The following is a 115343-nucleotide window of genomic DNA, read 5'->3' as shown; positions in this document are numbered from 1 at the left end:
GGCATAGTCGGGTCATCGGCGTCGCGACCGGTGCGCTGCATGCGGAAGTCGAAGGTATCGACGCGGTACTGGAAGCGCTAAGCGCGCCGGATATCGCCATTGTGTCGATTACTGTCACGGAGAAAGGCTATTGCCACCATCCGGCGACGGGGCAGTTGAATAGTGAACATCCGCTGATTTGCCACGATCTGGCGTTACCCGCAGAACCACGTTCCCTGCCCGGTGTGATTCTGGCTGCCATCAAACGCAGACGGGAACGCCAGCTACCGGCATTCAGCGTGATGTCCTGCGACAATATGCCGGAAAATGGACACGTCACGCGCAACGTGATTGTGCAACTGGCTGAGCTGCAGGATGTCGAACTGGCGCGCTGGATTGAACAGCACGTCACCTTTCCGTCCACCATGGTGGACCGAATTGTTCCGGCTATCACTGAGGAAACGCTGGAGACAATTCAGGGACAACTGGGCGTCGCCGATCCGGCGGGTGTTGCCTGCGAACCGTTCTTTCAGTGGGTTATTGAAGATCGCTTCGTCAACGGCCGTCCCGCGTGGGAAAAAGCCGGTGCGGAACTGGTACAGGATGTGCTGCCGTTTGAGGAAATGAAGCTGCGGATGCTGAACGGCAGCCATTCGTTTCTGGCGTATCTGGGCTACCTTGCTGGCTATCAGCATATCAGTGAGTGCATGCAGGATAGCGATCTGGTCGCGGTAGCACATCATCTGATGCTGCGTGAACAGGCGCCGACGCTGCGTACTCAGGGAGTCGATCTCGCCGCCTATGCAGATGCGTTGCTGGATCGCTATCGTAACCGTGCGTTGAAACACCGTACCTGGCAGATTGCGATGGACGGTTCGCAAAAACTGCCGCAGCGGATGCTGGATTCGATCCGCTGGCATCTGGCGCGCGGTAGCCGTTTTGATGCGCTGGCGCTCGGCGTGGCGGGGTGGATGCGCTATGTCGGCGGCGTGGATGAACAAGGAAAGCCGATTGAAATCAGCGATCCGCTGAAGGATCAGATCGCAGAAACGGTGCAACGCAGCCCGGAAGGCGAAAACCGGGTTGCGGCGTTGCTGACGCTGACGGCGATTTTTGGTCAGGATTTACCGCACAACCCTGTGTTTGTCGATGCGGTGACGCAGTACTACCTGTCATTGCTAGCGAAGGGCGTGAAGGGAACGTTGCAGGAGATGAACGGGTAGGACGAAAGCGCAGCGGGTGCGGTAACACTGACACTCGCTGCGCTAAGCGTGTATCATAAGCGGTAAATTTCTTGGCTAAGCACAGCGGCATGGATACCTCTTTTCAGATCAACAACAACGAACCAGTCAACCAGCAAATTTATCGCGTACTGCGCAAAGACATTGTGGAATGCAATATTCCGCCGGGTAAGCTGCTGTCTGAAAAAGAAATTTCTGTGCGTTTTGATGTGTCTCGCCAGCCGGTTCGAGAGGCTTTTATCAAGCTGGCAGAGGCTGGGCTGGTGCAGATCCTGCCGCAGCGCGGCACGTTTGTCATGAAGATCTCCGAGCAACGCGTAGCAGATGCCCGCTTTATCCGTCAGGCGCTGGAATGCGCGATTGTACGTCGGGCGGCAGAAATGGTGACGGATGAACAACTGCTGACGCTGGAGCACAATTTACGCCGTCAGGAACTGGCTGCACAGAATGAACAAGTGCGCGAGTTCCTTAGCCTCGATGACAGCTTCCATCAGCTTCTGACGCAAATTGCCAACTGTCCGCTGGCGTGGGAAACCATCGAATCGATCAAAGCGACGATGGACCGCGTGCGTTTTCTCAGCCTGAGCCAGGTTTCTCCGCCGGTCAGTCTGATCCAACAGCACTATCTGATTTTTAGCGCCCTGAAAGCGCGGGATCCCGATGCAGCGGAAAAAGCGATTCGTGAACATTTGCAGGAAATGATCTATTCGATCACGCCGATTGCGCAACAGAATAGCGATTGGTTCGAGCACGCCTGAGTGCCTGCCGCGCTGAATGATGGCTTCCACTTCGCTCCTGCGGTGGAAGCCAGACTAAAGGTTACTTCAGCGGTTGTGCCAGATGAATCACCCACAGTTCGTTGTCGGCTTCTGGCTTCTCTAACGGTTTGATTTCCAGTGTTGTATCGACTGCTTTTCCGTTTCGCGTGAGTTTGCCATCGGCAGTGACCTGATAGTCGTCTGCCTTATCTTTCGCTTTCACCGGTGATTGCAGCACGGATTGCAGACCAAAGTCGTTGTCGTTAATAACGGCCAGCGTTTGTTTATCGACCAGCGCCAGCCCCTCAACTTTCTCCTGCTGCCAGCCAAGCTTGCGCAGATCTACCAGCTCCTGCTTGTGCGCCAGCGTAATGCCGCGCTTTTCCAACTGGGCGAGATCGTCAAATTCTGGTGATTTCCCATCGACATCGAACGGCGTCAGATCGCTCGCTTTGCTGAGATCGACCAGATAGATGCGGTTCTGTATCTGCTTGTCTTTATCTGCCCCTTGCTCGACCAGCAGAATGCGCTGATTATCCAGCGCCACGATATCGCCGATTTTGGCATCCTTCGCTTTCTTATAGCTGTCGATGTTGATGGGGTAACCCAGCATGCGGCTGGTCTTGGTTTCCGGGTTAAACATCACCAGACGCGTAAACTGTGCTTTGTTTTTGCTTTTGCCGTCGATATCCAGCGTACTTTGTACGGCCATGACGATCGTGCCGTCCGGCAGGCGTGTCAGCCCTTCAAAACCCCGATTTGGTTGACGCCACTTGATGATATTCGGTAAGCCGCTGGCAACCGAGTGCTCATTGCCCGCAGGCGTCGGCCCGAATTTTTGCAGGATCTTCCCGCTGGCATCAACGTGGATCAGGAACGGGCCGTACTCGTCACACAACCAGAAGCCGCCTTTACCGTCTGGCGTAATCCCTTCGGTGTCCAGCCCACGCTGGCTGGTGCTGAGCGGTTGCAGCACGTCATTCAGCGCCACTTCATTGGTGGCGCCAATAAAGTCTGCGGGCAGAGGCAGACCGGTGATATTGCCTTCGGCGTCGTGTAGCGGTCGGGGGTTGCTCGCTTCGGCCACTTTCGCACTGACTCGGATATCCATGATGAGCGGCGCGTAGTCAGGGCTAGCGAAAATCTTGGCTTCTTTTTCGCCGACTTGCGGGGCATCGGCATTCGGGCCGCGATCGGTGACGGTGGAGAACATCAGGTCGTCACCCTGCTTACCAGTAAAATAGAGGCCGGAACCAATGCCGACAGGCAGGCCGTTGGGGAAGTTCTGGGCGAATTTGCCCTGATACGCAACACGCTCACTGGCCGGGAAGGTGACGACATAGCGCGTCACTTTTTCTCCTGCGGCCTGAGCGCTGAACGGCAAAAATCCGGCAACCAGCAGTGCTAACAACGTGTGTTTCATGCGATTCCCCATCAACTGTCATTCTGGTTGCGGCTACGGTGCGTTGACCGTGCCGCCTGTCGTGGACGAAGGGCTGTTTGCCTTCTCCTGATCTTTTTCTTTCATGCCACCCGGATCGGGTCGAGGGTAATCATAATCAATGCGCAGGGGATGTGCATAGGCGCTGTCCCACAGTTGTGTATAAAGCATGTCTACCCGCTGTGCCATCTCTGGGTTCTGAATCACCATCTCCAGATTGCGTGAATTATCCAGATAACCGCCGCTCCAGTTGCTGGTTCCGATCCAGGCTTTTTTGCCATCGATGGTCATGATCTTACTGTGGATCACGCGAGCAAACGGGATAAAACCGCTGCTGGCCTGGGGGATCGACACCGTTTTAATCTGGATGTTGGGTAGCACCGCCAGACTTTTCAGGTAGGCGATGTTCGGCATTTTGGTGCTCCATTCGGACACCATCAGCTCGATCTGGACGCCGCGTGCGGCGGCAGCGCGAATCGCGTTATCGATAACCGCGTAGTACGGGCGCGTTTTATCCGGGCCGTAGGAGAGCGGGACGTAATCCATCACCTGAATGCGTACCTGCTGCTGGGCTTCTGCCAGCAGGCGAGGGAGTTCTTCTTCGGAATCTATCACGCCAGCGGGATTGAATGCTTTGGGGCTGGCAACCAGATAGTTGCCCGAACGATCGACGTGCTGTGTTGCAGCGGGCAACGGTGGCACGGTTTCACCGTGGGCCAGCCGCGCCTGCGCCTGCCAGTCTTGTTCAAAAATAGCGCTAATCTGATTCACCACGTGCGGATCGTCGATCAACAACCCCGTTTCGTGAATGTGTTCCAGCGCCCGCCAGTCAAGATTCTGGCTGCCCATGTAGGCCTGTTTGCCATCAACCAGCAGGTATTTGGCATGCACAATGCCGCCGCTCAGACGTTCAAAAGGAATCACGCGCAGTTCCAGGTTCGGAATCGTTTTGAGCTGTTCCAGCGTGTCCTGCGTAGAAATTTTTAGCCCTTTTTCTTCAAGCAGCAGGCGGATTCGCACGCCGCGCTCGCCAGCGGCACGCAGATGCTGTAAGACGTTATCAAAACGAGTTCCCGCCTGATTCGCGACATAGAATTGACCCAGTTCAATGGTGTGCTGGGCATTATCAAAAAGGGATATCCACACCGCATCGCTGGGGCGTAAATCAGGGGCGGTCAGCGTGGTTTCTACCGGGGCGTCATACACTAATTCATAGCCGGGAATACGATAGCCGCTAGTGCTGGCGTCGGCATGGGCTGACGCACTTACAATAAACAATACGCCTCCTGTTAGCAGCGTGTTGATGCCATGCTTCCAGCGTCGCCCCGGATTGGTGAAACCATCCCGCTTAAGCATAGCGCTTCTCCGCCATCGCTTTTTCTGTTACTGCACTGCCTGTCATGGAATGGTGCGTGGCAGCATGGCCCGCTTTCTGTTGGCGAGTATGCGGCATTCCGGCGCGAATCAGCAGGACTTTCAGCATTTCGTTGATGTGTTCCATTCGGCTTTGCAGGAAATTGTTCCCCAGCAGGCAAACCAGCGCGATGGCGATCCCCAGCCCGGTGGCGTACAGCGCCGTTCCCATTCCGGCAGAAACCTGGCTCGGGTCAGAGATGCCCGCAGCGGACAGGGCTTTGAAGGTTTCGATGATCCCCATGATTGTGCCGAGCAGCCCCAGTAACGGTGCCGCGGTGACGACAGTTTCCAAAATCCATAGTCCGCGCGACAGCTGCGGCTTACTTTGCAGATATTGTGCGTCGATCAGGTCGTTCAGCGCATCGCGATTTTCTACCTGGTGTGACTGCGCTAACACGGGGGTGACGACCGTGATGGGCAAGCTGGGGCGCTGGGTCAGCGCATCCGGTAGATCGTGCACGTGGCGAATATCTGCCGTTAGGGCGCGATCCAGACGCTTGGCCTGCCGACGCGTATAGGAAAAATAGAGACTGCGTTCGATGATGATCATCAGTGCGATCACCAGTGCAGCGTACATGACGTAGAAAATAATCTCGTGCAGCATATCGGCGTTCATGGCCTGATCCTTCTGTTGCCGTGTTGGGCGTTGTTTGTGATTAGCGACGACGTGTGTCGGACGGGGGTAATGGGTAGATCGTAAAGACGCTGCAAGTACATCCCTGTAAGCTCGAGCCGCGCCATCCTTGGCGCGGACGCTTTACTCTTCTATCCCATTCCCCCGTTTTGCTCTGTACTTAGACTATTAACGGATTAGAACGTGGCTTCCAGTGAGGCGCTGAAGGTGCGCTCTTCCCCAACGTTGTAAAACGGTGTACCTGCCGATACGCCGTTGTACGATCTTGAGTTGAAGCTCACGGAGCGCGCAGAGTCGAGATACTCTTTGTCGAACAGGTTGTTGACGCCAAAGCGTAAGGTGGCGCTTTTCACGATCTTCTTATCCACTGGCAGATAGACGCCGGCGCTGAGATCGAAAACGGTACGTCCGCCGATCTTCTCGTCATTGGTCATGTCGCCGTAGAACGAGCCAACATAGCGGCTGTTTACGCCGGCATAGTAGAGGCCGTCGTCATAGCCCACTCCGAGGTTGAGCATGTTTTTCGGTGCGTTGGCGACCTGCTTGCCCGTGGTGGGGAGCTGGCTACCGCTGGTGGCGAGATTGTTTTTCTGCTCGGTATCGGTGTAGGTATAAGCGGCGAAGTAGTTGAAGTTATGAGGCAGCTTGCCGCTCCATTCCAGTTCCAGCCCTTTGTTTTCCACTTTCCCGGCGTTGATCATTTCGTAATCGCCGTTGGCGTCACGACTGGAGATCTGACGGTCGGTAAACTGGATAAAGAACAGCGAGGCGCTCAGCAGCATGTCTTCGTCCTGAAAGCGCCAGCCGAGTTCCTGATTCCAGCTCAGCTCAGGTTTGGTATTGATGGAATCGCCAACGTTGTACAAAACGTAGTTGGGCGGGGTACGCATGTTACGCGTGATGTTATAGAACACCTGATTTTCGGTATTGATGCGGTAGGCTGCGTTAAAGCTAGGCAGGAACTCGTGGTATTTCTTGTTCTTTTTCTCTGCGACGTTATACAAACTGCCGAGGTTAGTCCCGTCACGTTCTACGTGCTGATAGGCCAGACCGCCGCTGAACGTCCATTCTGGTGAGAAGAACCAGGTGTCCTGTACCCAGATTTTATGGGCTGGCGTGACGGTAAACTGGTTACGGCCTTGAACCACTTTCCCGTTCGCGTCGGTGATCTGATCTGCATCGCCGGGTTTGCCGGAGATGTTAGCCGGGGTAAAGGCGCCGATATCAAAGTACTTGTTCAGCGAAACCCCGTAGCGATCCTGTTCGGCTTCATTCCAGTAGGTTTGGCGCGTATAGGTAACATAGGTCGATAGCCCGCTCAGCCATGAGTATGACTCGCGCGTCGCGAAATTTTTGGAAAGTGTAATGGTGTAGCGCTCTTTTTCATTGCGATAGCGATTATCCAGATTCAGTGCGTAGAGGTACTGCGCCATGCTCATGTAGGTTTTTTCTGAAAAGCGGTAGCCCGCGAAACTGATCTGGCTATCGATCGAGTTGAAGTATTTAGACCAGTTGAGTGAGAACGCATGGCCCATTTGCGACGACGTCGCTGGGAGCGTTGCGCGTGACTGCGTGACGTCAGCGGACAGCGCGCCCAGCAGGTAGAGGTTTTTCCCAATGCCTGCCGACCAGGACTGGTAGCCATCGGACAAAATACTGCCCCCGTACACCGACCACGCGTTAGATAACCCCCATGAGGCCTCGGCGGCAGAAAAGGCTGGGCCTTGCAGGCGATGGTTGGTGTTCGAGGGTTTACCGGCTGCGAGTTTATACTGCACGTGTCCCGGCCGTGTCAGGTAAGGCAGGTTGGCCGATTCAGTCTGGAACGTCGTCACCGTGCCGTCTTCTTCCGTCACGCGGACATCCAGCGTGCCGCTGACGCCGTTCTTCAGATCCTGAATCGCAAAGGGGCCAGCTGGCACGGTGGTTTCATAGATAAGTCGGCCATTTTGCGTAACGGTCACCGTAGCGTTTGATTTAGCGACGCCGCGAATTTCGGGGGCGTAGCCGCGCAACGAAGGTGGGAGCATGTTGTCGTTATTGGCTAATGACACGCCGGTAAAGCGATAGCTATCGAACAGGTTGCTGCTGAAATACATTTCACCCAGTTTGAGATCGGCTGAAAGCGTAGGCAGCGGGCGATAGGCGTAAAACTGATCCCACGAGAAACGATCGCGATTTCCGTTGCGCGATTTTTGCAGAAAATAGCGGTAATCGGCACGGTAGCGCCAGGCTCCCTGATTAAACCCGGCAGTGCCGTAGCTGCTGAGATAGTGTGATGTGCCTCTGCCATGGGTATCACGACGTACGTTACCCACGAGGTTATAGTCCAGCAGCGCCCCGCCGATACCGTGATCCCACTGTTCGGGCGGAATCCAGTTGCTATCGCTGTACGCCAGCCAGGCCTGAGGGATCGTAATATTCAGCGTTCCCATACCTATCTGGTTAGACACTTTCACGCCGGCAATGGGCGTCAGATCGACACACTCGCCGTTATTCCATCGCTCGACCTTGTCGCGTGCTTCTTTCTTCAGCGCCAGCTTATCAACGAGTTCAGGCGAGAGGCAGGCCGTTGGCCGAGCCTGATGGTTGCCTTCCGGCAGGTAGCTAATCATCTCCTGCTGTATTTCACGCGCATTCACTTTTATTGATAAAAGATAGGTGCCGGGCGTGACGTATTCAGGATCGGAAAAATGGCTAAGATCAATGTCACTACGCTCATCGACATCCAGTACGTTAACGTTAAATTCCGTTGCACTGAGCGCTGTTGTATTCAAAGAAAAAATAAAAAAACCGTAGCGAAATAAGGCTGATTTTATTTTTTCTTTGAACGTAAGATTCTTCATTGCCATAGGAATATGTGCTTGAACAGATACAGCGTTGTAGATATCCATGTACGTAAAACCACGTGTGGAATAAAGAATGTATTAGGGGAGGTGGCCTCCCCATTTGATTGCCTATACCCTGCTGTTAGCGCAATGGATGGTTAGCGCATCAATATTTTATTGATAAGACACAACAAAATTAGCCGTGCTGGAGAAAGCACCTGTGGTGATTGTTGGTGACTCACCTTCCTGTGGGGTTGGGAGTTTGGCGACATAGGATGTGAAGGAGAAAACATTATCCCCGTTTGCCAACGGCGTAGCAGGAACAGCTGGCGTGGTTCCGTCGAATTTAATTTTTTCGCCGACGCGTTCTACGGCAATACCTGCACCGGTTGCGCTGCCGTTTAATGCCAGCATTTCATTATTGGTGCCGGATGCTGCGCCGCCGGAGAAAACAATTTTGGCGCTGGTGGCGGTATCCAGACTGCAATCTTTTAATGTGATATCAAACGGCTTAATTTCTGACGTGCCACCGTTTTCCAACACGGTTTTGCTGATTTCGCCAAACTCGATCGTTTGGTGCAAATCTTCCTGAGATACTGAGCAAGGAGTATCAATAATTTTCCCTTTAAACGTCACCGTTCCATTATGTGAATCCGCAGCGTGTGCGCCGACAGAGAATATCACGGAGATGAGGGATGCCAGGGTGATCTTTGATAGTTTCATATTACGCTCTCTCTATTGGTTACATTATTTAAAACATGCGCGCTACTCTCATGAGTGCGAACGCATTCATGCATAATGAGTAGTGCCATTTCTTTTGTAATACCTTTACAATGCCTTTTCTGACGGGTAACGGCTTATCGCCTTGCACGGACTGAATATATTTATCCGCTTCCCCAATCGATGACGCTGAAACTAGATGGATGGTAGTGTTGGAGAGTTTTTTGGTCAAATATATTGTATTGATTACTTTTATTTAGATTAAATATTTTAAATTTATGTTTATTTAGGTTTTTATTCTGATATTTGATTTTTATGCTCTGGTGGGGAATAAGGCACTATAAATATAACCATCGAGATAATTTATTTTAATTCAATGTGTTATTTTCATTCGCTGTTTTTGATGTGGAATGGCGTGGAATATCTATGGGTTTATAAAAATAATGAAATGTCTTTTTGTTTGTATGAAGCTTAAATGAAAGTTAAATAATCTTTGACAACAAATAGGTAAGTTTTTTATCCTTGCCTGATTACGAGCCCGTAAGGCACTATATAATTGATTTTTCTCTTATAGATGATTTTTTTTACTGTAGTGCAGTGATTTTAAGATTATTCCATAGGTTTTATTATCGTAAATAATGTATGTGCCCGGTGGATTATAACAAACGAATAACGCTTCTTAATCTTGATGGAAAAAGGACGTATGGTTTATTTGATTAATGATTTAATCATTTTCAACGAGGGAGAGGGGACACTGACATGGATAGAACGTGAAAATGAAGCAATCTCTTTGAGCTTTCCTATTTCTCGATTGCTTAGTTTGCTAATTGAGAATCAGAGGGTAACGTTAAGCCGAGATTTTTTGTTAAAAGAGGCGTTGGAAAAGCATGCGCTTTCCCCCTCTATTAATAATCTAAACAACTATTTATCTCTGTTAAGGAAGGTATTACGCGAATTTGACCTGGCGGATTCGATAGTGACTATCCCCAAGTTGGGTATTGTCTTTAATGTTGAAAGCGTTGTTTCCTACCCGGAGGCGGATAGGGGAGGAGGAGAGAAAGAAACATCACATCAGGTGGTAGAAGAGAACGTAGAAGAGAAAGTGGAAGAGGATGTTTATAAAGAAAAAAAGCCGTTCTCCATAAAACACCACGCCATATCTGAGCCCATAAAAACACAGCAATACACCCGGTGCCTTCTCATCTGGATAGCGATAGTGGGGATTATTCTGTTCGCGTTAGATAACGCAAACCGTTTCCCGTATCGACACCTTGTTGATGTGAAGATGAGCGGGAAATGCGATCTTTTCTATTTATATGACAGCGTGGGTTATCCACTTCCTACCGACTATGAAAATCTATGTTCAGAGAACACATTGTTCTTCCTGTCGAAAAAAATTGTTATCTCTGGAATGCTGGATAAGAAAAGTGAAATCGTTATTTCCTGTAAGAAGAACGGGAGTGGATGTGTAACTTATGTTAATAATTAAAGTCAGAAAGAAAATTTTTTGCACCACATTGGTGCTTTTTATTTCATTTTCTCTGGGGACCCTTTTTTATTTAAAAAGCAATTTATACCGAAAGCCACTGATATGTCAGGGGGAAGTAAAACTCTACACTGAAGATCAGAACATCAGAAAGGAATATGACGTCTATTTTTATTTAAATAATCAAAATAGAGCGCTGGTTCTAGTCAACGGTTTTTACATCGGCGAGGACGGTGTGCCGCTGACGATTCGGCGTACGTTCAGCTTTGATTCTGTTTGGGAAGGGAATCGTCTGGTGGTTAACAATATCGCGATGAATAAAAACGGTAATGATAACGCTCCCGATGAGGCAATCCCTATTCTGGCTGAAAATGATGTCATCCAGTTTGAGATGTTGACGAAGTATTCCTACTTGATTAGCACCGTCCAATCAAAAATGGCATGTAACACCCGTGACTAATGTGTATTGACGTGGCGTGTACACATTAATCGCTGCTTTGGATGTCATCGCCATTTTGGGCGTGCTGTTCACGTGCTTCACAACACGCGTTGTATGAAATCATCAATATCTTCAATTGCCTGCTGAAAATCGGCCGGGGATGGATTAATAATCAGATGATCAGAGTAGCCGTTTAACAGCGCATCCAACTGGCGAGAAACGCGCTGGATATCGGCATTTTTAAAGGCACCGGACGCGACGCCTGATGCAATAATCTCTTCCAGTAAGGCAGACCATTTCTCTGTCATGACGTGGGCGAGTTCAGCGTAAGCGGTGTTGTGAACGGCCAGCTGCCATAGCGATCCATACAGATTCCAGATGACGTCAGTGGTATCCGGCAGGTAATTTTTCACCAGCTCATGCAGTTTCTCTTTCGGCGGCAATGTGGCGATGTCCGCCGCGACGTCTGCCAAATCCGCCAGCATGAATGCCGTTAGCGCCTCAATCGACAGCGTCTGCCAGTCAGGAAAGTAGTGATAAATATGACTGCGTGAAATACCAACGTGTTCCGCCAGTTCACGCGTTGTCACTTTCTCTATGCCTTTCTCAATAAATAGCTCGATTGCGCCATCAAGGATTTTGTCTTTGAGCGCTTTCGTTGTCTCTTTCATTACCGTCCCCGCGTTGACTTTGAGCAAGTGCTCAAATACAATTTTTACTCTTGAGCAACCGCTCAAGTATAACTCTGTCAGATGCTATTCTCATGCAAACCCATAATATCAGCGAACCGGTCAAGGTTTCGCATAGTGCCGCTGTCACCCTTAAAAAACTTGGAAAGCGGCATGGCAAAAAACTGATTCTCACCCTGCTTTTGGTGGTGGCGGAGAATGTCACTTATCTGCTTTATCCCCTGATGGCGGGCTTCGCCATTAACGCGATTCTGAATGCTCAGGCCTGGCACGCGGTGCTGTATGCACTGATGGTGTTTATTATGTGGGCAATTGGTGCCGCACGACGCAGTGTGGATACCCGCACGTTCGCACGCATTTATGCTGCGCTGGCCGTGCCGGTTATTCTGGCGCAGAGAAAAGAAAACCATAGCCATTCGACCATTGCAGCACGGGTGGCGCTCTCACGTGAGTTCGTGGACTTTTTTGAAATTCACCTCCCGGTGCTGATTACGTCGCTGGCGTCGATCACTGGCGCAGCTGTGATGCTGCTGGTCATTGAATTCTGGGCGGGCGTTGCCTGCGTCGCTATCCTGCTGTTTTTTACTTTATTCCTGCCGGGTTACACCCGCAAAAATGAAGTCTTGTTTGGCAAGTTAAATAACCGTCTGGAAAAAGAAGTGGGCTTTGTTAGTAGCGCGACTGAGGCTTCGCTAACCAAGCATTACCATGTTCTGGCCGGGTTGCGTATTCGCCTGTCGGATCGTGAGGCTTTGGGTTATTTGGCTATCGGTGCCGCCGCCGCCGTACTGTTTTCACTGACAATTGTGTACATGACACTCAACGGTGGGACCAATGCCGGGCATATCTATTCGGTGATGACCTACATGTGGATGTTTGCTATGAGTCTGGACGACGCGCCCGGCCTGCTGGAAAAATACTCGCAGCTAAAAGACATCGGTAAGCGTGTAGACACGGGCGCGGTGTAAGAAAACGGGGCGTGTAGGCGATAATTCGTCTGTTTTCCCTTTAAGTCAAAACCCCAGCGCGCGGCTGGGGTTTTTTTATGGGCGTTTACACCGTTTTCTATTTACGCCCGTTCTTTCAGTGGCAGTGTCGTCATGCAAGTCTGGCTGTCGTTATAGGTTGCAAACGGTGAGCTTGCTACACGTCCCTGATAGGTGACATTGATGGTTCCTTCAATATTGCGTGGTAACCAGACGCCGACAAAACCATTCTGATGGCTGCTCATGGTTTTTTGCACGATGACGTTACCGGCTTTATCCGTGATTTTTACATCAAACGCCGTATTGGCGAGCTCACCCTGGCACCCGGATAAACTGTGGTTAAAGCAGGGGTGGGTTTGCTGAATATAAGGTGCAAACGAGAGATAGAATTTATTCCCCAGCGGATAGCTATGCTGCTGCTGTCCATCAGATAATTTCAGTTCCTGGCTGGTAATCGACGCGCTGTAGGGCAACGGTCTTGCCTGCGGCGATTGATCGATCGTATCGACAATCTGCTCGACCGTTTTCCCTGCCAGCCCTTGTTTGGCCAGGAATGCGTTGGCGTCAGTCGACGCGGCAAAACCTGAGCCACTCAATGTCAGTGCGAGTAGCGCTGCCATCATCTTTATCTTCATCATTATTTCCCCTCAATAGAGCCATCATCTGGAATCACTGGCTATGACGTTACACCTTCCCCCTACGGGAAGGTCAAAAGGTGGGGTGTATAGAAAGGTAAATTAATGTATTTACTGTGTTTTTATTGATTTTGGTCAATTTTAAACCACGCTAAATGGCGGTGATATCAGCACCATTATTGATACGGTTCAGGTTTTTCACCGACCCGACGAGTAAAGACGTGTTAATGCTGTAGCGTTTCCCAGATCAGTTTAATCAGTAGCGTCACTGCTAATATCAGGAACAGACGACGAATCCAATAATTCCCTCCTTTTAACGCTAACTGTGTCCCTACAATTGAACCGCAAATGGCTGCGATGCCGAGTGGGAATGCGAGCCCATAATTAATCAGCCCCGCTGGAATCAAGAAAAGGAGCGTCGCGGAATTGGTGCCGAAATTGACGACCTTAGCGCAGGCCGTTGCGCGCAGAAAATCAAAATGGAAAAAGCGAACGAAAAGGAAGAGTAAAAAGCTGCCCGTGCCCGGCCCAATAAAGCCGTCGTAAAATCCAATCACAAGCCCGAGTACCGCGCCCTTGATGAGGTCATTTTGTGTCGGTTCCTGACTGGTATCCTGACTACCAAAACTGGGGCGAAACCATGTGTAAGCCACCATGATCGCCAGTACAACGATAATGACCGGGCGCATCCAGGAAGACGGCATGAAATCCAGCATGCGGATTCCGATATAAGCACCGGTGATGGCCGCAAGGGCTGTTGGCAGCATGAGTCGCCATGGTAAGCGCAATCGGGTTGCAAACTGCCGAACGGACATTAAATGTCCCATGACGGAAGAGAATTTATCGATCCCCATAATTTGGGCCGGCGTGAAATGAGGAAGCGTGCTGTAAAACATCGGCATACTGATCAACCCACCGCCGCCAACGGCGGCATTAATGGCACCGGCAATGAAGGCGATTGGAATGAGGATAAGTAGCTCAGACGCCATGATAAATCCTTTGTTGAGTGGTAACAGCCTTGGGGGAATAGAACACACGGCGTAAGACGCGATGAATAATGTGGCAAATGTGAACACCGCCAGACAAGGTATTGCTGATGCCTGCCTCGGCGTATGTGGGTGATGCCCACAGCGAGAGTCATCTTAATTTGGACTGAAATATGTGTCTAATATATATTTAGTGATGTATTGATTCATTTGAGGATATAAATGGAGTTCCGTCACCTTCGTTATTTCATCGCGGTCGCCGAGGAATTGCATTTCACGCGTGCTGCGGTGCGTCTAAATATCGGTCAACCTCCACTTTCGCAGCAAATCCAATCACTTGAAGCAGAATTAGGTGTCTTGTTGTTCGAGCGAACTCGACGTAGCGTGCGTTTGACAGAGGCCGGTCAGCACTTTCTGATTCGTGCCCGTGAGATTCTGGAAAGTAGTGAAGGTGTTGCCAGTGAATTACAGCGAATTTCACGCGGAGAAGCAGGGGAATTAAAAATCAGTTTTACGTCCACAGGCCTGCTGGTGGAGGAGTTAAGAACGCCGCTGAGAACGTTCAGGGCAAAATACCCTGAAGTGCGACTTACGCTGAAAGAAATGTTCACTCACCTCCAGTTTGCCGCGCTATTAGCTGGCGAGTTGGATATCGGCTGTGTGCGTTTTAACGGGCCACGTGCACCTGATGGGTTGACGTTGCGCTGGATTCGCAACGACCGTCTGTGCCTTGTCCTGCCTGACGATCATCCGCTGGCGGGGCGTACCGGCGTGGGGATCGTTGAGGTTCGCGATGAGCCTTTTATTGGCTACCCGGCGAAGGCTGGTGCCAGCGTTTCTGACTACGTGACGATGTGCTGTGAACAGGCGGGTTTTATCCCTAATGTTACGCAGGAAGCACGGGAAGCGATGACTCAAATTGGCCTGGTTGCCGCTGGAATGGGGGTGGCGATACTGCCGCAGCCGATGGATCAGTTGCAACCGAAAGGTGTGTGTTTTATCCCTCTGTCTGATGCTGGTGCTCAGCTTCGTATGGCGCTGGTCACGCGAGAATCGGATAACTCGCCACGCGTTCGTAATTTTGTGGATCTGGTTCGCCAGATGTGATGTCGTACTGTATTTATGACGCCTTTTTGTCTTTGTGAAATATAAAAGCCACGTTTCCTGATTTTTTAAGAGTGAAAATATGAAAAAAATTAAATGGGCAATTATGGGTACCGGGACTATCGCGAAAAATTTTGCGAAAGGGTTGCAAAGTTTAGAAGATGCAGAGCTTTATGCTGTCGCCTCACGTTCTATAGCAAGTGCTATTCAGTTTGGTCAAAATTATGAAGCGCAGAAGTATTACGGTAGTTATGAGGAAATGGTTAGAGATAGCGAGGTGGATGTTGTCTATATCGCGACACCTAATAGTGCGCATAAAGATAATATTTTACTGTGTTTAAATCATAATAAACCGGTTCTGTGTGAAAAGCCTTTTACTCTGAATGTTAAGGAAACACAGGAGGTTATTCGCGTTGCCAGAGAGAGAAATGTTTTCCTGATGGAAGGAATGTGGAGCCGTTTTTTCCCCATTATGCAGAAAGTACAAGAGTGGATTGATGCAGACTTGATTGGCCCTATTCGAATGGTGACCGCTGATTTTGGTTTTAGACGGGAAGGCGAACCGGAAGAGCGAAAAATCAGTTTGCATCGTGCCGGAGGGGCATTAATGGATGTGGGCATTTATCCCATATCATTCGCATCCTGGGTATTAAAAAAAGAACCAGTTTGTATTAAAGGTGTTGCCAGTTTATATGAGACCGGCGTGGATGAGCTTTCTGCAATGACATTTCAATATGAAAGCGGCCAGCTTGCCGTGTTATCCTGTTCGATAAATACGCCAACAGTGAAAGAAGCCAGAATTATTGGCAACAAAGGATCAATTGTAATCCCTGATTTCGCTAAGGCGACATCTGCTACGCTCTTCGTCATTGGTGAAGAACCGGTGACGATAACGCTCCCGCTTGAAGGAAATGGATATAATTACGAAGCCGCAGAAGTCATGTCGTGCCTGAGAGAAAATAAAACAGAGAGTAACATTATGCCTCTGAGTGAGACGCTATCCATTATGGCATCAATGGATGAACTCAGACGTCAGTGGGGAATTGTTTTCCCTACAGAAAATCAAGCTTGATGGACGTCCTCTCCATTGTTTCTTCAAAGCTTGCTCTAATCGTTGGGTTTTATTTTCTAGCTTATTAATTAAAATATTATCGCCAGTACGATACTGGCGATGATTTCTTTTATTATTAATAAATTATTTTGGTTTTTTGCTAGCTATAATTATTTACATTATTAATTGCGGTGTCTAAGGGAATTACCTTGTATTTCCAGTATGTTATTGTTTTTGCTTTAGGCTTGCCGGCTGGACCAAAATATTCTTCCCACGCGGTATCGCTCGTCAATAGATCTGAAAACATCTTGCTTAGATCGCTTTTTTTCCATATTTTTTTGTAACCCTTAGCGCCCGAAGGTGCTGGTGCGGTATGTTTTACATAATCTTCAACGGAATATTCATTCTCATACGCCATAAAGACGGTATAGACGGGCTCTTGCGATATTCTGTCTTGATACCAGGGAATGACGACGAAGTGGTGCACGGTCGGCCCAACCAGGAAATGCCACACTGAGGTCTTTGAATCGGTACTGGGGAAGTCTAGGGCAATATTAATTTTTTTCTTCATGCTTTCGTTATCTTCAATTACATTGCCACTGCCTGAGTCATCCTGCGTCTTGCCATAAACGGCACAACTCATTGTTGTGGAAACTCCGGTACAATGATCGACTTCCATAAGCTTAGTATTAGCAACTATCGCATTTATTAGTGCATCATTAGGCATACGAACATTCCTTATATCTTGAGGTATATAATAGTTGGTGTATAAAATCATATTCGTGCTGAGAAATTGAAAATAACAATGACCCGCTTAAAAAAACATAGAACTGGTACTCTGGTTTGTAAATTATTAAAAGGGACTAGGGGAAATAGCGGAGGGAATGGTGTGATTTATCGGCACAGCTCAATAAGCTTTGCTGAATCATTCTGAGAACAGGTTGGTAAAATGGTCAGGATGGCGTGCTGACCCTTCACGCCTATCCCTAATAGGAGATGGGAGTTTTATTGTCCCGCGCTACACCGTTGCACCATAGAAATAATCACATGGAACAGTTCATCTTTAGCCTGTTGTTCCGTAATAATCCCTTTAACGGCGGCATAAGATAATCCTTCGGCGGAACCGAGCATTGCACGTAATGCGGCATCATGAAGCGGTTTACCCGCACAGAATGGGGCAAAGAGATCGCGGCATTTATCCGTGAAGATGGCATCGTATTCCTGCCTGATTTGTTCAAGCTCGGGGGTTCCGGTAAGCGCTGCCATGACGTTGGGCATTTCACGGCCCTGAAGCAGTACGCAATCGATGTACGAAGTGGCAATGACGGCGGCCAGCTTATCAAGCATGGGCTCCGTCTTGCGGATAATGTCATCCATAATCGCCGTCTGGCGAGCGTCATATTCCTTATAAAGTGCAGCTAACAGCCCCGAACGGTTAGTAAAGTGATCGTAAACTACTGGCTTCGTTACGCCAGCCTGTTTCGCCAGATGCCCGAGCGTCAGCGCTTCCGTACCTTCCTCTCGAATAATCTGCCAGGCGGCTTTGATCAGTTGTACATGGCGCGCTTCTCTCGATAAACGCTGTCGGGTCTGTGATGTGGGCATTGCCGAATTATCCTGTTGACATCCTTATATACCAAAAGTAACTTACCAATGGTAGGTTACTGTTAGTATATAAGAGTATAACTGACGTCGTTCTATAGCAATAGGGAGTACCCGGAATGCATGCATTACTTGTCGTTTCTCATCCTGTTCATACCTCGCTAACCCACAGTGTCGCTGGCGCTATCGCGCAAGGGATCGCTGAGTCGAACCCGGAAAATACGGTCGAAATTGCGGATCTGACGCAGGAAGGCTTTAACCCGGTGTTTTCTGCATCAGATATGGCAGCTTTTCAGCGCACCGGAGCAACGCCGCCTGATGTCGTTGCAGAGCAGTCCCGTATTGATCGCGCGGATGCGTTGGTACTGGTATTCCCGATTTACTGGTGGTCCATGCCGGGGCTGTTGAAAGGGTGGATCGACCGCGTGTTTTCAAACGGCTGGGCCTATGAAGAAACTGCCGATGGGAATGTGATAAAGAAACTGGGACATTTACCGGTGCATCTTGTGGCGCTGGGCGCTGCTAACCAGAGAACATTTGAAAAGCGTGGCTATTCTGACGCCTTTCATGCACAGATCGATCACGGGATTTTTGACTACTGCGGCGCTTCAGTATTGACGTCTGAAATGCTACTGATGCCGGAGTTGGGAACGCCAGAGGCGTGTATCGATAGCGCGCGCCATATTGGTGGCCGTATTTTCCAGACATCGTTATTTTAAACCATCGATAATCAATCCTATTTTTAAAGCCATAATATCTTTTAAGCATGCCGCTTTACTCTCTTATTTATTCTGGCCGGATGGTAGATGGCTGATTACCGTTCGGCCAAACGGATGATATGTTTTTAGCCTCATTTCCGCATACTTTGCGTATCGTCATCAATGACGAACTAGATCGTAAACCCATCCTCGCTATGAAATCAGAGAATAAAGGGAGATATATGAATTCCGCTGAGCATATTAAAAGTATTTCAGAAATCATGATGATGCCTTTGGCCGCAAAAGCATTATGCGTTGCAGCGGAAATAGGGATAGCAGATAAAATAGGGGAGCAGGGGACAACCATCGCTGAATTAGCAAAGGAATGTCAGGCGAGTGAAAAGAACATTTTTGATATTATCAAGGTGCTTGAGGTCTTTGGCTTTTTTGACGTGAAAGATGAAAGTGTTATTAAAAATAATGCACGTTCTGCGCTGCTGATGTCGGATAATATCAGCTCAATGAAGCATTTCTGTATGCTGTTCGGCAATGAATACTATCAGGGGTTTGATGGGTTATTGCATACGAGTCGTACGGGGGAATCGGGCTTTAAGCAGGTCTTTGGGCTGACATTATATGAGCACTTGGCAAACTCTGCATCGCGAGCAGACATTTACGATCTCGCTATGCGGGATTTATCGCGCCCGGTTGGATATGTACTGGCTAAAGAATATGCGTCGCTTTTTAAAACGGCTGACAGCGTTGTTGATATTGGCGGCGGTAGCGGCGTTATTCTGACTGAGCTTATAAAGCAGTATCATCATTTAACGGGTTGTCTTTTCGACATGACCGGTGTCTGTACCAGAAGTGAAAAACGTGTCGCACAGTACTCTCCGGAATTGAAAGAAAGAATGGTTTTCACTCCCGGCAGTTTCTTTGAGGCTATTCCTTCTGGTTATAATATCTATCTGCTTAAAAACATATTGCATAACTGGAACGACGAATTCTGCCTGAAAATATTAAAATCCATCGCGCAATCAATTGGGCACTCAACGCTATTAATTATCGAACCTTTGCTAGAGCATGAGGAAACCTCACCAAGGTTATTGATGAATGCGCTTTTTCAATCTGTCATCTGCCAGGATGGCACGCGATACAGAACGTTGAAAGATATGGAAGATATTCTGACGTTAAGTGGATTAATCATCGTTGGTACAAAGAAAATAACCACTGGCCATACGGTCGTTGAGATTAAATTAAACGCGGTGTCGCAGAGGTGAATATTGCAAGTGCTCTATTTTTCTATGTTTTTCTCATCGTTTTCTAATGACTACTGTTATTAAAGCCATGTTATTAAAATCATGTTATTAAAAACAGTATTGACACCGTTTTTAAAATCCGTAGATTGGAATTACAGCAATAAAGTTTCAGCCTGCTGTGATATTAAAGACATCGAATATGTTCTTTAATAGGTATTTTGCGATACAGGTCACGAAATATTTTTGTATGGGGAGTCGATGTTGAGAAAAATTCATACTCTCACTCGATGATGCTTTAAAGCCACGTAGTCAGTACCGACAATCGCAAAAATGGGGTGAAAGCGCGATGATGTAAGGCCATGATTTTGTTTTTATTGGTTGCGATTAGGTGTTGGTTTAGTGAGTGAAAGATATCGCAACGGGAGTAAGGCCACGCATCAAAGAGTCTATATCGCGATGGGGATGTACTTGTTAACCTGCCATATCTTTGAATGGCGATAAGGTTGGCAGACTGTTTAAATCAGTAAATATAGGGAGGTTTAGCTCATTTTAGTACCCAATATTATCTGTTATAAACGTGTACATTTGAAGCAGTACCAATAGTAGTAAAATGTTATTAAGCCAATGAATGTTAAATCTTAAATCTGCAGTACCTTAAAAGCCCTGGCTAATATAGTCAGGGCTTTTATCATTTGGAACCGTTGATATATCAAGCCGTTATTTCAGGTGTTTCTGCAACTCTGCACCTGCCTGCTCCAGCGCGGTGATGACGGTCGGCTCCTCGCTCAGTGGATTCAGCAGGCCGTAGTCATGGATCATGCCGTTATAGCGAGTCACGGTTACGGGTACACCGGCCGCATCCAGCTTACGTCCGAACGCTTCGCCTTCATCGCGCAGTACGTCCAGTTCTGCCGTCTGAATCAATGTTTGCGGAAAGCCTTTTAACTGTTCAGTACTGGCACGCAGTGGGGAGGCTAGAATGTTGTTACGGTCTGCCGCACGGGTCGTGTAGTTATCCCAGAACCACTTCATCATATTTTTCGTCAGGAAATAGCCCTTTTCGTACTGGTTATAGGATGCATTATCGAAGTTCGCATCCGTTACTGGCCACAGCATGACGTTATAACGAATTTTCGGTCCGCCAAACTGCTTAGCCTGTAGAGCAACAGACGCGACCATATTGCCACCGACGCTGTTGCCGACCAGCGCCAGACGACTACCGTCCACACCAATTTCCTGACCGTGCTCGGCCACCCACTGCGTTGCCTCATAAGCCTGATTGATGGCTACAGGGAAGCGTGCTTCAGGGGACGGGGTGTAATCCACGTACACCGCTGCGGCACCGGATGCCCTGACCAGATCGCGGATTAAGCGCTCATGGGTCGGGAAATCACCCAACACCCAACCGCCGCCATGGAAAAACATGAACACGGGCAACGTGCCGGATGTATTTTCCGGTTTCACGATTTGCAGCTTAATAGCCTGACCGTTCACCTGGATGGTTTTTTCAGATACCTGTGCGGCTTGCAGTTTCACGCCCTGTTGGGCACCGATCAGAACCTGACGCGCTTCCTGCGGAGTCATTTGTTCTATCGGTTTACCTTTACCGGAATTCAGGACATCAAGAAATGCCTTTACGCCAGCGGTCGGCGTAGGGGCATTGATCGGCTGAGCAGCCGCGACGGATGTCATAGAAGCGAATACGGCAGAAGTCAGGATGGTGGAGACGGTTTTCATGATGTTGGCCCTTTTTAAAATCGTGCGGTTGATAGGTTCAATCAGGTTGCTTTTTGTAATCGAGCGATTAAATAGTGCATGTAATACTTGCGTGCAAGTTACTTTCAGTCAAACGTTATTTATAATTTTTTTTAAGCTTGTGAGTAACGGAGTATTTAAAATGAAAGAAAACAGTACATTGGGTGAATTGCTGTGCTTCTCTTTGTATTCGGTCGCCAATGCACTGATTCGTCAGTATCGACCGTTGCTGAAAGAATTCGATCTGACCTACCCGCAGTTTGTCGTCCTTCTGTCTCTGTACGATCAGGACAATATCCTGCTCAAAGAACTGAGTGAGAAAACGCTGTTTGATTCAGGCACGCTGACACCGCTTGTCCAGAAGCTGGAAGCCAAGGAGTTTTTAAACCGGGTTGCGGTTGCGGGTGATGAGCGCATGAAGAAAGTGGTGCTGACTGACAAGGCGCTTGCGCTGAAAGAACGGATTGTCGATCTTCCGAATCAGATGCGTTGTTCCATGCGGATGAACGATGAAGATCTGAATATGCTGCGACAGCTTTCCAAAAATCTATTGGAAGATTTATAGCCGGGTGAGGAGACGTTCGATTTCCTATAGGGAATTCTCGAATCGTCTGGCCGATCGGATGGCGCTAATAGTTTAGAAGAATGGTAAGTGACAAATGCCACACCCGTGCTTGGGTGTGGCATAGCGTTTTATTGTGTGCGAACCCGTACGCCCGCAAACACAATCACCATTGCCGATACCAGTAATATTCCGCTGCCCGCAAATACACCGCTTGCTCCGTTGAGGTCAAATATCATCCCGCCGCCTGCGGCACCCGCCCCGATGGCAAACTGGATTGATGCCACCAGTAAGCCACCCGCGCTTTCGGCTTCGTCCGGCACGGTGGTTGCAAGCCAGGTTGACCAGCCCACGGGAACCAGACCAAACGCAAATCCCCACATTGCTACCAGCAGGCCGTCCAGCATCGCCAGATGTCCAAAGGCCACCATGGTCAGCGCCAGAACGCCCATCACAAAGGGCACCAGCGCCAGCGTCAGGCGTAAGTTTCGCGCCAGCAGATACCCAGCAATCGAGGTTCCGACAAAATTGGCGAGGCCAAAGCCGAGTAAAATCAGGGAAATGCTTTCGACACTCGCCTGCCCAACGGTTTCCAGAAACGGTCGCAGGTAGGTGAAGAAGGCGAAATGTCCGCTGAAGATCAGCACGGTTGCCAGCAGTCCGCCGATCATGCCCGGACGGCGCAGCACGCGAAGCAGTGTTCCCAGGCTACCGCTGCTTTCCGGCTTCATCGATGGCAACACCCACAATTGCCAAAACAGCGCCACAACGCTCGGCAGAATGCAGAGAATAAAGACGTTTCGCCAGCCAATCAAACTCCCCAAATAGCTGCCAAGCGGCGCGGCAACGACGGTAGCAATCGAGACGCTGGAGAAGATCACCGCGAGTGCTTTAGGCACTTTATCCTTAGGCACAAGACGCATCGCCGTGGCGGTAGACATAGCCCAGAACCCGCCAATGGCAATCCCCAGCAGTAAGCGCCCGAATAGCAGCACATGCAGATTGGGAGCAAACGCCACCAGCAGGCTGGAGATGATTTGCAACACCGAGAAAAACATCAACACCCAGCGGCGGTCGATACTTTTGGTCGCCGGTGTGATGAGCAATCCGGTCACCAGCGCGACCAGCGCCGTCGCGGTCACCGCCTGGCCTGCCATTCCCTCCGTGACGCCTAAACTGGTCGCCATCGGCGTTAATAAACTGGCTGGTAGAAACTCAGCCGTAATCAGGCCAAATACCCCCAGTCCCAGTGAATAAACGGCTCGCCAGGCGGGTTTTGCGGGCGCTATGGCCTCACTTGCCGCTATACATGAATTCATCTGTTGCTCTCTCGTTAGAAAAATGTGACAACCGTCACGAAGCATAGAGCGTTCCACATGGACGATCTATGACATATACTCTTCACTTATTGATTATTCGTCCGGAGTTGTTGCCATGACCGTTCAGTCACCCGATTTGATCAGCGAACTTCTGCGCGGGATGCGTCTTTCCGGGGTGACATATCGCCGAATTGAAACCCATGCTCCCTTTGGTGTGGCGTTCCACTACGTGCCCGGCAAGGCGCAGTTTCATTTTGTCAGTCAGGGGACGGCGCTGCTGCGCATGGAGAGTGGCACGACGTTTGCGCTAAAAAGTGGGGATGCGCTGTTTATCCCCAACGGGAATTCGCACGCGCTGCTCTCTGACGAAAAGGCTGACGTCACGCCAGTGTCTGCATTTCCCAGCGAAGCGATCTGTAATTCGGTCTGTGCGATAGACTGCAAGCCCTGCCCAGATACCGAGAACACGGTCATCTTCAGCGGATGTATGGACTTTGAACTGGGCGGAATGCAGCCGCTGATCAAAGCGATGCCGGAAGTCATGATGGTGAGTCGATTGATGTCTACCTGGCCGGAAATCCATCCGCTTCTTGTCGCGATGGAGCGTGAGTCGATGACACGTCAGGTGGGCTTTGCCGGCATTCTGGCGCGGCTAGCCGATGTTGTCGCGGCGCTCATCGTGCGCGGGTGGGTTGAAGCAGGCTGCGGTAAGGCAACAGGTTGGGTGCAAGTACTGCGTGACCCGAGGCTAAGCCGGGCGATTTACGCGATGCATCAGAATCCGGGCGTCAACTGGAGCGTCGCGGAACTGGCAAAAGAGGCGGGCACCTCCCGTTCCGTTTTCGCCGAGCGCTTTCTCTCCGCAACTGGCACCACGCCCGTAAAATATCTCAGCGAGCTGCGCATGCGCTTAGCTGTCCAGTACATCCGTCATGAACATCAGCCGATTGAAACGGTGGCGCTACGTCTGGGTTACGGATCGCTGGCGGCGTTCAGCCGGGCATTTAAACGTATCGTAGGCCACGCACCGGGAACGCTGCGGGAAACCAGCTTGGCTTCTGAAGAGGTTTGATGGGGAACAGAGTTAGAGATCGTATTGGAAGCGAACGTGCCATCGTAGCGATCGTTTTTGCTGGTGGGTATTGTAAGTATCCCTTTAAAACGGTCCATTCACTTTTAGAAATCTTCCGACATAATACAGAATGAAGAGCATAACGGCTGATGGTGTCGTTATGCTTTTGCCGTTTAAATCATCACGAATAATTCAGACTCTTCCCTCGCCAACAATAACCCATCACGATAAATAACCTACGCCAAAAGACGAATTTCTTTTTTTATCTCTGCTGTTATTTTTAAAAATGTTCATAGCAATAATGTATGTCTGATGAATATCATTTTAATGAGGGGGTAAAGATATGCCATCTATTTATTATCGTGGGGATAATCGGGCTATTGGGGACATTCAGAAAACCGGGTTCCAGCCACAAATAGAGTCGTGCCGAGGGAGAACACCACTCCAGGCAATAGCGCATATTCAGAAAATTATTAAAGATAACAATTTCAAAAGCCTTGCGGATATTGGCGCCTATATTATCAGTAGCTCAAAAGGTGATTCTGTTTCCACCTCTTGTGTCCTGGATGGCGCATCCTACGGGAAATATAAGTATCAAATCACTGCACCGCAGAATGCCCTGTATTTTGAATTCAACCTCGATGGAGGCGTGGGCACACAGCAGCCAAATCAAGGGAATATGTTCGGGCGCAAGCCGTACTACATTTTAACCAACGTTAACCCGGCGCTTAGTCAGTACGTTATTGTTGGCACACGGACGGCCACACAGGAAGCCACGTTTTTTACTGATATCCCCAGTGGCTGGATAACGCTACTGAGTTAATTGCATCTCATCATTGCCATTATCGTAACGAGGCGTCATTTTTTATCGGGGTTCAAAACCTGAATGTTTTTTGCGATGTTATTAATATTATAGCTATATAGCTGCAATGCCGTTGGTTTAATCAACAACGGCATATTTTTCCACATAACCAAACTTCAACAGCGAACCGTCCAGACTATTGTTGCAATATATTCAGGCTTTCTTGCAGCGAGAGAATATCGTCCGGCGAGCCTTTACCTTCTACGGTATTGGTAAAGTAGTTGTAATCGAGATCAATCCATTTCTGTAATTTCGCTTCATCGTTCTCGGGATATTGCGCCTGCTCAATAGCCGGTAGTGTTTTATAGTGGTTCAGCAGCTCGCTAAAGAAACTGGTCGATGAAGAGTTCACACGCCAGAAACGAAAAACCCCCGCCAAAGGCGAGGGTTAAGAATTAGTGGTGCCCGGACTCGGGATCATTCAGCTTTCTATTAAGTTGAAATATAGCATAAATTTTAATCACCCTAGTTGTCAAGACCCTAAGCATGACCCGTGTTTTTATAGGTAGATCAGAATGATGGGGGCCAGGCGCAAAAAAAACGTCCAGTTCGTTCCTTCGGTTCGATTCCCAATGTCACTTGTAAATCGTAATGAGGTAAGCTCTATGCGAACTATATAATTACTCTCCATAATAGGGACGGGCGGAGGATAACATTATGTCAGTAGAAAAAGACGTTTCTGCTAAACGCGTGGCATTAAATTTACGTACCGAGCCCGATGAACAAGCTGTTACTGAGGAGACGTTGATCGAGCAGCCGATTATCATGACAGGTTCAGAGGCTTATCAGGAATTCCTTGCTCGTTTGGATCAGCCTCCTGCACCAAATGCCGCGCTTTGCAAAACCATGCAAACACCTGCACCGTGGGAACAGGAGGAATGATTCCCTCTCCTAAGTCATCTCACGCTTGATTGTTAAGACCTATGTCAACTAGAGGTCTGAATACGGAATCCAATTTGTTGTATTGTCTTTCCCTTTGACCAATAGGGAAGGGAATAATAGTGAAAAAACGCATAAAAAAGATACTGTTAAGTAAAGCATTGGATAAGTATTTTTCCACGGTTTCACGACATAAACGAGGACAATTGCAGGAGTTCTATCGAATCAACGTTATCAAGCGTTCGCGTTTGGCTAACAGAAATATGGATGAAATATCATCAATAGACATCGCAGAATATAGAGATAATAGATTATCGGAATTTAACGCAAGAACGCAAAAGCCGATAAGTGCGAATACTGTGCGACTGGAATTAGCATTGTTATCGGCGCTTTATAATCTGGCAAAAGTTGAGTGGGGCACATGCTCTATAAACCCCGTTGAAAATGTTCGCAAACCTACCGTATCGTCAGGCCGTACCCGGAGGCTAACGACTCAGGAAGAACGGCAGCTAACCAGATACTTCAAAGATAAAAATCCTGAATTATTGGCTATTTTTCAGATCGCGTTGGAGACGGGAATGCGGCAAGGCGAAATTTTGTCGTTGAGATGGGAATATACCGATCTTCGCCTCGGCGTTGCCCATTTGCCTTTGACGAAAAATGGTACATCACGAGATGTTCCATTGTCATCAAAAGCACGGCAAATTCTGTGTGGCCTGAGTGAACGGCCACATCATGAGAATGGCTATATTTTTAGTTACACGTCGAGTGGGTTTAAAAGCGCATGGCGTGTGGCTTTGAAGGCTCTGGCTATCGACGATCTACATTTTCACGATCTCAGACATGAGGCAATCAGCCGATTCTTTGAACTGGGAACGTTAAATGTTATGGAAGTGGCTGCGATATCAGGTCATAAATCAATGAATATGTTGAAACGCTATACCCACCTTCGTGCAACACACCTCGTGAGCAAACTGGATGCACATAAGAAACAGGCTAAAAAACTAGCCTCCATCTTTGTTCCTTACCCAGCGGATATTGATATCGATGATACAACGGTTACGCTGAAATTCTCCGATCTTGATAACCTGTCTGTGACGGCTTCAACGCATGATGATGCTCTGAAAATTGCCTCTGTGGAATTACTTCGATTTCAGGCTATAGCAGCGAAAAATGGGAAGAGACTTCCGCCACCCGGAGCTATCTCAGTCAATTCGATTGATCGAGTTCTTATCAGTCCACTGTAACGATGTCGGTAACCTTTATATGACGATGTTGAGTTAAATATCGTCATTTTTTACTCCGAGAAACTCGACTTACCAGACATCCTACCCAGACGACGTTTTTAACATATCACACTGATAATCCGGTGTGTTTTAGTGGTTGTTATACATAACATAGGGATGTTACGGGTCATTGATTCGATAGCAATACTTAATTTAGCACTTCAGAAGGAAGATGCCTGCTGACTCTGCCTGATCCCGCACCGGATTATCAGTATGGCAAATGAACGTATTACTGAACATAGCGCTAAACAGAAAGAAAATGCTGAATCGAGTTGCAGTATTGATGTTTTGTCTGAGCGCCGACAGGATGAGTCTTGTCCATCGCCTTTCGATATCAGCCGCGACCTCTTTGACATCCCAAGTACTACCCCGAATTTCCGCACTGAACTGGCGGCTCAGCTTGCCGAGCTGATTCCAGAGGCTGTTGCTGATGGTAAGCTGGACGTTGAAAAACTTCGCGAGCTGCTGGCCGATGATGTCGCTGACAGTAACGAGCGCTTTGGCCTGTTTTGGCCGGGGAAAAAGCGTGCTCTGCGTGCAGCACAAGCATCGACTACCGCAACACTGAAACCAGACTTTGCTAACTCAAAAGACTGGGACACGACGCAGAACGTGTTTATCGAGGGAGACAATCTCGAGGTCCTGAAGATCCTGCAACGGCACTATCATAACAAGATTAAGCTGATTTACATCGATCCCCCTTATAACAAAGGCAAGGATTTTGTTTACCCGGACAACTACAGAGAGGGGCTGGATACTTACCTTGAGTGGACGCGACAGGTGAATGAGGAAGGTAAGAAAGTTTCCACTAATAGCGATACCGAAGGGCGCTTTCACTCCAACTGGCTAAACATGATGTATCCGCGCCTGAAATTAGCCCGTAATCTGCTTACAGATGATGGCGTGATTTTTATTTCGATTGATGATAATGAACAGGACAACCTAAAGAAGTTGTGTAATGAAGTTTTTGGTGAATCAAATTTGATTGCGGTTGTTCCAACCATTATGAATCTCAAAGGAAACCAAGACGCTTACGGATTCGCCGAAACTCACGACTATGTTCTTGTTTATGCGAAAAAGAAGGAAGAAAGTGTTTTAGGTAAATTTCCTCTTGACGAAGAGGCTATTGAGGAGGACTGGGAGGAGGATGAGCATGGACTATTTAAGCGTGCCGATACTCTTCGTCGTACCGGGCAGGATGCAAGTCGTGAACGTAGGCCAAAAGGCTGGTTTCCTATCTTCATTGCACAAAACGAGGAGATTTACGTTACAGATGATGATGAGCCAAAGAAGTCCGGTGATGAAGTCGTCTGGCCACTCAACGATGATGGACTTGAATTGTCGTGGACTTGGGGTAAGAAGAAAATAAGCTTAGAGAACTTTAATCTTGTAGTTGTCCGCCGTTCCGATGGGAGGCCAAATATTTACAAGAAACAGCGACCAGGAGTCGGCGACGTTCCATCTATTAAGCCGAAGTCAGTGATGTATAAGTCGGAATACTCAACCAGTACGGCTACAACTCATCTTAAGGCACTCTTCGACAGGAAAAAGTTATTTGAAACGCCAAAGCCTGTTCCGTTCATAAAAGATGTTGTAAGAATCGGATCTCCAAGTGACGGCATAGTATTGGATTTCTTCGCTGGCAGTGCCACCTCTGCCCACGCTGTAATGCAGCTTAACGCCGAGGACAACGGCAAGCGTCGTTTTATCATGGTGCAACTGCCCGAACCCACGCCGGAAGATTCCGAAGCGCGCAAGGCAGGTTTTACCACTATCGCCGACATCTCGCGCAAGCGCATCGAACTCGCAGGCGAGAAAATAAAATCTGATTTTGCAGAAAACAATGTTGATACCGGCTTTCGTGCCTATAAGCTGGCGGACACCAATTTCACCAAATGGCGCGTTACCAGCGATATCGAACCTGACAAGCTAACCCAACATTTGCTCGACCTGCGCGATAGCAGCACTGATGATGCCAGTCCCGATGATCTGCTTACTGAGCTACTGTTGAAACTTGGCTATTCGTTGAACGAACATCTCAGTATGCAGACTATCGCCGGGCTGGACATCCATGCCATCGCTGGCGATGCCGACAAGCCGCGTTTGCTGGCCTACTTAAACGAGCGAACCAAACCCTCATTGGAACAATTGCGGGAGCTGGTGAATGCCGAACCTACGCGCCTGATCGTTCTGGAGGATGCCTTCCAAGGCGACGACGAACTGAAAACCAATATTGCTCAATATGCAAGGAGCAAAGGTATTGAGCTGAGGACGGCGTGATGAACCATCATTCTCAAAATACGGGCTTTCAATTTGATTCACATCAGCAATATCAGCTCGATGCCATCAACGCCGTGGTGGATTTGTTCGATGGTCAGCCAAAGGATGCTGACAAGATCGCGATTGCCTTGCGTGGCAGCGTTGCCAACCGGGAAGGTGAGCTGGATTTAGGCATCGAGCAAGTAATTGGTGCTATCGGCAATAATCTGGTGCTGGATGAAGACGCTATTCTTGCTAATTTACAAACGGTACAGGATCGCAACGGGCTGGAGGTTAGCGAAAAACTGGTTGATGGCAAACTGGATTTCGACATCGAAATGGAAACCGGCACGGGTAAAACTTACGTTTATCTGCGTACCGTTTTCGAACTGGCAAAGAAATATGGCTTCACCAAGTTTATCGTCCTAGTTCCCAGTGTCGCAATCCGTGAAGGGGTGAACACCAGTATTCGTCTGATGCGCGAGCACTTCCGCAGCCTCTATCCGGCACAGCCTTTCGATGCGAATGTCTACCGCGGCGATAAGGCTGAGGAAGTACAAGCCTTTGCTACCGCGACTAACGTGCAAATCTTAGTCATGACGATTGATGCGGTGCGTAGTGACAAGAATAAAAACGAGAATAAGCGCATTATTCACAAACCTTATGACAAGCTCAATGGCTTGCGGCCGTTGGATTATCTGAAAGGCACGTGTCCTGTGGTGATCATGGATGAACCACAAAATATGGAATCACTGCTATCGCAGTCTGCTGTGGGTGATTTTGATCCTGTATTCACACTACGCTACTCAGCTACGCATAAGCAGCGGCGAAACCTAGTCTATCGGCTCGACCCAGTTGACGCGCACGATCTAGGTCTGGTGAAACAGATCGTCGTGGCTGAAGTCGCACAGCACGGTGCGGATGTGGCTCCTTACGTCAAGTTGCTCGAAGTGAAAGATACGAAAGCCGCGAAGCTTGAACTGGCTTGCCGCAAGGCCGATGGCTCTATCGCGCGTCGTAGCAAAAAGGTCAAACCGCATCAGGAATTGTCAGACGTCACTGGAAATCCGGCTTATGCAGGCTGGCGTATTAATGCGTTGAGCATCGCCGCTTTCGGTGAACCTGCCAATATTGAACTGACGCCGAATGGCAACTTGTTGCACGAAGGTGAATCCGTGGGGGGCGCAACGGGCGCGGTTTACAAGGAAATGATTCGGGAAACCGTGCGTGAGCATTTGCGTAAAGAGGCCATGTTACGCCCGAAAGGGATCAAGGTGCTGAGTCTGTTTTTCGTGGACAAGGTGGCAAGCTTCCTCGGCGACGGGGTAAACAACGAAGACGCTAATGGCGAGTTCGTGAAATGGTTTGATGAAGTGTTCATGGAAGAACGCGGCAAGTCTGACGTCTACCAAAAATTGCTGCCGCAGGAGCCTTGCGAATTACGACGAGCCTATTTTTCTCAACTAAAAACACGTGGCAGAACAACCTTTGTGGATTCATCTGGTTCGGCTGTCAAAGATGACGATGCCTACAAACTCATTATGCAGGACAAGCAACGTCTGCTGGACAGCGATGAACCCGTACGCTTCATCTTTAGCCATTCCGCATTGCGTGAAGGCTGGGACAACCCCAACGTGTTTCAGATTTGTACACTGCGTGAAATGGGCGCGGAAACGGAACGTCGGCAGACGCTGGGGCGTGGTCTGCGCCTGCCGGTAGCGAAAACAGTAAAAGGCTATGAGCGAGTTACCGACCACAGCGTTGCACAGCTCACCGTGGTTGCTAATGAATCTTATGCTACGTTCGCTCAGAATCTGCAAGCTGAATACAAAGAGGCGGGTGTTGCCATTGGACAGGTGCGCCCCAATGAATTTGCCAAACTGATGAAACGGGATATTCATGGAGTGATGACCGATGATATGCTGGGTTTCAAGACATCTTCTGCCATCTTCAAACATCTGGAAAACGCGGGATTCATCAAGGATGGTAAGACAACTTCCATGTTTCTGCCGGATGCAGAAGGATTCTCATTACATCTACCTGATGAGCTCAGGCCCTACGAATCAGATATTATCCGGTGCATCCTTAATGCGGGTATTGAGAAATATGTGAAGCCTGTAAGTGCGCGGGCTAAGCGTAAATTCAATAAAGAGCTCTATGCCTCGCCGGATTTTGAGAGGCTTTGGAGCGCTATCAGCCAGAAAACGACTTATCGGGTGACAGTTAAGCATCCTAGGCTGGTTGAGGCGTGCATAAAGGCAATCAAGTCTGAACCAAAAATCCAGCCGTTACGTATTGATGTCACCCGTGCGGGTGTCAAAGTGCTGCGTGGTGGCACTCAAGGGCAAGAACTGGGCGCGCGGGCTGTCGACCTCAAGGGCAGCTATGATTTGCCGGACATTATCGGTGAGTTGCAGCAAGGTACGTCTCTTACGCGCAAGACTCTGGTGGATATTCTCATCGGTAGCGGCAGGCTGGACGAGTTCATTGCCAATCCGAACGACTTTATTGCGATGATTCGCCGTTGCGTAGAGGGCGAGCTACAGCGTGTCATTGTGGAAGGTGTTCAGTATGAAAAGATTGGCGGCTCTGTCTATGAACTCCGTGAGTTGCAAGCCGACGGTCTTGCTGAAAAGGATTTCTTCAAAGAGCATCTGTACCGCGTTGAACACCCCGAGAAAACTGATTTTGATTATGTCGTGTTTGATGGTGGGCCGGATAGCCCGGAGCGAAAGTTTGCTGAGTTTCTCGATCATCGCGAGGATATCAGGCTGTTTATGAAGCTGCCGCCAAGATTCCAGATTGACACGCCGGTTGGCCCCTATAACCCGGACTGGGCTATCATCAAATCCGAAGACGGCGAAGACCGTATCTATATGGTGCGTGAAACCAAGAGCACCATGGATGAACAAAAAAGGAGACCTTCCGAAAATGCCAAAATCAAGTCTGCCGAGGCGCACTTCAGAGAAATTGGCATCGAGTATGCGGTTTCAGTACCTGAACAGTGGAATATCTGACCGTCGGCTGTAGTGGTATGGGCCTGTGAGGAATAGGCTGGATAATCAGTGTGGTAAACCTGCCTCTTTGACGGCAGGTTTACCAGATTTCTGTATCAGGAGACTACATGAGATACTGCCTCACGAATTATTGACCAGTCTTTATTTTCAACCCAGACAAAGAGGCATCGACCCTCACTGCGTCTGGCCCACAGTTCTCCGATTCGTTTCTTTTCTCGGCTATCTCGGGTATCACTGATATGCGATCCTTTATACTCAACAGCAACGAGTGGGCCATTGCTCATTTGTATCAAAAAGTCAGGATAGAATCGGTCTGAGGCCGTTTGCAACCAGAAAGAGGTTGGTTTTTTCTCTACATTACGTAACCACCAATCGACACCTTCGAGCCGGTTGGCAATAAATTCAGCACATTCAAATTCTTCTCCAACATCTTTCAGATTACCGATAACGGGATAGAAATGACGTTTGAGCTGAATAAACCCTGCATAACGAAAATCGTAAGCATATCGTCCAGGTTCCAACGACACTGCATGTTCGTCTAGCACTGCGAATTGTGATTCGTCATCAAACAAGTCGTTGAAGATGCGTTGCTTGGCGAGCACTAGCCCTGCTGCCATTTTTCGTTCCAACGCACCGCGCAAACGAAACTTTCGGTAGGCCAATTCGTCCAGAGAGAACTCTCTTTTTTCCAACAAATAATCAACCACTACATTGATCCATGCGACCTTTTTGTCCCGCTCGGAATAAGGGAAAGGTAGATTGCGGTCCAGCCAATAGATTAGATCAGTAGCTTCCCAGCCATGTTCTTTACCGAATAATGCCAGTTGATTATCTAATCGTTCATAAACACTACATTCGATTTTCTCTAGTTGAGAAATATTTAATGCAGCGCGATACATGGTTTCTACATCATGGGTGAATTCGCTATCAGAAAGCATTGGGTCAAAATCCTCTATTTCCCAGTCAGCATCTAAAAGTGGAGTTTCATCAAACACATCAAAGAACCCAGATTGCCGGTATGTGAGTAAAGGTATATGCGCAGTATGTCCCCGATCCGCGGGTGTTATTTCCTTTTGTAGTGACGCATTTTGTCTGGATGACGCCATTTCAAGCTGGTTGAGAACGTCTTTAGCAATTTCTGGATGCTTGAATGTGTCGGCCAATTGTTGGATCTGTTTATTATTAGCGCCGCCTTTTAATGTCAGAGTACCGCTCTCTGGTGAGATCTCTAGCTTGTCACGAAGTGATTTCGGTAAGGTTTCCAGAGCGCTTTCATCTGGAAGGACGAGACTATTATCGGATTCGGGTAAAGGAATAACCAAATCGCCTTGGGGCGCGAAGAGATCTCCTGTTGATGGCAGTTCTCCGTGGGTTTGAATCAAACTTTGTGTTTCGAGCCGTTCAAAACCACTTTGAACTAATCCATCACGCAATCCCTGAACTGTTGCCGCAAATTCTGACGATACGACGTAGGCATAACAACGGTTAAGCGCCTCATGCTGTTTTCTTTTAACATGCGGCATACGTAATATTCGGCCGAGGATTTGTTCTACCGCTGTAGCGGAAGTTGTATTGCGGAAAGAGAACAGCACATACGCAAAAGGGCAATCCCATCCTTCACGTAGTTTATCGACAGTAATGATGAACTGAGGATAGTCAGGATCCCCCAGTTTTTTACCCGATAATTCATCTTGGGCTCCTGTCGCTACAGCGATGGTATCAGCGGGTATGTTGAAATCATTAATCAGATGCTGTTTAACACGCTCCGGTGTAAACGTCTCTTGCTCTTTTACCTGGCGCTCGGCTTGTATCAACATCACAACTGGTTTGATTACTTCACCGGTTTGCAGAAATTCCTGAGCAGCCTCTTCTTCCAACTGCCGTAGTCGGCTAATAGCTTCTGCCATAGACCGATGCCATTCTGGATGAACAGTGAGCTCCAAAGGTAACTTCAGCATATCTTCCGCTTGCAAGGTTGCAGCGGAGACACTCCTGAGGACATTGGATGGTTGATTCGCACGGTCAGGGGTGGCGGTCAACTCAAGTATGCACGCGGGGTTAAAGCGGACAAGCGTGTCGACAGCCAAGGGTGTTCCCTGATTATGCGCTTCATCAACAATAACAAAAGGGTGGCGTAACCGGATGACATCCATCAGTGAATGCTCCCCTTTTTGTGCTGACGAAGTACCAGTGAAATGCGGCATTAGGCTACCGTTTTGACGATAGACTCTCAAACCATCGTCAGTATCTCGCTTAAAACTCTGCATCGTGGCGACGATAATTGTGTTTCCGGTATTTAACGTGGCTGGTTGTATATATAAAGCTTCTTGGATATCCAAAACATGTACTGAACCGAACAGATCACGCATATCTTGGTATAGTAGTTCCCCCGGCGTTTTCAGTGAGTGAAGTGTTTGTTCACGAATGGGATCTGATGGAACCAGCCATAAGATTAGGGCGTGCTCTATACCAAGAAAATAGTCGTTAACGCGTTTTATCGACTGACCGGCGATACGGGTTTTCCCACCACCGGTTGGAACCCGTAAACAAATATAAGGTATCTTTTCTGCGCCAGATAAGGGGTAATAAGGCAGTGCTCGGCCGAAACCTTTGAGTGTTGATTCGCGGAAAGCCTCTGCTGGATCTTGCAATTCTCTACAGCGGGAAAGGTACGAAGAGAAATCATCAAGAAGTTGTTCCTGATATGATTTCAGACTGTTCAGAGCCATGTTTTCACCGCCAGTTCATAAGGAAGTTGATGGAAGGTAATGCCTAACTGATTGAGTTTCTTCTTATCAAACCGGGAGCGAGCGCCATATACGACTCGCGTACCGGAAAAATGTGGTGGGGTGATTTCATCAAGAAACTTCAGGGAACGATGATTAAGAACATTACCGCCAATATCTGAGCGATCTTTCAATATGCCGTTGTACAGAAGAAACACGGCTTTTTCCTGATGTACACCGAGGAATGGTGTGGCTGGCTGTTCCTTGGTTAAAGGTGATACCGTTAAGCCTGATCCGGTTTCCATAAACCAAACGAATTCACGAAGTTGGTTGAATGTCACATCGTGGCGAATAGGGCCATCCGGTAGAAATAATGGGTCTTTGGAAAGACGAAAATATTGAAAACTACCATTTAAAGGGGGGATGCTTTTTCCTTTAGCATTGTTATATCCCATACATATACGTTTTACTCTTTCCGCAGTAACGTTTTTGGCAATATTTTCATCCATTTCTACGAGAATAAATTTACGATTTCCACCATCTTCCACATTTTGTTGCAATATTGCATGGGCAGTTGCTCCTGAACCGGAAAAACTATCTAAAATGATAGAGTTTTTATCTGTAGATATTTGTAAAATACGTTGTATTAATTGCCATGGTTTGGGAGTGTTAAATAATTCAGATGACTCTCCACTAAGAATTTCTCTAAGCTCTGTTTTAGCTCCTGAATTAGTTCCTGCAAATTGATGTAGCCACCAAGTTGAAGGGACTACACCTGCTTTAGCCTCACTGAGGAATTTTTTTATCCTAGGGCTATTGTTTTTTGATTTTCCCCACCATACTCGATTATCAGCATCGAGTTCCCAAAATTTTTCTTCCTCCATTCGCCAATATGTGCCTTTAGGGGGCCCAGAGACAATTTTTCCACCAGGGCACGTTATGGAGTATATACCTTTACTATAGTAGTTTCTTGATTGAAGTGCGTTACTTGTCCAAACACCACGAGGATCATTATCAGGATTAGAATAATCATTTTCTGAAGATTGACTTCTTGGTAGTAAGTTTCGATGCCATAGTTCTCTTTTTTTTGCGTATATTATGACATAATCATGCATTTCAGAAATGTATTTTGCACTGTTTTTTATAGTATAAATTTTTTGCCAAGCGATAGTTGCAATGAAATTTTCTCTTCCAAAAACCTCATCCATTAATAGTCGCAAAGTTGCAACTTCATTATCATCGATAGATATAAAAATAGCGCCATCATCACGAAGAAATTGCTTTAATAAAACCAACCTAGGATACATCATACATAGCCAGCGATCATGGCGATCTAAAACTTCACCTTCTTTACCGACAACCTCCCCTAACCATTTTCTAATTTCAGGACTATTAACATTATCATTGTATATCCAACTTTCATTTCCAGTATTATAAGGTGGATCGATGTAAATACATTTAACTTGTCCTGCATAACGCGGTAATAATGCTTTCAGTGCGTGTAAATTATCGCCTTGAACAATAATATTCCCACTATCGTCTTGTCCATGAGACAAATCAACGTCATGCTCAAGCAAACGAAAGGGAACATCTTTGTGATGCTTAATAACGGCTTCTTTGCCGATCCAATTTAACGTTGGCATTAGTCAGGATCCTGTCCAATTTTATTATGCTGAGGGCAGGAGTTAGGTCGTGTAATACCGGTCAGCGGATATTCAATCCGGTGCGTCTTTTAGATGAAAAATAGATTTTAAGTCATTGTATTTAAATGATATTTAATCAGTGTAGTTGAATTCCTCCGAGAAGTGTTAAAATCATACTGTTTATCATATAGCTGGCTGAGGGGCTGGCTGGAAGTGGAATGACGTCACGCACCGGATTGAATAGAAAGTTGGTTTTTATCCAGATATCCATGAGTAAATATGTCAATAAGGTGGCATCCATCAAAAATGCGGGGTAATGGTGTTAGCTCATAGCCAAGTCATTAAATTTCAGTGAATTTCTGGAACGCTAGTAATGCTCAGTCAAGGGGCGCTAAACGTAAAGCTCAATGCGAACACGCTGAACTTCTCTTAAATCCCCCAGAACATAAGATTAATAGCATCCTTAATCTCATCCGCATAGTCGCCAAGATCCGCGATGGTCTCACCAATGACCTCAACAGGTACGCTCGATAGTTCAGTGGTCATCAACCGATAATCTTCGCCATCGATGCGAAGCAGAGGGAACAACATCTTATTCACTTTCTCAGACAGATGATGCGATTCGATAAGTGGAATGACCATGCGCCGCTTCGGTGTCTCGACAATATCACTCTGCACATCGACAAACATTTTGTAGTGACTGGCGCGTTTGTATTGATAAACAATGAATTGCATGATCACCAATTCCTGTTTTCATCTGCAAAGGAGCCATTCTGCGCGATAAATCGGGCGACTTCTTCCATCCCTTCTCGGTTTTCCTTCTTCCACTCCTCAGCCTTGATGCGGCGGGCTTCTTTGCCAATGGCGTCATTCACCAGCCCGGAAATATTGACTCCGGCAGCACTCAGAACCTGATAATTGTCTTTGTCCACGGTAACGCTGACGCGGTGTTTCATGATAGTGCTCCTCTCGTGTGCATACTTTGAGTATATACTCCACGTGGTTGTTCAGCAATTAGTCAAAATTTAACGCTAACCGTTTAAGTTCCTCAACCGTATAAACCCGAAAAACATTGCGGTGCTTCGCTTCCAGCGGGATATGCTGATGGTTCACGATGGCGTGTTTGATACTATTTAATAGTAGTTCGATAGCCCGCTTTTTCTGCGGATCAGGCATGATATAGAAGACGTACATCCAAAGTTTTTGAGTACGAGTTATCAAATGCTGGGTGATAATCGCCTGATAACGTGCCTTGGTTTTCAGATGGCGTTCAGTCTCAACGGCGATAACGGTTCCGTCTGGTAACGTTATCACCCCGGCCGGGCGATGAGATATCTCATAGCGGCTGCGGAATGTTGAATCAGCGCCGCTGATCCACCCATAAGCGCCTTTCTTCTCAAGAAGGAGCCGTGCTAGCTGACGATCAAGGTGCTGCATCAGCGTCCAGCAAGTGACTTTCGAGGGCTCAAACCGTGCAGGAAAGCCATCCTCATGGGGTGTGATGACAACGGATAATCCGTCGTTGGTGATCCCCCATAGTGAGATTTTTTCCATTCTTGTGCAAAACGTCTGTTTTTGAATGAATCCCATGTCGATGGCTTTTGCCAGCAACAGATACAGCGGCTTGTGATTTTTATAATCAAAAAGCAGCATCAGGGTTTTAAAATCGCTGTAGGTTTCTTCTTTCAGAAAGGTGAGCAGACGTCGCATTTTTTCGTGACTACGCGCCCGGCGTTCACGGTAATCAGAAATCAGCATGGTTCCTCCTTCGCATTTTACTGGGGTGTTCGCTCTTTCGGTTTTATCGCCTCATCGCATGGGGGAATACCTTCGCCCACTGGCATGAGTCGACGTCATGAGGCGATCTTGTGGGGATAAAGAGGTGACCGCGATGCGGTCATGCGCCGGAAAATACATTTCCCGGCACAGAACGGCGTGCGCCAGTTCATGCGGGCTGGACGCCCTTATTGCCTGTCGCATGGGGGTAATGTCGCGGCTGGACGCCACGCCAAAACCCCCAACGTCAACGGCGGCACACCGTCGCACGCTACGCGCGACTACCCCCTTTGAGACGCCGTTTTTAGCCCACTTTTTCTTTTGCCCGTGCCGGCCAGCGAAAAAATGGGAAAACGCCTTCAAAGAGGGTAGTCGCGCCTCGCTACCGGCTTGTGGCCGGAGACTTAGCCACGACGGTGTGCGGGGCTGAAGCCCCCCAAATAAACCGACGCGTGGGCGCGTCTTTTTGCTCGCTGGGGCGGCAAAATTTATTCGGCTCCCCCCGGCCTGCTCGGTTTCCCTTGGGGGAAACGCTCGCCGGTGGGTTCGGGCGACGCAAATTAGCAATTTCTGCGAAATTGAATTTACTCGCCTCACGCCACAGGTGAATGCCCGCGAGGCGCAGGCCTTCACCCGCCTAAACCCGTCGCGTCCTTCGTCGTGCCTGGATGGCCTGTTGAGCGCTGTCAGCGTTGCGAAAATAAAACGTGCTGGCATGTCTCCTCCCCACTGAAATCAGCCGATAGGGAAGGCTATCGGGAAAAGGGGAAGATGCCTGCAAACAACTCAATATCGGATGGGAAGAATTATTGTTATTCAGCCACGAAAGCAAAAAAGCCCTGACCTAACGGCAGAGCTTTAATCAGGCAGGCTATATTCAGATGGCTATCTGGCGGTAAGTGAATGTGCGTGTTTGTGCATATCGGTAAGGGCAGGGATGAGTAAACTGATTGCGGTTAACCCGTGTCCCAACTGGCACAAGCTTTCTGGCGTCGATTCACACACGTCGTTATCGGCAAAGGTAATCAGCGCATCACCAATGAAATTCAGGCAATGGCAAAGCCCGGCCTGCGTTTCGGCGCAATATTCTGTGACCCGCGAGAGTTCGTCAGTGTCCATATGTGAAAAGTCCAGACGCGCCAGCGCGGCACTCATGGCGGAGTAACGGTTCTCGTAATCCGGCAGTGATTGATAAGACGAGCCCGTGTTACTATTGGTGTCAGCCATAGCATTAGTCCTCATAATGTTGTGGTCAGAAGCCCGGTTAGTGTTAGCGCACTGCCGGGTTTCGTTTTTCACCATGAACTTTCTCTTGGTGTTCATACACCTTAACGCTAGGTGCACATACACGTCAACGTGTTTAAAAATATTTTTCCTTGTATAGTGTGCGTTCAGCGAGAAAGGAAAACGGCATGCCTACAGGTTCTAAAAACAAGCGTTCGACCACAAAGGGAATTCGCTTCCCGCATGAGCTTATCGAAGAAATAAACGCCAGCGTTGCGCAGGAGAAAGCGGAAGATCCCGATGCTAATTTCTCAGCCTGGGTTCTGGATGCTTGCAACCGGAAATTGGCAGCGCCAAAGCGCGATAAGCCAGTGAAACCCTAACGGGTAAGCGAATGCTCGAATGATTTTAAGACAACGCTCCTGACGGGTTTTCTATCACATAGAAAGCCCGTCAGGAGCCAACAAGCGCAGCGCGTTAGCCGCAATCAATCTTCTCTTCTGTAACTTCGTGCATAAATATACGGTGCGACGTAGCCGTCGCGGTTAACGTCCAGATAATCCGACCACCATTGCATCATCTCGATTCTGGCTTCCAGATGCTCGGCTTTATGCACGTAAGCCGCCCGCACGCCGTTGCGTTCTTTGTGACTCATCTGCCGCTCAATGGCATCCTTTGACCAGCGTCCGGACTCGTTCAGGGCGCTACAGGCCATGGTTCTGAAACCGTGGCCGCATACCTCGGTTTTGGTGTCATAACCAATCACGCGCAGCGCCTTGTTGATGGTGTTTTCACTCATCGGCTTGTTCAGGGTATGTGCGCCCGGAAAAACGAAGACCGATTCGCCGGAAATCACCTGAATCTGTTTCAGCAGGGTGACCGCCTGCCGTGACAGCGGCACCAGATGTTCATCCTTCATTTTTGCGCCACGCTCTGAGAATCGCACGCCGTTTACCGCTTCACGTTGGGCGGGCACGCTCCAGATATGCGCTTTCAGATTGAATTCATCCCAGCGGGCAAAACGGAGTTCACTGGAGCGCAGGAAAACATGCAGATTCAGCTCCAGCGCAAGACGGGTCAGAATTCGGCCTTTGTAGTTCTCCATCTTCCCCAGCAGTTCAGGCAGGCGTTTCAGCGGCAGGGCGGGGTGATGTTGGGTCACGACCGGGGTCACGACGCCATCTAAATCGTAAGCCGGATTGTATTTGATGACGCCCTGCTGGACGGCGTGGCGCATGATTTTGGTCAGATGCTGGCGCACCCGTCCGGCGACGTCATGCACGCCTTTGTCGTCAATGGCCTTAACCAACTGTGCCAGATGGCGGGTTTCGACCTGAGCGATATCCATTGCACCAATGGCGGGGAAAACGTAGCGTTTCAGGCAGATGAGGATTTTATCGGCGTGCGCGTCCGACCAGAGCTTGAGGCTGCTGGTGTGCCATGCTGTCGCGACATACTGAAAGGTGTGGGATTCCTCAACGGCAGGATTGTTCGTTTTGCGAAGCTGAGAAGGGCTGATGCCGGATGCCAGTAGCTTACGTGCCGCATCGCGCTTTTCACGGGCTTCCGCCAGCGTAGTCTGAGGATAGGGGCCAAAGGCCAGACGGCTTTCTTTACCGCCGAAACGATAGCGGAAATACCATAGCTTAGCGCCGCTGGTGGATACCGTGAGGTACAGGCCTTGCGAGTCAGTGAGTTTGTAAGATTTTGCGAGAGGTTTCGCGGATCGGATTTTGCTGTCAGTTAACATGTGAGGGTCACTCCCGTTCATCGAACTGAATGACCCGCAATCTGACCCACAAATTCCCCGATACGAAGGGATAAATCAAAACGCATCGGAAAAGATTTTTACGCCAACTTATTGAATCACAACAACATAGGGATTGATAAGGAAGCATAAAAAAGGAAAGGTGGTGCCCGGACTCGGAATCGAACCAAGGACACGAGGATTTTCAATCCTCTGCTCTACCGACTGAGCTATCCGGGCAACGGGGCGCATTAAACCGTATTGGCCGCGTGGCGTCAACGGGTTTCTGTCACAAAGCGGAGCGCCTGCGCTATTTTCAGGCAATTGTATTATTTGCTAGCCAGTTTCTGGCGATCCTTTCAGCACGCTTATACCCGTCATACTTCAAGTTGCATGTGCGTTGGCTTCGCTCAGTCACCCGAATCACTTACCTGAGTAAGCTCATCGGGACTCCTTCCCTTGCCGCGTTATTCGGCCTTAGGCCTCATCCCTTCGGGATCAGCGCAAGCGCTGTTCAAAAACGCCTCGTCGTTTTTGTCCTGAAACTCGAATTATTTAGGGTATAGCGTGGTAACGTTTCTTCCCGTATACGCTCGGCATGTTTCGTTGCACTTTTTACCGCGTTGAGTGCGGGCTGGATTGTTGAATTTGATGAAGAATAATGCCACTATTGCGCGGTTTTTTAACGTCTCGTTCACCTGAACGCCCCTTTAAGCGTAGTTAGCGTATAGCTAAAGAGGATCGCCGATATGTCAGATTCATTGCTCATGGTGCAAAACGCTCGCGCCAGCTCGCTGATGACGTCACTGCGTGTTTCTTCTTTCCACCGCTGCGCGGTTTACTTTTCTTCCTGTCGATTATCCTCCTTCACCATGCGGTGAGGCGTTCGTTCGCTCACTGTTAGGCATGAGTAAAAATAGAGTACGCCTCTGCTTTTACTGATGTCTATCGGATGGTGCTGGCTCCAGTTTTTCCATTCTTGGCCTACAGTTGACCTGTAGGGATCATACGCTTGTCGTTATTGATTGGCATTGTGATTGGTCGGGATTGTTATCCCTGAACGGTGTCTTCCAGGCACGTACACTTACCCTTAACCGTTTGGGTTTGGTTACATGAAACAGTTAAAAATTGCGGCGAATGCAGCGGTTGCCACCCGTTTAATCACAACGCGCGAGATTGTCGCGTTGAGTCAGACCGACTTCACCGATGTGGCGGCGGTCGTGGTTTCGATTGAAGAAGCCCGTAGCGGTATTCTGTCGATATTGCAGCACACTGGCTTTAGTATCCCGGCGTTTGTCGAAGAGCCTGATGAAGATAAAGAACTGGATGTTCTGCCTGCGGGCAGCGAATGGCTGGTTCTTGATGACGAGGGTGAGCACGCCAACGTGCTGGAGCGAGCGGCGAAAGCCTATCAGGATACCCTGTTGCCGCCGTTTTTCGATACGCTGACCAAATACGTCAACATGAAAAACACGACGTTTGCCTGTCCGGGGCATCAGGGCGGCCAGTTCTTTCGCAAGCACCCGGCGGGGCGTCAGTTTTTTGAGTTTTACGGTGAGAACGTGTTTCGTTCGGACATCTGTAACGCTGACGTCAAGCTAGGCGATTTGTTGATTCACGAAGGGGCGGCGAAGAAGGCGCAGAAGCATGCTGCGCGTGTGTTTAACGCGGATAAAACCTATTTCGTGTTGAACGGCACGTCCTCTGCGAACAAAGTAGTGACGAACGCGCTGCTGGCGCGTGGCGATCTGGTGCTGTTTGACCGCAACAACCATAAATCCAACCATCACGGCGCGCTGGTTCAGGCGGGCGCGACGCCAGTCTATCTGGAAACCGTGCGCAACCCGTTCGGTTTTATCGGTGGTGTGGATGCCCACTGTTTTGATGAAGCCTATCTGCGCAAGCTGATCGCGGAAGTCGCGCCGGAGCGTGCCAACGAGCCGCGTCCGTTCCGTCTGGCCGTCATCCAGCTCGGCACCTATGACGGCACCATTTATAACGCGCGTCAGGTTGTCGATAGCATCGGGCACCTGTGCGACTACATTCTGTTTGACTCCGCCTGGGTCGGCTATGAACAGTTTATCCCGATGATGGAGCAGTGCTCGCCGCTGTTGCTGGATCTGAATGAGAACGATCCGGGCATCTTTGTCACTCAGTCGGTGCATAAGCAGCAGGCGGGCTTCTCGCAGACCTCGCAGATCCACAAGAAAGATACGCACATCAAAGGCCAGCGCCGTTTCTGCAACCATAAACAGCTGAATAACGCCTTTATGCTGCACGCCTCAACCAGTCCGTTTTACCCGCTGTTCGCGGCATTGGATATCAATGCCAAAATGCACGAAGGGGCAAGCGGGCGTCGGATGTGGATGGACTGCGTGAAGCTGGGCATTGAGGCGCGTAAGCAGCTGCTGACGAGCTGTTCGCTCATCAAACCGTTTGTACCGGTGACGGTAGGCGGCGCGCTCTGGCAGGATCACGATACGGAGACGATCGCGCAGGACGTGCGCTTCTTCAACTTTGAGCCGGGCGAGAAATGGCACGCATTCGAAGGGTACGCCGAGGATCAGTACTTTATCGATCCTTGCAAATTACTGCTGACCACGCCGGGTATTGATGCGATTAGCGGCGATTATACCGAATTTGGTATTCCGGCGACGATTCTGGCTAACTACCTGCGCGAGCACGGCATTATCCCGGAAAAATGCGATATGAACTCGATCCTGTTCCTGCTAACGCCAGCGGAAGACGCTGCAAAAATGCAGGAACTGGTGAATGCGCTGGTGCACTTCGAGACGTTGATTGCCCGCGATGCGCCGTTGAGTGAAGTGCTGCCCAGCCTGTATCAGAAATACAAAGAGCGCTACCGCGGTTACCGACTGCGTCGGCTGTGTCAGGAAATGCATGATTTTTACGCTCAGCACAACGTGAAAGATCTGCAAAAAGCGATGTTCCGCAAAACCGAGTTTCCGTCCGTGGTGATGCTGCCACAGGATGCCAACAGAGAGTTTGTGCGCGGGAATATCGAACTGGTTCCTATTGCTGAAGCAGAAGGGCGTATCGCGGCAGAAGGCGCATTGCCATATCCGCCGGGCGTGCTGTGCGTCGTGCCGGGGGAAACCTGGGGCGGGGCGGTACAGCGCTATTTTCTGGCGCTGGAAGCGGGCATTAACCTGCTGCCGGGCTTCTCCCCTGAATTGCAGGGCGTCTATAGCGTCGCGGAAGAAGATGGCAGCAAGCGCCTGTACGGTTACGTAGTAGAACAGTAATTACATTTATAGCCTATTTACCGAATGAAAACGGGAGTAACGGAATAGAAGAGTAAAGCGTTTGCGCCAGGGACAAAAACGTCAGGAACGTTTTTGAACGTCGCTTGCGACGGCCCTGAAAGGGTGAATCTCAGGGATGAGATTCATATCTGCGCAAGCCGAGCGTACATGGACGTATTCACAGCGTCTTTACGATCTATCCGTTACTACCGCTCTACGGACTTTGTCAGTAACCTCAAACTCAGGCTCGGAAACGAGCCTGAGTTTTTTCTGTCTTAACGCAGGCTGGATTCCTGCTGGTCGGCGAGCGCCACGGCTTCACGCTGCTTTTTCAGCCCGCGCCAGCCGATAATTAGCATGATCGTCAATACCGGAATCGTCGCAATCGTCCAGGTGCCGTTCGGGTAATCAAACGCCATCAATCCTAACACGCTTACCAGAAAAGCCAGTGTCAGCCACGATGTCACGGGCGCACCGGGCATTTTGAATGCCACCGGTTTGGCTTTCCCCTGACGAATCGCTTTGCGCAGCTGCATTTGGCACAGAATGATGAACGCCCAGGAACAGATAATGCCGAGCGAAGCGATATTCAGAACGATCTCGAACACCTGCGAAGGCACCACGTAGTTCAGCACCACACCGATAATGTGGATGCCGACCGTGACCAAAATACCGGTATAGGGCACAGACTGCGTGCTCATTTTCGACAGGAACGCGGGTGCCGAGCCACCCAGCGACAGCGAGCGCAGGATGCGCCCCGTCGAGTACAAGCCGGAGTTCAGGCTGGACAGCGCGGCGGACAGCACCACGATATTCATGATCGTGCCGATATAGGGCACGCCCAGCTTGCTGAAGAAGGTGACGAACGGGCTTTGTCCCGCCTGATAAGCGTTCCACGGCAGCAGGCAGACCAACAGCGCGACAGAACCGACGTAGAACAGGCCGATACGCCAGATGACGCTGTTGACCGCTTTCGGCAGCACTTTCTCCGGGTCTTTACATTCGCCTGCGGTTGTCCCGATGATCTCGATGCCGGCAAAGGCAAATATCACCCCCTGAACCAGCACCAGCGCGGGCAGAATACCGTGTGGGAACAGGCCGCCGTTATCGGTAATCAGGTGCAGGCCGGGTGTGTTGCCGTCCAGCGGACTGCCCGTGCCAAGATAGACCGTACCGACCACCAGAAAAATGGCGATGGCCGCAACCTTAATTAGCGCGAACCAGAACTCCATTTCGGCAAACCACTTCACGCCAATCAGGTTCATCAGCGTGACGATGGATAACGCACCCAGCGCGAACAGCCACTGCGGGACATCGGCAAAGGTGCCCCAGTAGTGCATGTAGAGCGCGACGGCGGTGATGTCGACAATCCCGGTCATCGCCCAGTTGAGGAAGTACATCCAGCCAGCCACGTAGGAGGCCTTTTCACCCAGAAACTCGCGTGAATACGAGACGAAGCTACCGCTGGTGGGGCGATGAACGATCAGCTCACCCAGAGCACGTAGGATGAAAAAAGAGAAGATACCGCAAACCAGATAGACCAGCGCCAGCGCGGGCCCAGCCATTTGCAGACGCGCACCCGCGCCAAGAAATAACCCGGTGCCGATAGAGCCGCCGATCGCGATCATCTGTACGTGGCGGTTGCCGATACTTTGGTGATAACCCTTTTCGTGGAGGCGTTGCCCGGCGGCATGATGCTCGCTATGAGGGGAGGAATGTTGTGTCATTGATGTTGGTATTTTCCTGTCTGTCACGCACCCTGTGGCGATGCGTTCACTATTATTATTTCAAATTCAAGAAATTATGTTTTCGCCTGCGACATTTTTTATGTCCGCCACCCTTCGGTGCGTTGCGCGTGGTAAGCCGCATGGCAGAAAACAACGGCAGCGATGCTACCTTTTCCTGTGTGCTGTGGCAAAAAATGGATAAAGGGAAAGTGTGTCAGAGCGTGATGGTGTGGGGGGCGGGGCATCAGACGGGAAATATTACCGCCCCGGTTAGGCGAGCAAGACCGGGACGGGAAAAGCAAAAAAAAGCAACAGTTTACGCGCCGACATCTGCGCGCGTTGGTCCTTGAAAATGGATGGCGTTGATATGGCAACTGCGCGGCTGGATGAGTACGAAACGCATCGCTTCCCATATCGAGCGGGCATTCAGCAGGTGCTCGCCCATTTTTTCCTCGCTAGTTGGATAGTCATCCAGGCCGGTGACTTCGAAATCTGGCGGATAAAACCCTGTCACGCGAATGTTTTCCTGTGCGACATGGTGCGCCAGATTCTGGCTAAAGCCGCTCATGCCGTGCTTGGCAGCAAAGAACGCAGGGTGAGCGATAGAATCGTGGAACTGCGGTAGGCCGCAGACCGAAATCATCGCCAGAATATCGGCGCTTGGTGAACGGCGTAAGCTCGGCAATAGCGCTTTGGTGAGCAGGATAGATCCGGTCAGGCCGGAGTTGATGGTGCTGACGATATCCGTATCGGTGTCTTCTTCCCCCAACGCGCCTTCCAGCCATTGTGCGGCGCTTAGCACCAGAATATCGACGGGCGTGCTGTCTTCCAGCAGTTGTGCGGAAAAATCCCTGACCGAATCAGGATTGGCGATATCGCACTGATAGGCGCGAGCTGTGCCGCCCTCCTGATGAATGATGTCTACGCTGGCCTGCGCATCGTCCAGTTTGCGGGCGCAAAGATCGACCTTTACCCCTTCGCGAGCCAGCCAGACGGATACCGCTTGTCCAAAATCGCGGCCACCGCCCGTGACAATCGCGCGTCTACCTTTCAGCATCATGTGTTCCCTTGGCAACGTGTGTTCTTCCATTGCTGCGCATCCAGCCACATGGCGGGATGCAGCGTGAGTGTATTCATTAGGTTTTGGGTGAATTGGCCTGCGCGGCATCCTCTTCAGCCTGCCGTAAAATGGCTTTGGCGACCCACTGCGTCACATCCTGAATACTGTCTTCTTCCAGATGCCAGATATCTTTCAGCACCAGAAAAACCTCGGAACCGTAAATGAGGGATAAGGCATAAATCACCCGCTGTTGTGCTTCCGGCGTGATTTTCCCTTCCAGCGGTTCAGTTGCAATCTTGAGCAGACGTTTACGATTGCCACGCGTCAGCGTATCCGTGTGGAGGCGATTAGAACGGCGGTCGGCCCATTGTTGCAGTGACAGATGCAAGGCGGCACGCAGCGCGCCTTCATGTTCCAGCATCCTGGGGTAAGCAAAATGCAGCAGTTCGGCAACGCGTTCTCTGGCGTCTGGCTGTGTCGGGTGCCACGCCAGAATGGGGCCGAGGCTTTCGCCGACCACGGCGGAGACTAACGCACTTTGCGTCGGAAAATAACGATAAGCCGTCGCGCGTGAAAGCTGAGCCGCAGCGGCAACATCGGTAATGGAGGGGAATATGCCTTGGTCGAACATATTCATGGCGGTATCAATCAATAAACGACGGGTTTTCGCCCGTGTTGATGTCAGTTTTTCATCCCGTTCAATCACATAGACCTCATTGAATTTTCGGGCCGGAAGCTATCGGGCAGCACGGCGTTATCGCCAGAACTATAGCAAATTGAGTGATTCTTGTGCCACGTCAAGCTTTCTTACTGTTAATGTAATGCCGTACATAACATTTTGAGACTTTTGTCTCATTTGGGTGTTTAATGATTTGTCTTTCTGATACTCAAGTCTCAATATGGCGACAAATTAATCTTATCTGTTTTTGGTTTCTTGTAATTGTTATTTATATCAATCTGTTAATCGTTTCACTAATGGTAGGAGGGAGACCAAGTGGGAAGTAAAGTTGGCAGCGTTTATATTGCAAGTACAGCTGATACTAAAGGGAAAGAACAGATTTACGTTCGCGATCTGATTGCCGCGACAGGCTTGAAAACCGTCACGGTCGATCTGTCAACGACACGTCCGTCAACGGATGCTCGGGTGTCAGAGACGATAGATATCAGCGCAGAAACGGTGGCATCGTACCACCCACAGGGCGCATCAGCCGTGTTTTGCCATGACAGAGGTCAGGCAATTGGTGCCATGGCCGTTGCGTTTGAGCACTTTATGTTGTCCCGCGATGATATTGCCGGGGTAATCGGGCTGGGCGGCTCCGGCGGTACGGCGTTGATCACGCCCGCGATGCAGGCATTACCGATTGGCATGCCGAAACTGATGGTGTCGACGATGGCTTCCGGCGATATCTCCGGCTACATCGGTGCCAGCGACATCAGCATGATGTATTCCGTTACTGATGTAGCGGGTCTGAACCGCATTTCTCGTCAGGTTCTTGGCAACGCGGCGCACCAGATCGCCGGCGCTGTGAAGTTTCATATTCAGGAACATCATGAAGATAAGCCCGCGATTGGCTTGACCATGTTTGGCGTAACGACGCCGTGCATTCAGGAAGCCAGTGCATTGCTGGAAGCGGAGTTTGACTGTCTGGTTTTTCATGCGACGGGCAGCGGCGGGAAAGCGATGGAAAAGCTGGTGGACAGCCATTTGCTCACTGGCGTGCTCGATCTCACGACGACGGAAGTGTGTGATTTACTGTTTGATGGCGTGCTGGCCTGCGGGCCGGAACGGTTTGACGCGATAGCCAAGACGCGGGTGCCTTACGTGGCATCCTGCGGGGCGCTGGACATGGTGAATTTTGGCGCCCCCGCCAGCATACCGGAGAAATACGCGCATCGTCTGTTCTACAACCACAACGCACAGGTCACTCTGATGCGTACCACAATAGACGAGAATATCGCGATGGCGCGCTGGATTGGGGAGAAGCTTAACCGCTGTGAAGGCGAAGTGCGCTTCCTGATCCCCGAAGGCGGCTTCTCTGCGCTGGATGCGCCGGAACAAGCATTCTGGCATCCGGAAGCGCGTGACGTGTTTATCAGCACGCTGGAGAGCGTCGTGCAGCAAACGGCAAGACGAAAGATTATTCGTCTGCCTTTCCATATTAACGATCCTTTATTTGCCCATGCGGCTGTCGATGCGTTTCGGGCGTTAGTGAAATAAGAAGGGAAAAAGTATGAAGTCAGGCATGAATCGTCAGGAACTGCTGGCAAAATTCCGCGAAATGATCGCCCGCCGCGAGCCGATTATCGGGGGCGGCGCGGGAACGGGGCTGTCTGCAAAATGTGAAGAAGCGGGCGGTATCGATCTGATTGTGATCTACAACTCCGGGCGCTATCGCATGGCGGGGAGAGGCTCTCTGGCTGGCCTGTTAGCTTACGGCAACGCGAATGAGATTGTCGTGGATATGGCGAAAGAAGTTCTGCCCGTTGTGAAACATACGCCAGTGCTGGCGGGTGTGAACGGCACCGATCCTTTCTGTCAGTTTGATAAATTTCTGGATGACCTGAAAGCGCTGGGTTTCTCTGGCGTGCAAAACTTCCCAACCGTTGGGCTGATCGACGGTAATTTCCGCGCCAACCTGGAAGAAACCGGCATGGGGTATGCGTTGGAAGTGGACATGATTCGTCTGGCACATGAAAAAGACATGCTGACCACACCTTATGTGTTCAGTGCGGAGGACGCTGTCGCGATGACGAAAGCGGGGGCGGACATTATTGTGCCGCACATGGGGTTAACCACCGGTGGCAACATTGGGGCGGAAACTGCACTGAATCTTGCAGATTGCGTTCCGTTGATTAATCACTGGGCGAATGAGGCGAAAGCGATACGTAAAGATGTGATTGTTCTGTGCCACGGCGGGCCGATTTCAACACCGCAGGACGCACAGTTCATTATGGATCACTGCCCGCAATGCGATGGTTTTTACGGTGCCAGCTCAATGGAGCGGCTGCCGACAGAAACCGCGTTAACGGCTACAACACAGCAATTTAAAAAAATTAAACGTTAATAGACTTTTTTGGTTCTATACCTAATGGACTTCTTGAAGTGGGAAGAACGACGGGTAAATTTTGCGCCAATATCAGGGAATACGGCCAGCACATGCTGGCCGCAGTTTTTTGTGTACTACAGCAAGGTACTAAATAGCGTTTTAGGTCGCACAGGGAAGAAAGCTATTGTTATACATGCTATTTTTCACAAAGCAGAAACTTCGGAGAAATAGGTATGACATGGCGTATCACGATAGGTTTAGTCACTAATTTACTACTCAGCTTTGCCGTTCTGGCAAACACTGGCATTGGCTTTCAACAGATAACGTTAGCGGATGAGGGCAATAACAGGTCGTTAGACGTCGCCGTCTTTTATCCGGTTTCGTCATCATCGCAGGCGACGACCATTGGCGAAAACGCCGTCTTTCCCGGCATAACGGTGAGTAAAAATGCCACGCCTGAATCAGGTGAACATCCTTTGATTGTGGTTTCGCACGGTTACGGTGGGAACTGGCTTAATCAACTCTGGCTGGCACAGGCGTTGGTTAAACAAGGCTATATTGTCGCTGCCCCTAATCATCCCGGAACCACCACTAAAGATATGCGGACCGAGAAGGCGCAGGAATTGTGGCAACGTCCTCATGACATCAGCCGCGTTGTCACCGCATTACTGGCTGCGTCAGAAAAGACGGGGCGAGTTGACGAGAAACGGATCGCTGCTGTCGGTCACTCACTCGGTGGATGGACGGTGCTTGAGCTTGCTGGTGGGCGCTTTAGTACGGAGCAATTTGAGAAGGATTGTCTGACGCACGCCGGGCTGGCGTCCTGTAAAGTCTATGAAAAGATGCAGGTTGCAAAAAATGCCGCATCGCGTACACAGCTTGATAAACCACTGGTGGATCCGCGTATTAGCGCCGTGATTTCCCTGGATATGGGGCTGGCGAGAGGAATTACCGCAGAGAGTCTGGCGGCAATCAATATTCCCGTCTTGATCATGGCGGCGGGGTATCCCAATGAAGAACTGCCTGCCGAACTGGAGTCTCACGATCTGGCGCGGAAGCTGCCGCCAGCGCACTCAGCGTATAAGGAAATTGCCGACGCGACGCATTTTAGCTTCATGCAGCGTTGTAAACCGGGTGCCGTTGAGATTATCAACGCCGAGAACCCGGGAGACGGCATGATCTGTCTTGACGGCGGTGAACGCTCGCGTGAGCAGATCCATCAGGAAGTCGCGAAAGATGTCAGCGAGTTTCTTCAGGCGGCGTGGCGGAAGCCGTAACCTGTTCCCGAAGTGGGTACTGACTACGCCAGACGCTGGGGCTCATTCCCGTTAGCCGCAGAAATTCGCGGTTGAAGTTTGATTTGGTCTGAAATCCGCTGGCCAGCATGATATCCGTAACTCGGTCATCTGTTTCACTGAGGAGGCGCTTAGCCTCCTCGATGCGATATTCGTTCATCACCTGAGAAAAATTACGACCGTGAACGCGGTTGATGGTTTCGGACAAGCGTCGGAGCGGTATGCCCATGCGTCTACTCAGACGCTGAAGCGTCATGCCCGGATCGGTATACAGCGCATGAGTGCGGATGAAATCATCTAACGCTTTTGCGAGCTGGTGTTCGTCTTCGGTGGCAGGCGGTGCTTCGGGTTTCGGGTCAGTTGGCGGGACAAGTCCCTCTAGCGGCACCGTACGGTGTGTGACGATCAGCAGGGTCAATATCGCCAGCATGACAAGATGGAATGCGGTGATGATGGTCGTCGCGCGGCTGCCGCTGTAGAACGCGATATCCAGTGCAATCACCATATCAATCGCGCCGGAGAGCAGCATATACAGCCCGGCGATAAACGGCGCGCGTTTCCACATAGACGCTGGTGTTTGAAGAAGGCGGGCGGTGTAAATCAGCGCGACTCCATAAACGAAGTAAATACTCACCAGCGTTATATCGATGAGCGGAATGGACGTTCTGCTTTGGACGGCGTTTGCGCCAAGAATGAGTAAAGGTGGTAACAGATGCCCGAGAGAACTGCCGCGTCTGCGAGGTAGATCCTCAGATTTCTTCTCGCTGCGGGGGAAAAGGCAAAGCCATAGCAGAGGCGGAATTGATGCGGCAATCGCAGGTTGGATAAACAGGGGTAAAGCCATGTGGCTACCCCAGCGTAATGCCACCAGCGTCAGAGCAAGACAGCTCACGCCGATGAAGACCGCTTCCGTCTTGGCATTGCGTTTTTTGGTGTTCTTGTCAGGAAGATTGTGCTGAATATCCAGAAATCGGATGCGAAAAAACAAAATAACCAACAGAAGTGCGGTGATAAACGGTAAGGGAATCGCGGTCATCGTGTTCTTCAGAAATGTATTGTAGATATCTGGTCTGATGAAGCCGCACTACCGGAATCAACCCGGTAGTGCGGTGTTTTGTGGTGCGCGTGAATTAGCGGCGATAATTTTTCTGCGCCGTGTTCACTTTGTACAGGTAGCGGCGTGATTCACCAGACGGGTGTTTCGTCGTCAGCGTTTGGTAGACATCGCTCGGTGACATACTGTTGATAATGCCCACGGCGCGATCCCGGTCGCTGGAGAAGACGCGCAACACGCTGCCTGCGCCACCGTTATACGCGGTGATGACGGCGTAGCGTTTCGACGTCGGGTTTTCAATACCGGCCAGATAACTGTTCTTCAGAATCGACAGGTAGGCGGTACCTGCGTCGATATTTTGTTCTGGATCGAACAGGTAACTACGGCTCGGCTGTCCCCATTTCCCTTTCATCTTGAAGACGTCGCGTCCCGCACTGTGCTGTACCACCTGCATCAGACCCAGCGCATCGGAACGGCTGACGGCGTAGGGGTTGAAGCTCGACTCTGTCTGCATAATCGCCAGAATCAGCGACTCTTCAATGCCATAACGCTCGGAGGCTTTTCGCACCAGCGGCAGGTATTTGTGTGCACGCTTATCCAGATGGTTAGGGACAAGCTGCATCGTGACCGACCAGATAACGTGCAGGCCGGAAGTGCGTTTTTGCAGACGGTTCTGGAGCAGATAATCCGCGAAGCTGGCGGCACGGCCTTCCCAGCGGATCGGCTGTCCGGTGTTATCCAGCACCTGACCATACAGCAGCGGTTCGCGGCTGATCTGAATATCATTAGCGTCGGAATACAGATCGGTGTTACTGGCGTCATCGCCCATCAGCAGGGTGGTGATAATCGCCTGGCGCAGGCTGGCGACGGAATTGGTCGCCGAAATGGTTTCAATCGTGATTGAACCGGCATCAAAGTTGATGTGGCTACGTGTCTGATATTGATCGGTGTATTTGACGTAGTCTTTCGGGCCGGCGATCAGAACTTCATTGATACCCCAGATATTTTCGATGTTGTTGGCAAACTGGCCCATCAAAATATCGAAGGCGTTGGTATCCTTGATAAACTCTTCGTCGTTGGTATTCCCTTTGTTTCCCGAACAGGAAACCAGCAGTGGTGCAATGACCAGCAGCGCTAACATTTTCTTCATATAACAAGCCGTGTCGGAATTGGGACGTAAGCGGGCCCGAAAGCCCGCCATCTCAGTGGCTCGGAGGCGTATAGCCTTCGATGTGTACGTCCTTCCCTTCAAACAGGAATTTGATCATTTCCTGTTCCAGCAGCTTACGGTCGTCAACATTCATCATGCTGAGTTTTTTCTCGTTGATCAGCATGGTTTGCTTGGTTTGCCACTGCGCCCAGGCTTCTTTAGATATTTCGTTATAGATGCGCTTGCCCAGATCGCCGGGATAAAGCTGGAAATCTTGCCCTTCGGCGTCGCGTTGTAAAAAAGTACAAAAAATCGTTCTGCTCATGCTTCTTCCTCATCAATTGCGCAGGCATTCAAATGTGTAGACTGCGGGTGAGCCAGCTCCCTCAGAAGGCGTTCTACCGGGGCGGCCAGTCCGACAGACGGCGGCTGCGCTAAGTTATACCAGAGACCCGCATCGTCATCCATGCAGGACCTGTTTTGTGAGCGATCGCTCTGCGATATGTCCAGCCAGAGCGGAACGATATCCAGATGAAAATGGCTAAATGTATGGCGGAACGCGACAAGCTGTTGCAATCCATCAGGATTCAGACCACGTTGTTGCATCCAGAGTTCCAATTCCCGACGTTCACTGAACTGAGGGAAGCAAAATAACCCGCCCCACAGGCCCACGGCAGGGCGCTGTTGCAGCCAGACCTGAGATCCTTGCTGCATCAACAGGAACCAGCCGGTTTTCTCCGGCAGCGTCTGCTTCGGTTTCTTGCCGGGGTATTGCCCCCAGCTGTGGTTGGCGTAAGCAATACAGCCGGTGTTGAGCGGGCACAGCTCGCACTTGGGGCGGCTGCGGGTACAGACCATTGCACCGAGATCCATCATCGCCTGATTAAACTGGCTGACCCCCTCGGCTGGCGTGACCTCTTCACTCCGCGCCCACAGCTTCTTTTCGACCTCTTTCTTGCCCGGCCAGCCGTCAACGGCATAACAGCGTGCCAGCACGCGTTTCACGTTGCCGTCGAGAATCGGGTAATGCTGGCCGAGAGAGAGTGACAGCACTGCGCCAGCGGTGGAACGTCCGACGCCCGGCAACGCCGCGACTTCATCAAACGTAGTGGGGAATTCGCCGCCGTGACGTGACACGATGGTCTGGGCCGCTTTGTGCAGGTTGCGCGCACGGGCGTAGTAGCCCAGTCCGGTCCATAAGTGGAGCACTTCGTCCAGCGGTGCTGCCGCCAGCGCGCTCACGTTTGGAAAACGTTCCATAAAGCGTTGGAAATAGGGAATAACCGTGGTGACCTGCGTTTGTTGCAACATCACTTCGGATAGCCATACTTTATAGGGAGTTTTCTCAAGCTGCCACGGCAGGGTTTTGCGGCCATAGCGTTGATACCAGTCCAGCACCTGATGGGCGAACTGTTGCGCTTGCATCATAAAATGGGGTCACTATCCGACAGGTAAAAAGTTTGACAGCGATTCCAGCACAGAGTGAATGTGCTGTAAACCGGAACTTTCCGAGGCGGTGGGCTTGCTAAACCACGGTATCCTTGCATAATGCGCGTTTCCTTAACGAAATCGGACAGCAAGTAAGCACTCTTTATGATTAACAACGTCATTTCACCGGAATTTGATGAAAACGGACGCCCGATGCGTCGTATCCGCAGTTTTGTCCGCCGTCAGGGACGTTTGACCAACGGGCAACAGCTGGCGCTGGATAACTACTGGCCGGTGATGGGCGTGGAATATCAGACCGAACAGGTAGATTTTAACGCGCTATTTGGTCGTGACGCGCCAGTGGTGCTGGAAATTGGTTTTGGGATGGGCGCCTCGCTGGTGACGATGGCGGCACAGCATCCTGAGCAGAATTTCCTCGGTATTGAAGTTCACCTGCCGGGCGTGGGGGCGTGCCTCGCTTCCGCACAGGAGGCGGGAATCAGCAATCTGCGCGTGATGTGTCACGATGCGATCGAAGTGCTGATGAAGATGATCCCCGATGGTTCACTGTCCATGGTTCAACTCTTCTTCCCCGATCCGTGGCACAAAGCCCGTCATAATAAACGTCGCATCGTTCAGGTGCCTTTCGTCGAACTGGTACAGAGTAAGCTGAAAGTCGGCGGTGTGTTCCACATGGCAACAGATTGGGAACCTTATGCGCAACATATGCTCGAAGTGATGACGTCTGTCGCCGGGTACCGCAACCTTTCCGATAAGAATGACTACGTTGAGCGGCCGGATTCTCGACCGCTGACGAAATTTGAAGCACGCGGCCAGCGTTTGGGGCATGGCGTATGGGATCTGATGTTTGAGAGGATAAAATAAAATGGCACAAGCTCGTAGCCGTCGTTTACGTAAAAAACTGCACATTGATGAATTTCAGGAATTAGGTTTTTCAGTCAGCTTCCGCTTTCCTGAGGGCACTAGCGTTGAAGACATCGATCAACTGATGGATAAGTTCGTCGATGAAGTGATTGAACCACAGGGTCTGGCATTTGAAGGCAGCGGTTATCTGCACTGGGAAGGTCTCATCTGCCTGCAAAAACTGGGTCATTGTACCGAAGAGCACCGCCAACTGGTTAGCCGCTGGCTGGAAGAACAGAAACTGACGGATGTGAAAGTCAGCGATCTGTTCGATATCTGGTGGGATCTGCCAGAAAACCTGCTGTAATTTTTGCTTAAGTAAAAGTAGAAAATAAGTAAAAGCAGAAAAGCCTTGGTTTAGGCCAACGCTTTGATCCAGGCAAAAAATGCCTGAGCTGATTGTGGCTCAGGCGTTACCCGCCTCATCAAAGGACACATTGCCGCTTTCCCGCCACTGCCGTTGTTTTCTTCAGGAGAAAATATGTCGCGTAAAATGACCTTGGGTTTATTGATGCTGCTGTCCTGGCAGGCGCAGGCAGCCTACCAGTGCAACGTGAATCCGCAGGACGACATCATTATCAGTCCGCAGCACGTACAGGTCGTGGGTGCCAGCGGTAATTTACAGCTTTCCCCGCAGGGCGATATCGTCCGTAACGGTACGCCGCTGACCCTGAACGCCGAACAGCGCCAGAAAGCCAAAGCCTATCAGGCGGATATACGCCAGCAACTGCCGTGGATCGATCAGGGCGCGCAGCAGCATCTGGAAAAAGCGCGAGTCGCACTGGATAAAGTGATCGTGCAGGAGCTCGGCAGCGACAGCAATGTGCGCAATCGTCTGACTACGCTGGATAAACAGCTCAAGCAGCAGATGAACCGTATTATCGAACACCGTAGCGATGGCCTGACGTTCCACCATCAGGCTATTAAGCAGGTCGAGCAAGATGGCAAGCAGATCGTGCAGCAAAGCATGGGCGGCGTCTTGCAGGATAGCCTGAACGAGATGGGCGTAAAACAGATGTCCAGTGGCGGTAACCCGCTACAGGCGATGATGGGCAACCTCGGCGGTTTGCAGAAAGCGATTCAGGCCGAGTGGAATAATCAGGAACTGGAGTTCCAGCGCTTTGGCAACGATGTATGTAGCCGCGTTACGTCGTTAGAAAATCAGCGCAAGAGCCTGTTGCAGACACTGAAGTAAGTTGAAGCAGCTTGAAGCTGCTTAAGGAAACGGGCTGAGGTCCGTTTTTTCGTTTTTCTCTCCATTTTCCTTCTCGACCAGCCCCCTTATTCCCCTATCCGGGGGCATGACGGTTACACCATGAATCATGCTTACCGATAGCTGCCTATCGAAAAAAGTTCATTTTTGTGCCACGTCTGATTAACGATACCGACATATTTTCCCGCCAATATTGTTCAATATTTATGCACTCCAGCGTTCTCCTTCCGAATCGTATTAATGCCCCCTGCTTATGGGAGATTTTTTATGATGCAGTTGTCCAGACCTCCGACCACTCTCTATCAGGCGATTGCCGCCCGGCTAGAAGAAGCGCTACGCGAACGCTACAAATGTGGCGACTATCTCCCTTCTGAGAAGCAACTGGCTACGCACTACGCCGTTAACCGCCATACGTTACGCCGGGCAGTGGATGACCTGGTGAAAAAAGGGCTGGTTCAACGCCGTCACGGTGTGGGGATTTTGGTGCTTATGCGGCCTTACGACTACCCGCTGCATGCGCAGGCTCACTTTAGCCAGAACCTGTTGGATCAAGGCAGTTGCCCTTCCAGCGAACGATTGCTGGCCATGCTGAGTCCGGCGAGTCAAGAGATTGCCACCGCACTAGGCTGTGATGAAGGCGATAGCGTCATCCATTTGCGCACGCTGCGTCGGGTTAATGGTATTCCGGTCTGCGTTATTAACCACTTCCTGCCCAACCTTTCCTGGTGGCCGCATCTACAGCAGTTCACTCGCGGCTCACTGCACGACTTTATTACCGAGCGGCTAAATCAGGCGCTGGTTCGCACGCAAACGCGCATTAGCACGCGGCTGGCTCAGGCTAAGGAAAGCCGACTGTTGGAAATCGATGCGCAGTCTCCACTGCTGTGTTTACGCACGCTGAATAAAACCGCAAACGGTGAGATCGCCGAGTACTCCATCAGCCTGACCCGTGGCGATATGATCGAACTGACGCTGGAGCACTAGATGGATACGCAAACACGCCGTCAACACTGGCTCTCGGTGCTGGCATTCAGCCCGGTTGCCGAGCTGGAGAAGCGTTGGCACGCGCTCAATCTGCACCCGCAGTATGCCGTCCTGCGCGCGGCTGAAATTGGCCTGACTCGTCTACAGGCGAGAATGGGAGGAACGGGCAAGCGCTTTGTGCTGGGGGATATGACGATAACGCGTGCCGTGGTGCGTCTGGCTGACGGTACGTGCGGGTACAGCTATATCGCTGGGCGAGATAAAGCCCATGCAGAGCGCTGCGCCCTCATCGATGCGCTATTGCAACTGCCGGAAAACCACGATCGGTTGCAGGAGCACCTCATCCAGCCTCTGGCAGCGCAGCGCGCCGAGTTGTGCCAACGGCGCGCACGTCAAATTGCCAGTAGCAAGGTCGATTTCTTCACGCTGGTTCGCGGAGATAACTGATGTCTATACAGGCGAGCTTTGCGCAGCCGGTGGCTGACGCGCAATCTGCTTTTCGGCGCATCCTCAAAGCGGTTAGCGAACCGGGCGTAACGGTGACTTTGCCGTTACAACATGGGTGGGGAAAGTTGTCTCCTGCCGCGACGGCGGTGATGCTGACGCTGGTCGATCATGACACGCCGCTCTGGCTGGATGACGCATTGAATGATGAAACCCTCCGCAGCAACCTGCGTTTTCATACCGGTGCGATACTGACCGGAGATGAATCGGCGGTTTTCGCCTTGCTTCGTGCCTCATCGGCAATCTCGCTGTCCCGGTTTTCGGCGGGGGATGATATGTCGCCGGAAAAGAGTACCACGGTCATCATCGACGTTTCCTCTCTGAGCGGCGGCACGCCGCTGCGCCTGAGCGGACCGGGGCTGGAAACCTCACGTATCGTTGACCCGTCGTTGCCGCCGGACATATTGCGTTATCTCTGCCACCGTCCCGATCCTTTTCCGCAAGGTATCGATCTGATGTTCACCTGTGCCGATGCCATGATGGCGTTACCGCGCACCACTTATGTGGAGGTCTGCTGATGTACGTCGCCGTGAAAGGGGGAGAGAAAGCGATCGAAAATGCCCATCGCTTACAGGAAGATTTGCGCCGTGGGGATCGTGACATCCCGGAAATTGACTGCCAGCAGGTTGAACAGCAGCTCGGTCTGGCCGTCGATCGCGTGATGACCGAAGGCGGTATCTACGATCGTGAACTGGCGGCGCTGGCGATTAAACAGGCCAGTGGGGATGTGGTGGAAGCCATTTTTCTCCTGCGTGCGTATCGCACGACGCTGCCACGTCTGGCCGACAGCCTGCCGTTAACGACGGCGAACATGCGGATTGAGCGACGTATTTCGGCAGTCTACAAAGATGTGCCGGGCGGTCAGGTTCTCGGCCCTACCTACGATTATACTCACCGCTTGCTGGATTTCACGCTGCTTGCCAACGGTGATACACCTGCACCGTCGAGTGCGGATATGCCGCTGGAAGCCGCGTGTCCGCTGATATTTGATCTGATGACTCGCGAAGGGTTTGCCGTCAGGGAAGAAGATGATGGCAGTGAGCCTTGTGATATCACCCGCGATCCCCCGAGCTATCCGGCCCCGCGTTCGGCACGTCTGCAACAGCTGGTGCGGGGGGATGAAGGGTTCCTGCTGGCCCTGAGCTACTCGACACAGCGCGGCTATGGCCGCACCCATCCCTTTGCAGGAGAGATCCGCACAGGCTTTGTCACGGTGGAGATCGTGCCGGAGGAGCTGGGGTTTCTGCTGGAAATCGGCGAGATCCTGCTGACCGAGTGTGAAATGGTCAACGGGTTTACCGACAAGGAGGAGGACGCGCCTCACTTTACCCGAGGCTACGGATTGGTGTTTGGTCGGGCGGAACGTAAGGCCATGTCGATGGCGTTGGTGGATCGTGCGCTGCAAACCGAAGAGCATCACGAACAGGTGACCAGTCCGGCGCAAGACGAGGAGTTTGTGCTGTCGCATGCGGATAACGTCGAGGCGGCGGGATTTGTCTCTCATCTTAAATTGCCGCATTACGTCGATTTTCAGGCCGAGCTGGAACTCCTGAAACGTCTGCGCCGGGAGTATCAGGAGAGCAACGATGCATGAGTTAAACGGCTATAACCCTGGCTATCTTGATGAGCAAACCAAACGGACTATCCGTCGCGCCATATTGAAGGCGGTAGCGATTCCCGGCTATCAGGTGCCGTTTGGCGGACGGGAAATGCCGATGCCCTATGGCTGGGGAACTGGTGGTATTCAGCTTACCGCGAGCCTGATTGGTGAAAACGATGTACTGAAAGTGATTGATCAGGGCGCGGACGATACAACCAATGCCGTATCCATTCGGCGTTTCTTCCAGCGCGTGAGCGGGGCGGTGACCACCGAACGTACCGCCGAGGCCACGCTGATTCAGACGCGCCACCGCATTCCTGAAACGCCGCTGAAAGAAGATCAGATCCTGATCTATCAGGTTCCTATCCCTGAACCGCTGCGTTTTATTGAGCCGCGCGAGGTTGAGACGCGCAAAATGCATGCGCTGGAAGAGTACGGCATCATGCAGGTGAAACTGTACGAAGATATCGCCCGCTATGGCCATATTGCGACAACCTATGCGTATCCGGTGAAGGTGAATGACCGTTACGTGATGGATCCGTCACCCATTCCAAAGTTTGATAATCCCAAAATGCACAGGATGCCGGCGCTGCAATTGTTTGGCGCAGGCAGAGAAAAGCGCATCTACGCCCTGCCTCCCTACTGTGACGTGAAAAGTCTGGATTTTGACGATCACCCGTTCTGCGTTCAGCGCTGGGAACAGCCCTGTGCGCTGTGCGGTTCACATGACAGCTACCTTGATGAAATCGTGATAGATGATGAAGGATCGCGTCTGTTTGTCTGCTCCGATACCGACTACTGCCGTCAGCAGCAGGAGAAAAACAGCCATGAACCGCAGTGAACAGCCGCTGCTGGCGGTCAATAACCTGACGCACCTTTATGCGCCGGAAAAGGGTTTTGAAGACGTCTCGTTTGAACTTTTTCCGGGTGAAGTGCTGGGGATTGTCGGGGAGTCGGGGTCGGGGAAAACCACCTTATTACAGGCTATTTCGGCACGTTTAACGCCACAGCAGGGAACGATTGAGTATCAGGGGCGTGATTTATATCGCCTGAGCGAAAGTGAGCGGCGACGGCTGCTGCGCACCGAATGGGGCGTCGTGCATCAGTACCCGCTTGACGGCCTGCGCCCGCAGGTTTCGGCCGGCGGCAATATTGGTGAACGGCTAATGGCCGCCGGGCAGCGCCACTACGGCGAGATTCGCCAGCAGGCCAGCCAGTGGTTGCAGGATGTGGAGATCCCGGTAGCGCGTATTGACGATCTACCCACCACCTTTTCTGGCGGGATGCAGCAGCGCCTGCAAATTGCCCGTAGTCTGGTGACGCGTCCCAAACTGGTCTTCATGGATGAACCGACGGGCGGCCTTGATGTTTCCGTGCAGGCTCGCCTGCTGGATCTCTTACGGACGCTGGTACGTGAACTGAATCTGGCGGTGGTGATCGTGACGCATGATTTGGGCGTCGCGCGGATGTTGGCCCACCACCTGATCGTGATGAAACAAGGGCGGGTTGTCGAAAGCGGCTTGATTGACCGCGTGCTGGACGATCCCAGACACCCTTATACGCAACTGCTGGTTTCGTCAGTCCTGAACTGACCGAAGCCCCGTGACTCCCGCGTCATCGCGGGTGAATCAGGTTGTAATCAATCGGAACACGCCATGAACACACAACTGCGCGTTGAACATGTTTATAAAGTCTTCGTGTTACACAATCAGCACGGAGCATCGCTGCCCGTGTTGCATGATGCCAATCTTGAAGTCAAATCAGGGGAATGTGTGGTGCTGGATGGGCATTCCGGCAGTGGTAAATCCACGCTACTACGCTCGCTGTATGCCAACTATCAGCCTAACCGCGGCCACATCTGGGTCAAGCATCACCAGCACTGGATCGATCTGGTGAACGCCTCGTCACGGCAAATCCTTGCCATTCGCCGCGACACCATTGGCTGGGTTAGCCAGTTTTTACGAGTAATTCCCCGCGTCTCTACACTGGATGTCGTCATTCAACCTCTGCTGGAGCGGGGGATTGCGCGGGGCGAATGTGAAGCGCGCGCCAGACAACTGCTTGCCCGGCTCAACGTGCCAGAACGGCTATGGTCGCTGCCGCCATCGACCTTCTCCGGTGGTGAACAGCAGCGGGTGAACATCGCCCGGGGATTTATCGCCGACTATCCGATTCTCCTGCTGGATGAACCGACTGCGTCGCTGGACAGCGGCAATAGCCATGTGGTGGTTCAACTGATTGAAGAAGCCCGTGAACGCGGAGCGGCGATTGTCGGTATTTTCCATGACAGTGCGGTGCGTAACCGACTCGCCACGCATTTACACACCATGCAACCTTATCCTGGGGTGCGGCAACATGATTATCAATAATGTCCACTTGGTGTTGGAAAATGAGGTAATTTACGGATCGCTGGACGTGCAAAACGGCGTGATTCTCCGTGTCAGCAGCACATGTAGCCAATTGCCCGAGGCCATTGATGGTGAGGGTGGTTTTCTGCTGCCGGGGCTGGTGGAACTGCATACCGATAATCTCGATAAATTTTTTACCCCGCGGCCAAAAGTAGATTGGCCTGCTTACTCGGCAATGAGCAGTCACGACGCATTGATGGTAGCGAATGGCATCACCACCGTACTGGACGCGATTGCTGTGGGTGACGTGCGGGACGGCGGGCATCGCTTCGATAACCTAGATAAAATGATCGACGCCATCCGTCAGGGGCAGGAAAAAGGGCTCAACCGCGCTGAACACCGATTGCACCTGCGCTGTGAACTGCCGTATGACGCCACCGTTCCGCTGTTTGAACAACTGATGAATACGCCCGATCTCTTGCTGGTGTCATTGATGGATCACTCACCCGGCCAGCGGCAGTACACCTCGTTGCAGAAATACCGCGAGTATTTTCAGGGAAAATATCATCTCAGTAATCAGCAGATGGCTGCGTTTGAGGAGGAACAGATGGCGCTGGCCGCTCGCTGGTCTCAGCCCAATCGCTTCGCCATTGCAGCACTCTGCCGTGAAAAAGGGATCACTCTGGCAAGTCATGATGATGCGACGGTAGAACACGTTAACGAATCCCTTCAGGTGGGCAGCGCAATTGCTGAATTTCCCACTACCGAAGCGGCGGCGAGATGCTCACACGAATGTGGGTTGCTGGTGTTGATGGGGGCTCCCAACGTGGTACGTGGTGGCTCGCATTCCGGCAACGTGTCAGCCAGTCGACTGGCTCAATTGGGATTGCTGGACATTCTCTCTTCCGATTACTACCCCGCCAGCCTGTTGGATGCCGCATTTCGTCTTGCCCAGGACGAGAGTAATCCTTATGACCTGCCGCGCGCTATTACCCTGCTGACACGCAATCCTGCCCGCGCTATTGGGTTACACGATCGCGGTGTGATTGCCGAAGGGAGACGTGCCGATTTGGTTCTGGCGCATACGTTTCACGGCCATGTTCATATTCGTCATGTCTGGGCAAAAGGGCAGAAAGTGTATTAACCGGTTGATTGCCTTCGTTGTGGGAGGTGGCGTGGACAAAGAGAGAGTTGCAAATCGTTGCAAATGGTCATTTTTTAATCATTAATTGTTCATGAAATCATCACGCCGTCTGTTCTTAATGAGTGAGCGACCTCACCACATGAGGATACTAAGATGGCACAGGTATTATTGAAATCCGGCCTCGAATTTAAAACGCAGTTACAGCCCGTTCGGTCGCAAAAGGTGTTGTCCGTTCGGGGCGTAGGGAAAGCGTGGTCTCCACAACATCGAGTGCTAGACGACATTAACTTCGATCTGCACACGGGAGAACTGGTTGCTGTTATTGGCCGTTCCGGAGCGGGAAAATCGACGCTACTGCATCTGTTAAACGGCACGATTCCCGCCTCCGGAGGTGAAATTATCAACCACAGCGGTGAGCAGCCGCAGGATATCATCAAGCTCAGCCCGCGCCAGATACGCCAATGGCGCACCCATTGCGGCATGATCTTTCAGGATTTCTGTCTGGTTCCGCGGTTGGATGTCCTCACTAACGTCTTGTTAGGCCGCCTTAGCCAAACCTCTACGCTCAAATCACTGTTTCGTGTGTTTTCCGACGAGGACCGCGCTCGCGCCATCGAACTGTTGCAATGGGTAAACATGTTGCCGCAGGCGCTACAGCGTGCGGAAAACCTCTCTGGCGGCCAGATGCAACGCGTCGCCATCTGTCGGGCTCTCATGCAGCAGCCCAGAATTCTGCTGGCCGATGAACCGGTCGCGTCGCTCGATCCCAAGAATACCCGCCGCATTATGGATGTCTTGCGGGAAGTGAGCCAGCAGGGGATTAGCGTCATGGTTAACCTGCACTCGGTGGATCTGGTGAAGCGCTACTGTACGCGCGTCATCGGGATCGCTCAGGGGCGCATTGTTTTTGACGGTCACCCAACGCGATTGGATGAGCCGCTGCTTCATACGCTGTATGGCGATGAACTGAACGCGCATTAACACATGTGGATTTAACACAATGTCGATTTAGCACAAGTCGATTTAAAGCAATGTCGATTTAAAACAATGTCGATTTAAAACAATGCGCGTTCAACACGATGGCCTTTGACATGAAAACAGGGGATAGCAATGAGAAAGATCTTTGGTTTGGCGATGATGTTAACCAGTTCACTGACCGTCTTCAGCGCCACGGCGGCGGGAGTGCCGAAAGAGCTGAATCTGGGGATTTTGGGCGGGCAAAATGCGACACAGCAGATCGGTGATAATCAATGCGTCAAACAGTTCCTTGATAAAGAGTTAGGGGTTGAGACTCGGTTGCGTAACGCTTCTGACTACTCCGGCGTCATTCAGGGTTTACTGGGAGGAAAAGTCGATCTGGTTCTGAGCATGTCGCCATCGTCTTTCGCCTCCGTCTATCTGAAAGATCCTAATGCGGTGGATATTGTCGGTATTGCTGTTGACGATAAAGACCAGTCGCGTGGCTACTACTCTGTGGTGGTGGTCAAAGCCGACAGCCCCTACAAAAAGCTGGAAGACCTGAAAGGGAAATCCTTTGGCTTTGCCGATCCCGATTCAACCTCGGGGTTTCTGGTGCCCAATCAGGTATTCAAACAGAAATTTGGTGGGAACAACGACAACAAATACAACAATTTCTTTTCCAGCGTAACGTTCTCTGGCGGCCATGAGCAGGACATTCTGGGCGTACTGAACGGCCAATTTGACGGTGCTGTCGCCTGGACATCGATGGTAGGCGATTACAACACGGGCTATACCGCCGGCGCGTTTACCCGTCTGATCCGCATGGATCACCCGGACCTGATGCAGCAGCTCCGTATTATCTGGAAATCTCCGATGATCCCGAATGGGCCGATTTTGGTCAGCAACAAGCTCCCCGCGGATTTCAAACAGAAGGTCATTACTGCGGTGATGAAATTGGATAAAGAACAGCATGAATGCTTTGTGAAAGCGATGGGCGGGACTCAGCACATCGGTCCGGCAAGCCTGAATGACTACAAACACATCATCGACATGAAACGCGAACTGACGAAAGGCAGCCGCTGATCGAGAGCGGGCGCTTCGCCACTCCCTAAACGCCCGTTCGGACGTGATATCGAACGGGCGGCAACATTTTCGGTCCGCTAATCAACGTCATGGTATGACGTCCGGTAAACAGGACACAGCTTTGAATAATGACTTTGAGCACTATTATCAACAGATTAAAGGGCGACAAAAGCGCGAGGCGCTGCTGTGGTCTTTACTGTTGGCCTGCCTGTTTCTGGGGGCGGGCAAGGTCGCCGAGTTCAGTCCCGCAACTATCTGGCATACTCTGCCGAATTTTTTCAGCTATGTACGCGATACGCTGCCTGTATTGCACTGGCAACAGCTTCTGGCGAACGTTCACACCGAAGGCTCGTTGGCTTATTGGGGGTATCGGCTGCCCATACAGCTGCCGCTGATCTGGGAAACGCTGCAAATGGCTCTGGCCTCCACGATCATTGCGGTGGCGGCGGCCACAATACTGGCATTTTGTGCCGCTTCGAATACGCAACCTTCGATGCTGCTGCGTGTATCTATTCGTGCGCTGGTGGCCTTTTTACGCACCATGCCGGAACTGGGGTGGGCGGTCATGTTTGTTATGGCTTTTGGTATTGGCGCTATGCCCGGCTTTATTGCGCTGGCGCTGCACACTGTCGGCAGCTTAACCAAACTGTTTTATGAGTCTCTGGAAAGCGCGTCCGATCGGCCGGTACGCGGTCTGGCAAGCTGTGGTGCCAGCAAGATCCAGATTATGCGCTTTGCTTTTTGGCCACAGGTAAAGCCGATTTTTCTCTCCTACAGCTTTATGCGTATGGAAATTAATTTCCGCTCTTCCACCATTCTTGGTCTGGTGGGGGCGGGTGGTATTGGTCAGGAGCTGATGACCAACATTAAGCTTGATCGCTATGATCAGGTGAGCATGACCTTGTTACTGATTCTTGCTGTGGTATCGCTGCTGGATGGTGTCTCCGGCTATTTACGCCGCCGCGTGGTAGAAGGAAAGTGATATGAGAACGGTAACGTCGCCGGATGTAGAGCAATTGAAAACGCAGCATCCTGAACTGTTTCGCATACAGTCGCGCTATCTACGCCGGGTCATACTGCTGGTGCTGGCGGTCATGCTGTATTACCTGTTCTTTTTTCAGACCTTTGGCATTAGCTGGACGCAGTGGCTTAATGGATCGGCGCAGCTAGGGCACTACTTTTTACGCATGTTCGTCTGGCATGATTTTGCCAACTGGCCCTTTGGTTATTACCTGTCGCAAATTGCCATCACGCTGTCGATCGTGTTTGCCGGTACGGTAACGGCAACCTGCATCGCGCTGTTACTCTCCTTCTTTGCGGCGCGTAACATCATGCAGCGCCGCGGATTACGGCCGATTGCGCTGCTAGTGCGGTGCCTGTTGGACATGATGCGCGGTATTGATATGGCGATTTGGGGGCTGATATTTGTGCGGGCTGTCGGGCTGGGACCGCTGGCGGGGTTGTTGGCTATCGTCATGCAGGATATTGGTCTGCTCGGCAAGCTCTACGCCGAAGGACATGAGGCCGTCGAGCGTTCACCCGGACGAGGCCTGAGCGCGTTAGGCGCTAATGCGTTACAAAAGCACCGCTTTGGTATTTTCACGCAATCATTTCCCGTTATTCTGGCGCTCAGTCTCTACCAGATAGAGTCGAATACCCGCTCAGCCGCCGTATTAGGTTTTGTCGGCGCAGGGGGCATTGGATTGGTCTATGCGGAGAACATGCGCTTATGGAACTGGGATGTCGTGATGTTTATCACGCTGATTTTAGTTGCGATAGTGATGGTCATGGATGGGATATCAGCCTGGCTGCGCAAGCGCTATATCACCGGCAAAGACGTTCCGCTTTTTCAGCCAAAAGATAGCGACGCCCATAATTAAGTGTTTGCCTCTCTGTTGTGACGCTTGCTCTTATACAGAATTAATGTAGGGCGCAAAGGGGGGGGGACCGTTATCCGGCGTAAGAAATTATGCAGCGGTGGTCATGACCGCCGAGTGAGCGGCATGGATGCCGCGAAAGCTAAGTGCCGCGTCGGACAAAAACGTCAGAGACGTTTTTGAACAGCACTTGTGCTGGCCCGAAGGGCGAGCCCCGTTTATGGGGCGAGTAAACGCGTCACTGGCGGCTCGTCTAGCGGTCATGACCACCGATGGCATCGCGTAGCGACATAATTTAGCCGGAAGCCGGGGTTCTCAGGGCGGCGGCGACTGAGCGCCCTGAGTCGGGCGCGTGCTACGACGTAGCATGAAAATGACGGTATTGTAGCGCACGAAACCGTCTCCGCATCTGCATAAAAATGTGACTAAAAGACTGTAGGTAAAAGGGAAGGGGGGAACAGGGGCTTGTCAGCCCCTGTTTTGGGCATTTACGGTGCCGGGAACGTGAACCGACGGTGGATCGCTTCCAGTTCATCAAGGATCTCGCCGTCCAGCGTCAGGTTCTGGCTGTCGAGGTTGATTTGCAGTTGCTCCAGCGTGGTCGCGCCCAGCAGCGTGCTGGCAACGAACGGCTGCTGACGCACAAACGCCAATGCCATTTGTGCCGGATTCAAACCGTGCTTTTGCGCCAGCGCCACGTACTCGGCAACCGCCGCCTGAGCCTGCGGACCGGTATAGCGGGTGAAGCGGCTAAACAACGTGTTGCGTGCGTTAGCAGGTTTTGCGCCATTCAGGTATTTACCCGTCAGCGTACCGAACGCCAGTGACGAATAGGCGAGCAGTTCTACGCCTTCATGCTGGCTGATTTCTGCTAAGCCGACTTCAAAGCTGCGATTCAGCAGGCTGTAGGGGTTCTGAATTGAAACGATGCGTGGCAGATCGTGTTTTTCCGCCAGGTGCAGATAGCGCATCACGCCCCACGGGGTTTCGTTGGAGACGCCGACGTAGCGAATCTTACCGGCACGCACCTGTTCATTCAGTGCCTCCAGCGTTTCCAGCAGCGTGACGACCGGTTTGTCGTCAGTATATTGATAGGTTAGCTTGCCAAAACAGTTAGTTTGGCGCTGCGGCCAATGCAACTGATAGAGGTCGATATAGTCGGTGTTCAGCCGTTGCAGGCTGGCATCCAGCGCGGCACGGATGTTTTTTCTATCCAGCGCCTGCTGTGGGCGGATGCTGTGATCGTTTCCGCGCACAGGACCGGAGACTTTGCTCGCCACAATCAGTTTTTCACGGCCGCCACGGGATTTCAGCCAGGAACCGATATAGCTCTCGGTTAACCCCTGTGTTTCAGGGCGCGGAGGAACGGCGTACATTTCTGCTGTGTCAATCAGGTTAACACCTGCGGCAATGGCGTGATCTAACTGGGCATGAGCGTCTGCTTCGCTGTTCTGTTCGCCAAAGGTCATCGTACCAAGACCCAGCACGCTCACTTCTAAAGAACTATGGGGAATACGGTGATATTGCATTGCCAGCTTCCTTATGTCTGAAAATAGCAGGCGTATTTCTCCTCATTTCCGCATGATTTTTTGCGATTCCAATGAGTTTGGGAGAACACACCTGAATTCGACTATAACGAAGCCGTGACGAGTGGGGAAGCGGGATTTTGCCAGAGAACGTCGCCCGATGGGGGAAGATCGGGCTAACGTTGCCGTTAGCGCTGCACGATCTGGGAGATCTGGTCGCTGTTGATCTGTTTCTGATTACCTTGCTCATCAATATAGCTGAGTAGTCCGGTATCTTTATCCAGCACGGGTTTTCCCTGCGTCAGAAGCATTTGTCCCTCTTTTGTTGCCATCACGTAGTCGCTGGAACAGCCCGCAAGGGTAAATAATAGCGCCAGTGTCACTGCCATTTTCATCCGTACTTTCATTGTATGAACCCATTAATAAATACAAAAACTTAAATGAGTCTAGCAAATGGTCGCGAGGGGGAACGTAGGAATAATGGAAAAAATGCGTGTTGAGGACGTTAATTTTGTGTAACCGGGCGGAAATTTGCCGCCCGGTTAACCTGTATGACGCGAAAGCGTACGCGATACATCGATCAGGGTGCCGTTTTCTCTTTTTTACTGCGCAACAGATTCAGCGCCTCGACGGACATCGAGAAGAACATCGCGAAGTAGATATAGCCTTTTGGTACGTGAACGTCGAAGCTTTCCAGAATCAGGGTGAACCCGACCAGGATCAGGAACGACAAGGCCAGCATTTTGACGGAGGGGTGGCGTTCGACAAACTCACCGATAGGGCGTGCGGAGAACATCATCACGCCAACGGCGATAACGACGGCAGCCATCATAATAAACAGATGGTCAGACAGACCGACGGCGGTGATCACCGAGTCCAGGCTGAAGATAATATCCAGCAGCATGATTTGCACAATCGCGCCAAAGAACGAATACACCTTGGAAGTATGGTCTTCTGAACCGCCTTCGACGGTTTCGTGAATTTCCTTGCTCGACTTCCAGATCAGGAAGAGCCCCCCGAAGAACAGAATCAGGTCACGCGTGGAAATTTCGTTGTTGAACGCGGTAAACAGTGGGTCAGTCAAACGCATGACCCAGGCAATAGACGCGAGCAGTCCCAAGCGCATCAACATCGCCCCCATCAGCCCGATGCGGCGCGCTTTGTTTTGTTGGGCTTTAGGCAGTTTGGCGACAACCAGAGACAGGAAGATAATGTTATCGATCCCAAGAACGATTTCCAGAATAGTCAGCGTTCCCAATGCTAACCAAGCGTTCGGATCAACAATCCAATCAAACATTATATCAATACACCTTAAACGAAACGTAAACGATATTATACTCTGCCAGCTCGGTGCGTAGGCAAGCGAAAGTGTCGATACCCTTCATACTTTGCATGCGGCTCATGTGCTGGCGTCCCTTTTTACTCAGGGTTGGCGTTAGGCTTTTCCCTGATCATATTCCTTTGTCGCACGATGGCGGCGTATAAATCAGTGTACGACGAAGTATCGCACTGATGAAGCATAGCCTAATGACGCTCAGTTGCTGAGCTGCATAAAGTGGCGGGCCAGCAGCGGCGCGGTAAAGGTTTTTTTCAGATAGAACCCGCGGGGTAGCGTCAGAATCGGCTGACCAAATTCGCCAATGGCCTCCGTTAAGGCCCGGCTATTTGCCGCTTTGGGGCGTAGTTGCAGCACTTCGCCATGTCGGGCGGTGATGCTTTCTACCTGACCAAGTACGATCAGATCCATCAACTCTTCCCAATCGCAGCGCAGCTGTTCCTCTTCTTCTTCGCTGGGGCTCCAGATCAGCGGCGTGCCAATGCGGCGCTCCCCCAACGGAATGTGTCGCGAGCCTTCCACCGGAATCCACAGTACCCGCGCGAGCTTGTGCCGTACGTGGCTGCTTTCCCAGGTTACGCCGCTGTTGCCCGTTAACGGCGCGACGCAGACGAAGGTGGTTTCCAGCGGCTTACCCTGTTCATCAATCGGGATGGTTTTTAGCTCAACGCCGATATCGGGGAAATCCTGCTCGGGCTTACTGCCTGCGCTTGCCCCCAGAAAACGTTCCAGCAAGACGCCAATCCAGCCTTTATCGCGTTTCAGGTTGGCGGGAAGGGGCAGGTGAGCGATGTCCGCTAATTCCGCGAGATTATAACCTGCGAGGGATTGCGCGCGTTCCAGTAAGGCTTGCTCATGTGGCGGTGCAGTCGTGTGAACCGTGGGTGAATTCATAGCGTATCGCTCGATATTTTTCCGCTCAAAAAAAATACAACAGATAGGGCGTACCCATGCACAGTCTGTAAGGCTGTGGAGAAAAACAATAATAGCATGATTCATAGTGCTTTTTTTTAGTGTGATGGCGATCGCTGCACATCGCTTTGCAAACTGTGCACGTATAGCCACCGACAATAAACAGGATCTTACACTAGGTTATCCACAGATTTCTTGGATAACCCACATAAACATGAATTACTGGTTCGATTTACAGCCTTGACTCCCGGTCATTTTGCTGTTTTTGCCTATTTATTGCCTGACTTTGAGGCATTCCCTGTGGATAAAAACGGCATAGTGCGATCTTTCGCCAATCTTGTGTTGTATGCCATTTGAACAAAAATAAAGGGGGCGATATTGCCGATGAGATGGACTGTAATTTTATGAATAAAAAGCACTATTTTTTAATTTACAGTAATATTTTTTCTTCATGAAAAATGAGTTTTACTCACTTCTTCATGGGTTCTGCACAAAGATGTCCACAGAAAAAGTGAATAAATTGCGAATTTCAGCCTTCACATGTTTATAACTTTGATCTTATCTGTGGGTTATCTTACTTTTATTAGTATCACATGCTTTCTAAGCAGTGGTTTACCGCCTGACGGGAGTGTGAAACAATCAGGTCATCTTTGCATTGATGTTTATTGAGGTAGTCCGGTGATCGATGATGATGGCTACCGCCCAAACGTTGGTATTGTAATCTGTAATCGGCAGGGGCAGGTGATGTGGGCCCGGCGCTATGGTCAGCACTCCTGGCAGTTTCCACAGGGGGGAATTAACCCCGGTGAAAGTGCTGAGCAGGCGATGTACCGCGAACTGTTTGAAGAAGTCGGGTTAAGAAAAAAGGATGTGCGCGTACTGGCATCTACCCGTAACTGGTTACGCTATAAATTACCAAAGCGTTTGGTGCGTTGGGATACAAAACCGGTCTGTATCGGCCAAAAGCAGAAATGGTTTTTGCTACAGTTGATGTGTAATGAGTCGGATATCAATATGCAGAGCAGCGGCACGCCGGAATTTGATGGCTGGCGCTGGGTGAGTTACTGGTATCCGGTACGTCAGGTCGTCTCTTTTAAGCGAGATGTGTATCGTCGCGTGATGAAGGAATTTATCAACCCGGTGATACTGCTTCAGGAGAGTGTTGCGGCTCGGGTGGCGACCCCATCCGGTCCCCGGCGAAAAAGAGGGTAATTCAGGCACATTATGCTCACGCGCTTGCGAGAAATTGTCGAAAACGTTGCGGCAACGGCCCGCCTTAGTGATGCGCTGGACATTCTGGTCAATGAGACCTGTCAGGCTATGGACACGGAAGTCTGTTCCATTTATCTGGCCGATCACGATCGTCAATGCTATTACCTGATGGCAACGCGCGGGTTGAAAAAGCCGCGCGGGCGCACGGTAACGCTGGCGTTTGGGCAAGGTATTGTTGGGCTGGTCGGGCAACGTGCCGAGCCCATCAATCTGGCCGATGCTCGCGCTCATCCCAGTTTCAAATATATCCCCGCCGTGAAAGAGCAACATTTCCGCTCTTTTCTTGGTGTTCCCATTATCCACCGTCGCCATCTGCTCGGCGTACTGGTGGTGCAGCAGCGTGAACATCGTCAGTTTGATAAAAACGAAGAGTCGTTCATGGTGACGCTGGCCACGCAGATGGCCGCGATTCTTTCCCTTTCGCAGATCAAAACGCTCTTCGGTCAATACCGTCAGACGCGCGTTAAAGCGCTGGTGGCCGCCCCCGGTGTAGCGATTGCCCCTGGCTGGCAGGATTGTACCCAGCCTTCTCTGGAGCAGGTTTTCCCTGCATCGAGTCTGGACAGCGAGCGTGAACGCTCTCGCTTAACGCAGGCGCTGGAAGACGCAACGGCGGAATTTCGCCGCTTCAGCAAGCGGTTTAGCGCCAGTGCGCAGAAAGAGAGCGCGGCGATTTTCGATTTGTACTCGCACTTGCTGAATGATGCGCGACTCAAGCGTGAACTTTTTCAGGAAGTGGATGCGGGCAATGCCGCAGAGTGGGCTGTGAAACTGGTGATCGAACGTTTTGCTGCGCAGTTCACCAATTTGCAGGATACCTACTTGCGTGAACGTGCGGGCGATCTGCGCGCGCTCGGGCAGCGGCTGTTGTTTCACCTTGATGATAACGCGCAAATCATGGGGCAATGGCCTGAGCGCTTTATCCTCGTGGCGGACGAATTAACGGCGACGCTGTTGGCGGAACTACCGCCAGAGCGGCTGGCGGGTGTTGTCGTGTATGACGGCGCCGCCAACTCGCATGCGGCGATTCTCGTACGGGCGATGGGTATTCCCACGTTGGTGGGCGCGGATATTCAGCCTGATTTGCTGCACCAGCGTCTGCTGATCATCGACGGCTATCGCGGTGAGTTGCTGGTCGATCCTGAACCGGTATTGGTACAGGAATACCAGCGCCTGCTGACGGAAGAAAATGAGCTAACCCGTTTGGCCGAAGGCGAAATGGAACAGCCTGCCGTGTTGAAAAGCGGCGAACGTATTCAGGTCATGTTGAATGCGGGGTTAAGTGCCGAACACGAAAAACGCTTTATCAATCAGGTTGATGGCGTGGGTCTGTACCGTACGGAAATTCCTTTTATGCTGCAAAGCGGTTTTCCGTCCGAAGATGAACAGATGGCGCAATATCAAAGCATGTTGCAGCTTTATCCTACGCGCACGGTGATGCTGCGTACGCTGGATATCGGCGCGGATAAGCCGTTGCCTTATCTGCCGATTAGCGAAGAGAACCCGTGTCTTGGCTGGCGTGGTATTCGGATTACGCTCGATCAGCCTGAAATCTTTCTGATTCAGGTGCGCGCCATGCTGCGGGCTAACGCGCATATCGGCAACCTCAGTATTCTGCTGCCGATGATCAGCAGTCTGGATGAAATCAGTGAAGCACGTCGCCTGATCGATCAGGCTGCGGGCGAGGTCGAAGAATTACTCGGCTTCCCACAGCCCAAACCGCGGATTGGCATCATGATCGAAGTACCGTCGATGCTGTTCCTGCTTCCTCATCTGGCTTCCCGCATCGATTTTGTTTCGGTTGGCACCAACGATCTGACGCAGTACCTGCTGGCGGTAGATCGTAATAATGCCCACGTGGCATCGCTCTATGACAGTCTGCATCCTGCCATGTTGCAGGCGTTGAATATGATCGCCGTGGAGTGCGAACGGCATAACATTCCGCTTTCCGTGTGCGGTGAAATGGCGGGAGAGGCGCTCGGCGCACTGCTGCTGACCGGCCTGGGCTATCGCTCGCTCAGTATGAACGGGCGCAGCGTGGCTCGAATTAAATATCTGCTGCGTCAAATTACGCTGGCTGAGTCGCAAGCGTTAGTGCAGCAATTGCTAGGCGCGCAAAGCGCGGCGGAAGTCCGCCAGTGGGCGGCGATCTTCATGGAAGAGCGCGGATTAGGCGGCTTAATTCGCGGCGGGCGCTAATTTGACGTGGGGCGATATTGACGGATACATCGAGCTTTAATTGCGAGTAAATGTTTAATAGCGACTCAATGTTTTACAGAACTTTTCCCCTCAGCGGTCAACGAGCGCGGGTGCGTATGCTATGATTCGCCACCGCGGTTCGCAGGAACGGATTCATTCTCCTGCCTTTTGCCTATCAATGACGATCCCGCAAGCAGGGATAACACAATAAAATATGTGGTGAATGATGACGACAAGCTATCTGGCGTTTCCTCAGTTTGATCCAGTGATTTTCTCAATTGGCCCGCTGGCGCTGCACTGGTATGGGCTGATGTATCTGGTGGGTTTTGTATTTGCCATGTGGCTGGCGGTGCGTCGGGCGAATAAACCGGGTAGCGGTTGGACCAAAGATGAAGTCGAAAACCTGCTGTATATGGGGTTCCTCGGAGTCTTCGTCGGCGGGCGTTTGGGCTACGTCCTGTTTTATGCCTTCCCGTCATTTCTTGAAAATCCGCTCTATCTTTTCAAAGTCTGGGATGGCGGTATGTCATTCCACGGTGGCTTAATGGGTGTTATTTGCGTCATGCTGTGGTTCGCGCATCGCACCAAACGCCATTTCTTCCAGGTCGCTGATTTTATTGCCCCTCTGATTCCTTTCGGGCTGGGCGCTGGCCGTCTGGGCAACTTCATCAACGGCGAACTGTGGGGACGCGTAACGACCGATACGCCGTGGGCCATGTTGTTCCCAGGTTCGCGCAGCGAAGATATGATGCTGGCCGTTAGCAATCCGCAGTGGCAGGCGATTTTCAATCAGTACGGCATGTTGCCGCGTCATCCTTCCCAACTGTATCAAATGATGCTGGAAGGCGTGGCACTGTTTATTATTCTGAATCTCTTTATTCGTAAGTCCCGGCCGATGGGCAGCGTCTCTGGGCTTTTCCTGATCGGTTACGGCACGTTCCGTATTATCACCGAATTCTTCCGCCAGCCGGATGCGCAACTGGGTCTGTTTGGCGACCTGTTCAGCATGGGGCAAATCCTGTCGCTGCCGATGGTGATCGCCGGTATTCTGATGATGGTCTGGGCCTATCGCCGTCAGCCCGCGCAGCAATAATCCGCTGTCCTTCTTTAATATTTGTGGTGAGGTAGTATGAAACAGTATCTGGATCTGATGAAAAAAGTGCTTGAAGAGGGCACGCCGAAGGCCGACCGTACCGGCACGGGCACGCGTTCCATTTTCGGCCATCAGATGCGTTTCAACTTGCAAGACGGGTTTCCGCTGGTTACCACCAAAAAATGCCACCTGCGTTCGATCATCCATGAACTGCTCTGGTTCCTGAACGGCGATACCAATGTTGCTTATCTGCATGAAAACAAAGTCAGTATTTGGGACGAGTGGGCAGATGAGAACGGTGATTTGGGGCCGGTTTACGGTAAGCAATGGCGTTCGTGGGGAGCCGCAGACGGCCGTCAGATCGACCAGTTGAAGAATGTTCTGACCCAGTTGAGACAGGATCCAGATTCTCGCCGTATTATCGTGTCTGCCTGGAACGTGGGTGAACTGGACAAAATGGCGTTGGCACCGTGCCACGCGTTTTTCCAGTTCTACGTGGCGGATGGCAAACTTTCTTGCCAGCTTTATCAGCGCTCGTGCGATATCTTCCTCGGCCTGCCGTTCAACATCGCCAGCTATGCGCTGCTGGTGCACATGGTGGCGCAGCAGTGCGATCTGGACGTCGGTGATTTCGTCTGGACTGGCGGCGACACGCATCTGTACAACAACCATCTGGAACAGACGCAATTGCAGCTGAGTCGTGAGCCGCGCGTGCTGCCTAAACTGGTGATTAAGCGTCGCCCGGATACGCTGTTCGACTACCGCTTCGAAGATTTTGAAATCGAGGGATACGATCCGCATCCCGCCATCAAAGCGCCTGTTGCGATATAAAACCTCCCCACACTTTTCAGGGCCGCGTAATGCGGCCCTTTTTGTCTCCTCGTTTTCCCCACCTCTCCGCAGCTTTTTTCCGTTGTTACACCGTTGCAGTAAAACATTGCGAGCCGCTACGTATAACGCCGTTAACGCGCTGTTCTTGCTGATAGGACTTATTATCCTGACGCCATGAAAACAGGGAATCGACAACAGCGGGGGTTTACCTTGCTTGAACTTTTAGTGGTGCTGACGATTGTGGCGCTGATGGCAGGCGGCGGTCTGCATGGCTGGATTCAATATCAGCAGGCTATTCGTCTGGAGCAGAGTGCGCAGCAGTTGCTGGATTTTTTGAGTCGGGTTCAGGCGAATGCCTACTGGCATAACGAGACCCGGACGGTGAAGCTTATACCGCAGGGGGAGCTATGGTGCATGGTAGCGGGGCAGAATGAGAAACAGGCGGAGGAAACGTGCCGTGAGAACCATCCAGGGCAGTTCGTTCGCCGTACGCAGGAGGTCGTGCTGGCAAAATCCACCAGCAGCATTTTTACGTTCTTTGGTTTGCGTAATGCGGCTCAGGCCGGGCACATCTCACTGTCGAACGCTGCGGGCCAGTTGCGTCTCATCATCTCGGTGAGGGGACGTATGCGTCTGTGCAGCGAATCACAAGTTGTTCTGGCGATTCCCCTATGTTGATAGCCATGACGTTGAGACAACCAAGGCCGAAGTGTAAGCAGCGCGGCTTCACTTTGCCGGAAATCCTGTTAGCGCTGAGTTTAGGTAGTTTGATTATGCTGTCGGCGGCACAGCTCTACCCTTTGCTGCGCAGCCAAAGTCAGGATAGTGCACAGCTTTTCCGGCTTGAACAACTGTTCAGTCAGGTAGCGATGGGAATTGAGAAAGACATCCGTCGGGCCGGTTTTTGTGCGGGAACCTGTCAGGGCAAAGCGATTAGCATGGGGAATTATCCAGGAGAAGCGGAAAACAGCTGTCTGAATGTTTCTTACGATCTCAACCGGAATGGGGTGTGGGATGGTGGGGAGCAGCAGGATGCGGAATCTTTTGGCTATCGCCTGCGCGGTCGATCGTTGGAAATTCAGAGCGGGGCGCACAATTGTCAGGGCGATCGATGGGAAAAACTGTTTGATCCGCAGGAAGTCGTACTTACGCTGTTCCGGTTACAGCGTTTGGCTACGCAAAATGGTGTAGCGCTGTATGAATTGCAACTGGCGGGATACTGGGCGAAACGCCCTGCGGTTAAGCAACATATTGTCCGCCTGATATTGGGACGTAACCAATGAAGCAAGGATTGCAAAAGGGAAGCGGAACGCTGGCTATGGTGTTGCTAATCGCCGTTATCGGCCTGCTGTTGATGTCTGGTTTGCAACGTCAGCTTGAGTCTGCCATTCAGGTAGCAAACGATGAACGGTATTATCTGCGAGCGTTCAATCAGGCGTTGTCCTCGCTGAACTGGGGAAGAGGGCTGCGTTGGCGCGTATCAACCGAAAGCTGGCAGTGTCAGCAGCTCTCAGCGGAGCAGCTCGTGGTGTGTTTGCGGGCTGCCTCGGATGGTAAGCAAGGCGTACTGCGTGGTGAAGGGACGCTCCCCGCATCGACTCGAACGCTGAAGCTGTACCAGCGAGTGTCATTTCTGGCGCTGTCGCCGGGTCAGATCGCGATTCAACCATTGGCTAACGGCTGGCTGGATTTTTGTCCTGACAAGGAGGTGACGCGCTGTGATGCAACAGAATAGCGCAGTGAATAAGGGGCCTGTGAGCCATCAATCCGGTTTTAGCCTGCCGGAAACGCTGGTGGCGGCGCTGCTGTTTGCCGTGTCGCTGATGGGGTTACTGCAATATCACCAGATTTTACAGCAGTCATTTCAGCACCAGTGGCAGCAGCGTCAGGCGTGGCGGTTCGCTATGCAGCAACTGGACGCCTATGAAGCGGGTGTGTCGTATGATCCGTTCGCGCTTGGTCATGAAGCATCTCTTAGCAAAAACTGGCAGTTTAGTGTGTCAGAGCAGTTACAGAGCCCAGAATGCCGTCAGGTAACGGCAAGAGTCATGACGCCACGTCGCTATCAGGCTACACTAAACCGTTGGTTTTGCCGAACGCCGCCTGTTTAGTCGGCGTGCTTGGGTAAACTAGGAATTATCAATCGTAAGCCACGGCGAGCAGGAGCCAGAATGTTTAGAATCTATCACTCCAATCAGTTGGATATCTTGAAAAGACTGATGGTTGAGTTGATAAAACGCCAGCCGCTTGCTGATCCCTTCCAGCAGGAAGTGATTTTGGTGCAAAGTCCGGGGATGGCGCAGTGGCTGCAAATTGAGTTGGCTGGGCACTTCGGTATTGCTGCCAATATCCAATTCCCGCTGCCCGGTGTTTTCTTGTGGAATATGTGTCGCCACGTGCTGCCGGATATTCCAAAAGAAAGCGCCTTCAGCAAGGATGCGATGACGTGGAAGCTCATGCATTTGCTGCCCGATTTACTGGAACAACCTGATTTTTCGGCACTTAACCACTATCTGCAGGATGATGATAACCAGCGTAAGCTGCATCAGCTTGCCGGGCGCGTAGCGGATCTTTTCGATCAATACCTGATTTATCGCCCCGAGTGGATCAAGGCATGGCAAGAAGGGAAACAGGTTGACGATCTCGGCGGGAACCAGCTGTGGCAGTCGGCGCTGTGGCGTGCGCTGGTGGACTACACTCGCGAACTGGCGCAGCCCGAATGGCACCATGCGATTCTGTATCAACGCTTTATTAATGCGTTAGAGCAGGCAAAAACATGTCCGAAAGGCCTGCCGCCACGCGTTTTTATCTGTGGTATCTCGGCGTTACCTCCCATCTATCTACAGGCGTTGAACGCACTGGCGCGGCACATTGACGTGCATCTGCTATTTACCAATCCTTGTCGCCATTACTGGAGCGATATTCAGGACTATAAGTTTCTGGCGAAGCTAAAAGCCCGCAACCGGCGCTTGCATCGCTTTGACGGCGTTCAGACGGATGAGACGCGTCCGTTATTTCGCGATCCTGGACAGGCAGAGACGCTGTTCAATGACGACGGTAACCAGTTGATTAATAATCCGCTGCTAGCATCGTGGGGAAAGCTGGGGCGCGATAATCTTTATCTGCTGGCTGAGTTGGATAATGTGCAGGAGGTCGATGCCTTTGTTGAGTCGGATGGCGAAAATCTGCTGCAAACCCTGCAGCGCGATATCCTTGAGCTGGAAGACCACGCGGTCGTCGCCGTGAGTCACGAGACGCAGAACAGCAGCATGCAAAAGCGTCTGCTGGCGCTCGACGATCGTTCGGTTGATTTTCACGCCTGCCATAGCCCCCAGCGTGAGGTTGAAGTGCTTCACGACCGCTTGCTGGCTATGATGGCGGACGATCCTCAACTGATGCCGCGTGACGTCATTGTGATGATGGCGGACATCGACAGCTATACGCCGTTTATTCAGGCGGTATTTGGTAACGCGCCGGATAATCGCTACCTGCCTTTTGCCATTTCCGACCAGCGTGCGCGGCATGCACATCCTGCCTTGCAGGCGGTAATCAGCCTGCTAGATTTACCGACCAGTCGTTTTACGGCGGAACAGGTTCTGGCATTGCTTGAAGTCCCCGCGTTAGCCGCTCGTTTCGGTATTCAGGAAGAAGGGTTACGGCGTTTGCGCCTGTGGGTGGTGGAATCGGGCGTGCGCTGGGGATTGGATGACGACAACGTGCGCGATCTCATGCTGCCGCCAACGGGCCAGCATACGTGGCGTTTTGGTCTGACGAGAATGCTGCTGGGCTATGCGATGGACAGTCAGGTCGGCGACTGGCAGGGCGTGCTGCCCTACGATGAATCCAGCGGATTGATTGCGGAACTGGCTGGTCAACTGGCCGAACTGCTGATGCAGATTCATCAGTGGCGTCAGCGCTTGTCTCAACCACGAGTGCTTGTCGACTGGTTACCGCTATGTCGAGAGTTGATCGAAACTTTCTTTGATGCTGACAGCGAGACCGAAGCGGCGCTGGCGTTAGTTGAAAAACAGTGGCAGTACGTGATTGGCATGGGGACGATGGCGCATTATCCACAGCAGGTGCCGATTTCCCGGTTACGTGATGAACTTTCGCGGCGTCTCGATCAGGAACGGCTCAGCCAGCGTTTTCTGGCCGGTGCGATCAACTTTTGTACGCTGATGCCGATGCGTTCTATCCCATTCAAGGTCGTGTGTTTGCTGGGGATGAATGATGGTGTCTATCCCCGAACGCTGCCGCCGCTCGGGTTCGATCTGATGGGGCGGAAGATCAAGCGTGGCGATCGTAGCCGACGTGACGACGACCGCTACCTGTTCCTTGAAGCGCTGCTGTCGGCGCAGCACAAACTTTATATCAGCTATATCGGGCGCTCGATTCAGGATAATACACGCCGCTATCCTTCCGTGTTGGTTAGCGAACTGACGGAATATATCGCGCAAAGTTACGTCCTGCCGGGGGATGAAACGCTGGATATTGATAGCAGCGCGGAACGGGTAATGAAGCACCTCTGCCGTGAACATAGCCGTATGCCTTTTGATGCAGATAACTTTCTGCCAGCACCGCAGCCATTGAGCTTTGCGGCAGAATGGCTGGCGGCGGCGAACCGAAAAGGGGAGGCACAGCCTGATTTCGATCGTGAAGCGTTGTCCGAAAGAACAACTGATAGCGATGTGAGTCTGGACGATCTGAAGCGTTTTTATCGTCATCCTGTGCGAGCCTTTTTTCAACTGCGGCTTGGCGTGAGTTTCATGCTACATAGCGATGAACTGCTGGATGAAGAGCCCTTTGTGGTGGATAGCCTTAACCGCTATCAATTGAATAGTGAGTTGCTTAATACCTTGATTAACGAAGGTGATACGGAAAAGCTGTATCGCCGTGCCAGAGCTGCGGGTGAATTGCCCTATGGGGCGTTTGGCGAAATTTACTGGCAGGAACAACAGCAGGAGATGGCGCAGCTGGCTGCGCGCGTGCGTGATGAATTAACGCCCTCGCTGTCGGTGAGTCGGGAAGTCGATATCCTCCTTGACGGCGTGCGCGTGAGCGGTTGGTTAAATCAGGTGCAGCCGGATGGCCTGCTACGCTGGCGCCCCGGCACGCTTTCCATGAAAGACGGCATTACGCTGTGGTTGGAACACCTGGCCTACTGTGCGACGGGGGGGCAGGGGGAAAGCCGGTTGTATGGGCGGGAAGATACCGCGTGGCGCTTTGCAGCCCTGTCGGAAACGCAGGCCAGAGAACATCTTGCTCTGATGTTGGAAGGGTATCGGCGGGGAATGAGCAAGCCGCTGTTACTGCTTAATAAAGCGGGAAGCGCCTGGCTTGCTGAATGTTATGATCGCGAAAGCGAGAGCCTGCGCTCGGATGAAGAGACGCAAAACAAAGCGCGAGCCCGCTTACTGCAAGCCTGGCAGGGTAATATGGGAATGCGGGGAGAAGGTGAGGATTATTACCTGCAGCGTATTATTCGTGAGTTGGATGAAAAACGAATGAATGAGGTGATTGAAGCGGCGCAAATCTGGCTACTGCCACCGTTCCGCTCTAATCTGGCGTGATGAGTTTGTTTTGGGTCATACCCGAGTCGATTTCGAGGTGCGAGAAGATAACGCACTGCAACGTGAAAAGTGATGGATATGAGGTTGGAGAATTGCATGCGTAAACAGTGGGTCTGGATTACCGGGTGGTTTCTTTTATTCACATTCTGGCTTCCGGCGAGTTGGGCAGAAACAGGCTGGCAGCCGCTGGCGCAGACCATTCGAAAAAGCGAAAAAGATCCGCGGCAATATCAGGCGATCAAGCTGGATAACGGAATGACCGTTCTGCTGGTTTCCGATCCGCAGGCACCCAAATCCTTGGCATCACTGGCGTTGCCTATTGGTTCGCTGAACGATCCTGATAACCAACTGGGGCTAGCGCATTACCTTGAACACATGGTGCTGATGGGATCGAAACGTTACCCAGAGCCGGAAGCACTGTCCGAATTTTTGAAAAAGCATGGCGGCAGCCACAACGCCAGCACGGCGTCTTACCGCACGGCGTTTTATCTGGAAGTGGAAAATGATGCGCTGCGGCCAGCGGTCGATCGCATGGCCGATGCGATTGCGGAACCGCTGCTCGATCCGGTGAACGCCGATCGTGAGCGTAACGCGGTCAATGCAGAATTGACGATGGCACGTTCGCGTGACGGTCATCGCATGGCGCAGGTAGGCGCAGAGACGCTGAATCCGGCGCACCCGAGCGCGCGTTTTTCGGGGGGCAATCTTGAGACCCTGAGCGATAAACCCGGTAGCAAACTGCATGATGAACTGGTGAAGTTTTATCAGAAATACTACTCGGCCAACCTGATGAAAGGGGTGATTTACAGCAATCAACCTCTGCCGGAACTGGCGAAACTGGCGGCCGACACATTCGGGCGTATTGCCAATCACAACGCCAGCGTTCCCGCGGTTACCGTTCCTGTCACGACGGAGAAGCAGCGTGGCGTAATGATTCACTATGTTCCTGCACAGCCAAGAAAACAGCTGCGTATTGAGTTTCGCGTCAGCGATATTAGCCAGGAATTTCGTAGCAAGACGGATACCTACATTAGCTATCTGATCGGTAACCGCAGCCAGAATACGCTTTCTGACTGGTTACAAAAGGAAGGTCTGGTTGAGTCTATCGGTGCAGGTTCTTCACCGATCATTGACCGTAACGGCGGCATGTTTGCAATTTCAGCCTCGCTGACCGATAAAGGTCTGGCACAGCGTGACGAGGTGATTGCCGCCATCTTCCGTTACCTGCAACAAATCCGTACCGAGGGGATTCAACAGCGCTATTTTGATGAAATCGCGCATGTTCTGGATCTGGATTTCCGCTATCCGTCCATCAGTCGGGATATGGACTATATCGAATGGCTGGTGGATACCATGTTGAGCGTGCCGGTCGAACATACGCTGGATGCGCAGTATGTTGCGGATCGTTATGATCCAAAGGCTATCGCTGCACGTCTGGACGAAATGACGCCGCAGAACGCACGCGTCTGGGTCATCAGTCCGAATGAACCACATAATAAAGTGGCCTATTTCGTCGATGCGCCGTACGAGATGGATAAAATTCCATCGGCCACATTCGCAAAATGGAAAACGCTGGGACAGAAAATGTCGCTGTCGTTGCCAACGATCAATCCGTATATCCCCGATGATTTTTCCCTGATCAAAGCCGATAAGGCGATGACTAAGCCGACGCTCCTGCTGAATCAGCCGGGGTTACGCGTGTTGTATATGCCAAGCCACTACTTCGCCGATGAACCGAAAGCGGAAATTACGCTGTTTCTGCGGAATCAGGAAGCGCGCAGTACCGCCCGTAATCAGGTGCTGTTTGCGTTAAATGATTATTTGGCGGGGCTGGCATTGGATGAACTCAGCTATCAGGCCTCGGTTGGTGGCATCAGTTTCTCCACCCGCAGCAATGATGGTCTGGTGATTAACGCCAATGGCTATACCCAGCATTTACCACGGTTGCTACTGACGTTGGCGGATGGCTATGCCTCCTTTACGTCGACGGAAGAGCAGTTAGAACAGGCAAAATCCTGGTATTTGCAGCAGTTGGACGCGGTAGAGAAATCAAAAGCGTTTGAACAGGCATTACAGCCGATTCAGGCTGTGTCGCAACTGCCTTACTTCGAGCGTGGTGAACGCCGTAAGCTGCTGAAGGATATCCGTTTACAGGATGTGGTTAACTACCGTAAAGATCTGCTGCAAAAAGCCACGCCGGAAATGCTGGTCGTCGGCAATCTGGCTCCAGAGCGAGTCACCGAACTGGCAAATACGCTGAAAGCGCATTTGAAGGCCGATGGTGAAAATCTGTCGCGCAGCGATGATGTCAAAGTCAGTAAGACACAGCTTGCTAATCTACAGCGTCCTGGCAGCAGCACGGATTCTGCGTTAGCGGCGGTGTATGTACCGACAGGGTACTCGGAAACGCAGAGTATGGCATACAGTTCCGTGCTGGGGCAGATCGTCCAGCCTTGGTTCTATAGCCAGTTGAGAACGGAAGAGCAACTGGGCTATGCCGTGTTTGCCTTCCCGACGTCTGTGGGCAGACAGATGGGCATCGGCTTCCTGCTGCAAAGTAATAGCAAGCAACCGGCTTATCTCTATCAGCGCTATGAAGATTTTTACCTGAAAGCGCAAAAACGGCTGCGTGAAATGAGTGAAGAAGAATTTTCGCAGTATAAGCAAGGCGTGATGAATGAACTGAATCAGCGTCCGCAAACATTGGGCGAAGAAGCTGGCCGACTGCGTAAAGATTTGGATCGGGAAAACTTTGCTTTTGACTCGCGTGAGAAACTGCTCGAACAAATCAAACCGCTGACGGTGACGCAAGTGGCTGATTTCTTCCAGAAGGCGCTGAAGCCTGAAGGGCTCGCCGTGCTGTCACAGGTTTCCGGTAGCCATCATGGTAAAGCTGACTATGCTGCGCCGAAGGGATGGCATACCTACGCGGATGCATCTTCGTTGCAGAAAACGTTACCGCATGAGAAAGCGCCTGCGATGATCCCGGCCCCCGCAGCACTGCCGACGGTAGAAGCTGCGGCACCGGAAGCTGTCGGTAAGGTTTCAGCAGAATGAACAGCGCCGCGCCGCAATCATTAGACGTCATGACGTTGCCGCTCCTGGGGGAGCGGCTGATTGAGGCGTCGGCCGGAACAGGGAAAACCTATACGCTGGCGGCGCTCTACCTGCGCCTGCTACTGGGGCTGGGTAAGCAAGCAGCTTACCCACGTCCGCTACTGGTCGAGGAAATTCTGGTTGTGACCTTTACGGAGGCGGCGACCGAAGAACTGCGGGAACGTATTCGAGCCAGAATCCACGCTTTACGCATCGCCTGCCTGCGTAAAAGCGCGCAGGGTGAAGAGTCGGAGAAGCCTAAAGATGCTTCGCTAGCACAATTGCTGGCGGAGATTTCTGACCATCGCGATGCGGCTGACGTCTTGCTGGCGGCCGAACGACAAATGGACGAGGCGGCGATCTACACGATCCATGGTTTCTGCCAGCGTATGCTCAGTACCAATGCGTTTGAGTCTGGTGTGCTTTTTGAACAGGTGCTGATAGAAGATGAGCAGCCACTGCGCCGTCAGGCCTGCGCCGACTTTTGGCGTCGTTATTGCTATCCGTTGCCGGTAGAGGTCGCACGTATTGTCGGTCTGGAGTGGAAAGGGCCGGAAAACCTGCTGGCCGATCTGGCTCCCTATCTGCACGGTGAAGCGCCTGCATTTCGCTTGATGCCAGAAGAGGATGAAACGCTGCAGAGTCGGCACGATAAGATCGTGGCGACGATCGACGCGTATAAACAATGCTGGCTGGCGTCAGCAGCGGACCTGGAAGCGTTGATTAGTGCTTCTGGCGTCGATAAACGCAGCTACAGCAGTAAGCATCTACCCAACTGGCTACAGAAAGTCACGCAGTGGGCAGAGCAGCAGCCGACGCTGGATTACCAACTGCCGAAGGATCTGGTACGGTTTTCCCAGCAAGCGCTCATTGAAAAGACGAAGAAAGGAGAACCGCCCGTTCATGCCCTTTTTGAGGAAACAGACCGGCTGCTCGCCACACCGCTGTCACTGCGTGATTTAGTGATTGTGCGTGCACTGTCGGCAATCCGAGAGTCAGTGAGTGAGGAAAAGCGGCAGCGTGCAGAGCTAGGGTTTGACGATCTGCTGAGCCGTCTGGATGTTGCGCTGCAACAGCCGGGCGGGGAACGGCTTGCCAGCGCCATTCGCGAACGCTATCCGGTGGCGATGATCGATGAATTTCAGGATACCGACCCCCAGCAGTACCGTATTTTTCGGACGCTGTATGTCGGGCAGCCGCAGTGTGGGCTGCTGTTGATCGGTGATCCTAAGCAGGCTATTTATGCGTTTCGCGGTGCGGATATTTTTACCTATATGCACGCGCGCGGAGAAGTGGCTGCACATTATACGCTGGGCACGAACTGGCGATCGTCACACCAGATGGTACATGGCGTTAATCGTCTATTTGAACGCCTCGAATATCCTTTTATTTTTCAAAACATCCCGTTCCTACCGGTCAAGCCTGCCGAATCTAAGCGCGGTTTGGTGTTTGAGGTTGCCGGGAAGCCGCAGCCTGCACTGCAATTCTGGCTAACGGGTTCAGAACCGATTGGCATAGGGGATTACCAGCAGCGGATGGCGCGCCAGTGTGCGGCGCAGATTCGTGACTGGCTCGCCGCCAGCCAGCGTAATGAAGCCTGGTTGGTTACCGATGATTCCCGGCGTTTGGTCAAGGCATCCGACATGAGTGTGCTGGTGCGTAGCCGACGTGAAGCCTCGCTGGTTCGTGATGCGCTGAGCCGTTTGTCTATACCTTCGGTGTATCTGTCCAATCGCGACAGCGTATTCAGTACGCCGGAAGCCAGCGATATGTTGTGGTTGTTGCAGGCGGTGCTGGCTCCAGAGCAGGAGCGCACGTTACGCAGCGCGATGGCGACGGCTCTGATGGGGTTGGATGCCGGACAGGTTGATGCATTAGGGCAAAGCGAAACCGCGTGGGATGCGCTAGTAGATGAATTTGCGGGTTATCGCGCGTTGTGGCGTCAGAAAGGCGTACTGCCCATGCTGCGTGCACTGATGAGTCGCCATCAATTGGCGGAGAACCTGCTGGCGAGCGCGGAAGGGGAACGCCGTCTCACCGATATTCTGCATATCGGTGAGTTGTTGCAGGATGCCTCGGCAACGCTCGATAGTGAACACGCGCTGGTGCGCTGGCTATCGCAACAGATTGTTCAGCCGAATCCGCAGGCAGAGAACCAGCAACTGCGTCTGGAAAGCGATCGCCATCTGGTGCAGATCGTGACGATCCATAAATCGAAAGGGCTGGAATATCCGCTGGTGTGGTTGCCTTTCATTAGCCACTTCCGCGTGCAGGATCAGGGTATTTATCACGATCGCGAGAGCTATCAGGCCGTGTTGGATCTGCAAAATCATGAAGAAAGCCAGACGCTGGCGGAAGAAGAGCGGCTGGCGGAAGATTTACGTTTGTTGTATGTCGCGCTGACCCGTTCTATTTATCACTGTAGCGTCGGCGTCGCACCGATTCAGCGGTCACGTAAGAAAGACGGTAGCAGCGATATGCACCAGAGCGCGCTGGGTTATTTACTCCAGCGTGGTAAAGAAGCTGAGGCTGCCACGTTGGTTAGCGAGCTGGAAGGCATGGTCGGTGACGGTGTTGCATTAACACCGTTACAGGCAACGGAAGAACAGCGCTGGCAGCCGGATAGACCAGAATTGGCGGAGCTACGGGCTCGCCACATTGAACGCCAGCTGCGCGATGGCTGGCGAGTCACCAGCTATTCAGGGCTTCAGCAACATGGTTCCGCAGGCGCGCAGGATCTGGTTCCGCGTCTGGATATTGAGGCGATAGGCGAGCGTCAGGAAGGGGATGAAACTCAACTGACGCCACATACGTTCCCGCGCGGCGCAAGTCCGGGGACGTTTTTACATAGCCTGTTTGAAACGCTGGATTTCACTCAACCCGTTGATGATGGCTGGCTGACCGAGCAGTTGCAGCTACAGGGGTTTGAAGCCCACTGGCAACCGGTGTTGAAGGCGTGGATGGATACGCTTTTGCAGACGCCGCTTAACGAACAGGGGATTACGCTATCGGCGCTGGATAATGCAGATAAGCAGGCTGAATTGCAGTTTTATATCCCGATCGAGGCACCGATACAGGCGGCGCAGTTGGATCGGCTGGCAAAGCATCACGATCCGCTATCTGCTCGCTGTCCGGCACTCTCTTTTCAGCAGGTGAAAGGTATGCTGAAGGGGTTTATCGATCTGGTGTTCCGCTGGGAAGGGCGCTATTACCTGCTGGACTACAAATCCAATTGGCTTGGCCCTGATGCCAGTGCGTACACCCAGACAGCCATGATGCAGTCGATGGCCGAACACCGCTATGACCTGCAATATCAGCTCTACACGCTGGCCTTGCATCGCTATCTCCGTCACCGCATTGCGGATTACGACTATGAGCGCCATTTTGGCGGCGTGTTTTATCTGTTTTTACGCGGCGTTGAGGAATCTCACCCCGGCAATGGCATCTTTGCTTGTCGTCCCTCCGCTGAATTTGTTTTCGGGCTTGATACGCTCTTCAAGGGAAAGACGCCTGACGATGCTGATACAGGAATTCCCTCATGATTGCCTTACTTGAAACGGCACTGGCGCGACGGCTGCTGCGCCCGTTGGATATTCAGTTTGCCAGAATGCTGGCGGATGAGACGCAGCCCGATCTGCTACTAGCCGCCGCTTGTCTTAGCGCGCATTCGGGCGCGGGACATGTGTGTTTACCGCTGGAGAATTTGCAGGCACAGACGCTGTTTGACGGCCGCGATCCTGAGTTGGCGCAGCAGCTGCTTACGGAGGCAGGGTTAAACACGGTTTCTGCATGGCAACAGCGTTTGTTGGCGTCTGATGCTGTCAGTGACGGCACGACGTCAACGCCGCTGGTGCTGCAAGGAGAAAAACTGTATTTACAGCGTAGCTGGCAGAGTGAGGGGCGTGTAGCGCGGTTTATCGCCAGCGAGCGCGATACGATATCGATTGATGAACCTGCGATCCGATCGGTTCTGGAGCGGCTGTTTCCTGACACGGGCGAAGAGGTTGACTGGCAGAAGGTGGCCGCTGCTGTCGCATTGACGCGCCGCATTGCGATTATTTCCGGCGGACCGGGGACGGGGAAAACCACGACGGTCGCCAGGCTGTTGGCGGCGCTGATTGAGCTGAATACGGGAGAGGCGTTACGTATTCAATTAGCCGCGCCGACCGGGAAAGCGGCTGCGCGGCTAACGGAGTCGCTGGGGCAGGCTCTGCACCGTCTGTCTGTGGAACCTCAACAGCGGGAAGCGTTCCCGCAAGAGGCGACGACGCTGCATCGACTGTTGGGCGCGGTGACGGATAGTCAGCGCCTGCGTCACCATCAGGACAATCCGCTGCATCTGGATGTGCTGATTGTGGATGAGGCGTCGATGGTCGATCTGCCGATGATGGCGAATGTGATCGCTGCGCTTCCGCCACACGCCAGAATTATCTTTCTTGGCGATCGCGATCAGCTGGCGTCCGTCGAGGCGGGAGCAGTACTGGGAGATATCTGTCGTTTTGCCGAGGCGGGCTATAGCCGCGCGCGGGCGCAGCAACTGCAGCGGCTGACGGGCTGTAAATTGGATGAAAGTGGTCCTGAAGGACAGGCGACGGTCAGTGACAGTATCTGTCTGTTGCGCCGGAGCTACCGTTTCGATCCGCATTCCGGTATTGGCCAACTGGCGCTGGCCGTGAACGGCGGCGATGATGTTCGCGTGCGTGCGGTGCTGAATGGCAAGTTTGCTGATATCACCTGTAGTCCATTAGCTGAGGCTGAAGAGTATCAGGCCATGCTGGCACAGTGTGTTGAAGGGTATCGCGATTATCTGCAACTGATTGCTGCGGGAGCCTCGCCGGATGCTGTGCTGCTTGCCTTCCAGCGCTATCGCCAGCTGTGCGCGCTGCGCGAAGGGCCGTTTGGTGTAGCAGGGCTGAATCAGCGCATCGAGCAGGCTTTGCATCAGGCTGGGCTGATTCAGCGCAGTCGTAATCCGCTTAACCGCTGGTATCCCGGCCGCCCAGTCATGATTGAACGGAATGATGCCGCATTGGGCCTCTTCAATGGCGATATTGGTATCGCCATGACGGGGGAAAGCGGTGAACTACGCGTGTTTTTCCCCTTGCCGAATGGCGAAACCAAAGACGTCACGCCAAGCCGTTTGCCGCCGCACGAAACGGCCTATGCGATGACGGTACATAAATCGCAAGGGTCGGAGTTCGATCATACCGCGCTGGTGTTGCCTAACCACTATTTGCCGGTGCTGACGAGGGAGTTGGTGTATACCGCCATCACCCGTGCACGCCAGCGTTTATCTCTCTATACCGACATCAGGATCCTCTGTCGTGCGGTGAAGACGCCAACGCAGCGCTATAGCGGTTTGGAAGAGCGAATTAGCGCGTTAATGGCACGTTCTTGAGAGCATGCTGCTTATAATGAACTGTTTTGATTAGATATTAACGTCAGGCAGATTCGCGCTCAATCAGTGAAAACCCAATATCCACGATGGGGGAGGGCATGCTTTTCCCCTCAATCTTTTCCGCCAGCATTGCTGCTGCATCGGTGCCGATTTTCCAGCGATCGATCCTGACGGTGGTAATGCTCGGTATGCTGTGAGCGGCGAAATCGAGATCGCCAAATCCCATCACTGCCAGTTTCTTCGGCACCGCTAATCCTCTGGCTGCGGCTTCGATCATTACGCCCTGCGCCAGCGTATCGGAACTGCAAATAATGGCGTCAAAATTCTCGCCATCGGCGAGAAGATCGTTCAACCCCTGTCGCCCGAGTGCCAGTGTGGCGGGCCAGGGAGCGATGGCCTCACGTACATGACTGCCCGGTTGTTTTTGTATGACGTCGTAAATCCCTTTCTTACGCAGTCCGGCACGCGTGTCTTCTGTCCACACCAGACCGAAGCGCGAATGTCCTTTACCCAGTAAATAATGCCCGATAGTGTTCCCGATACTTTCATGGGAAAAACCAACTAGCATATCGAGCGGCGTTGGTGTGAGATCCCAGATTTCAACAACGGGAATCGTGGCGTTAAGCAGAAGACGTTTGAGTTCGGGCGTGTGGTGAATACCGGTGAGGACGATGCCGTCCGGGCGACGAGAAAGCAGGGTGGCGACAAGCTCCGCCTCGGATTCATTGGTATAGCCCGCGACGCACAGCAGCATGTGGTAACCGCGAGCTGCCAGCTCATCGCTTATCGCCTGAACGGTATCAACGAACATGTTGTTATTGATCTGCGGCACCACGACGGCAATCAGCTTACTGCGTCTGGAAGCCAATCCGCCCGCTAACATGTTGGGGATGTAGCCCGTAGCGCGGACGGCTTCCATCACCCTGTTTACGGTTTCCGCTCGCACAATCTTCGGGTTGTTCAACGCGCGGCTGACGGTCATGGGTGAAATGCCTGCGGCACGTGCGACATCTTCAAGCGTGGGGGCTCGCGGTGGAGTGCTGCTGGCGTTCTTATCGCGTTTCAATCACGGGTTCCCTTCTGAGGCTGCGCGCGCATTTACATGTCGTCGGATTATCGTTGATGGCATATCGGTTTTCCAGTCGCCTGTATCTCTGGCAACCCGCCGAATTGTTTCGCTTTTTTGGGTTGGCCTCTGGCCTAGCTACGCGGTATTTCTGTTATATCCTCTTACTTTTCGTGGTGATTGCGCAATCATTAATGATGGCGATTAATGAACGATTTTATCGTGGTAATGATTATTATGTGATCTGTATTACATGTTTTTTCTTCATTTATCGCTATCGTCTTTTCTTTTTATGAATGTTAGCGCAATCATTTTATGAGGTGAGACATGACCATCAGTGCAAATTCAGCGGCGGTGAGCTATGCGAAAGTCACGAACGTCAGAACGGCTGCCGAGTCGGGCGATCGAATTGAATGGGTAAAACTCTCTCTGGCGTTTTTGCCGCTAGCGACGCCGGTTAGCGATGCGAAAGTGCTGACCGGAAGGCAGAAACCGCTGACCGAAGTGGCGATTATTTTTGCGGAAATTCGCAGTCGTGATGGGTTTGAAGGCGTGGGGTTCAGCTACTCCAAGCGGGCGGGTGGACAGGGCATTTATGCGCACGCGAAAGAGATTGCGGATAACCTGTTGGGCGAAGATCCGAACGATATCGATAAGATCTATACCAAGCTGCTGTGGGCCGGGGCATCGGTTGGCCGCAGTGGAATGGCGGTGCAGGCAATTTCTCCGCTCGACATCGCCCTGTGGGACATGAAAGCCAAGCGGGCAGGTTTGCCCTTGTCTAAGCTGTTGGGATCACACCGCGACTCCGTACAGTGCTACAACACCTCCGGCGGCTTCCTGCATACGCCATTGGATCAGGTATTAAAAAATGTCGTGATCTCTCGTGAAAGTGGTATCGGTGGGATAAAACTGAAAGTCGGGCAGCCAAATACGGCTGAGGATATCCGTCGCCTCACAGCAGTGCGCGAAGCGCTGGGAGACGATTTCCCGCTGATGGTGGATGCCAATCAGCAGTGGGATCGCGAAACGGCGATTCGAATGGGGAGAAAGATGGAAGCCTTTAACCTGATCTGGATTGAAGAGCCGCTGGACGCCTACGACGTGGAAGGCCATGCGGCGCTGACAGCGGCGCTGGATACGCCGATTGCCACTGGCGAGATGCTGACCAGTTTCCGCGAGCATGAACAGCTGATCCTCGGTAACGCTAGTGATTTTGTGCAGCCGGATGCACCGCGTGTGGGCGGGATTTCTCCTTTCCTGAAGATCATGGATTTGGCCGCGAAGCATGGACGTAAGCTGGCACCGCACTTTGCGATGGAAGTGCATTTGCATCTGGCCGCAGCCTATCCGATTGAACCCTGGTTGGAACACTTCGAGTGGCTGAATCCGCTTTTCAACGAGCAGCTAGAGTTGCGCGATGGGCGGATGTGGGTATCCGATCGTCTGGGGCTGGGATTTACGCTAAGTGAACAGGCAAGGAAGTGGACAACGCTAAGCTGTGAATTTGGCAAGCAGCCATAAGTTGATAAACGGTCGTGGCCGATTTTACGGTCGGCCACGAGAAGGGTTATCGAGTGGAATAGCTCAGAGATCCAGCACCAGAATCTTTGAGCGACGCTGGTAGTTATACAGCGCCTGTTTCTTCTTCGGCAGCATTTCTACTTCGGCGGGTAAAAATCCGCGTTCCTGGAACCAGTGGATGCTGTGCGTCGTCAGCACGAACAGCTTTTGCAGACCTTGCTGACGCGCCTGAGCTGCAATGCGCATCAACAGCATATCGCCGCGTGATGAACTGCGGTAATCTGGGTGAACCGCGACGCAGGCCATTTCGCCGATACTCTCTTCTGGGAACGGGTACAGCGCAGCGCAGGCGATGGTCAGGTTATCGCGTACCACGACGGTGAATTTGTCGATCTCCATTTCCAACTGCTCGCGCGAGCGTCTCACCAGAATACCTTGTTCTTCCAGCGGGCGAATCAGTTCCAGAATACCGCCGATATCATTGATGGTCGCACGGCGAACCTGCTCGGCGCTCTCCATCACGATCTGTGTACCGATACCGTCACGTGAGAACAGCTCCTGTAGCAGTGCGCCGTCGTCCTGATAGCTGATCAGATGGCTACGGCGTACACCGCTACGGCAGGCTTTGACCGCACCGCGCAGGAATCTGACGGTGCCTGAATGGTAATCGCCAGTCTGTTCGAGCGTGTCAATACGCCGCTGTGCGTCATCCGGGAACAGCTCGGAAATGATGCTGCCTTCTTCATTGGTCACGCCCTGAGATGAGCAGAAGCCGATCATCTTCTCTGCCTTCAGCTTAATGGCGAGCTGGGTCGCGACCTCTTCCGAGGTTAAATTGAAACTTTCACCTGTGACAGAAACCGCAACTGGCCCGAGCAGGACAATTGCGCCGCTATTCAACTGGCGGTGAACGGCTTCTTCATCAATACGACGAATACGGCCGCTGTGGCAGTAGTCCACGCCGTCATCCACGCCAAGCGGCTGCGCGATAATAAAATTACCGCTGACGACATTAATGTGGGCACCTTGCAGCGGCGTGTTGTTCAGGCTCATCGACAGTCGGGCCGTGATGTCCAACTGCAACATCCCCGCAGCCTGCTTGACCAATTCCAGCGTGGTGCTGTCGGTGATGCGGGTGTTTTTATGGTAGTGAGGCTCGTAGTGGTGCGTTGTCAGGTTGGCATCGATCTGGGGGCGAGCGCCATAAACGACCACCAGCTTGATCCCCAGACTGTGCAGCAGCCCGATATCATTTACGATGCTAGAGAAGTTGGCATGTTCAATGGCTTCGCCACCTAACATGATGACAAACGTTTTGCCACGGTGGGCATTGATATAGGGAACTGAATGGCGGAAGCCCTGAACCAGTTCTGTACTACGTTCCTTCACTGCGAGCCCTCTTTGCATTTTTATTCGTAATTTCTGTATTTTTATTCTTTATGACGTAAAACGCAAGAGGAAGTATTAACCAGAAAAGCGAGGTTAATGCTTCAAATTTATGATATCCGCCTGTTATAAGGCCTGCAGATGATTTTTGCATGACAGCACCGGGCAGATTCGTTAAAGTTTTTGACAATTTTTACCTTTATTCACTTTTTGATCGCTTATCCCATGTATTAGCAAACAAAAATTCAGGATAACGCACAGCAATCAGATCGGAGCGGCATGTCTCATTCGAATCATCATCTGACTCGACGACGTCTATTACAAAGCGCAGCAGCAACCTGGCTGTTAAGCGTAAGCGGTGTCGGGATGGCGGCGACCACACAGGTCGTTGCCGTGCGCGTCTGGCCATCCTCCGCCTATACCCGCGTCACACTTGAATCCAATCACCCGCTGAAATATAACCAGTTTAGTCTCAGTAACCCTGAACGTATCGTGGTGGATATTGAAAATGTTCATCTGAACAGCGTATTGAAGGAAATAGCCAGCCAGTTTCAGCAGGATAATGACCCGTTGATTAAAGAGGCGCGCATCGGCCAGTTTGATAAAAGCACGGTGCGTTTGGTGCTGGAACTCAAGCAGCAGGCGACGACCAAAGTCTTTACGCTGGGGCCGGTGGCCGAATTCAAGCATCGACTGGTACTGGATTTGTACCCTGCCGCCGGACGCTACGACAACGAAGAAGATCCGCTGCTGGCGCTGTTGGAGGATTACAACAAGGGCGAACTGGAGCGCACGTTGCCCGCAGAAGCGCCGAAAGCCGGGAAGGCAGGACGGGATCGTCCGCTGATTATTATGCTCGACCCCGGTCACGGCGGTGAAGATCCTGGTGCGATTGGCAAGAATAAAACGCGTGAGAAAGACATCGTGCTGCAAATCGCTCGCCGCCTGCGCAAGTTGATCGATAATGAATCCAACATGAAGGCATATATGACGCGCAATGAAGATGTGTTCATTCCGCTGCGCGTGCGGGTGGCGAAAGCGCGCAAGCAGCGTGCCGATCTATTCATTTCGATTCATGCGGATGCGTTTACCAATCGAGCGGCAAGAGGATCGTCGGTTTTTGCACTCTCGAAGAAAGGCGCAACCAGTACCGCCGCCAGATTTCTGGCAGAAACTCAGAACGAATCGGATTTGATCGGCGGCGTAAGCATGAGCGGCGATCGCTATCTGGATCACACCATGTTCGATTTGGTGCAGACCGTCACTATCAGCGATAGCCTGAAGTTTGGTAAAGAGATCCTGACCCGCTTAGGCAAGGTGAATCGTCTGCATAAAAACAGCGTCGATCAGGCTGGCTTTGCGGTACTGAAAGCGCCGGATATTCCTTCAGTGCTGGTTGAGACGGCTTTTATCAGTAATCTGGAGGAAGAGCGCAAGCTGCGCACCAGCCATTTCCAGCAGCAAATTGCCGAATCCATTTTTGCAGGCATTAAAGCTTACTTTGCCAGTCAGGCTCAGCAGTAGTTGATGCTGCTGATGTCATACGATGACCGCGTCTAACCGGCGCGGTTCAGAGAAAATAGATGCGCAGAAAACAAAAAAGCACCCGTTAAGGTGCTTTATCGATAAGTTCTTAATCGAACTTGAAAATAGTCTTGTTGGTTGCGGGGGCCGGATTTGAACCGACGACCTTCGGGTTATGAGCCCGACGAGCTACCAGGCTGCTCCACCCCGCGTCCGTATGACTTTCTTTACTACTTTTACTTCCCTTGATGGACGACTCACATCAATTGGTTGCGGGGGCCGGATTCGAACCGACGACCTTCGGGTTATGAGCCCGACGAGCTACCAGGCTGCTCCACCCCGCGTCCGTACTAACTTTTTTACTACTGACTATTTTACTTCTCTTGATGGACGACTCACATCAATTGGTTGCGGGGGCCGGATTTGAACCGACGACCTTCGGGTTATGAGCCCGACGAGCTACCAGGCTGCTCCACCCCGCGTCCGTGGATGCGCACTATACTCTCCATGAGTATTGATGCAACCTATTTCTATAAAAAGCGCGGTATTTGGCTGTCAGGTGATTGATTTACCGCCTTATAGGTTGTTTTGTGACCGCAATATGGTGCTGAGTGGAAACCCCACCTTTTACTGTGCCGCATGCCGAACAGCACACGCTTGAACCGTGGATTTATGTACTGTCCCATTCCTTTATCGATAGCCGTTTGTTATCGTTCGACGGTAAATTTTTTGATGTAAAAAGCGAGCGCAAAGATGAAGGGACGGTGGGGAAAATATGTGCTGACCGCAGTGGTCATTGCCATTCTGGCAGGGTGTCAATCCAGGCCAACCGATCGCGGGCAGCAATATAAAGATGGTCACCTCAACCAGCCTCTGGAATTGGTGAATGAACCCAATGCCAAAGGAAAACCGGTCAACGCACGTGATTTCATGACGCAGGTTTCTGAAATCCGGTCGGCGTCACCTAATCTGTATTCGCGTAACAATACGACCTTTCAGGCGATTGAAAACTGGATGATGTCAGGTGCGGACACCCGCGAACTGAGCAAGTTTGGTCTGAACGCCTGGCAGATGGAAGGCGTTGATAACTTTGGTAACGTGCAGTTCACCGGTTATTACACGCCGGTATTGCAGGCGCGCCATACCCGTCAAGGGGAATTCCGCCATCCTTTATATGCCATGCCGTCAAAAGGTAGAAAGAACAGTCGGCTGCCGGATCGTGCTGGCATTTATGCCGGTGCGCTGGATGAGCGTCTGGTGCTCGCCTGGACCAACTCGCTGGTTGATAACTTCATGATGGAAGTGCAGGGCAGCGCCTATATTGATTTTGGTGATGGACGTCCGCTGACGTTCTTCGGCTATGCTGGCAAAAACGGCCATGCCTACCGCAGTATTGGTAAGGTGTTGATCGATCGCGGTGAAGTCCCGCGTGAAGAGATGTCTATGCAGGCCATCCGCAAGTGGGCGGAGCAGCACACCGAGTATGAAGTGCGTGAACTGTTTGAGCAGAATCCTTCTTTTGTGTTCTTCAAGCCAATGATGTCTGCACCAGTCAAAGGGGCAAGCGCCGTGCCGCTGGTGGCTAAAGCCTCCGTCGCCTCCGATCGCTCTCTGATTCCGGCAGGTACGGCTCTTTTAATGGAAGTGCCGCTGTTGGATAACGTTGGCAAATTCACCGGCAAGTATGAAATGCGCCTGATGATTGCACTGGATGTCGGTGGTGCGATTAAAGGCCAGCACTTCGATATGTATCAGGGTATTGGGCCGGATGCAGGCCACTCGGCTGGCTTCTATAACCACTATGGACGAGTTTGGGTGTTGAAGAACGCACAAAGCAGTACGGCGAATGGATCGGGTTCTTCGCTGCTGGTTAATTATCAACAAAATTGATTCTTCTCTGAGGTTGTTATGGCGATTAAACGTTATCCGCATCTTGCGCATTGGGGCGCGTTTACCGCTGTGGTGGAAGACGGCAGGCTGATTCGATGTGAGCCGTTTTCCGACGATCCGGCACCTTCCGCCATGCTCGATTCCATCGCGCCGCTGGTGTATTCCGACCGGCGCATCCGTCGGCCTTCGGTGCGACGTTCCTGGCTTCAGAAACGTGAAAACAGCGACAGAACGCTACGTGGTCGGGAAGATTTTGTTGAAGTTGATTGGGATGTTGCGCTCGATCTGGTCGCACAGGAGAATCACCGTATTCGCGATCGCTACGGTGCAGACGGCATTTTTGCCGGTTCCTACGGCTGGTCGTCTGCCGGGCGCTATCACCATGCACGTTCTCAGGTGCGACGCTTCTATTTCTCCGGCGGCGGCGCGGTCGATCAACAGGGGAATTACAGCTGGGGCGCGGCGCAGTTCTTTTTGCCGTATGTGATTGGTACTTTTCATCCACTGACGGGCAAGGTGACGGAATGGCGCAGCGTCGCCGAACACTGTGATATTTTCCTCGCGTTTGGCGGTCTTGCGTTGAAAAACGCGCAGGTGGCATCCGGCGGTGCCGGGCACCATACGCTTCAGCCTGCGCTGGAAACGTTAGTCGCGAAAGGGATTCCGGTCATTAACATCAGCCCGATGCGTGATGACTGCCCTGAGTTTGTGAACGCCGAGTGGATTCCTATTCGCCCGAATACCGATGTCGCTCTGATGCTGGCATTGGGCTATGAGATTCAGCGTTTGGGCGCTGACGATAAAGATTTCCTGCAACGCTACTGTGTTGGCTACGAACAACTGAGCGACTATTTGCACGGCCGCGGCGATGGCGTGGTGAAAACGCCCGAATGGGCTAGCGACATCACGGGCATTCCCGCCGAACGCATCCGGCGTCTGGCGCAGCAACTGATTGGCGTGCGTAGCTTTATTACCTGTTCTTACTCCGTGCAGCGCGCGCATCGCGGCGAGCAGCCGTACTGGATGATGATTGCGCTTTCGTCAATGCTGGGACAAGTGGGCTTACCGGGTGGCGGCTTCTCCTTCGGCCACGGTTCGATGAATAGCGTCGGAAACGAACGTATTTCAACGCCTGCGCCGGCTTCGCCATCCAGCCCGAATGCAGGACGGGCGATCCCCGTGGCGCGCATCGCCGATATGCTCTTGCATCCCGGCACGCCTTATACCTTTCAGGGCGAAACCCATACTTATCCCGATATTCATCTGATTCACTGGGCGGGCGGTAACCCGTTCCATCATCATCAGCAGTTGAACCGTCTGGTAGACGGCTGGCGCAAACCGGATACGGTGATTGTGCAGGATATCGTCTGGACACCAGCGGCGCAGATGGCTGACATCGTGCTGCCTGTTACCACCACGCTGGAACGTAATGACATCGGTGGCTCGTCCCGCGATCGCTTTATTTTTGCCATGCATCAGGCGATTGCGCCGCAGCATCAGGCGCGTAATGACGTGGATATCTTCAGCGAGCTGGCGGAACGTTTGGGTTATGGCGATGTGTTCACGCAAAATCGCAGTGAGCGGCAGTGGCTGGAACACCTTTATGACGAGTGCCGTTCAAGGCAGCGAGGCGTTGTCGACAGTTGGCCGTCATTTGAGGATTTCTGGCAGCAGGGACATGTAGAAATCCCGATGGATGAAAAGCCGTTTGTATTCTTTGAGGACTTCCGCCGCGATCCGCAGCAGCATGCGCTCAGTACGCCCAGCGGTAAAATAGAACTGTTCAGCTCCGCGATTGCCAGCTATGGCTATGCCGATTTTGCACCGCACCCTGAGTGGCAGCCTCCCGTTGAATGGCTGGGAGCAAAAAGCACGGAAGAATGGCCGCTGCACTTTATTTCCATTCAGCCGTCCGACCGCTTGCATAGCCAACTTGCCGCGACGCCGCAGGTTGCCGCGAATAAAACCGCAGGAAAAGAGACGCTTTACATGCACCCGCAGGATGCTGCTGCGCGGGATATCGCCGACCGTTCACTGGTGGAAGTCAGAAATGCGCGTGGTCGTATTCTGGCTGGCGTACAGATTACCGACGGCGTCACGCCGGGCGTGGTGATCATGTCCACTGGTGCCTGGTTTGAGCCGGGATTTGGTCAGAAAACGTGGCATCCGGTTGAGCAGTCTGGCAATGCGAATGTACTGACGCTGGATATTGGCACGTCGCCGCTGACACAGGGGCCGAATGCCATGAGCTGTCTGGTGGATGTCGTGCGGGTTTAGCGCTATCCTGAGCCGCTTTTTCTCACTGTTTTATTCTTCTGTGATTTTGTTTTCGTAAGGTTGGTTGAATGAGTACGCAATTATCCGAAGCCTACTTGCAACGCTTCGGTGGCACCGCGCGGTTATATGGTCAACAGGCGCTGGCGCTGTTTTCTCAGGCTCACGTTTGTGTGATTGGTATTGGTGGCGTCGGTTCCTGGGCGGCTGAGGCGTTGGCGCGTACCGGCATCGGCGCGATCACGCTGATTGATATGGATGATGTGTGCGTCAGCAATACCAACCGGCAGATCCACGCGCTGCGTCAGCACACCGGGCAGTCGAAGACGGAAGTGATGGCGGAACGTATTCTGGCGATCAACCCGGAATGTCGCGTCACCTGCGTGGATGATTTCATTAGCGCCGAAAACGTGGCCGAACTGCTCAATCAAAATTTTAGCTATGTGATTGATGCGATTGACAGCGTGCGTCCGAAAGCGGCGCTACTCTCCTACTGTCGTCGCTATAAGATCCCGGTGGTGACAACCGGCGGTGCAGGCGGACAGATCGATCCGACCCGGATTGAAGTCGCCGATCTGGCGAAAACGATTCAGGATCCGCTGGCGGCCAAGCTGCGTGAGCGGTTAAAGCATGATTTTAACGTGGTGAAGAACAGCAAAGGAAAGCTGGGCATCGATTGTGTGTTTTCCAGCGAGCCACTGGTTTATCCGCAGCCTGACGGTTCCGTTTGTGCGTCTCGCAGCACGGCAGATGGCGTAATGCGTATGGATTGCGCGTCAGGCTTTGGCGCCGCGACGATGGTCACCGCAACCTTCGGGTTTGTTGCGGTATCCCATGCGCTGAAGAAGATGATGGCGAAACATGAAAGAGCGTCTGGGAAGTAACAGAAAGCCTGTGGCACGGAAGTCGCGCGAATGTCGCTACTTATCCGCAGCTTCTTGTTCTGCAATGTCCCTGATTCTTGCGGCCAGCGCTGCCAGCCCGCTTGAACGTGAAGCGCTGAGCTGAGCGCGTAACCCCAGCATGTCAAAGAGCGCCAGAGGATCGTGCTGTAATAGCGTTTCTGGCGTTTTTCCCTCAACGGCGGTTAACAACACCGCCAGTAATCCCCGCACGATACGCCCATCGCTATCACCGTAAAAATGTAGCCTGTCGTCCTCTTGGCGTTGATAACCCAGCCAGACGCGATTTTCACAACCGGATAACGAAATATCCTCGGTTTTTAGTGCATCTGGCAGCGTTGGCAGCGCCTTTGCCAACAAAATGAGTTGCCGATAGCGATCTTCCCATGCGCGACAGGTATCGAAGCGCGCCAGTAGATCGGCGACGGTGATGTGGTGGCCGAAAGGATGCGTGGTGTCAGTTGTCTCGTTCATGGTTTAGTCGATCAGTAATTCAAGGGCGTTGCCTACCGCGGCGATCAGCGCAGCAACATCTTGTTGGTTATTGTACGGAGCAAATGAGGCGCGGAGCGTGCCACTGACGCCGAGCGCCTCCATGAGCGGCTGCGCACAGTGATGTCCGGCACGCAGCGCAATGCCGCTTTCGGCTAATAGCGTCACCAGATCGCTGTGGTGCACATCAGCAATGTCAAAGGATAGGACGCTGGACTGCGGGCAACGGAAGCTGCGAAAGCCGGGGAACTGCGCCAGATGGGTTTCAGCGAGCTGTGCCAAACTCTGGCTGTGCTGTTCTGCGGCGTGCTGATCTTGTGTGGTCAGCCAGTCTAACGCCGCAGACAGGCCAAGTACGCCGGCAATGTGTGGCGTTCCCGCCTCAAACCGTTGTGGAATCGCCTGCGGTTTAAAGCCGTCAAAGGACACCTGTGTCATCATTTTCCCGCCGCCTTGCCACGGCATCATGCTTTCCAGCAGGGCGGTTTTACCGTACAGCACGCCAATCCCGGTTGGGGCATAAAGTTTGTGCCCGGAAAACGCGTAGAAATCGATATCCAGCGCCTGCACATCGGGTGGACAGTGAACGATGCCTTGTGCGCCGTCAACCATCACCACCGCACCATAGCGGTGAGCCAGTGCAATCGCGCGTGCCAGATCGGGCTGACCGCCCGTCACGTTTGACATTTGCCCCAGCGCCAGCAGGCGGGTTTTGGGCGTGATCAGCGTGGCTAGCTGTTCAACGTCCGGCAAGAAGTCCGTGCCTATCGGTAACTTCACCACGTTCGCGCCGGTTTGCTGCGCCACCATCAGCCACGGAATGAGGTTGGCATGATGTTCCGCTTCACTCACAACGATCTCGTCGCCCGGTTGAAGGCGAGGGCGAGCATAGCTCTGCGCGACCAGATTGATTGCTTCCGTCGTACCTCTGGTCCAGACAATAGAACGCGGATCGTCTGCATGGAGTAACGTGGCGACTTGCTCACGAACGCCCTCAAAACGCTGGGTTAACGCCTGCGCGCCGCGATGCTGGCTGCGATGCACCGTGCCACTCTCACTGCAATAGAACGCCTGCACCGCATCAATGACGGGCTGTGGTTTCAGCGCGGTCGCGGCGCTATCAAGATACACCGTCGAATGCTGGAGGGCGGGGAACTGTTGGCGAAAGGTGGCAGGGTTAAACGGTGTCATGAGCATCCTCTTTTGGAGGACCGATCCTGTCCCATTTTGTCGAGAGAGACAAGTTTAGGACTATGCCTAATGCGATTTTATGGAAAAAAAAGAAACTGTTGCTACGCTTTAAAGTGTTAATTTTCAGGATTTCCTGATGAATAAGGTTAACTAGAAAACATTTAAATTCATTGAGGGTTAACTATGAAGAATAAAATTTCTATTTTTGCCGCTATCGTGATGGCGTTTTCTCTGGCAGCCTGTTCCAGTAATTACGTCATGCACACCAATGACGGGCGTACCATCGTTGCAGAGGGTAAACCGAAGGTTGACGATGAGACGGGTATGATCAGCTATACCGATGCCTACGGTCAGCAGCAGCAAATTAATCGTGATAATGTGAAAGAAATGGTGAAAGGGAAGTAGTGCTGCTTGCCCATCATCACACGTTGCCTGTTAAGCCGTGCCAGACTGAGAGCGGTGTGTCATGGCATTTCAGGTGTGAAACGTAAGCAAAAAAAAGCACCGCAATTTGCGGTGCTACACAAAAAATCACTTTGGACAGACAGGGTAAATGTACAGGAAGTGAATAGGGTAGACTCGCTACCACATCTGCAAAAGGCAGACAAACAAATAGCAAACACAACATCACAACCACAAGCCAAAAGCACCTCAGGTCACCCATCCGCACTTTTCGTTCCGGCCCAGGAAGTTGCGCTAATATAGGTATTTGCTGGTACATCCTCAACGGACAAATTATAATGTCTCGGATTACAAAAACTAATATATGTACCCGTCATCTTTTCGTTGCAGAGAATCTGGCTGTTGCCACTGGTATTAATCGCTTAGCCAGCTAATTGGCAGGCGATCTTTCCCGTTGTTGCCTTTCTGCATATTAAGATTTAATGGGTACGAATGTACCTGATCAATCGCTGATTTAGCGTAAACCAAAAGATTTCATTCATGTCAAAACGTCTCCCTCCGCTCAACGCATTGCGCGTTTTTGATGCGGCGGCTCGCCATTTAAGCTTTACCAAAGCGGCAGAAGAACTGTTTGTTACGCAGGCTGCCGTCAGCCACCAGATTAAGTCACTGGAAGATTTTCTGGGGCTTAAATTGTTCCGCCGTCGTAATCGTTCCCTGCTGCTGACGGAAGAGGGGCAAAGTTACTATCTTGATATCAAAGAGATCTTCTCATCTTTGAATGACGCAACCCGTAAGCTGCAATCCCGCAGCGCCAAAGGTGCGTTGACGGTTAGCCTGCTGCCCAGCTTTGCCATTCATTGGCTGGTACCGCGTCTGTCGAGCTTTAACTCCGACTATCCGGGGATTGATGTTCGTATTCAGGCGGTGGATCGCGATGAAGATCGTCTGGCAGATGACGTGGATGTCGCGATTTTCTACGGCCGGGGGAACTGGCCGGGACTACGGGTAGAAAAGCTGTACGCTGAGTATCTCCTGCCAGTTTGTTCACCAGCATTGCTGACGGGGAGCCACCCGTTAAAGACGCCTGATGATTTGGTGGCGCATACGCTGCTGCACGATGCGTCGCGCCGTGACTGGCTGTCCTATACGCGTCAGCTTGGGGTGCAAATTAACGTACAGCAGGGGCCGATTTTCAGCCACAGTGCCATGGTGTTGCAGGCGGCCATCCACGGGCAAGGTGTGGCGCTGGCGAATAATGTGATGGCGCAAACGGAAATTGAAGCTGGGCGATTAGTGTGTCCGTTTAACGATGTGCTGGTCAGCCGGAATGCTTTTTATCTGGTATGTCATGACAGTCAGGCAGAACTGGGTAAAATAGCCGCCTTTCGCCATTGGATTCTGGCGCGGGCTGCCAGCGAGCAGGAGAAATTTCGTTTTCGCTATGACAACGGCACGCGCTGAGACTGTGTTGCTGACTGGTTAGCCGAATAACTCACGTAGATAACTACGTTTCAGACTGATGACAGATCTATTTGCAGAATGAAAACGGCGGTCTTTGTCAGCAACCTCGTTTATAGGTAATAACGTATAGGTAATAACGATGAATAGTCGTTTTATGTTGGTATTTGCTGCTATCAGCGGCTTTACTTTTGTCGCGCTGGGCGCGTTTGGTTCCCATGTTCTTAGCAAAACGCTGGGTGCAACGGAACTGGGGTGGTTGAAAACCGGCCTTGAATATCAGGCATTTCACACGTTAGCGATTCTGGCGCTGGCGGTTGCGATGCAACAGCGAACCAATCTGTGGTTTTACTGGAGCAGCGTTTTTCTGGCGTTGGGAACGGTACTCTTCAGCGGAAGTTTGTACTGTCTGGCGCTTTCTCACCTGAAACTATGGGTTTATGTGACGCCGATTGGCGGAGCCTGTTTTCTGGTGGGATGGATATTATTATTGATTGGCGCACTGCGTCTGAAGAGAAAGGCTGAACGCCATGAATAGAGTCATTTTGTATTGCCGCCCTGGGTTTGAGAAAGAGTGTGCGGCGGAAATAACGGAAAAAGCCACGCAGCATGATGCCTATGGTTTCGCGCGGGTAAAAGAAAACAGCGGCTACGTCGTATTTGAATGCTACCAGCATGAAGATGCTGAGCGTCTGGTGAAAACGCTGCCGTTTCATGAGCTGATTTTTGCCCGTCAGATGTTCGTGAGTGGTGAACTGCTGCGCGATCTGCCGCCGGAAGATCGTATCACGCCAATTGTCGGCATGTTGTCGGGAGCTATTGAACGTGCAGGAGAACTGCGCGTTGAAGTTCCCGATACCAACGAAAGCAAAGAGCTGATGAAGTTCTGCCGCAAATTCACCGTGCCGCTGCGTGCGGCGTTGCGCGAACATAAAATTCTGTTGGGTTATGAAAAAGCCGATCGGCCGGTACTACATGTGCTGTTTATTGCCCCAGGCTGCTGCTATGTCGGTTACTCCTATAGCAATAATAACTCGCCGTTTTACATGGGGATCCCACGGCTTAAATTTCCTTCTGATGCACCAAGTCGTTCGACATTGAAGCTGGAAGAAGCGTTTCACGTCTTTATTCCTGCGGATGAGTGGGATGAGCGCCTAGGCAGCGGCATGTACGCGGTGGATTTAGGCGCGTGTCCCGGCGGTTGGACTTACCAACTGGTTAAACGCAGCATGATGGTTTATGCGGTAGACAATGGACCCATGGCGCCGAGCCTGATGGAGACAGGGCAGGTGATGCACCATCAGGCGGACGGTTTCCGCTTTGAGCCACCGCGTAATAACGTGTACTGGCTGGTGTGCGACATGGTGGAAAAGCCCGCGAAAGTCACCAGCCTGATGAGTGATTGGCTGATCAAAGGCTGGTGTCGCGAGGCCATTTTCAACCTTAAACTGCCGATGAAGAAGCGTTATGAAGAGGTGTCGCATAATCTGGCGGTGCTGCAAGAACGCCTGAGTGAAAATGGCATTAATGCCGAAGTGCATGCCAAGCACCTGTACCATGACCGCGAAGAAATCACCGTGCATGTCCGTCGTTTCTGGAGTGCAGTGCCCGGCCGTCGCGACGAGCGGTAACAGCATGTGGGTGCGTATCTGGGGTAATGGGTACGCATCCATATTCATGTGTGTCGCTAGTGAGGATCCGACTGGGCGACACTCTGCACTGGTAGCCTCAACTGTTGCAGATTGCCATTGAGCGTTAAATCGGTACGCAGTGTGGCAATCTGACGGCTGACTAGCGCCATTTCTTTGTGCTGTTCCAGCTTCTTACGCCACTTTTCTGGCACGCCATCTAATTGTTGATAGAGCGCTTCCAGACTCCCAGCCTGTTGCAACAGTTGTGCGGCGCTTTTAGGGCCGATACCTGCGACGCCCGGTATTTTGCTGCTGCTAATGCCCGCAAGCCCCCAATAGTCCGTAAGCTGCTGCGGCGACACACCAAACTCTTGTTCAACAAACGGCAGATCCAACCAGCGCTTCTGGAAGTAGTCCCTGATCTGAATGTGTGGCGCTAATAGCTGGCAGTATCCTTTATCGGTCGACACAATCGTTGCCTGATGACCTGCTGATGACAGCTTGGTGGCTAGCGTAGCCGCCAGATCGTCGGCCTCATTGCCGGGGCTATGCCAGCTTGCTACGCCTGCTGCGGCAAATGCCGCTTTAATTTGCGGTAGTTCCTGTTTCAGATTGTCCGGCATTGGCGTACGACCTGCCTTGTAGTCAGGCAGGAGTTGGTGACGCCAGCTTGTATCGCGATCTTCATCATCAAAGACGGCCACCGCGTGCGTAGGCTGGCTGTTTTGTATGAGCTGATGCAGCGCATGTTGGCATGCTGTGATACAGGGCGAACCTTGTACCGCATGAATGCGACGTATCAGATTGAGCGCGTCGACAATCAGCAAATGGACGGGCATCGCGTAATCCCTGATAGTGCTATTCGTGATAAAGAGGGGGAAGCTAGGCTTCCCCGCGTTGGTGCGATCGGTGAATCGTTAGGAGCAGATTTCGTAGCAGGGGATATAGGCGCTGCCGGGCAGCTTCATGCGCTGCTGTGCGACAAAGCCTTGTAACAGCGTATCCATGCTTTTCATCATCTGTGGATCGCCATGAATTTTGTACGGCCCACGTTGCTCAATAGCCTGAATGCCCACTTCTTTCACATTACCCGCCACAATACCGGAGAATGCCCGGCGCAGTGCGGCTGCAAGCTCTTCAGCCGGCTGGTTCGGGTGCAGGTTGAGATCGGCCATGTTTTCATGTGTCGGCTCGAAGGGCAGTTGCAGATCGGGCGCAATGCGTAGTGACCAGTTAAAGCTGTACGCATCGCCGGTGTGGCGACGGCTCTCTTTCACCAGTGGCATCGCTTTCTTCATCTGACGAGCGACTTCTGCGGCGTCATTAATGATGATTGAGTAGTAACGACGCGCCTGACGTCCCAGCGTGCCAACGATGAATTCGTCCAGCACGCGGAAATAGTCTGCGCTTTCTTCCGGCCCGGTCAGGATAATCGGCAACACCTGCTCGCTGTTTTCCGGGTTCATCATGATGCCTAGCAGATAGAGGAACTCTTCCGCCGTTCCGACCCCGCCGGGGAAAATGATGATGCCGTGTCCGATACGGACAAACGCTTCCAGACGCTTTTCAATGTCCGGCATGATGATCAGTTCATTGACCAGCGGATTTGGCGGTTCGGCCGCAATAATGGAAGGCTCGGTCATACCGATGAAGCGTCCTTCTTTATAGCGCTGTTGTGCGTGGCCGACGGCGGCACCTTTCATGGGCGCTTCCATCGCACCCGGACCGCAGCCCGTACAGATGTTCAGTTCACGCAGGCCGAGCTGGCTACCTACCTTGCGGGCATACAGGTATTCGATTTCATTAATCGAATGGCCGCCCCAGCAAACCACCATGTTCGGTTCTTCCCCGACGTGGAGCGCCTTGGCATTACGTAGAATAGAGAACACCAGATTGGTGATATGGGCGGAATTTTCCAGATTCAGATTCTGATAGCGGCCCGCGCTGGCGATTTGACCATTGACGAAAAGAATATCGCGCAATACGGCGAACAGGTTGGCCTGCAAGGCTCGAATGATATTGCCGTCAACGAAAGCGTCTTCCGGCGGGTTCACCAGTTCCAGTTTGACGCCGCGCTCGCGGCGCAGCACGTTGATATCAAAATCTTCATAACGAGACAGCAGCTCTTTGCTGTTATCTGTCTGGCTACCGGAATTCAGTACGGCGAGGGAACAGTTGCGAAACAAACGGTAGAGATCGCTGCTGGCCGTGCTTTTCAGCATGTCGACTTCCAACTGCGATAACAAATCCATCGATCCCAATGGGCTGATATGTGTAATCAATTTTGCTCCTTGAAACGCAATATAATTCGCGATGCCATGCTGGCTGCCGAGAGCACGTTCCGTTGCTACACGCTCGACGCTTCAGCAACACGGCACGAATGTCATTCATCTAAGAAGCTACGCGGAATGTACTGGCACTAAACTCCGCGAGCCTAAATGAAACCTACTTGAGTACCGTTCAGACGTTATGGATCTTTTGTTGTCTGGCATACCACCTTAACGCGCTGCCATCATTTTTTCCAATGTTGGCAGCAGTCTCTCGCCTAACTTGCGTGACGCCACGCATATCCCCGTCATATTTTAAGTTGCATGTACGTTGGCTTCATTCAAATACTCAGCCCGTCGTGGGCCAGCCCTAACGGGCCAACGCTTTGCGTTGTTCAAAACGCTAACGCTTTGTCCTGAAACTCGAATTATTTAGGGTATCTTACCGTGCAAGCCTGCGATTTATCGGTCAGTTACTGACGCGGCAGGCGTCCATTTGGCGCGTTAAACGCGGTATTGCTGCGCCACGGGTTGATGTCCAGCCCGCCGCGTCGGGTATAGCGGGCGTAAACGCTGAGTTTTTCCGGCTGGTAGTAGCGCATGATGTCGTTAAAAATTCGTTCCACACACTGTTCATGAAATTCGTTATGATGACGAAACGAGACAATGTAGCGCAGCAGTGCTTCACGGTTAATGTGTTTGCCGCGATAGTGGATCTGTACAGAGCCCCAGTCGGGCTGATGGGTGATCAAACAGTTGGATTTCAGCAGGTGGCTGACCAGCGTTTCTTCAACGACAGGCGCGTCCTGCTCGTTTGTCGCCAGATAGTCGGCGTTGAAGTCGTAGCTGTCGATCTGTATGTCTTGATCGTCGATGCATTCGCCGGTGAATCCTGCTAGCGGCTGGCCTTCAAGCTCGCTGAGTTTGAAAAGCGTGATGCTGACGTCCCCCTGTGCACAGTGCGCCAGGTCGTTGGCTAACGTCGCGCGTACGCTCTCCCAACTGTCGAATGTCGTCTGATTAAAGCTGTTCAGGTACAGCTTAAAACTTTTTGATTCAATCAGATTCAGGCTTTCCGCATTGAGATGCATTTCACCGACGGCTACCTGAGGCACGCCACGGTTGTTCAGCCAGGAAAGCTCGTAGAGCGTCCAGATATCTGCGCCATGAAAAGGTAGGCTATCAGGATGAATGCCGAGTGGATCGCGGTTCAGGCTACGTGGCACGGGTTGCAGAAGGGCGGCATCATAGCGGTCGTGGTAGGGAGTGGGTTTGCCCAATGTCAGCCCGCTCAGGGCCTGGTGCTTGTCATAAACGGACATGCTGTTACCTTGATGTGATAAGCGTGATGGCGAATAGTGTAACCTGACTAAAAGAGTGATGAGAAAAATTATGGAGCATGAGGTCGTTTCGGCGCTGGCGGCGTTTACCCAGCGCTATGTTGACTGTTGGCAACAGGAGAAGGGTCATTTGCCCGCCAGTGAAGCGCTTTACGGCATACCTTCCCCGTGTATTGTCGAAAATCATGAGGACACGGTTTACTGGTCGCCACAGCCTTTTGCTCCTGCAGCCGCATTGGATGGCGTGGAGCGTGCGCTGGAAATCAGCCTGCATCCTGATGTCCATGCTTTTTACACCGCACAGTATGCCGGGGATATGGCGGCGCAGTTCGATTCGCTGTCTTGCCAGCTATTACAGGTGTGGAGTGAAGACGATTTCACCCGCATGCAGGAGAATCTGATTGGCCATTTGTTAACGCAGAAACGCCTTAAGCTTACGCCGACGCTGTTTCTGGCGACGACCGATTCTGAGATGACAATGGTGTCGTTGTGTAATATTTCCGGTGAAATCATCCTGGAAGAATTCGGCACGAAAAAGCGTCAGATCCTGGCACCGACGCTGGCAGCGTTTCTGTTTGGCCTTAACCCGTTAGCGGTCTAATGGTTAATCGAATTTCACTTTCGGCTTTGTGAGAGATCTCTTACATTTGCTGTAAGAAATGTCTTATCTTTAATGTTGAAAATATGTTTCATTTTTATTTTTTCATTATTAATTAGCTAATTGCGACAAAAATACACTACCTTGCTTAAGGGGCGTTGAGAAACATTGTCACTTGCCCCTTGCCGAAAGCTGACAATTAATACATCTTATTACTTAAGTTAGTAACCGGTTACAGTGTGTGTGACGGTAACTGTCGGTAACAAAATAGCGTTACTGCACTCGGGTTGTTTTCAGGACGAAACGTTGTTTCAGGAAGAGACACAGTTTCAGGATGAAACGCTGTTTTAGGGATAAACACTGTTTTAGGAAGAAGCGCAGTTTTCAGGAAGAAAAACGGTTTCAGGATGAAATCAAGGACACCTCCAGGAAGGAGACCGAGAGCCGATTAGGAATATCGGTGGGGCAGGAGCCTAAAGGGATTGAATCACGGAAGATACAGGATGGAAACGTCAGGAAGAAAGTGGGACGCCAGCAAGGATTGTGGGTCAGGATGACCAAAAAGGAAAAGTTTTCACGGATGAGCAGGGATGCAAATGTGTAGCGGGATAGCTATAAAACGAACCGGGGGTACTGAGCAATCAGTACCCCCACTTTTTTGCCTCTGACAACCTAATGTCTGGAGATCCGTGATAGCGCGTGGTCAACATGTGGCGATTGGGTCAGGCTGATATCAATGCTATGCTATGCTTTGCCGCCATTACTGTTGGCTTCAAGGGCGAGAAACCGCATGAGTAGAGAGAATCAGGTCCGTCAGTCATTATTCGATATTGAGCGCGCATTGAGAGAAAGTCCTTTCTGGCAGGTTGTTCCGCCGGAAGATGAGGCGTTTAACAGCACGGAGCCTTTCAGCCTGGATACCATGAAACCCGAAGAGTGGTTGCAGTGGGTCTTTTTGCCGCGCATGCATGCCTTGTTGGATAGCGAATTAGCGCTGCCCGCTGAGCTGGCTTTACTTCCCTATTTTGAAGAAGCGCTGGAAGGCACGCCAGAAGAGACGGCGGCGATCCTGTTGCGTATCGGGCTGCTTGATGAACTGTTCCGCCCGGATGCACAGGATGGCGCAGTACACGATGCTTGAGATTATTTATCAGGATGAGCATCTGGTCGCCGTTAATAAACCCAGCGGCTGGTTAGTCCACCGTAGCTGGCTGGATCGCAAAGAAAAGGTCGTGGTGATGCAGACCGTGCGCGATCAGATCGGCCAGCACGTGTATACCGTCCATCGTCTCGACAGGCCGACATCCGGCGTGTTGCTGCTCGCGCTGTCCAGCGAGGTGGCCCGTGCGTTATCCCAGCAGTTTGAATCACACCAGATGCAGAAAATGTATCATGCCGTTGTACGGGGCTATGTGCTGGATGACGGCGTGATCGACTATGCACTCACCGAAGAGCTGGACAAGATCGCCGACAAGTTCACTAATCCTGATAAGGCACCGCAGCCTGCCGTCACGCATTATCGTTCTTTGGCGCAGGTCGAAATGCCGGTTGCCATCGGTCGTTACCCAACGGCACGCTACAGTCTGATGGAACTGAAGCCGCAGACCGGGCGTAAGCATCAGCTCCGTCGCCATATGTCACACCTTCGTCATCCGATTATCGGCGATACCGCGCACGGCGACCTGCGACACAACCGCGGCATGGAGACGCATTTCTCCTGCGGCAGGCTTATGCTGCATGCCAGCGAGCTACAGCTGAATCATCCAGTGAGCGAACAGCCATTGACGTTGCAAGCTCGCTGGGATGCGCCGTGGCAGGGCGTGATGACTCAGTTTGGCTGGCAGGGCATTCTCCCTGATTTTGAAGGGGTTGAGTTTCCCGCCGACTCGGGTCAGGATAGCGAGCATTTCATCGGGTAATATCTGCCGCATTACTTTTATATAGCTTTTGTATAGCTTTTATATCAAACACATCGAATTCAAAAGGGAGTCAGAAGCATGGCGCAGATTGGTATTTTTGTTGGTACGGTCTACGGGAATGCATTGCTGGTGGCCGAAGAAGCCGAAAATATCCTCAGGGAGCGTGGCCATGAGGTTAAGGTCTTTGAAGATGCGACGCTGGAATCCTGGCTGGACTATCGCGAGCAGACGGTTTTAGTTGTAACGTCGACGACGGGACAAGGCCAACTACCTGATTCTATCGTTCCACTTTACGCCGCACTGCGTGATAAAGGCGGTTACCAGCCTGCGCTGCGCTATGGCGTGATCGCGTTGGGTGACAGCAGTTACCCGAATTTCTGCGCGGGTGGGCATCTTTTCGATGCACTATTGCAGGAAATCGGTGCTAAGCGTCTGGGAGATGTTTTGGACATTGATGCCGTCGAACATCCTGAACCGGAAGTGATTTCATGTCCGTGGGTTGAAGGATGGGCAGACTTGGTTGATGCGCAGTAATGCGATATTGAAATGAGAAACGGGAGCCAGTCGTGCTCCCGTTTTCGTTGCGGCCTGTTAGCGATGATCGTGTTTAGCGATTCTTGGTCAGCTTCTCTAAATCCGCTTCGATTTCGGTAATCTTGTTGGAAACGACGCTTTCCAGATGACGCAGATCGTCAAGGATTTTGCGTTTCAGATCGACTTCAACCTGTTCCTGTTGGCAGATCTTGTCTAACTCATCAATCACATAGCGCAGATTTGGGCTGATCTCGTTGATCTCTTTATAGCCCTGCCCGCTGTTGTCTGCCACGATGGTCTTACGCTGACGTGGATATTTGAATTTCACGCTTTTGGCGAAAAATTCTCCCTTATCTTTACGAAAATAGATCTTCAGGATGTCGTTGTTCGCTTCCTGACGCAGGCTATAGCGATCGATATCATCGGGATTGGTAATGCCCAGGCTTTTTAGATTGTCATACATAGCGTCACCTTCTCGGTTTCTATATATATCCGTCATACTTCAAGTTGCATGTGCGTTGGCTGCGTTCACTCACCCGAATCACTTACTTCAGTAAGTTCATCGGGATTCCTTCTCTTGCCGCCTGCCTGAAACTCGAATTATTTAGGGTATAGTCCTGATTATCATGCCAGCGAGAACCTACGCTGTTTATACCCGCCATACCGAAGTATTTAGGGAACATATAAATAACTTATCGTTCGTACATAAAAAAACGGCGGGTGATTAACCCGCCGTTTCTAGTTTAGTCGATGGTGCGTAATAACTCATTGATACCCACTTTGCCGCGGGTTTTCGCATCCACTTTCTTCACAATAACGGCACAGTACAGGCTGTAGCTACCATCTTTGGACGGCAGGTTGCCGGAAACTACAACGGAGCCAGCCGGTACGCGACCATAGTGGATTTCGCCAGTTTCACGATCGTAAATGCGGGTGCTTTGGCCGATGAACACGCCCATGGAGATA

103 protein-coding genes and 4 tRNA genes (2 of these 107 only partly in view) are annotated in these 115343 nt (G+C 51.7%); 63 read left to right on the top strand and 44 right to left on the bottom strand.

Annotation, left to right across the window (positions count from 1 at the left end; translation table 11 throughout):
- Positions 1-1202 carry the 3' portion of a mannitol dehydrogenase family protein gene (locus AB8809_RS18505; RefSeq protein WP_349855210.1) on the top strand. 265 nt of this gene lie to the left of the window's left edge, so only the last 1202 of its 1467 coding nucleotides appear in the window; its start codon lies off the left edge, out of view; the stop codon is at positions 1200-1202.
- A gap of 89 nt (positions 1203-1291) precedes the next feature.
- Positions 1292-1978 carry a GntR family transcriptional regulator gene (locus AB8809_RS18500; protein WP_012773501.1) on the top strand — a complete coding sequence of 229 codons (687 nt, stop codon included), beginning with the start codon at positions 1292-1294 and terminating at the stop codon, positions 1976-1978.
- 61 nt (positions 1979-2039) lie between these two features.
- Here the strand turns inward: AB8809_RS18500 and AB8809_RS18495 are convergent, their stop codons facing one another.
- The 5 genes from AB8809_RS18495 to AB8809_RS18475 form a co-directional block, all read right to left on the bottom strand.
- Positions 2040-3401 carry an esterase-like activity of phytase family protein gene (locus tag AB8809_RS18495; RefSeq protein ID WP_349855209.1) on the bottom strand — a complete coding sequence of 454 codons (1362 nt, stop codon included), beginning with the start codon at positions 3399-3401 and terminating at the stop codon, positions 2040-2042.
- A 33-nt stretch (positions 3402-3434) separates the two neighbouring features.
- Entirely contained in the window at positions 3435-4775 is a 1341-nt protein-coding gene (locus AB8809_RS18490) for a phospholipase D-like domain-containing protein (protein ID WP_349855208.1), read from the bottom strand.
- Positions 4768-5451 carry a MotA/TolQ/ExbB proton channel family protein gene (locus AB8809_RS18485; protein WP_349855207.1) on the bottom strand — a complete coding sequence of 228 codons (684 nt, stop codon included), beginning with the start codon at positions 5449-5451 and terminating at the stop codon, positions 4768-4770. The genes AB8809_RS18490 and AB8809_RS18485 overlap by 8 nt, the downstream gene beginning before the upstream one ends.
- A 194-nt stretch (positions 5452-5645) precedes the next feature.
- Positions 5646-8321, bottom strand: coding sequence for a TonB-dependent receptor domain-containing protein (locus tag AB8809_RS18480; RefSeq protein ID WP_349855206.1), 2676 nt, complete (start codon positions 8319-8321; stop codon positions 5646-5648).
- Between the two features lie 150 nt (positions 8322-8471).
- Entirely contained in the window at positions 8472-9020 is a 549-nt protein-coding gene (locus AB8809_RS18475) for a fimbrial protein (protein WP_012773519.1), read from the bottom strand.
- A 700-nt stretch (positions 9021-9720) separates the two neighbouring features.
- Here AB8809_RS18475 and AB8809_RS18470 point away from each other — a divergent pair.
- Entirely contained in the window at positions 9721-10506 is a 786-nt protein-coding gene (locus AB8809_RS18470) for a winged helix-turn-helix domain-containing protein (RefSeq protein WP_180778151.1), read from the top strand.
- Entirely contained in the window at positions 10493-10963 is a 471-nt protein-coding gene (locus AB8809_RS18465) for a hypothetical protein (protein WP_012773521.1), read from the top strand. Before AB8809_RS18470 ends, AB8809_RS18465 begins: the two co-directional genes overlap by 14 nt.
- 77 nt (positions 10964-11040) lie before the next feature.
- On the opposite strand, the gene AB8809_RS18460 is transcribed toward AB8809_RS18465, so the two are convergent.
- A complete protein-coding gene (locus AB8809_RS18460; protein ID WP_182101085.1) occupies positions 11041-11613 on the bottom strand; it encodes a TetR/AcrR family transcriptional regulator in 573 nt (190 codons plus the stop codon).
- Positions 11614-11705: 92 nt separating this feature from the next.
- On the opposite strand from AB8809_RS18460, the gene AB8809_RS18455 reads away from it, so the two are divergent.
- On the top strand, positions 11706-12599 hold the full coding sequence (locus tag AB8809_RS18455; RefSeq protein WP_012773523.1) for an ABC transporter six-transmembrane domain-containing protein: 894 nt from the start codon (positions 11706-11708) through the stop codon (positions 12597-12599).
- A 101-nt stretch (positions 12600-12700) separates the two neighbouring features.
- Here the strand turns inward: AB8809_RS18455 and cueP are convergent, their stop codons facing one another.
- Positions 12701-13255: a copper-binding periplasmic metallochaperone CueP gene (gene cueP / locus AB8809_RS18450; RefSeq protein ID WP_349855205.1), complete on the bottom strand. Its 555-nt coding sequence runs from the start codon at positions 13253-13255 to the stop codon at positions 12701-12703.
- Between the two features lie 221 nt (positions 13256-13476).
- The gene (locus AB8809_RS18445; RefSeq protein WP_180778156.1) at positions 13477-14241 is read right to left on the bottom strand and encodes a sulfite exporter TauE/SafE family protein; all 765 of its coding nucleotides are present in this window, start codon (positions 14239-14241) and stop codon (positions 13477-13479) included.
- Positions 14242-14460: 219 nt separating this feature from the next.
- Here AB8809_RS18445 and AB8809_RS18440 point away from each other — a divergent pair, with 219 nt between their 5' ends.
- Together AB8809_RS18440 and AB8809_RS18435 are read left to right on the top strand one after the other, a co-directional pair.
- Positions 14461-15345: a LysR substrate-binding domain-containing protein gene (locus tag AB8809_RS18440; RefSeq protein ID WP_349855204.1), complete on the top strand. Its 885-nt coding sequence runs from the start codon at positions 14461-14463 to the stop codon at positions 15343-15345.
- Between the two features lie 79 nt (positions 15346-15424).
- Positions 15425-16414, top strand: coding sequence for a Gfo/Idh/MocA family oxidoreductase (locus tag AB8809_RS18435; RefSeq protein WP_349855203.1), 990 nt, complete (start codon positions 15425-15427; stop codon positions 16412-16414).
- 139 nt (positions 16415-16553) lie between these two features.
- Here AB8809_RS18435 and AB8809_RS18430 read toward each other — a convergent pair whose 3' ends face one another.
- Positions 16554-17120: a hypothetical protein gene (locus AB8809_RS18430; RefSeq protein WP_349855202.1), complete on the bottom strand. Its 567-nt coding sequence runs from the start codon at positions 17118-17120 to the stop codon at positions 16554-16556.
- Between the two features lie 278 nt (positions 17121-17398).
- A complete protein-coding gene (locus tag AB8809_RS18425) occupies positions 17399-17998 on the bottom strand; it encodes a TetR/AcrR family transcriptional regulator (protein WP_349855201.1) in 600 nt (199 codons plus the stop codon).
- A gap of 116 nt (positions 17999-18114) precedes the next feature.
- Between AB8809_RS18425 and AB8809_RS18420 the strand changes: the two genes are divergently transcribed.
- Together AB8809_RS18420 and AB8809_RS18415 are read left to right on the top strand one after the other, a co-directional pair.
- Complete coding sequence (locus AB8809_RS18420; protein ID WP_181848211.1) at positions 18115-18714, top strand: NAD(P)H-dependent oxidoreductase; 600 nt, start codon at positions 18115-18117, stop codon at positions 18712-18714.
- 221 nt (positions 18715-18935) lie between these two features.
- On the top strand, positions 18936-19973 hold the full coding sequence (locus tag AB8809_RS18415; RefSeq protein ID WP_349855200.1) for a methyltransferase: 1038 nt from the start codon (positions 18936-18938) through the stop codon (positions 19971-19973).
- A gap of 696 nt (positions 19974-20669) precedes the next feature.
- Here the strand turns inward: AB8809_RS18415 and AB8809_RS18410 are convergent.
- Complete coding sequence (locus tag AB8809_RS18410; protein ID WP_349855199.1) at positions 20670-21689, bottom strand: alpha/beta hydrolase; 1020 nt, start codon at positions 21687-21689, stop codon at positions 20670-20672.
- 160 nt (positions 21690-21849) lie between these two features.
- Here AB8809_RS18410 and AB8809_RS18405 point away from each other — a divergent pair, with 160 nt between their 5' ends.
- Positions 21850-22272: a MarR family winged helix-turn-helix transcriptional regulator gene (locus AB8809_RS18405; RefSeq protein ID WP_039283843.1), complete on the top strand. Its 423-nt coding sequence runs from the start codon at positions 21850-21852 to the stop codon at positions 22270-22272.
- Positions 22273-22400: 128 nt separating this feature from the next.
- Here AB8809_RS18405 and AB8809_RS18400 read toward each other — a convergent pair whose 3' ends face one another.
- Positions 22401-23588, bottom strand: coding sequence for an MFS transporter (locus tag AB8809_RS18400; RefSeq protein WP_180778163.1), 1188 nt, complete (start codon positions 23586-23588; stop codon positions 22401-22403).
- Between the two features lie 115 nt (positions 23589-23703).
- Between AB8809_RS18400 and AB8809_RS18395 the strand changes: the two genes are divergently transcribed.
- Both AB8809_RS18395 and AB8809_RS18390 read left to right on the top strand, forming a co-directional pair.
- Entirely contained in the window at positions 23704-24660 is a 957-nt protein-coding gene (locus AB8809_RS18395; RefSeq protein WP_012773535.1) for a cupin domain-containing protein, read from the top strand.
- Positions 24661-25003: 343 nt separating this feature from the next.
- The gene (locus AB8809_RS18390; protein WP_349855198.1) at positions 25004-25483 is read left to right on the top strand and encodes a hypothetical protein; all 480 of its coding nucleotides are present in this window, start codon (positions 25004-25006) and stop codon (positions 25481-25483) included.
- A gap of 175 nt (positions 25484-25658) precedes the next feature.
- Here AB8809_RS18390 and AB8809_RS18385 read toward each other — a convergent pair whose 3' ends face one another.
- A complete protein-coding gene (locus AB8809_RS18385; RefSeq protein WP_349855197.1) occupies positions 25659-25874 on the bottom strand; it encodes a hypothetical protein in 216 nt (71 codons plus the stop codon).
- Positions 25875-26179: 305 nt separating this feature from the next.
- Between AB8809_RS18385 and AB8809_RS18380 the strand changes: the two genes are divergently transcribed.
- The 4 genes from AB8809_RS18380 (at position 26180) to AB8809_RS18365 (ending at position 32963) form a co-directional block, all read left to right on the top strand.
- A complete protein-coding gene (locus AB8809_RS18380; RefSeq protein ID WP_349855196.1) occupies positions 26180-26404 on the top strand; it encodes a DUF1778 domain-containing protein in 225 nt (74 codons plus the stop codon).
- 119 nt (positions 26405-26523) lie between these two features.
- Positions 26524-27648 carry a site-specific integrase gene (locus AB8809_RS18375; RefSeq protein WP_349855195.1) on the top strand — a complete coding sequence of 375 codons (1125 nt, stop codon included), beginning with the start codon at positions 26524-26526 and terminating at the stop codon, positions 27646-27648.
- A 252-nt stretch (positions 27649-27900) separates the two neighbouring features.
- Positions 27901-29967 (top strand): site-specific DNA-methyltransferase, encoded by a 2067-nt coding sequence (locus AB8809_RS18370; RefSeq protein WP_349855194.1) that lies wholly within the window; start codon positions 27901-27903, stop codon positions 29965-29967.
- Positions 29967-32963, top strand: coding sequence for a DEAD/DEAH box helicase family protein (locus tag AB8809_RS18365; RefSeq protein WP_349855193.1), 2997 nt, complete (start codon positions 29967-29969; stop codon positions 32961-32963). The genes AB8809_RS18370 and AB8809_RS18365 overlap by 1 nt, the downstream gene beginning before the upstream one ends.
- A 95-nt stretch (positions 32964-33058) precedes the next feature.
- Here AB8809_RS18365 and AB8809_RS18360 read toward each other — a convergent pair whose 3' ends face one another.
- The 5 genes from AB8809_RS18360 to mobC all read right to left on the bottom strand — a co-directional run bounded on the left by AB8809_RS18360 (position 33059) and on the right by mobC (position 39090).
- Complete coding sequence (locus tag AB8809_RS18360; protein ID WP_349855191.1) at positions 33059-35692, bottom strand: DEAD/DEAH box helicase family protein; 2634 nt, start codon at positions 35690-35692, stop codon at positions 33059-33061.
- Positions 35683-37332 carry a site-specific DNA-methyltransferase gene (locus AB8809_RS18355; protein ID WP_349855190.1) on the bottom strand — a complete coding sequence of 550 codons (1650 nt, stop codon included), beginning with the start codon at positions 37330-37332 and terminating at the stop codon, positions 35683-35685. The genes AB8809_RS18360 and AB8809_RS18355 overlap by 10 nt, the downstream gene beginning before the upstream one ends.
- A gap of 429 nt (positions 37333-37761) precedes the next feature.
- Positions 37762-38067, bottom strand: coding sequence for a type II toxin-antitoxin system toxin CcdB (gene ccdB, locus AB8809_RS18350; protein ID WP_349855189.1), 306 nt, complete (start codon positions 38065-38067; stop codon positions 37762-37764).
- 2 nt (positions 38068-38069) lie between these two features.
- The gene (gene ccdA, locus AB8809_RS18345) at positions 38070-38288 is read right to left on the bottom strand and encodes a type II toxin-antitoxin system antitoxin CcdA (protein WP_015855076.1); all 219 of its coding nucleotides are present in this window, start codon (positions 38286-38288) and stop codon (positions 38070-38072) included.
- 58 nt (positions 38289-38346) lie between these two features.
- Entirely contained in the window at positions 38347-39090 is a 744-nt protein-coding gene (gene mobC, locus AB8809_RS18340; protein ID WP_349855188.1) for a MobC family replication-relaxation protein, read from the bottom strand.
- A gap of 141 nt (positions 39091-39231) precedes the next feature.
- On the opposite strand from mobC, the gene AB8809_RS18335 reads away from it, so the two are divergent.
- Positions 39232-39402, top strand: coding sequence for a hypothetical protein (locus tag AB8809_RS18335; RefSeq protein ID WP_182813316.1), 171 nt, complete (start codon positions 39232-39234; stop codon positions 39400-39402).
- A gap of 591 nt (positions 39403-39993) precedes the next feature.
- On the opposite strand, the gene AB8809_RS18330 is transcribed toward AB8809_RS18335, so the two are convergent.
- A complete protein-coding gene (locus AB8809_RS18330; RefSeq protein WP_039504322.1) occupies positions 39994-40335 on the bottom strand; it encodes a hypothetical protein in 342 nt (113 codons plus the stop codon).
- Between the two features lie 185 nt (positions 40336-40520).
- Here AB8809_RS18330 and AB8809_RS18325 point away from each other — a divergent pair, with 185 nt between their 5' ends.
- Positions 40521-40715 (top strand): YlcI/YnfO family protein, encoded by a 195-nt coding sequence (locus AB8809_RS18325; RefSeq protein ID WP_012773549.1) that lies wholly within the window; start codon positions 40521-40523, stop codon positions 40713-40715.
- Positions 40716-40819: 104 nt separating this feature from the next.
- Here the strand turns inward: AB8809_RS18325 and AB8809_RS18320 are convergent, their stop codons facing one another.
- Both AB8809_RS18320 and AB8809_RS18315 read right to left on the bottom strand, forming a co-directional pair.
- Positions 40820-42082, bottom strand: coding sequence for an integrase arm-type DNA-binding domain-containing protein (locus tag AB8809_RS18320; protein WP_349855187.1), 1263 nt, complete (start codon positions 42080-42082; stop codon positions 40820-40822).
- Positions 42083-42243: 161 nt separating this feature from the next.
- A tRNA-Phe gene (locus AB8809_RS18315) sits at positions 42244-42319 on the bottom strand.
- Between the two features lie 509 nt (positions 42320-42828).
- On the opposite strand from AB8809_RS18315, the gene AB8809_RS18310 reads away from it, so the two are divergent.
- Together AB8809_RS18310 and AB8809_RS18305 are read left to right on the top strand one after the other, a co-directional pair.
- Entirely contained in the window at positions 42829-42960 is a 132-nt protein-coding gene (locus AB8809_RS18310) for a hypothetical protein (RefSeq protein ID WP_256553759.1), read from the top strand.
- Between the two features lie 231 nt (positions 42961-43191).
- A complete protein-coding gene (locus AB8809_RS18305) occupies positions 43192-45345 on the top strand; it encodes an ornithine decarboxylase (protein WP_349855186.1) in 2154 nt (717 codons plus the stop codon).
- Positions 45346-45620: 275 nt separating this feature from the next.
- Here the strand turns inward: AB8809_RS18305 and ansP are convergent, their stop codons facing one another.
- From ansP to AB8809_RS18290, 3 genes are all read right to left on the bottom strand, one after another.
- Positions 45621-47072 (bottom strand): L-asparagine permease, encoded by a 1452-nt coding sequence (gene ansP, locus AB8809_RS18300; RefSeq protein ID WP_012773564.1) that lies wholly within the window; start codon positions 47070-47072, stop codon positions 45621-45623.
- A gap of 316 nt (positions 47073-47388) precedes the next feature.
- Complete coding sequence (locus tag AB8809_RS18295; RefSeq protein ID WP_349855492.1) at positions 47389-48129, bottom strand: SDR family oxidoreductase; 741 nt, start codon at positions 48127-48129, stop codon at positions 47389-47391.
- A 79-nt stretch (positions 48130-48208) separates the two neighbouring features.
- Positions 48209-48838 carry a TetR/AcrR family transcriptional regulator gene (locus tag AB8809_RS18290; protein ID WP_349855185.1) on the bottom strand — a complete coding sequence of 210 codons (630 nt, stop codon included), beginning with the start codon at positions 48836-48838 and terminating at the stop codon, positions 48209-48211.
- Positions 48839-49126: 288 nt separating this feature from the next.
- Here AB8809_RS18290 and AB8809_RS18285 point away from each other — a divergent pair, with 288 nt between their 5' ends.
- The 3 genes from AB8809_RS18285 (at position 49127) to AB8809_RS18275 (ending at position 52456) form a co-directional block, all read left to right on the top strand.
- The gene (locus tag AB8809_RS18285) at positions 49127-50350 is read left to right on the top strand and encodes a Tm-1-like ATP-binding domain-containing protein (RefSeq protein WP_349855184.1); all 1224 of its coding nucleotides are present in this window, start codon (positions 49127-49129) and stop codon (positions 50348-50350) included.
- A 13-nt stretch (positions 50351-50363) separates the two neighbouring features.
- Positions 50364-51197, top strand: a complete 834-nt coding sequence (locus tag AB8809_RS18280) for a phosphoenolpyruvate hydrolase family protein (protein ID WP_012773568.1) — start codon at positions 50364-50366, stop codon at positions 51195-51197.
- A gap of 215 nt (positions 51198-51412) precedes the next feature.
- On the top strand, positions 51413-52456 hold the full coding sequence (locus AB8809_RS18275) for an alpha/beta fold hydrolase (RefSeq protein ID WP_349855183.1): 1044 nt from the start codon (positions 51413-51415) through the stop codon (positions 52454-52456).
- Here AB8809_RS18275 and AB8809_RS18270 read toward each other — a convergent pair.
- The 4 genes from AB8809_RS18270 to mutY all read right to left on the bottom strand — a co-directional run bounded on the left by AB8809_RS18270 (position 52419) and on the right by mutY (position 56106).
- A complete protein-coding gene (locus tag AB8809_RS18270) occupies positions 52419-53510 on the bottom strand; it encodes a helix-turn-helix domain-containing protein (protein WP_349855181.1) in 1092 nt (363 codons plus the stop codon). The genes AB8809_RS18275 and AB8809_RS18270 overlap by 38 nt on opposite strands.
- Before the next feature lie 94 nt (positions 53511-53604).
- Complete coding sequence (gene mltC / locus AB8809_RS18265; protein WP_043881719.1) at positions 53605-54678, bottom strand: membrane-bound lytic murein transglycosylase MltC; 1074 nt, start codon at positions 54676-54678, stop codon at positions 53605-53607.
- 52 nt (positions 54679-54730) lie between these two features.
- On the bottom strand, positions 54731-55003 hold the full coding sequence (locus AB8809_RS18260) for an oxidative damage protection protein (protein WP_005975842.1): 273 nt from the start codon (positions 55001-55003) through the stop codon (positions 54731-54733).
- A complete protein-coding gene (gene mutY / locus AB8809_RS18255; RefSeq protein ID WP_349855180.1) occupies positions 55000-56106 on the bottom strand; it encodes an A/G-specific adenine glycosylase in 1107 nt (368 codons plus the stop codon). The genes AB8809_RS18260 and mutY overlap by 4 nt, the downstream gene beginning before the upstream one ends.
- Before the next feature lie 165 nt (positions 56107-56271).
- Between mutY and trmB the strand changes: the two genes are divergently transcribed.
- The 15 genes from trmB (at position 56272) to phnE (AB8809_RS18180) (ending at position 68746) form a co-directional block, all read left to right on the top strand.
- Positions 56272-56991, top strand: a complete 720-nt coding sequence (gene trmB / locus AB8809_RS18250) for a tRNA (guanosine(46)-N7)-methyltransferase TrmB (protein ID WP_012773573.1) — start codon at positions 56272-56274, stop codon at positions 56989-56991.
- A gap of 1 nt (position 56992) precedes the next feature.
- Positions 56993-57337 (top strand): YggL family protein, encoded by a 345-nt coding sequence (locus AB8809_RS18245; protein WP_012773574.1) that lies wholly within the window; start codon positions 56993-56995, stop codon positions 57335-57337.
- A gap of 174 nt (positions 57338-57511) precedes the next feature.
- Positions 57512-58225: a DUF2884 domain-containing protein gene (locus tag AB8809_RS18240; protein ID WP_180778181.1), complete on the top strand. Its 714-nt coding sequence runs from the start codon at positions 57512-57514 to the stop codon at positions 58223-58225.
- A gap of 288 nt (positions 58226-58513) precedes the next feature.
- Positions 58514-59227 (top strand): phosphonate metabolism transcriptional regulator PhnF, encoded by a 714-nt coding sequence (phnF, locus tag AB8809_RS18235; protein ID WP_180778427.1) that lies wholly within the window; start codon positions 58514-58516, stop codon positions 59225-59227.
- On the top strand, positions 59228-59674 hold the full coding sequence (gene phnG / locus AB8809_RS18230; RefSeq protein ID WP_181829826.1) for a phosphonate C-P lyase system protein PhnG: 447 nt from the start codon (positions 59228-59230) through the stop codon (positions 59672-59674).
- Positions 59674-60249: a phosphonate C-P lyase system protein PhnH gene (gene phnH, locus AB8809_RS18225; RefSeq protein ID WP_349855179.1), complete on the top strand. Its 576-nt coding sequence runs from the start codon at positions 59674-59676 to the stop codon at positions 60247-60249. Before phnG ends, phnH begins: the two co-directional genes overlap by 1 nt.
- On the top strand, positions 60249-61325 hold the full coding sequence (locus AB8809_RS18220; protein WP_349855178.1) for a carbon-phosphorus lyase complex subunit PhnI: 1077 nt from the start codon (positions 60249-60251) through the stop codon (positions 61323-61325). Before phnH ends, AB8809_RS18220 begins: the two co-directional genes overlap by 1 nt.
- Entirely contained in the window at positions 61318-62172 is an 855-nt protein-coding gene (locus AB8809_RS18215; protein WP_012773580.1) for an alpha-D-ribose 1-methylphosphonate 5-phosphate C-P-lyase PhnJ, read from the top strand. Before AB8809_RS18220 ends, AB8809_RS18215 begins: the two co-directional genes overlap by 8 nt.
- Positions 62159-62923, top strand: a complete 765-nt coding sequence (gene phnK, locus AB8809_RS18210; protein WP_180778185.1) for a phosphonate C-P lyase system protein PhnK — start codon at positions 62159-62161, stop codon at positions 62921-62923. Before AB8809_RS18215 ends, phnK begins: the two co-directional genes overlap by 14 nt.
- A 63-nt stretch (positions 62924-62986) precedes the next feature.
- Positions 62987-63700: a phosphonate C-P lyase system protein PhnL gene (gene phnL, locus AB8809_RS18205; protein WP_349855177.1), complete on the top strand. Its 714-nt coding sequence runs from the start codon at positions 62987-62989 to the stop codon at positions 63698-63700.
- Entirely contained in the window at positions 63687-64823 is a 1137-nt protein-coding gene (gene phnM / locus AB8809_RS18200; RefSeq protein ID WP_349855176.1) for an alpha-D-ribose 1-methylphosphonate 5-triphosphate diphosphatase, read from the top strand. Before phnL ends, phnM begins: the two co-directional genes overlap by 14 nt.
- A gap of 153 nt (positions 64824-64976) precedes the next feature.
- Complete coding sequence (gene phnC, locus AB8809_RS18195) at positions 64977-65804, top strand: phosphonate ABC transporter ATP-binding protein (RefSeq protein ID WP_181829833.1); 828 nt, start codon at positions 64977-64979, stop codon at positions 65802-65804.
- Positions 65805-65933: 129 nt separating this feature from the next.
- The gene (gene phnD / locus AB8809_RS18190) at positions 65934-66866 is read left to right on the top strand and encodes a phosphonate ABC transporter substrate-binding protein (protein WP_349855175.1); all 933 of its coding nucleotides are present in this window, start codon (positions 65934-65936) and stop codon (positions 66864-66866) included.
- Between the two features lie 94 nt (positions 66867-66960).
- The gene (gene phnE / locus AB8809_RS18185; protein ID WP_349855174.1) at positions 66961-67848 is read left to right on the top strand and encodes a phosphonate ABC transporter, permease protein PhnE; all 888 of its coding nucleotides are present in this window, start codon (positions 66961-66963) and stop codon (positions 67846-67848) included.
- A gap of 1 nt (position 67849) precedes the next feature.
- On the top strand, positions 67850-68746 hold the full coding sequence (gene phnE, locus AB8809_RS18180; protein ID WP_349855173.1) for a phosphonate ABC transporter, permease protein PhnE: 897 nt from the start codon (positions 67850-67852) through the stop codon (positions 68744-68746).
- A gap of 485 nt (positions 68747-69231) precedes the next feature.
- Here the strand turns inward: phnE (AB8809_RS18180) and AB8809_RS18175 are convergent, their stop codons facing one another.
- The 4 genes from AB8809_RS18175 to mutH form a co-directional block, all read right to left on the bottom strand.
- A complete protein-coding gene (locus AB8809_RS18175) occupies positions 69232-70272 on the bottom strand; it encodes an NADP(H)-dependent aldo-keto reductase (protein ID WP_012773589.1) in 1041 nt (346 codons plus the stop codon).
- Between the two features lie 185 nt (positions 70273-70457).
- Positions 70458-70664 (bottom strand): YgdI/YgdR family lipoprotein, encoded by a 207-nt coding sequence (locus tag AB8809_RS18170; RefSeq protein WP_155116496.1) that lies wholly within the window; start codon positions 70662-70664, stop codon positions 70458-70460.
- A gap of 185 nt (positions 70665-70849) precedes the next feature.
- On the bottom strand, positions 70850-71566 hold the full coding sequence (locus tag AB8809_RS18165; RefSeq protein WP_012773591.1) for a TerC family protein: 717 nt from the start codon (positions 71564-71566) through the stop codon (positions 70850-70852).
- Between the two features lie 237 nt (positions 71567-71803).
- Positions 71804-72499, bottom strand: coding sequence for a DNA mismatch repair endonuclease MutH (gene mutH / locus AB8809_RS18160; protein ID WP_256542260.1), 696 nt, complete (start codon positions 72497-72499; stop codon positions 71804-71806).
- Between the two features lie 696 nt (positions 72500-73195).
- Between mutH and rppH the strand changes: the two genes are divergently transcribed.
- From rppH to recD, 12 genes are all read left to right on the top strand, one after another.
- Positions 73196-73729, top strand: coding sequence for an RNA pyrophosphohydrolase (rppH, locus tag AB8809_RS18155; protein ID WP_012773594.1), 534 nt, complete (start codon positions 73196-73198; stop codon positions 73727-73729).
- Positions 73730-73741: 12 nt separating this feature from the next.
- Entirely contained in the window at positions 73742-75988 is a 2247-nt protein-coding gene (ptsP, locus tag AB8809_RS18150; protein ID WP_012773595.1) for a phosphoenolpyruvate--protein phosphotransferase, read from the top strand.
- Positions 75989-76214: 226 nt separating this feature from the next.
- The gene (lgt, locus tag AB8809_RS18145) at positions 76215-77081 is read left to right on the top strand and encodes a prolipoprotein diacylglyceryl transferase (RefSeq protein WP_103971920.1); all 867 of its coding nucleotides are present in this window, start codon (positions 76215-76217) and stop codon (positions 77079-77081) included.
- A gap of 36 nt (positions 77082-77117) precedes the next feature.
- Positions 77118-77912, top strand: a complete 795-nt coding sequence (gene thyA / locus AB8809_RS18140; RefSeq protein WP_256553745.1) for a thymidylate synthase — start codon at positions 77118-77120, stop codon at positions 77910-77912.
- A 174-nt stretch (positions 77913-78086) separates the two neighbouring features.
- Positions 78087-78590 carry a prepilin peptidase-dependent protein gene (locus AB8809_RS18135; protein ID WP_181848182.1) on the top strand — a complete coding sequence of 168 codons (504 nt, stop codon included), beginning with the start codon at positions 78087-78089 and terminating at the stop codon, positions 78588-78590.
- Positions 78584-79195, top strand: coding sequence for a prepilin peptidase-dependent protein (locus tag AB8809_RS18130; RefSeq protein ID WP_369986558.1), 612 nt, complete (start codon positions 78584-78586; stop codon positions 79193-79195). Before AB8809_RS18135 ends, AB8809_RS18130 begins: the two co-directional genes overlap by 7 nt.
- Entirely contained in the window at positions 79192-79647 is a 456-nt protein-coding gene (locus AB8809_RS18125) for a YgdB family protein (protein WP_349855169.1), read from the top strand. Before AB8809_RS18130 ends, AB8809_RS18125 begins: the two co-directional genes overlap by 4 nt.
- Complete coding sequence (locus tag AB8809_RS18120) at positions 79634-80023, top strand: prepilin-type N-terminal cleavage/methylation domain-containing protein (protein ID WP_181829887.1); 390 nt, start codon at positions 79634-79636, stop codon at positions 80021-80023. The genes AB8809_RS18125 and AB8809_RS18120 overlap by 14 nt, the downstream gene beginning before the upstream one ends.
- Positions 80024-80083: 60 nt before the next feature.
- On the top strand, positions 80084-83482 hold the full coding sequence (gene recC / locus AB8809_RS18115) for an exodeoxyribonuclease V subunit gamma (RefSeq protein WP_349855168.1): 3399 nt from the start codon (positions 80084-80086) through the stop codon (positions 83480-83482).
- Positions 83483-83578: 96 nt separating this feature from the next.
- On the top strand, positions 83579-86539 hold the full coding sequence (gene ptrA / locus AB8809_RS18110; RefSeq protein ID WP_349855167.1) for a pitrilysin: 2961 nt from the start codon (positions 83579-83581) through the stop codon (positions 86537-86539).
- The gene (gene recB / locus AB8809_RS18105; protein WP_349855165.1) at positions 86536-90120 is read left to right on the top strand and encodes an exodeoxyribonuclease V subunit beta; all 3585 of its coding nucleotides are present in this window, start codon (positions 86536-86538) and stop codon (positions 90118-90120) included. The genes ptrA and recB overlap by 4 nt, the downstream gene beginning before the upstream one ends.
- Positions 90117-91976, top strand: a complete 1860-nt coding sequence (recD, locus tag AB8809_RS18100; protein ID WP_349855164.1) for an exodeoxyribonuclease V subunit alpha — start codon at positions 90117-90119, stop codon at positions 91974-91976. The genes recB and recD overlap by 4 nt, the downstream gene beginning before the upstream one ends.
- A 43-nt stretch (positions 91977-92019) precedes the next feature.
- Here recD and AB8809_RS18095 read toward each other — a convergent pair whose 3' ends face one another.
- Positions 92020-93042 (bottom strand): LacI family DNA-binding transcriptional regulator, encoded by a 1023-nt coding sequence (locus AB8809_RS18095; RefSeq protein ID WP_349855163.1) that lies wholly within the window; start codon positions 93040-93042, stop codon positions 92020-92022.
- 327 nt (positions 93043-93369) lie between these two features.
- Between AB8809_RS18095 and AB8809_RS18090 the strand changes: the two genes are divergently transcribed.
- Complete coding sequence (locus tag AB8809_RS18090) at positions 93370-94566, top strand: L-talarate/galactarate dehydratase (RefSeq protein WP_010286465.1); 1197 nt, start codon at positions 93370-93372, stop codon at positions 94564-94566.
- Between the two features lie 63 nt (positions 94567-94629).
- Here AB8809_RS18090 and argA read toward each other — a convergent pair whose 3' ends face one another.
- On the bottom strand, positions 94630-95973 hold the full coding sequence (argA, locus tag AB8809_RS18085) for an amino-acid N-acetyltransferase (protein ID WP_349855162.1): 1344 nt from the start codon (positions 95971-95973) through the stop codon (positions 94630-94632).
- 258 nt (positions 95974-96231) lie between these two features.
- Between argA and amiC the strand changes: the two genes are divergently transcribed.
- Positions 96232-97476 carry an N-acetylmuramoyl-L-alanine amidase AmiC gene (amiC, locus tag AB8809_RS18080; protein WP_181829845.1) on the top strand — a complete coding sequence of 415 codons (1245 nt, stop codon included), beginning with the start codon at positions 96232-96234 and terminating at the stop codon, positions 97474-97476.
- A gap of 135 nt (positions 97477-97611) precedes the next feature.
- Here the strand turns inward: amiC and AB8809_RS18075 are convergent.
- From AB8809_RS18075 to AB8809_RS18065, 3 genes are all read right to left on the bottom strand, one after another.
- Positions 97612-97688 (bottom strand) — tRNA-Met (locus tag AB8809_RS18075).
- Between the two features lie 55 nt (positions 97689-97743).
- Positions 97744-97820 (bottom strand) — tRNA-Met (locus tag AB8809_RS18070).
- A gap of 61 nt (positions 97821-97881) precedes the next feature.
- Positions 97882-97958: transfer RNA gene (locus tag AB8809_RS18065), tRNA-Met, on the bottom strand.
- A 271-nt stretch (positions 97959-98229) separates the two neighbouring features.
- On the opposite strand from AB8809_RS18065, the gene mltA reads away from it, so the two are divergent.
- The 3 genes from mltA (at position 98230) to tcdA (ending at position 102524) form a co-directional block, all read left to right on the top strand.
- Positions 98230-99366, top strand: a complete 1137-nt coding sequence (mltA, locus tag AB8809_RS18060) for a murein transglycosylase A (RefSeq protein WP_012773611.1) — start codon at positions 98230-98232, stop codon at positions 99364-99366.
- Between the two features lie 18 nt (positions 99367-99384).
- Entirely contained in the window at positions 99385-101643 is a 2259-nt protein-coding gene (locus tag AB8809_RS18055) for a molybdopterin-dependent oxidoreductase (protein WP_349855161.1), read from the top strand.
- A gap of 68 nt (positions 101644-101711) precedes the next feature.
- Positions 101712-102524, top strand: a complete 813-nt coding sequence (gene tcdA, locus AB8809_RS18050; protein ID WP_349855160.1) for a tRNA cyclic N6-threonylcarbamoyladenosine(37) synthase TcdA — start codon at positions 101712-101714, stop codon at positions 102522-102524.
- A 36-nt stretch (positions 102525-102560) separates the two neighbouring features.
- On the opposite strand, the gene csdE is transcribed toward tcdA, so the two are convergent.
- Both csdE and csdA read right to left on the bottom strand, forming a co-directional pair.
- A complete protein-coding gene (gene csdE / locus AB8809_RS18045) occupies positions 102561-103016 on the bottom strand; it encodes a cysteine desulfurase sulfur acceptor subunit CsdE (protein WP_349855159.1) in 456 nt (151 codons plus the stop codon).
- A 3-nt stretch (positions 103017-103019) separates the two neighbouring features.
- A complete protein-coding gene (csdA, locus tag AB8809_RS18040) occupies positions 103020-104225 on the bottom strand; it encodes a cysteine desulfurase CsdA (RefSeq protein ID WP_012773615.1) in 1206 nt (401 codons plus the stop codon).
- A gap of 183 nt (positions 104226-104408) precedes the next feature.
- On the opposite strand from csdA, the gene AB8809_RS18035 reads away from it, so the two are divergent.
- From AB8809_RS18035 to rlmM, 4 genes are all read left to right on the top strand, one after another.
- Positions 104409-104630 (top strand): YgdI/YgdR family lipoprotein, encoded by a 222-nt coding sequence (locus tag AB8809_RS18035; RefSeq protein WP_012773616.1) that lies wholly within the window; start codon positions 104409-104411, stop codon positions 104628-104630.
- Positions 104631-105167: 537 nt separating this feature from the next.
- Complete coding sequence (locus AB8809_RS18030; RefSeq protein ID WP_012773617.1) at positions 105168-106091, top strand: transcriptional regulator GcvA; 924 nt, start codon at positions 105168-105170, stop codon at positions 106089-106091.
- 139 nt (positions 106092-106230) lie between these two features.
- Complete coding sequence (locus AB8809_RS18025) at positions 106231-106626, top strand: DUF423 domain-containing protein (RefSeq protein ID WP_012773618.1); 396 nt, start codon at positions 106231-106233, stop codon at positions 106624-106626.
- Positions 106619-107719, top strand: coding sequence for a 23S rRNA (cytidine(2498)-2'-O)-methyltransferase RlmM (rlmM, locus tag AB8809_RS18020; protein WP_012773619.1), 1101 nt, complete (start codon positions 106619-106621; stop codon positions 107717-107719). The genes AB8809_RS18025 and rlmM overlap by 8 nt, the downstream gene beginning before the upstream one ends.
- Positions 107720-107775: 56 nt before the next feature.
- Here rlmM and xni read toward each other — a convergent pair whose 3' ends face one another.
- The 3 genes from xni to queF all read right to left on the bottom strand — a co-directional run bounded on the left by xni (position 107776) and on the right by queF (position 111308).
- The gene (gene xni, locus AB8809_RS18015; RefSeq protein ID WP_012773620.1) at positions 107776-108558 is read right to left on the bottom strand and encodes a flap endonuclease Xni; all 783 of its coding nucleotides are present in this window, start codon (positions 108556-108558) and stop codon (positions 107776-107778) included.
- A gap of 78 nt (positions 108559-108636) precedes the next feature.
- Positions 108637-110001: a nucleotide 5'-monophosphate nucleosidase PpnN gene (ppnN, locus tag AB8809_RS18010; RefSeq protein WP_012773621.1), complete on the bottom strand. Its 1365-nt coding sequence runs from the start codon at positions 109999-110001 to the stop codon at positions 108637-108639.
- Between the two features lie 458 nt (positions 110002-110459).
- Complete coding sequence (gene queF, locus AB8809_RS18005) at positions 110460-111308, bottom strand: NADPH-dependent 7-cyano-7-deazaguanine reductase QueF (protein WP_349855158.1); 849 nt, start codon at positions 111306-111308, stop codon at positions 110460-110462.
- Between the two features lie 70 nt (positions 111309-111378).
- Between queF and syd the strand changes: the two genes are divergently transcribed.
- From syd to AB8809_RS17985, 4 genes are all read left to right on the top strand, one after another.
- Positions 111379-111927: a SecY-interacting protein gene (gene syd / locus AB8809_RS18000; protein WP_012773623.1), complete on the top strand. Its 549-nt coding sequence runs from the start codon at positions 111379-111381 to the stop codon at positions 111925-111927.
- Between the two features lie 787 nt (positions 111928-112714).
- On the top strand, positions 112715-113065 hold the full coding sequence (locus AB8809_RS17995; protein ID WP_012773624.1) for a YqcC family protein: 351 nt from the start codon (positions 112715-112717) through the stop codon (positions 113063-113065).
- Positions 113058-113843 carry a tRNA pseudouridine(65) synthase TruC gene (truC, locus tag AB8809_RS17990; RefSeq protein WP_349855491.1) on the top strand — a complete coding sequence of 262 codons (786 nt, stop codon included), beginning with the start codon at positions 113058-113060 and terminating at the stop codon, positions 113841-113843. The genes AB8809_RS17995 and truC overlap by 8 nt, the downstream gene beginning before the upstream one ends.
- Before the next feature lie 78 nt (positions 113844-113921).
- Positions 113922-114377, top strand: a complete 456-nt coding sequence (locus AB8809_RS17985) for a flavodoxin (RefSeq protein WP_012773626.1) — start codon at positions 113922-113924, stop codon at positions 114375-114377.
- Positions 114378-114450: 73 nt separating this feature from the next.
- Here the strand turns inward: AB8809_RS17985 and AB8809_RS17980 are convergent, their stop codons facing one another.
- Together AB8809_RS17980 and dapD are read right to left on the bottom strand one after the other, a co-directional pair.
- Positions 114451-114840 carry a DUF3461 family protein gene (locus AB8809_RS17980; RefSeq protein ID WP_010284811.1) on the bottom strand — a complete coding sequence of 130 codons (390 nt, stop codon included), beginning with the start codon at positions 114838-114840 and terminating at the stop codon, positions 114451-114453.
- 280 nt (positions 114841-115120) lie between these two features.
- Positions 115121-115343, bottom strand: partial view of a 2,3,4,5-tetrahydropyridine-2,6-dicarboxylate N-succinyltransferase gene (gene dapD, locus AB8809_RS17975; RefSeq protein ID WP_012773627.1) — the 3' portion only. 605 nt of this gene lie beyond the right edge of the window; only the last 223 of its 828 coding nucleotides appear in the window; the start codon falls outside the window, past its right edge — the gene reads right to left on this strand; it ends in the stop codon at positions 115121-115123.

Origin of the sequence: Pectobacterium aroidearum (genome assembly GCF_041228105.1) — a bacterium.
Taxonomy (GTDB): Bacteria; Pseudomonadota; Gammaproteobacteria; order Enterobacterales; family Enterobacteriaceae; genus Pectobacterium; species Pectobacterium aroidearum.
This window is presented reverse-complemented; position numbering and strand designations above follow the sequence as displayed.

Coding starts and splice junctions, on each gene's coding strand:
- AB8809_RS18500 (WP_012773501.1), top strand. CDS start 1,292: ATGGATACCTCTTTTCAGATCAACAACAACGAACCAGTCAACCAGCAA.
- AB8809_RS18495 (WP_349855209.1), bottom strand. CDS start 3,401: ATGAAACACACGTTGTTAGCACTGCTGGTTGCCGGATTTTTGCCGTTC.
- AB8809_RS18490 (WP_349855208.1), bottom strand. CDS start 4,775: ATGCTTAAGCGGGATGGTTTCACCAATCCGGGGCGACGCTGGAAGCAT.
- AB8809_RS18485 (WP_349855207.1), bottom strand. CDS start 5,451: ATGAACGCCGATATGCTGCACGAGATTATTTTCTACGTCATGTACGCT.
- AB8809_RS18480 (WP_349855206.1), bottom strand. CDS start 8,321: ATGGCAATGAAGAATCTTACGTTCAAAGAAAAAATAAAATCAGCCTTA.
- AB8809_RS18475 (WP_012773519.1), bottom strand. CDS start 9,020: ATGAAACTATCAAAGATCACCCTGGCATCCCTCATCTCCGTGATATTC.
- AB8809_RS18470 (WP_180778151.1), top strand. CDS start 9,721: ATGGTTTATTTGATTAATGATTTAATCATTTTCAACGAGGGAGAGGGG.
- AB8809_RS18465 (WP_012773521.1), top strand. CDS start 10,493: ATGTTAATAATTAAAGTCAGAAAGAAAATTTTTTGCACCACATTGGTG.
- AB8809_RS18460 (WP_182101085.1), bottom strand. CDS start 11,613: ATGAAAGAGACAACGAAAGCGCTCAAAGACAAAATCCTTGATGGCGCA.
- AB8809_RS18455 (WP_012773523.1), top strand. CDS start 11,706: ATGCAAACCCATAATATCAGCGAACCGGTCAAGGTTTCGCATAGTGCC.
- cueP (WP_349855205.1), bottom strand. CDS start 13,255: ATGATGAAGATAAAGATGATGGCAGCGCTACTCGCACTGACATTGAGT.
- AB8809_RS18445 (WP_180778156.1), bottom strand. CDS start 14,241: ATGGCGTCTGAGCTACTTATCCTCATTCCAATCGCCTTCATTGCCGGT.
- AB8809_RS18440 (WP_349855204.1), top strand. CDS start 14,461: ATGGAGTTCCGTCACCTTCGTTATTTCATCGCGGTCGCCGAGGAATTG.
- AB8809_RS18435 (WP_349855203.1), top strand. CDS start 15,425: ATGAAAAAAATTAAATGGGCAATTATGGGTACCGGGACTATCGCGAAA.
- AB8809_RS18430 (WP_349855202.1), bottom strand. CDS start 17,120: ATGCCTAATGATGCACTAATAAATGCGATAGTTGCTAATACTAAGCTT.
- AB8809_RS18425 (WP_349855201.1), bottom strand. CDS start 17,998: ATGCCCACATCACAGACCCGACAGCGTTTATCGAGAGAAGCGCGCCAT.
- AB8809_RS18420 (WP_181848211.1), top strand. CDS start 18,115: ATGCATGCATTACTTGTCGTTTCTCATCCTGTTCATACCTCGCTAACC.
- AB8809_RS18415 (WP_349855200.1), top strand. CDS start 18,936: ATGAATTCCGCTGAGCATATTAAAAGTATTTCAGAAATCATGATGATG.
- AB8809_RS18410 (WP_349855199.1), bottom strand. CDS start 21,689: ATGAAAACCGTCTCCACCATCCTGACTTCTGCCGTATTCGCTTCTATG.
- AB8809_RS18405 (WP_039283843.1), top strand. CDS start 21,850: ATGAAAGAAAACAGTACATTGGGTGAATTGCTGTGCTTCTCTTTGTAT.
- AB8809_RS18400 (WP_180778163.1), bottom strand. CDS start 23,588: ATGAATTCATGTATAGCGGCAAGTGAGGCCATAGCGCCCGCAAAACCC.
- AB8809_RS18395 (WP_012773535.1), top strand. CDS start 23,704: ATGACCGTTCAGTCACCCGATTTGATCAGCGAACTTCTGCGCGGGATG.
- AB8809_RS18390 (WP_349855198.1), top strand. CDS start 25,004: ATGCCATCTATTTATTATCGTGGGGATAATCGGGCTATTGGGGACATT.
- AB8809_RS18380 (WP_349855196.1), top strand. CDS start 26,180: ATGTCAGTAGAAAAAGACGTTTCTGCTAAACGCGTGGCATTAAATTTA.
- AB8809_RS18370 (WP_349855194.1), top strand. CDS start 27,901: ATGGCAAATGAACGTATTACTGAACATAGCGCTAAACAGAAAGAAAAT.
- AB8809_RS18365 (WP_349855193.1), top strand. CDS start 29,967: ATGAACCATCATTCTCAAAATACGGGCTTTCAATTTGATTCACATCAG.
- AB8809_RS18360 (WP_349855191.1), bottom strand. CDS start 35,692: ATGGCTCTGAACAGTCTGAAATCATATCAGGAACAACTTCTTGATGAT.
- AB8809_RS18355 (WP_349855190.1), bottom strand. CDS start 37,332: ATGCCAACGTTAAATTGGATCGGCAAAGAAGCCGTTATTAAGCATCAC.
- ccdB (WP_349855189.1), bottom strand. CDS start 38,067: ATGCAATTCATTGTTTATCAATACAAACGCGCCAGTCACTACAAAATG.
- ccdA (WP_015855076.1), bottom strand. CDS start 38,288: ATGAAACACCGCGTCAGCGTTACCGTGGACAAAGACAATTATCAGGTT.
- mobC (WP_349855188.1), bottom strand. CDS start 39,090: ATGCTGATTTCTGATTACCGTGAACGCCGGGCGCGTAGTCACGAAAAA.
- AB8809_RS18335 (WP_182813316.1), top strand. CDS start 39,232: ATGCGCCGGAAAATACATTTCCCGGCACAGAACGGCGTGCGCCAGTTC.
- AB8809_RS18330 (WP_039504322.1), bottom strand. CDS start 40,335: ATGGCTGACACCAATAGTAACACGGGCTCGTCTTATCAATCACTGCCG.
- AB8809_RS18325 (WP_012773549.1), top strand. CDS start 40,521: ATGCCTACAGGTTCTAAAAACAAGCGTTCGACCACAAAGGGAATTCGC.
- AB8809_RS18320 (WP_349855187.1), bottom strand. CDS start 42,082: ATGTTAACTGACAGCAAAATCCGATCCGCGAAACCTCTCGCAAAATCT.
- AB8809_RS18310 (WP_256553759.1), top strand. CDS start 42,829: ATGTCAGATTCATTGCTCATGGTGCAAAACGCTCGCGCCAGCTCGCTG.
- AB8809_RS18305 (WP_349855186.1), top strand. CDS start 43,192: ATGAAACAGTTAAAAATTGCGGCGAATGCAGCGGTTGCCACCCGTTTA.
- ansP (WP_012773564.1), bottom strand. CDS start 47,072: ATGACACAACATTCCTCCCCTCATAGCGAGCATCATGCCGCCGGGCAA.
- AB8809_RS18295 (WP_349855492.1), bottom strand. CDS start 48,129: ATGCTGAAAGGTAGACGCGCGATTGTCACGGGCGGTGGCCGCGATTTT.
- AB8809_RS18280 (WP_012773568.1), top strand. CDS start 50,364: ATGAAGTCAGGCATGAATCGTCAGGAACTGCTGGCAAAATTCCGCGAA.
- AB8809_RS18275 (WP_349855183.1), top strand. CDS start 51,413: ATGACATGGCGTATCACGATAGGTTTAGTCACTAATTTACTACTCAGC.
- AB8809_RS18270 (WP_349855181.1), bottom strand. CDS start 53,510: ATGACCGCGATTCCCTTACCGTTTATCACCGCACTTCTGTTGGTTATT.
- mltC (WP_043881719.1), bottom strand. CDS start 54,678: ATGAAGAAAATGTTAGCGCTGCTGGTCATTGCACCACTGCTGGTTTCC.
- AB8809_RS18260 (WP_005975842.1), bottom strand. CDS start 55,003: ATGAGCAGAACGATTTTTTGTACTTTTTTACAACGCGACGCCGAAGGG.
- mutY (WP_349855180.1), bottom strand. CDS start 56,106: ATGATGCAAGCGCAACAGTTCGCCCATCAGGTGCTGGACTGGTATCAA.
- trmB (WP_012773573.1), top strand. CDS start 56,272: ATGATTAACAACGTCATTTCACCGGAATTTGATGAAAACGGACGCCCG.
- AB8809_RS18245 (WP_012773574.1), top strand. CDS start 56,993: ATGGCACAAGCTCGTAGCCGTCGTTTACGTAAAAAACTGCACATTGAT.
- AB8809_RS18240 (WP_180778181.1), top strand. CDS start 57,512: ATGTCGCGTAAAATGACCTTGGGTTTATTGATGCTGCTGTCCTGGCAG.
- phnF (WP_180778427.1), top strand. CDS start 58,514: ATGCAGTTGTCCAGACCTCCGACCACTCTCTATCAGGCGATTGCCGCC.
- phnG (WP_181829826.1), top strand. CDS start 59,228: ATGGATACGCAAACACGCCGTCAACACTGGCTCTCGGTGCTGGCATTC.
- phnH (WP_349855179.1), top strand. CDS start 59,674: ATGTCTATACAGGCGAGCTTTGCGCAGCCGGTGGCTGACGCGCAATCT.
- AB8809_RS18220 (WP_349855178.1), top strand. CDS start 60,249: ATGTACGTCGCCGTGAAAGGGGGAGAGAAAGCGATCGAAAATGCCCAT.
- AB8809_RS18215 (WP_012773580.1), top strand. CDS start 61,318: ATGCATGAGTTAAACGGCTATAACCCTGGCTATCTTGATGAGCAAACC.
- phnK (WP_180778185.1), top strand. CDS start 62,159: ATGAACCGCAGTGAACAGCCGCTGCTGGCGGTCAATAACCTGACGCAC.
- phnL (WP_349855177.1), top strand. CDS start 62,987: ATGAACACACAACTGCGCGTTGAACATGTTTATAAAGTCTTCGTGTTA.
- phnM (WP_349855176.1), top strand. CDS start 63,687: ATGATTATCAATAATGTCCACTTGGTGTTGGAAAATGAGGTAATTTAC.
- phnC (WP_181829833.1), top strand. CDS start 64,977: ATGGCACAGGTATTATTGAAATCCGGCCTCGAATTTAAAACGCAGTTA.
- phnD (WP_349855175.1), top strand. CDS start 65,934: ATGAGAAAGATCTTTGGTTTGGCGATGATGTTAACCAGTTCACTGACC.
- phnE (WP_349855174.1), top strand. CDS start 66,961: ATGACGTCCGGTAAACAGGACACAGCTTTGAATAATGACTTTGAGCAC.
- phnE (WP_349855173.1), top strand. CDS start 67,850: ATGAGAACGGTAACGTCGCCGGATGTAGAGCAATTGAAAACGCAGCAT.
- AB8809_RS18175 (WP_012773589.1), bottom strand. CDS start 70,272: ATGCAATATCACCGTATTCCCCATAGTTCTTTAGAAGTGAGCGTGCTG.
- AB8809_RS18170 (WP_155116496.1), bottom strand. CDS start 70,664: ATGAAAATGGCAGTGACACTGGCGCTATTATTTACCCTTGCGGGCTGT.
- AB8809_RS18165 (WP_012773591.1), bottom strand. CDS start 71,566: ATGTTTGATTGGATTGTTGATCCGAACGCTTGGTTAGCATTGGGAACG.
- mutH (WP_256542260.1), bottom strand. CDS start 72,499: ATGAATTCACCCACGGTTCACACGACTGCACCGCCACATGAGCAAGCC.
- ptsP (WP_012773595.1), top strand. CDS start 73,742: ATGCTCACGCGCTTGCGAGAAATTGTCGAAAACGTTGCGGCAACGGCC.
- lgt (WP_103971920.1), top strand. CDS start 76,215: ATGACGACAAGCTATCTGGCGTTTCCTCAGTTTGATCCAGTGATTTTC.
- thyA (WP_256553745.1), top strand. CDS start 77,118: ATGAAACAGTATCTGGATCTGATGAAAAAAGTGCTTGAAGAGGGCACG.
- AB8809_RS18135 (WP_181848182.1), top strand. CDS start 78,087: ATGAAAACAGGGAATCGACAACAGCGGGGGTTTACCTTGCTTGAACTT.
- AB8809_RS18130 (WP_369986558.1), top strand. CDS start 78,584: ATGTTGATAGCCATGACGTTGAGACAACCAAGGCCGAAGTGTAAGCAG.
- AB8809_RS18125 (WP_349855169.1), top strand. CDS start 79,192: ATGAAGCAAGGATTGCAAAAGGGAAGCGGAACGCTGGCTATGGTGTTG.
- AB8809_RS18120 (WP_181829887.1), top strand. CDS start 79,634: ATGCAACAGAATAGCGCAGTGAATAAGGGGCCTGTGAGCCATCAATCC.
- recC (WP_349855168.1), top strand. CDS start 80,084: ATGTTTAGAATCTATCACTCCAATCAGTTGGATATCTTGAAAAGACTG.
- ptrA (WP_349855167.1), top strand. CDS start 83,579: ATGCGTAAACAGTGGGTCTGGATTACCGGGTGGTTTCTTTTATTCACA.
- recB (WP_349855165.1), top strand. CDS start 86,536: ATGAACAGCGCCGCGCCGCAATCATTAGACGTCATGACGTTGCCGCTC.
- recD (WP_349855164.1), top strand. CDS start 90,117: ATGATTGCCTTACTTGAAACGGCACTGGCGCGACGGCTGCTGCGCCCG.
- AB8809_RS18090 (WP_010286465.1), top strand. CDS start 93,370: ATGACCATCAGTGCAAATTCAGCGGCGGTGAGCTATGCGAAAGTCACG.
- argA (WP_349855162.1), bottom strand. CDS start 95,973: ATGCAAAGAGGGCTCGCAGTGAAGGAACGTAGTACAGAACTGGTTCAG.
- amiC (WP_181829845.1), top strand. CDS start 96,232: ATGTCTCATTCGAATCATCATCTGACTCGACGACGTCTATTACAAAGC.
- mltA (WP_012773611.1), top strand. CDS start 98,230: ATGAAGGGACGGTGGGGAAAATATGTGCTGACCGCAGTGGTCATTGCC.
- AB8809_RS18055 (WP_349855161.1), top strand. CDS start 99,385: ATGGCGATTAAACGTTATCCGCATCTTGCGCATTGGGGCGCGTTTACC.
- tcdA (WP_349855160.1), top strand. CDS start 101,712: ATGAGTACGCAATTATCCGAAGCCTACTTGCAACGCTTCGGTGGCACC.
- csdE (WP_349855159.1), bottom strand. CDS start 103,016: ATGAACGAGACAACTGACACCACGCATCCTTTCGGCCACCACATCACC.
- csdA (WP_012773615.1), bottom strand. CDS start 104,225: ATGACACCGTTTAACCCTGCCACCTTTCGCCAACAGTTCCCCGCCCTC.
- AB8809_RS18035 (WP_012773616.1), top strand. CDS start 104,409: ATGAAGAATAAAATTTCTATTTTTGCCGCTATCGTGATGGCGTTTTCT.
- AB8809_RS18030 (WP_012773617.1), top strand. CDS start 105,168: ATGTCAAAACGTCTCCCTCCGCTCAACGCATTGCGCGTTTTTGATGCG.
- AB8809_RS18025 (WP_012773618.1), top strand. CDS start 106,231: ATGAATAGTCGTTTTATGTTGGTATTTGCTGCTATCAGCGGCTTTACT.
- rlmM (WP_012773619.1), top strand. CDS start 106,619: ATGAATAGAGTCATTTTGTATTGCCGCCCTGGGTTTGAGAAAGAGTGT.
- xni (WP_012773620.1), bottom strand. CDS start 108,558: ATGCCCGTCCATTTGCTGATTGTCGACGCGCTCAATCTGATACGTCGC.
- queF (WP_349855158.1), bottom strand. CDS start 111,308: ATGTCCGTTTATGACAAGCACCAGGCCCTGAGCGGGCTGACATTGGGC.
- syd (WP_012773623.1), top strand. CDS start 111,379: ATGGAGCATGAGGTCGTTTCGGCGCTGGCGGCGTTTACCCAGCGCTAT.
- AB8809_RS17995 (WP_012773624.1), top strand. CDS start 112,715: ATGAGTAGAGAGAATCAGGTCCGTCAGTCATTATTCGATATTGAGCGC.
- truC (WP_349855491.1), top strand. CDS start 113,058: ATGCTTGAGATTATTTATCAGGATGAGCATCTGGTCGCCGTTAATAAA.
- AB8809_RS17985 (WP_012773626.1), top strand. CDS start 113,922: ATGGCGCAGATTGGTATTTTTGTTGGTACGGTCTACGGGAATGCATTG.
- AB8809_RS17980 (WP_010284811.1), bottom strand. CDS start 114,840: ATGTATGACAATCTAAAAAGCCTGGGCATTACCAATCCCGATGATATC.